The organism is Pseudoalteromonas sp. SG45-5 (assembly GCF_014164085.1).
Classification (GTDB): domain Bacteria; phylum Pseudomonadota; class Gammaproteobacteria; order Enterobacterales; family Alteromonadaceae; genus Pseudoalteromonas; species Pseudoalteromonas aliena.
Genome location: NZ_JACJEM010000002.1, coordinates 1 through 115,343, shown reverse-complemented (window position 1 = coordinate 115,343; position 115,343 = coordinate 1). Strand labels below are relative to the sequence as shown.

Here is a 115,343-nt window from a genome sequence, read left to right as displayed (position 1 = left end):
TCACCACATAAAAATGCACGGCGTACACATCGTGATATACAGTGGTAGTACTTTGTATCAACCAAACTTACTTGACGCTTTCTTGCGATTGCCATAAGACACCCTACTTGTTTTTTGCACTAAACAAAGGCTAGCCTCTAACTTCGAAAAGTGCAAAAATTAGGATGGGTGTCTAGTTTATTTTAACTATTCTTGCGATTGCCATAAGACACCCTACTTGTTTTTTGCACTAAACAAAGGCTAGCCTCTAACTTCGAAAAGTGCAAAAATTAGGATGGGTGTCTAGTTTATTTTAACAGCGGATTTCGTTTTCTAAATTGGTTATCCGCAATGTAGGTATCGAACCCACTTTTCGCCATGTAGTCAAGGTTTGCTTCGCTGTTAAACCCACTGTCTGCGGTGAATTTAATCGTGTGCTCGTCTTTGAGCTTGTCGGTGTTCAGTTTATCGAGCTGCTGCTTTAATTGTTTAACCGCTGGCTGCAGGGTTTGTTGCTCACCCACTGAGCCCCACGCCTGTGCTTGCAGTATAATTTGATGTTTATCGTCATTTATCGCTATCCCGTTGTAGCCTTGGATTGTCCCTTTTGACGTGGTCATTTTCGCACTATCGGGGTCGGTAATATTACTTTTAACTGGCTTGCCTTTACTGCCTGTTTTTTCTTTGTGAGTGGCTAAAAACGCGGTGATTTTATCTGCACTTTTATCCAGCTTTTCTTTTTGTTTTAAATCCTGTGTTATTAACTCCTCGCCCAGCCCATCTTGCGCTTGGTGACGCTCAATAATACGTTTACTCGCACGTTCTAATTTTGCTTTTTTACGGCCTAGCTCATCGAATGTGCCGCTCCATTCTTTACTCGCATTCGACTTTAACTTACAGCCATCAATGGCAAACATGTTGCGGCCTATCAAGTCTTCCTCATCACATATCATCAGTACTTGCGTAAAAAGCGGCTCAATCTGTTCATGCATTTTAGCCACAAAACCCGCTATAGAAGTGTAATGCGGCTGAATATCACCTGACACACTCATGAACAGAATATTGTTCTCACAGGCCTTGGCTATTCGGCGGCTACTAATTAATCCATGTGCATAACCCAATAAAATAATCTTTAGCATCACCGATGGCGGATACGCCGCGGCACCCGTTTTATCGTTGTTATACCACGCGTCAAAGCCCGACAAGTCGAGTTTATTTTCGACGATATAACAAAGGGCATATTCAAAGGTACCAGGCAAAATTTGCTCAGCGAAATTGATAGGAATGAATTTATTTTGACAGGATAAGTCAGGCTTATAGTTAGCCATAACAGTTTACCGTGGGTGAATAATATCTATTAGATCACAGCGAACGGATGGATTCAAGGTTAAAAAACAATCAATTTAAAATAGTAGAATACGTTCCTAAAAAGAGTAATTCTACAGCCTCAACGCCTCACTAAGAGGCAAATGATAGTTGGTTAAAATAAGCGACGAAGGAGCAAAAACCAACTGTTATTTGTCCTTTTGAGTGACTTGTTAGTTTTATTTTATGCCGTAACCGTTTGATAACACAACGCTACAAGTACCATCGACCCTAGAAGTAAATGAAATATTGTCAGCAACAAATATACGATCAGAAAAAGATAATTTTACTTTATTGATAGAGTCGGCTTCGAAAGTTGTTAATTTAACATCACAATTTTTTAGGATTAATTGATCAACAAAGTTTTGCTTTAGGTCTGAGCCACCCTCTACATGCCTAGTTTCCCCTGAAATCACCTGATTTTCATTAGCAGCTAAATTGAATGAGATAGTAGCGATTATAACTAGTAGATATTTCATACACTTCCTTGTTGATATAAAACTAACAATTTTGTCTACGACATTTGTCGTTTTATAAACCGACGAATGTCCATATATTACAATGTATTTATCTTAACCATCAAATAGACACCTGTAAACAATAAGTTAACTGAAAATTATTTTTAATCAGTGCGCAAATGCACCGAAATGGTGGAGATCAGTAATATTGGACAAAACAACAAGCACTGTATATATATACACATCCCATTTGTTGGGGATTCATATCATCCTTTTAAACTATGATTGTCAATCAATAAATTTATTTGGAGCCCTTTTATTTTTACAAAACTTATAAGGATGGTTTTAATTTATCTTACTGTTGATATGATGACTCAATAATTACAATCATCTTTTTCTCTTTTTAATTCTCAGTAAGGATCACCATGTCTAGCTATAACGAATCTCCAGAACAAGTTGAACAGGCTACTCAAGGCTTTGTTATGCAACAAACTATGTTACGTATTAAGGATCCAAAGCCGTCGCTCGAATTTTATCAAAATGTATTAGGTATGAAGCTGTTAGGTAAGTATGACTTTCCTGAAATGAAGTTTACATTGTACTTTTTAGGCTACGAGCCAGAGCAGCCAGAAGGTGATGATAAAACCAAAGCTAAATGGGTATTTGGTCGCCCTGCGCTAATTGAGCTTACTCATAACTGGGGCACAGAAAACGACGACAGCTTTGAGGGCTACCACAGCGGTAACCAAGAACCTAAAGGCTTTGGTCACATTGGTATTAGTGTACCCGATGTATACGCAGCCAGTGAACGCTTTGCAAAGTACGATGTAGAATTTGTGAAAAAGCCAGACGATGGCTCAATGAAGGGCTTAGCATTTATAAAAGATCCTGACGGCTACTGGATAGAAATACTCTCACCAGAAGGCATTACCGATATTATTTTTGGTAAATAACCAGCTTACTACACACTAAAAAGCCAGCTATTACGCTGGCTTTTGTGTTTGTAAATAAGAGTTACCTTATTTACGTAGTGCGTCTATTCGTGCATCAAGCGGTGGGTGCGACGAAAACAACTCAGCAACACCTTTGCCACTTGCAATACCAAAGGCCATCATTGAGCCTTCTAATTGCGAAGGATGGTTTTGCTTTAATCGCTCAAGAGCTGAGCGCATTTTATCTGCACCTACTAATTTAGCTGCGCCGCTGTCGGCTGCAAACTCACGCTTACGGCTGTAACTTGCAACTACTATGCTTGCTAGCACGCCAAATAATACTTGGAATAACATATCGAATAAGAAGTATGTCCAGCTACTGCCACCCTCTTCTTCATCGCTATTAATAAAGTTATCTACTATGCCAGCCAGTACTTTTGCGGCAAATATTACAAAGGTGTTTACCACGCCTTGTATTAGCGTAAGCGTTACCATGTCGCCGTTAGCAATATGCGATACTTCGTGGGCAAGTACGGCTTCGGCTTGATTTTTGGTCATGTTGTGCATTAAGCCTGTGCTTACTGCCACTAATGAGTTGTTTTTACTTGGGCCCGTTGCAAACGCGTTCATTTCTGGGCTGTCGTAAATAGCCACTTCTGGCATTTTAATACCTGCTTTTTGTGCTTGCGCAGATACCGTTTGTACAAGCCAATGTTCGGTTTCGTTTCGAGGCTGCGTAATTACATGCGCGCCTGTTGATTTTTTAGCGATCCATTTCGACATAAATAACGAAATAAACGATCCACCAAAACCAAATACGGTGGCTATAAGTAAAATTCCGCCAAGGCTACGATGACTTAAGCCCAGCGCACTCATTATTATTGAAAGCACTACACCTAATACCAACATAACCGCTAGGTTAGTTAATAAAAACAAAAATATACGTTTCATATTGTCCTCACAAAAATAGGTTTGCTCACCGAACATAAAATTAAATTAGGTTAAAGCAATCACTGCATTATGACACACTATGTCATAACGTTAGCGCTATTCTGTGACAAACTATGTCATAACACAAGTGTTATTTATGTGTTTATTGATAATTTTTTTAAGAAGAGTTTTGCAGCAAAATAAACATCCCCGGGGCAAGCCCTTCTGCTAACGCAGAACTCACTTCGTGAGCGGGGTATTTGGTTAGAACATAGCTAACTGATGATCCGAATGGAGTTGGTCATAATTATTTCCTTGGTTTTTCACATACTTTCTTATCATTGATTCGTCACCATGTTTTCCTACCGTACTTGCAAAATAACCATCTGACCAAAACTCTCCACCCCATAACTGCTTTTTAACATGAGGGCACTTTTTAAAAACCTCTCTTGCCGTTAAACTTTTAATCATCGTTACCAACTTTGTAATGCTGTAGGTTGGTACTGACTGAACTAAAAAATGAATATGATCTTCATCCGTCCCAATTTCTAAAAATTTGATTTCGTAACGTTTTTCTATTTCAACACAAATTTCTGTGATTGCCCTATCAACTCCCACATCAAGAACTGCTCTTCTATATTTTGCAGGGAAAACTAAGTGATAAAGCAAAACTGTCACATTGTGGCTTTTATGTATAAATTCGCTCATGACTCAATACTACGCCGCAAGCGGCGGGGAATAAACCCGAAGAGATTTAAAATGAGGTTTACTTATAGATCAGCTTATTACAAGCTGTTATTTAGCTCCGCCATATCAATTGGAAAACCACGCTCGTGTGCCAATATGCGTGCAACTTCGCCAATTTTTTCGCCGCTATTATGTTTAAGATACGACCATTGATGGGTACTGCGGTGATGATTTACAGCAGGATCACTGCTTATTATTCCCAATTTTATAAACTCACCCACTATCTGATCTGCCGCTATTAACGTTGACGATGCTTTAACATTTTCGGCCCGTGCATAATTAATATGCGAATATAAGCTTACATCGGCTACGCGCAAAGTGTCGTCATCCCCTGGGATTTGTTGCCCGCCAAACAAGGCATTATTTTGTGTGCTAGCAGTTTTAAATGCAGGGACAAACTCGGCGACATAATCAATTGCTGTTTGGGTACGTGTTTGCAATGCTGCTTTGTCCCAGCCATCTTTAATATAATGCAGGTATTTATTGGGAAGTTTAGGTTGTGCGCTCATTGGCGTGGCATCAGCTAAGCCATCATTAAACAATGTAATGTTGTTGGTCATGCCATGTATTTGAAAATAACCATTAGGGTAAGGGGTTAGCTGCGCCATACCTTCTGGCGTACCTCGGTTACCATAAATAATTATTTCGGGTATTTGCCCACCAGCACCTTGCCAATGAGTAATGTAAGAGGCTTTAAATTCGACCATGCGTTTTACATCTACCCCAACCAGGTCGTCAATAATACCGGTTTGAAAACCACACGCATTAATTAGGTAATCTACCTCAATGGTTTGTGAATCGGCTTGTGTATCGGTTGAAGTATCAGGTTGTTCATCAAGGCTTGGCTCTGATTGGTATTCAATGCGCCATTTAAGTGTTTGCTTATCATTATTGGTATTTATAACTGGCGATACGTTTTTAACACTGGTGCTTGTTAAAACATGAGCGTGTTTGTACTGTGCAAGGGCCAGTTGAGCACTGGCCGATAAACGAAAAATATTCCAGCCATATTCTTGGGCAACAATTAGCGGAAACTTTAGCTTATTTAAATCTAAATGCTTAGCCACGGGTATCATCCACTCATCTAATGACGTGGGCTTGGCTACTTGTTTTTGTTTAGCAAGCTTTAGCATTTGCTCATAACTATATAACTGATAATAATGCTCGGGCTCGCCTAACACTTTATTAGCGCTGTCTTGCTCTACAAGCTCGCTGTAGGCTTTTACTAATTTATCTAAACGCGGAAATAAGTCCTCCGATGCGTCATCATCGCGCTTGGGGACTGCAAATACTGTGGGGCGAACATCGATGGTGTGAGGATAAAGGCGAGCAATATCTATACATTGCTTGAGTAAATCTATGCAGTCTTCGTCGGGTATTTCACGATATAAGTTGCCACCTGCATGCAAATGGCACATTGGCGGGCCATCAATTAACGACTTTTTCTTTTCAAGTACATAAGTCTCTAACCCTAACGCAGCAAGCCTAATGGCTATTGTGGCGCCAGCTGTGCCCCCACCTATTATACCTACGCGTTTTTTAGGTAAGCCATAGTTTAGTGCTTTTGGCTCAGCGCTTACGTGCGCATCTGGAGCGTAGCTTTCAATAAATGGGTGCGTCATATAGTCGTTATGTCCTTAGTAACATTGTCTTTAAGCAAGCTATGTATTTATAAACGTTTATATGTGTACTAAGGCTGACTATTTCAAGATTTACCTAAATAAAGTAACTTTTTTAAAACCACTTAAGTGTTAATAGATAACGCACTAAGCAAGCTTTTGTATATTTGTAACTTAGGAGTTTGCTCGCTGTATGGGCTTATAGCAAGTATTGGAAACGGTAAACGTGCTTTAAGTGAATCAAGGTTTGCTTGGTACTCGTCCATATTTTTATCTACTTGGTTTGCAATCCAACCAACGCAGTTTATACCCATACTTTGCATATGCGCAGTGGTTAGTAACGCATGATTTAAGCAACCTAGTTTCATACCAACAACGAGTATTACCGGCAGTTGATCTGCTTTAACCCAGTCGTATAAATAATCGTTTTTATTAATAGGTAATGCCCAACCACCCGCACCTTCGGTAAGTATGTAATTAGCGCCCTGTTGTTTTACGTTTTTATAAGCATCACTAAGTTTATCAATAGTAATACTAACTCCAACTTGCTCAGCAGCTATGTGCGGCGCAATAGGTGGTGCAAACGCAAACGGATTTACTACGTCGTATTTAGCGCTCACTGTTGCGCTTTCCATTAGTATTAGGGCATCGGTGTTTACTAGTTGATCGAACGCCATTTCGCAGCCAGCAGCAAGGGGCTTAAAGCCAATAGCTTGTTTTTTATGTTGGGCAAGTAACTTTAATAGCAAACTGGTAACGTGGGTTTTTCCGGCATCGGTGTCGGTGCCTGTTATAAAAAATTCTTTCATGCGTTGCCTTTAATATCTTTGGGCTTATTTAGTGTTTTTCTAATGATAACAGCACCACATGATAAGACACACATGCTTTATTATTTATAAGCGGATACGCACTGCATACTTTTTTAAGCGCCGATTTGGTAAGTAACCCTTGGCGCGTATTGGTATGATTTTGCGTAGTTGCCCCTATAGCTTTAATTGAAGCAATCGCTTTTAAAGGTGTTGTGTATTCATCGGTGTAAATACGTTTTTTAGCGCTGTTAATAGTAAATCCTGCATTTTGGACTGATTGGTTTATATACAATTCATTATTAAAGGTATTTATATGACTGTTTGAATCAAGCGCAGAAAAAGCTGTTTTTATTTCGTAAAGTGAGCCCTCTACCACAGTGCTTATGTACGCCTGCCCGCCAGGTTTTAGTATGCTGTAAAGTGATTGCATTAAAGCCGAAAAATTAGCAGACCACTGCACTGCAAAATTACTGTAAATTACATCAACACTGTTTGCTTGTAGCGGTAAGTTATCCATATCGGCGCATATTTTAGGTGTGGTTAAATGACTACTTTGCAGCATGTTTAAACTCAAATCTATTGCCACAACGCTTGAAAACATGCTTTGTAATGTGTGTGTATTAACAAGCGGGCCTGCGCCTAAATCAACACAAAGCTTATTTTTATTAATGCCTGGTTTTATAAGTTTAAATAGATCGCTCGCTGCGTGTTTTTGTACATTTGCGTGGGTGTTATAATGCGCTGCTGCCTTTGAAAACTTACTTTGGGCGGACTTTTTTAGCTCCTTGCTTAAATCCTTGTTTAAGTCTATGTCCAATTCGCTACTTACTAGGCACGGTTTTACAAGTTGTGTTTGCACTAGGTCTGTTTTTAATACCGGCTGAGCAGTCATGCTATTGCACCTACTAAATGCTTAACTAAATGCGTTATGTCTTGCTCGGTATGTGCGGCGGTTAAAGTAATGCGTAAACGTGAGGTGTTATGTGCAACCGTGGGTGGGCGAATAGCCGTGAGCCAAATGCCCTGTTGTTTAAGTTTATCTGCCGCTTGCAACGTTTGCTCAGCGCAGCCTAATACAATGGGTTGTATGGCTGTGTTTGACTCCATTACTGCAATATTATGGGTGTTAGCGAGTTGCTTAAATAATGCGATATTTGCACTTAGCTTATCGCGTTTATCATCGGCTGTTTTTATGCTTTTAATACGCGCAAGTGTGTGGCTTGCCATAAGCGGCGACATAGCGGTTGAATAGGTATAATCGCGATTAAACTGCAGCATGTATTCAATAAACTGTTTATTGCCTAATACACACGCGCCACTACTAGCCACTGATTTACCAAAGGTAATGACTAATATATCTGGCAGTGTAATGCCCTCTTCTAAAAGTACTTCGCAACTGCCTAAACCTGTTTTGCCTAATGCACCAAAGCCGTGTGCGTCGTCAATCATTAGCCATGCGTTGTGCTGTTTTGCAAGTGCGAGTAATTCTTTAAGAGGCACGGTATCGCCATCCATCGAAAACACGCCTTCGCTTATAATAAGCTTGTTTTGCGCTTTTGATTTTTCGAGCCGTGAACGTAGGTGGTTTACGTCGTTATGATTAAAACGCACTAAAGCCGCGTTACAATGCAAAGCACCGTCAATCAAGCTTGCATGATTTAACTTATCTTGAAAAATAGCGCTGTTTTGTGCAGCGGCTTTATCTTGAAACAACGCTTTAATTACGCTGCTATTTGCACTAAACCCTGAGTTAAACAACATGCCTGCGCCATAACCAAATTGCTCGCATAAGTATTGCTCAAGCGCTTTTTGTTGCGCCTGATAACCTGTCACTAATGCAGAGCTGTGACTCCCTAATGCGTGGGAGTCATTAAGGTTAACAACCACGTCACCAAACCCTAAGTAGTCGTTACTGGCAAAGTTAAGGTAGGTTTTGTCATTAACCGTTATGGTACGCGCTGTAGCATACTCTACTACGTGGCGTTTACGAAGCAGTGCATCTTGCAGGCGAGCCTGTAGATGCGTTTTTATAAAATCAAAAGGCATAAATATAAAAAAGCCTACACTTCGTAAAACAATTCAGAGGTTGCTTTGTCGGCTACTTGCGATGAAAGCGAGGCTTCAACTGCTTCGTCTGAATAGTCGTGACGTTTTTCTGGGTTCATGCCTAGTTTTTTAATTAGGTTCATATCGGCATCAGCGTCTGGGTTTTCGGTGGTAAGTAGTTTATCACCATAAAATATTGAGTTAGCGCCTGCAAAAAAGCACATAGATTGCATTTGCTCGTTCATGGCGTTGCGCCCTGCCGATAAACGCACATAGCTGTGTGGCATCATAATACGTGCTGTTGCTATGGTACGTATAAATTCAAAGTGATCTAAATCGTCTACGTTTTCAAGCGGTGTGCCTTTAACTTTAACGAGCATATTAATAGGCACGCTTTCTGGCTGTTGTGGCAAATTAGCGAGTTGCATAAGTAGCCCAAAGCGGTCGCTTGCTTGCTCGCCCATGCCGACTATTCCGCCCGAGCATACTTTCATACCGGCATCGCGTACGTGGTCAATGGTATTTAATCTATCTTGAAAAGTACGGGTTGATATAATTTGCTCGTAATACTCAGGTGACGTGTCGAGGTTATGGTTGTAGTAATCAAGCCCTGCGTCACGAAGTTCATGAGCTTTTTCGTTTGTGAGTTTACCCAGCGTCATACAGGTCTCTAACCCTAGCTCTTTTACTTCTTTAACCATTTGCGAAATATATGGCATGTCTCTGTCTTTTGGATCTGACCATGCAGCACCCATACAAAAACGCGTCGCGCCTTTTTGTTTTGCAAGGCGCGCTTGCTCTACTACTTTTTCTACTTCTATTAAGCGTTCGCGTTCTAAATCTGTTCGGTAATGGCCAGATTGCGGGCAATACTTACAGTCTTCTGGGCAAGCGCCTGTTTTAATTGATAACAACGTAGAAATTTGCACTTCATTGGGGTTGAAGTTAGCACGGTGAACCGATGCGGCTTTAAACAGTAAATCGTTAAATGGCATTTCAAATAATGCTTTAACTTCAGCGTGGGTCCAATCGTGACGAACAGGTGCAAGTTCCATAATACTCTCTTATTTTTTCATGACGGTTATATTGGCTTAGTCTACGAGTTGAAGTACCATTGTCAACAAAGCCCACCAAGTTAAAGTTTACATATGATTAAAAATAACACGATTGACCTTGATTTTGATCGTGAGCACATTTGGCATCCATATACGTCTATGACTAAGCCAATTCCGGTATATCCCGTTACACATGCCAATCACAACATTATTCACCTCGAAACTGGCGAGCAATTAATCGATGGTATGGCCTCGTGGTGGAGCGCAATACATGGCTATAACCACCCTGTTATAAATAACGCCATGATTGAGCAAATTAATAATATGAGCCACATTATGTTTGGCGGTATTACGCATAACAGCGCGGTAGAGCTGTGCAAAAAAATAGTAAATATAACGCCGCCTAGTTTAACTAAAGTGTTTTTAGCCGACAGCGGATCGGTAAGTGTTGAAGTAGCAATAAAAATGGCGCTGCAATATTGGTTAAGCCAAGGCATTACAACAAAACAAAAATTAATGACGCCTTACAAGGGCTACCATGGCGACACCTTTGCAGCCATGAGCGTATGCGACCCCGTTAACTCAATGCATAGTTTATATTCAGGTTTTTTACCTGAACATATTTTTGTACCTGCACCGGTTAGTCAATTTGGGAGCGAGTTTAACCAAACTGAAGCCCAAGAGCTTGAAGAATACTTTAAAGCAAACCACAGCCAAGTAGCCGCCTTTATAATTGAGCCAATAGTACAAAACGCCGGTGGTATGAACTTTTATCACCCCGATTATTTAGCCTGCGTGCGTAAATTGTGCACCCAATATAACGTACTACTAATTTGCGACGAAATTGCCACAGGCTTTGGCCGTACAGGTAAATTATTTGCTGTAGAGCACGCTAATGTAGAGCCCGATATAATGTGTATTGGTAAAGCATTAACTGGCGGCTCAATGACGCTATCGGCCACTATCACTAGCGATAAAATAGCCATTGGCATAAGCGAAGGTGAAGCAGGTGTTTTAATGCACGGCCCTACTTTTATGGGTAACCCGCTTGCCTGTGCTGCGGCCTGCGCAAGTATTGATTTATTACTTGAGCAAAACTGGCAACAACGAATAAAGCAAATAAACACCCAGCTACAACAACTTAATAAATGCAGTGAACTAGATGCGGTTGCCAATGTGCGTATTTTAGGTGCAATAGGTGTTGTTGAACTAAACGAGGCTGCGGGCAATGTTGATGTTGCTAAAATTCAGGCTTATTTTGTAAAGCAAGGCGTATGGATACGTCCCTTTGGTAAACTAATTTACTTAATGCCACCGTATATAAGTGATGACGAAAGTATTAAAGCACTGTGTGAGGCAATTTATAAGGCAATTAACAACAAGCAATATTAACGCTTGTTGTTAATTTATCTAAGCTCTAAATAATAAATCTACCTTACAGAGTTCAGGCTAGTTAATGAAATGACTTAGACCAAGTAAAGCCAACCCTGCAAAAAGCCATATAGAACCAAAGTTCTGCCAAAGCAGCGCATTTTTATAGACCCTCGATGGGTTGTCTTTATCAACCAATAATGTACACAACTGCCCTTGTTTGTGTAAGTTAAATAACGGCTCATCTAAGTCAACCACGACACTGTGCATATCACCATTAAAACGAAAACTAACCAGCATTGACTGCTGTTGAACGAGATCCAAAGGTGATACCCGTGTGTTAACCACTGACGTAATTGTACTAATTTCGCATACTCGCCAATGATGTTTGCGTATTTTACATTTCAACCATCTAAAAAATGGCAGTAAACCAGCACTAATAAAACACACACTCAAAATGAATAATATATTCGTCATCAAATATTAACCTTCTAATGATTGGTAAACACTATTCGCTGCAATCAAATCACTCAGCGCCGTTCCTACCGATTTGAATACCGTAATATCTGTTTCATTAAAACGGGCGTAGCTGTTTGCTTTTGCTAAATCGGATAACTCAGCACGAATATCGTGTGCTCTAAACACTCCTTCTTTAATGGGTTGCAGCACCTCGCCAGCCTCGCCTAACACATTTACTCTGCTATCAACGTATACATGACTGCGGGTAATCGTTGTCGTGTCGCATTCACGTTGCTCACTATGATGATTACCAATTAGATCAACATGAGTGCCCGGTTTTAACCATGCGCCGTTAAATAAAGGCGTTGGCGACCCTGTTGCACAGCTGATCACATCGGCGCTAAAAATAACTTCCTCGGTACTTTTACCCATAACAAAATCGATATAAGGAAATGCCTGCTCAAGCGAATGTTGTAATGCCGTTACTTTTTCAACATTACGTGCAATTAATGTCACCCGAGTAAAATTACGAACCGTTAAATGTGCCTTGACCATGTATAACGCTAAATTACCACTACCAAAAAAAACTAAGTGATTGCTGTTTTCTCTGGATAAATACCGGCTCGCTAAGGCTGATACGGCTGCGGTGCGCCACAGCGTAATGCGCGTGCCATCCACCAAAGCTAAGGGCTCGCCATGATCCCGTGAGAACAACATAATTTTGGAATATAACGAGTCATATTCTGTGTGTGTATTGCTAGGGAAATAAGTAAACGCCTTAACACCAATAACTTGTTCATTCCACGCAGGTAATACAGCAAAGGCATCACGATTGGTCTTAGTGGTATCAAGCTCGTATACATTGCGTTTAGGCATGCAAAAGTCAGATGCAAAACCTTTTTGTAGTGCAATTAGCAAGGATTCAAAATTAAGAGCATCATCAATGTGTTCTGCATTTATTATTTTCATTTTTAGACTCCAATTTAAATAACGTCGGTGTATAAGTACAATTTGATCATTGATTGCATTAGCACACGATTAAAACATGTACCATAGTAGAAACAAACCCAATTTTGCATACAGTATGCTTTTAATAAACTTTTAACAAGTCCGTATTTATCAACAAAAATGCCGAACAGTTTCCTGTTCAGCATTAAGGCTGTAATGTGTAAATTATAACTATTGCTAATCAACATTTAGGGCGCAAATTATTTAAATTAAGTAATTTTTAATAATTTATTTAAGCACCCTGTGCTTGGTATTTTTGAAATGTTAGTGCAAAACCAAGCTTATCTAAAAAACAACCAAACTATTCAAACAACTTACAACCTTCTAGGGGGAAATTAAAATTCAATGCGCGCAACTAAAGACACATAACGCGCTCCTTGACGGCTGGTCACTAATCCGTAATCAGGGTTTAGTTCTAAACCACCTGAACCAAACTGTGCACGTTCTTCGTTAATATTTATCGCACTATCACTATTGAGTAAATTATATACAGTGCCTTTTAAGGTTAAGTCTGTACCAAAAAAGTCAGTGTAGTACGTCAATGACATGTCTATATTAGTGAGCCAAGGTAAATTACCTTTACTGCCACGTGGCGCTGGGTTTCCATTCTCATCATAGTGAGATGCTTGGTCATAGTACTTACTGGCACATGCATCCCACGGATTGCCCGCAGCACAGCTACCAACGCCATCAGGATGTTGCGAAAAATAACTTTTTGGACGACCTGATGTTGTGCGAGCAACTAATCCTAATGTTAGTGCTTCTGTAATATTATATGCACCACTGAACTTAATCGCATGGCGGTGATCGTTAGGTAAATTACCGTAGCCATTATCCATCAAATCGCCGTAGTCATACGATGTTGTCCAACCTGGATCTGCTTGGTTGTTATCCGTTTTAACAAGCCCTTCAGTATTACCGTAACTATGTGACCATGTGTATGAAGTATTAATGCGTAAATCATCAGTCACGTTGCCATCTAGAGTAAATTCAAGAGCTAGGTATTTACGCTTAGCTTCTGGTAACGCAAGTTCTTCAGCACTCAAATTGACGTTATCTACTTGACCATCACCATCGAAGTCATATGACATTTGAATCGCTTCACCGGGATTATTAAGCACATAATACGAACCTTGCCCAACGTTATCGGTAATTCCCAGCTCTGCAAGCTTTTTAGCCAGTACAGGGCCTACATCAGTGTCTTCAACACTACGACCTAAGTCACGGTAAATAGCACGAACGCCCGCAGACATTCCATCAAACACTTCTTGTTGGTAACCTATCGTAAATTCATCACTGTACATTGGTTTTAAAGAAGCCGAGGCAATTAATCCTGGTTCAGTAATACCTCGTTGACGCCAACGTCTATCACGTAGCATATCTCCACGGCTAGGTGATCCATCCGCTAATAAAGATGGTGAGCCACTGCCTTCTAATTGATCTAATTCGAAATACTCAAACCATTCAATTGATGCTGAACCTTGCGTGATATTCATGTTTGCAGAAACAGGTTGAAAATAACGCCCAAAGGTTGCAAATACTTTTGCACTACCATCGCCACTAACGTCATAAATTGCTTGTAAACGTGGCGCTATTTGATTATCAATATCAACGAAAGCACGACCATCTGAAACAGTGTTTTCAAACTGGCTATAACGCAAGCCCATATTAAGCACTAAATTATCTGTGACTTGCCATGAATCATTAAGATAAAACGCTAATGAAGTGGTGTCCGAATCTACTTCACGACTACGTACTCGTCTTTCGATAAAATCCCCCCCTAGTGCAGCGCCAGACACATCGTTTTCACCGGCCGTTTTTACTGTCCACCAGCCTTCAGCGTCCCCAATGCCATTTTGGCCTTCAAAGAAATCAACTTTTACATTGGTGTAATCCACACCAAATTGAATTGAATGCTCATCTAAGTCCCAGCTAAAATCAATGCGAGCTTGATCGCGTGTGTATTCTTCTTCGCTAACATTCGAATTAGTATGTTGGCTTAACGTAACAAATCCGTCTCGCTCATCCCATACGCCTGGGTTTGGGGATGCAACTACATTTTCAACGTTTTCTGTTACGCGCCCAACAACAGCCGAAACTGAAAATGTATCTGTTAGATAACCATTGTAATTTACGCTGTACACCTTCCCGCCATCTTCGCCAGGTGCATCAACCCCTTGTTGCGCTCCAACGACATTTTCTTTCCACGCGTAAGCATATGTTTTATCAGTCCATGTACGCTCGTTATTCATCGCTGAAAAACCAAATGAGTGATCCTCATTTATAAACCAATCAACTTTAGCAAACCAGCGGTCTTCATCTCGTTCAAAATCAGAAAATGTTGTTTGACCCGCGCTATTTCTTTCCTCTTTGCGAGGGGCATATAAACCATAAAAGAATAATGAATCTTCAACAATTGCACCGCTAGCCCATAACTGAAGCTCTTTAAAATCATAACTATTTTGTTGAGTATTGCTACTTATAGTGCCATTTTCTTGATAGATAGAATCATGCTGACTACGTAAACTATCGGGATCCCAACGAGCCTCTGCTCCAAATTTAAAATCGTTATCACCCGATTTAGAAACTGCGTTAACAATGCCACCTAATGCGCCACCAAACTCAGGGCTCACCCCGCCCGTTTTAACTTGAGTTTGTGAAATAGCTTCCCAAGGAAGTCTAATAGAGCCAAGCCCAGTGCGAATACTGGTTATATTTAAACCATTAAAGTAATAGCCATTTTCAGCCGCTGATGATCCACCAAAACTTGATGCGCCTTTAAAGTTAGAGCCACCAGGTGCCGATGTACCAGGTGCTAACAATGCAATGCTTTCAAATCCTGTATTCACAGGCATGGCTTTAAGCTCAGAGTCGCTAAATGTAAGTCCAGAAGTAGATGAAGACATATCGACACGACGAATTGCAGAGCCAGTGACTGCGATACGTTCCATGTCGCTGCCCGCTTTATAGAGTTGCACATCGAGAATGATCGATTGACCAATTGTAACAGCCACGTTTTCTTCTTTAAGTGTTTGATAGCCGTCTTTAACAATTGTTACATCATACTTACCTACCGGCACATTACGCAGTAAATACTCACCTTGTGCATTACTCGTAATGGTAAAAACTAAACCTTTACTTTTGTGCTTAAGGGTTACAGTTGCACCAACTAAGTCAGTCCCTGCTTGCGCTTCAATATGGCCTTTTACAATGCTACTACCATCAACTGCGTGTGCAGCTGGGGTGATCATTAATGCCGTTGCTATTGCAGTAGCTAATAGAGTATTTGTGCCTGTTTTATTTATTTGCTTTTTATTATATGTAAACATAAAAATGTCCCTTTGTTCCCATTGATTTTTTATCCACCTAACAAGTGGTGATAAAAAATATACACCTATTACATATTGTATACAATATTAAATATACATAAGTTATTTCTAATTTTGTAAATTCATTTAAAAGTAGAGTCAACTCATTGATAGAAAAAAGAACTATAAAGTGTAAATTTTATGTTTAGAGAATGGTGTATTAATTAACCTGAACTCTGGTTAAGAGATTTACTAACGTATTAAATCATAATGATATTTAAAGTTGTTTTTCTCTAGCCACAGATTTTCAGTGAAAACAAGGCGAATATACGCGTCAATAGCGGGCCTATTGCAAGTAAATTCAACGCAGTTAGCGCTGGAAATAGCTGCTCGAGATAGATTTATTATTCAGAGTTCAGGTTAATTAGATTGGGGTGAAGGTATAGTTGTTCTAAAAGGTAAAACTGTGCCAGAAGTATGTTAGTTACGTTTTATAAAAAGAGTGCAGACTGGCGAGAAATACTTTGCGCAGTAAAAACTACCTACCGCGCAAAATTAGGACGTGTTGGCCTTTTGTCATTAATTTTGAAGCTGTATATTTAGATGAGGCAAAGCCTATTAGGTGTGGTTGCTCCCTATAAATAGGCGATAACGCAGCATAAATGCCAAACTCGCGCCGCATTTCTCCCCCTAGATTGAACAAATTTCAATCCACAAAGGTCAACACGCCCTAGTATTGGGATTATTTACGTTGTTCATCTTCGAGCTTTATAAGCAGTTTTTTAATGTCGTTTTTAGCGCCTAAAATATGTTTCTTCAAAAAATCACATGCTTTACGTGTTTCTTTATTACGACAAAGTTCTAGCAATATACGGTGCTCTTCTGGGGCGGTTGTTAAGCCACCTGCTAATAAAATATGCATTCTCACATAGCGTTCTGAGTTTTTGCTATACATATTAACTAGTTCTTGTGTTTGTGGACGACATGCACGACTGTACAACTTACCGTGAAACTTACTATTTAAATCACCGGTTTCAAGGTGGCTATCACCTGCATCCATCGCATCTTCTAGTTCGGTCAAAATTAATTCAGCATCAATTAAATCTTGATGAGTAAGATCATTAATCGAATAACTTAACAATTCAGCCTCAAGAAGTGCGCGTAAATCAAAAATTTCATCAATTTGCGAGGCCGATAATTGCGTGGCGGTAGCCCCTTTATGCGCCTCAAAGTTAACCAAACCTTCTGCCTCAAGCTGTAATAATGCCTCTCGAACGGGAATTCGGCTGACATTTAGCTCCGTAGCCAATGCCGCTTGGCGAAGTGGCTCTCCTCCTTTAATTTCTCCTGAGAGGATCTTTGCGCGAATAGCTTCTGCAACGAGCTGAGTTCGGGTTTTGTGCTCAATAGCCATGATATTCCTATAAATTGCATTTAGCATACATTATACGTACCTAGGCTAATAAACCAAGGTACAATGCCATTAAAGCCTTATAAGATAACATAAATAGGGACAAAAGAAATTCCCATCCCTCCCTATTTTTTATGACTGATAACAAATGGGCCTCAAAAATCGCAACATTGCATGTGTGCCAACAGAGGTGCTGCGCACGTCCGTTGAGCTTGGAAATGGCCCGCCATGATTCATCGAACCACACACTTCAACGCCTGTTGGCATTTGATTTGTTATTAAGCGGCCCACTTTATATTGCAACATTTCTGTTAAGCACTGTGCGCTATCTAAATCATCTTGTGTACCATGTAAAGAGGCAGTGAGTTGGCCTTCAAGCTTATCGATTATTAACAATAATTGCTGTTCATTCTCATAACGAACAATTAATGCTGCAGGACCAAATACTTCATCATGCAATGCAGGTGAGGCCAAATAAGTATCCACACTGCATGCAAACACATGTGCATTAGCATGAAAATCAGACTCAAGCTTGCCTTTAGCCAATAAGCTGACTTGATCCATATTGCTCCGCTGGCTAGTTGCGTATTTAAAGCTTTTAATAATACTCGGTGATAGCAGCGTGTCTGAGAGTGAATTGCCTATGCAGTCGGCTACTTCTTCTTCAAAACCTTTACACCCAGTTGGGACTAACCAAAGCCCTGGGCTCGTACAAAATTGGCCGTTACCCATAAGCATTGATTGACATAACGTTTGTGCAATACGCGCACCTTGCTCTCGCGCTTTGTTTGGTAAAATGATTTGTGGATTAATACTGCCAAGCTCTGCGTAAAAAGGGATCGCTTCATAACGCTTAACCATTGTTGCTTTAAGCGCGTTTGCAACACTAAGAGAACCTGTAAAACCTACGGCTTTAATAGCTGGGGCTGCAACTAAGGCATGTGAAATGTTATAAGATTTACTTTGCACCATAGCAAACACACCTAACGGCATTGCACATATTTTAATAGCCGCTAACGCTGCTCGTGCCATCAATTCTCCCGTTCCTGGATGAGCATCATGGTTTTTTACAATAACAGGGCAACCTGCCGCTAATGCAGCCGCAGTATCGCCGCCAAGAGTTGAAAATGCATACGGAAAATTAGATGCACCAAACACGGCAACGGGCCCTAACGGTAAATAGTTAAGCTCAGTACGCGGTTTAGGCAGAGGCTGACGCGAGTTATCTGCTTCATCAATAACTTTTAAGCCCATTGGTGAATCAGGAGACTCTCGCAAAACCTGCGCAAATGCTTTAAGTTGATTAACAGTGCGCATACGCTCACCCTGCAATCGGGCGAGCGGTAAGTTTGTTTCTTGCTGCGTTAATGTAAGAAGCTCATCGCCTAAGACTATTATTTGCTCTGCAATGCAATCTAGAAATAGTGCGCGTTGTTCAAACGTTGTTTTTCTGTATGCTAAAAATGCGTTTTCGGCTTCGTTAATTGCAAGCTCTAATTCATTTACACTGATATTAAAGAAATTGGTCTCTAAAGGTACGTTATGAGCAGGTGAAAATGCTTTAAATTCACCGTTATCACTGTTGCCTAACCATTGACCTGCAATTAAACTTTGTCCTGTTAATGTCATACTTTTCTCCTGATCATATTACTTGAAATCCGAACGCGTACGGATCGTCATCGTCAACAGTTATAGTGCTTGTACCAGTGACACGAGACCAACCACGAATACTGGGTAAAATAGCGGGGATCCCCGCCACTTCGACTATTTTTTCAATACATCCGACGAACTGACTGCCGATATAACTTTCATGAATAAACTCCTCTCCTGGCGTTAACTTACCTTGGCTAAATAGTTGCGCCATACGTGCGCTGGTCCCCGTTCCACATGGAGATCTGTCTATTGCTTTATCACCATAAAAAACAGCATTTGCGGCATGAGAATTTGTATTTTGGGGAGCTCCGCACCAAAGCACATGACTTGCACCTTGTACTGACGGATCGATAGGGTGAATACATTGCACTTTGCTATTAATTGCATCACGTACTCGGGGGCTATGTTTAAGGATGTCTGCGGCGTTAAAATGCTCAATGCCTTTGAAGTTTTTTTGTGGCTCAATAATAATGTAGAAATTCCCACCGTAGGCAATATCAACACTGAGTTCACCTAACTCTGGAACCGTAATACTAATTGATTGGTGAGCTAAATAGGCAGGTACATTGTAAATTTTAACCCACTGCACTTTACCACCTTGCATCAAATAGGTTGCTTGAACACGCCCTGCAGGCGTATCCAGTAATAAAGTTCCTGGTGTTTTTGCCTGTAACAAACCATGTTCAAGCGCAAAAGTAACAATACCTATTGTACCGTGACCGCACATAGGTAGGCAGCCAGAGGTTTCTACAAATAATATAGATGCATCACTGTCCTCGCTGGCTGGTGGGTATAAAAACCCACCCGACATCATATCGTGACCGCGAGGTTCGAACATCAACGATTGACGGATCCAATCATGGTTTTGCAAAAAATCTTGGCGTTTTTCACTCATGCTGTCCCCTCTTAAGTAAGGGTGACCGCTAGTGATAAGCCTAACTGGGTTACCGCATGTGTGACCATCGATGCAAAAAAAAGTGCCTTTGCGCATAACTTAATCCAAATTAAATTTAGTTAGATCGATACGGTTTGCGATCGCTTCATTGTAGAGCTTGGTCACATTTGCTTTTTCGTCAGGGGTTAATGTCAAACGTGGAGCGCGCACGGTCTCAACACCTCGCCCAGCAAGTTGCTCTGCAAATTTAATACACTGTACTAATGTAGGAATAGTATCTAAGCGCAATAAAGGTAAAAACCATCGCCAAATTTCAAGTGCTTCTTGGTATCGACCCATTTTAGCCAAATGGTAAATAGCAACCGACTCTTTAGGAAAAACATTGGTTAAACCTGAAATCCACCCTGTTGCACCAAGCATTAAGCTCTCAAGTGCAATGTCATCAACACCACCAAAAACAACAAATCGGTCACCAAACTCTCGAAATAATTCGGTGATGCGTCGTGTATCGGTAGTCGCTTCTTTTACCGACACTATGTTTGTTTCCTCAGCCAGTACCTTCATTCCTTCAATAGACACATCAACACCATAGGTGACTGGATTGTTGTAAATCATTATTGGCAAAGATGTATTACGCGCTACTTGTTGGTAATGATGGATAGCTTCGCGTTCACTTGAACGATACACCATGCCAGGTAATACCATTAAGCCGTCAATTCCAGCTGCTTGCGCATCTTTTGAAAACTGCACCGCATTCACAGTTGTTGTTTCAGCAACACCAGAAATCAAAGGTACACGTTTACCCACCACTTCTCTTGCCATGCTAAGTACAGCACGTTTTTCATCCGCATTTAAAGAACAGTTTTCGCCAACCGTGCCTAATACAATAATACCGTGGACGCCTTCATTAATTAATTCGTCAATCATTTTTGCTGTGGAGGCAAAGTTTATTGAATCATCCTGATTGAACTGAGTTGTAACTGCTGGGTAAACACCGTGCCAATTTATTTTCATTTTTATTTTCCTATTGAGGTTTTGACTTGATACTATATGCATATTGTATACAATAATCAATATTGCATTTAAAATTAAAAATAATAAGACGTGGTCAACATTTAAATCGATACGCTTTAGTATTTAACCTAACCTTCGGTTAACAAAATTGCTAAACAACTGAATTATAATGTATTTAAATTTACTTTCTCTAGCCAGAGATTGTCAGTGGAAATAAGGCAAATTTACGCGTCAATAGAGAGCACATTGCATTTAATTCAAACAGTTAGCGCTAAAAAAAAGCGGCTTGAGATAGATTTATTAACCAAAGCTCAGGTTATTTAAAAAAGGTAAATTATTTTGATTAAAAAAAACGCCCAAAAAGTAGCTGTTATTGGTGCTGGCATTATAGGTATTTGTACCGCATTGCAATTACAACGTGCTGGATACTCAGTTACCTTATTTGACGAAAAAGGCTTAGCGCAAGGCTGCTCAAAGGGCAATGCTGGGCATTTTGCAATAGAGCAAGTATTTCCATTAGCCCACCCTTCGCTATTTAAAAAATTGCCCAGTATGGTGTTTAACCCATTGGGCGCATTAAGAGTTGATTATCGTTACATGTTAAAGGCATTACCTTGGTTTTGGTTATTCATAAAAAATATGCGAAGTGTAAAATATCGGGCGCATACACAAGCGCTAAAAGCACTCAATGACAATGCCTTGGGGGCGTATGAGCAACTACTTAGTGAATGTGATTTAAATGATTTATTGATAAAAAAAGGCAGCTTGCTAACATTTGAGACAACACCGTTGCATGAGATTGACGCTATGTTAGCGTCTTACAAAGCGCAAGGAATTGCCGTACGCTTGCTTAACAAACACCAATTGCAAACATTAGAGCCTTGTTTATCTACAACAATTAATTATGCATTGTTGTTTGAAGATGCAGCGCACAGTGTTGATCCCCATTTATTTTGTCTGCATTTAGCTGAACAATTTAGTAACATTGGCGGGGCTTTTAGTCAGCAAAAAATTACTGAAATTAAACCTCAACAACATGGATTTGAACTTATATGTCAGCAAAATATCATTACAGATAAAGTAATTATTGCAGCTGGAGCTTGGAGCAAGACTTTATTAAAACCCCTTGGTTACAATGTTCCGCTTGATACTGAACGAGGCTACCATTGTATGCTGGATGTAAAACATAGTTTATCGCGTCCTGTGGCATCAGCAGAGCGTAATTTTATTATGACTCCAATGAGCCAAGGCCTTAGAATTGCAGGCACAGTAGAATTTGCAGGGCTTACTAAAAAAATGAATAATAAACGTGCACTGGCCCTGCTTCCTCATGCTGGAGCATTACTTGCGACAGATAAAGAAGCATTAGCGCTAAACACTACTTGGATGGGTTGTCGGCCATCGTTACCCGACTCTTTACCTGTTATTGGCAGCGCGCCAAAGCATGAAGGTCTTTATTTTGCTTTTGGTCATCAACATTTAGGTTTAACTCAAGGAGCTATAACTGCTGAATTAGTAACAGCACTGTGCTTAAATAAAACCCCCAAAATTAACTTACAACCTTATTGTATAAGCCGTTTTACGGCGTAACCTGCTTATATACAGGGTTTATTTAATAATAAAAATTGCACTAGAACTAAGAAAAATTTTATAACTTGTTGTTCTAAATTAAAATTACAACAAAGTTATAGAGCAATTTAACTCGTTAAATTGCTCAAATATTTATACCGATTGGTATAATACATACTGCACAAAAAAAGAGAGTAACTATGACAACATTCGGTATTGCGACCCAATCTAAAGAACAAGCCCTTGCTAGTCTAAACGACATGACCGGTAACTTATTACCCATCCAAACAGATGAATATTTAGCACGTATAGCCACTGCGCAAAAATACATGCAGGCCAATAATATTGATGCTATTTACCTCAATGCTGGCACAAACCTAACTTATTTCACGGGAATGCGTTGGTATGCTAGTGAACGTATGGTGGGTGCAATACTACCTGCTAAAGGCGAGGTGCAATATATAGCTCCTTATTTTGAGATTGGTTCATTAAACGGCTTTAAAGTGATTGAAGGCCCGATCCGTGGCTGGCAAGAACATGAAAGCCCATACAGTTTATTTGTAAATATGCTCTGTGAAATGGGTATAGACCAAAGCGGTACTATTGGCATTGATGAAAGCGCACAATTTTTTATTTTTGATGGTATTAATAAAGCACAAACAGGACTAAATTTAATTAATGCACAACCCGTAACGGCGCATTGTCGTATGCACAAATCGGCCAATGAACTAGCACTCATGCAACGCGCGATGGATATGACATTAGCCGTTCACCAAGCAACAGCAAGCATGCTTTATGAAGGTATTAGCACTGTTGAAGTTGAAGACTTTATAAAACAAGCTCATCAAAAGGTAGGCGCACCAGGTAACTACTTTTGCATTGTTTTATTTGGTGTAGCAACCTCTTTTCCACATGGCGTAAAAGATCCTCAACACCTCAAAAAAGGCGACATGGTACTCATCGATACCGGTTGCAAAGTACATGACTATATTTCAGATATTACCCGTACATACGTTTTTGGTGAAGCAACGCCACGACAACGCACATTTTGGGAGTATGAAAAAGCGGCCCAAATTGCGGCTTTTGAAGCGGCTAAAATAGGTGAGCCTTGCGAAAATGTTGATATTGCCGCCCGTAGCTACTTAGCGTCACACAATTTAGGTCCTGAATATCAAACGCCAGGCTGCCCTCACCGAACAGGCCACGGCATTGGTTTAGATATCCATGAATGGCCATATTTGGTCGGTGGTAATAAAACACCACTTGGCGAAGGTATGTGCTTTAGTAATGAGCCAATGCTGGTTGTGCCAGATGAATTTGGTGTTCGATTAGAAGATCATTTCTACATGACGAGCCAAGGCCCACAGTGGTTCACTCAACCAAGTCACAGCATCGATGATCCGTTTGGTTTGAATTAATAATCTAAACTGTGAATAATAAATCTATCCCAAGCAGCTATTTTCAAGTGCTAACGGCGTTTAATTTACTAAAAGTCTTAGATTAGAAATAAATTTAATATAGTTCAATACGTTAGTGAATATATCAACATAAGTTTAGGTTAAGCAGTTTGCTCTATATACTGCGTGTAATCTTACGCGCAGTACTTACTACACAATACTACCTCAATATTTACCTCATACTTACTTTTACTAAGTTAACCTGAACTCTGGATAATAAATCTATCTCGAGCAGCTATTTCCAGCGCTAACTGCGTTGAATTTACTTGCAATAGGCCCGCTATTGACGCGTAAATTCGCCTTGTTTTCACTGAAAATCTCTGGCTAGAGAAAATAAATTTAAATATCTCCATGATTCAATACGTTAGTAAATCTCTTAACCAGAGTTCAGGTTAAGTTATAAATCCTATGAGCAGATAGAAGGATTCCCTCAGCATAGTTAAATGCGCATAAACAAAGGTAAAAATCTAATAGGTGTGATTTAGGTCTGTTGATTTTAGTGACCGTTACGGATATGATAATACCTATCATTTACAATTACCTTTTTTGGATCTCCTTGCTATGAATTTATTATTTAAACCAGCCAAAACGTTAGGTGTAAGCCTTTTACTCGCCTCTGCATTTATGGCTCAACCGGTACTCGCTAACGGCCCTATTGGCGAGCATGTTAATCATCTTCAAGCTAACCTTAAAAGTTACGCAGAAGAAGTAGAATGGATGGTAGGCAAAGTTGATACCATGGTAAGCGACTACGATACTAAAGGCGCAAAATCGGTAAAAACAGATGATTTAATTGAATATTGGGAGTCTGTTAAGTTTCACAGTGCAATAGAAACCAACTTTGTACCAGTATACGCTTCTATTTGGCAAGGTCTTTATGGCGTAAAAATGGCCATTGATAATAAGCAGCCTACTGAGGAAGTTCGTAAACAGCAAAAAGCGATGAACATAGCCTTGTGGCAAGGCCTTGGGGCTGTTAAGCTTGCTGCAAAATTCCAGCAAAAAGGCTTGTTAGACACTGTAAAAGCAACCGCTACAACTCAAATGACACAAAGTGCCACCATTGATGAAATTAAGCACAAATTAGACCGTGTAGTAGCTAAATTTGCTGAGCGTTTACGAGACGAAGCCACTGAAATTGTTCACGATACTTATCTGCACTTGTTTGAAGGCGTTGAAGGTACTCTTATTGGACAAGATGCAAAACTAGTTGAAGTGCTGGAAAAAAACTTTAACGTGACACTGCCACAAGCCATTAAAAACAGCAAAAGCGTAGATGAAGTACGCGATGTGATCAGTGACATGCAAACAAAATTAGACCGCGCTAAGGTTTTAATAGAAAAAGCCGAAAAAGCACGTAAGGATGTATTTTAAGTGAAGCGTAGGACCTTTATTCAAGGCCTAGCTGCGTTAGGGGTGGTTGGCTCATTGCCACTGCCTCTTTCTCGTGCGCTAGCCGCTGATATAGCAAACCCTGTTTCTGTTGACGATTTACCAAAGCTTAAAGGCGAGTTAACACTTTATTTAGGCCGAGGCGAAGGGGGTTTGTATGAAAACGTATTACAAGCAATCCAGAAAAAAAATCCAGACTTTAAACTCGGTATACGCCGAGGTCCTACTGCTGCTTTAGCAAACACCATTGTTGCAGAAGCTAAAGCTGGCGTTCGCCGCGCTGATTTATTTTGGGCGGTTGATTCAGGCGCGATTGGTTTAGTAACCGATGCTGGCCTTGCACAACCTATCCCTAGTGATTTATCTGCTCAGTTACAACCACAATTTAGATATAAAGAGTGGGCTCCAGTAACTGGCCGTATTCGTACATTGCCATATAACACATCGCGTTTAACTAAAGATCAAATTCCAACAAGCATTATGGACATTGCCGACAGCGATTTAAGTATTGGTTGGGCGCCCGCCTACGCTTCTTTCCAATCGTTTGTAACCGCAATGCGAATTTTAGAAGGCAACGACAAAACCGCTAAGTGGCTTAAAAAGATTCAAAAACGTGCTAAAACATACGCTGGTGAATTAGGTGTTGTTATGGGCGTTGAACGCGGTGAAGTAGATATTGGTTTTGCTAATCACTATTACACTTTGCGTTTAAAATCAGGTAAGCCTGATGCTAAACTTGATTTAGCGTTTACGCAAAATGATGCGGGCTGTTTAGTAAATGCGTCGGGTGTATTAGCGCTTAACGACGATCCGCTTGCAACTAACTTTATGCGTTACTTACTAAGTAAAGAAGTACAAGGTTACTTAGCCAGTGAAGCTTACGAAATTCCGTTAGTAAATGGTATTACCCAACCTGAGGGTTTACCGTCACTTGCTAATATTTCTCCACCCAAAGTAGATTTGACACAACTTGCTGATTTACGCCCTACTATAGATTTGATGCGTAGCAGCGGCGTATTGTAATGAAAATACCAGCCTCTTACCCAATGGCGCTGCTTGCAGCGCTTATTACGCTTACCCCTGTTTATATATTAATTACGCTTGCGAGCGATACAAGTTCAGTATTTGACAGCCATAATCTTCAAATTTTAGGTAACACATTATCGTTAATGGGTTTAACGGTACTCGGATCTATTTTAATTGGTGTGCCACTGGCGTTTATTAGCGCGTATGTGCATTTGCCATTTAAAAAACTCTGGCTAGTTGTATTTGCGGCGCCGCTGGCAATCCCCAGTTATATTGGCGCGTTTACACTTTATGCTGCTTTTGGCCCCGGAGGCGAAATAAACACCTTAACAGGAATAGAAACACCATCAATGTATGGCCTAACAGGTGCCGCTATTGTAATGACGCTGTATACCTTTCCGTTTGTAATGATGACAACTCGCTCATCTTTACTGAGCCTTGATGCAAGCATGGTTAATGCTGCACGAACGCTTGGAATGTCGATGACGCAAAGTATATTTAAAGTTATATTACCGCGCGTAGTTAACGGTATTGCAGCAGGCTCATTGTTAGTCGCGCTTTATACGTTATCAGACTTTGGCACGCCCGCAATGATGCGCTTAGATACCTTTACCCGCGTAATTTATGTTGAATACAACGCCTTTGCGTTAGGGCGCGCTGCCATGCTTTCACTGCAACTGATGGTGATTGTTGGCTTTTTACTTTTAGTTGAATCACAAATAAAAACCGCGCCTGAACGCCAAGGCCGCCCGTTAATTTTATTTCCAAGTAAATTACAACTAAGTGCGCTGTTTGTTACGTTTGCCCCTATTTTACTACTCGCGATCGGCCTACCTTTGGCTATATTTTCACTTTGGCTAGCACGAGATGGTTTTAGCTCGTTTGATTTTAGCATTGCGTGGAACTCAACGTATGCATCGCTCATTGCCGCAATTGTCGCTGTGATAGTGGCCATTCCAGTAGCGCATGCCGCACTTAGCGGCAAAGCGGGTCGCATAATGGAACGTGTTACTTACTTTGGCTTTGGTATCCCGGGTATAGTAATGGGCACAGCCCTTGTTTACGGTGGTTTGCAATTGCCGTTTTTGTATCAAACACTGGGATTGCTTATTATTGCTTATATGCTGCGATTTTTACCGCTTGCAGTAGGCTCAATCAGAACAAGTACCGAGCACTTAGATCCAAGCTTAGTAAAATCAGCTCGCGTACTTGGCGCAAGCCCACGCGAAGCGTTTACTCGCATAACACTGCCTTTAACTATGCGCGGTATTATTGCCGGTGCTGCACTGGTATTTTTAGAATCAATGCGTGAGTTAGAAGCTACCCTACTGCTTGGTCCAACCGGCTTTGAAACCCTCTCAACTTATTTATGGCGTGTATACGAGGCGGGCTATTTTGGCCGTGCCGCTATTCCTGGATTATTGTTAGTAGTGATATCTGCCTGCGGCTTAGCTATTATGATGTCTGGCGAAAAACGCAACCAGTTTGAACATTAAGGATTTAAAAAACAATGCTATCTGTAAGTCAGTTGTCTATAGATTATGGCAGTAACCGCGTAGTAAGCGATTTAAACTTATCGCTGGGTGAAAACGAAATCCTTATGCTTGTAGGGCCAACAGGTTGTGGTAAAAGTACAATTTTACAAGCGCTAGCTGGTCTTATACCCATTAGCGAAGGCGAAATAAACACGGACAAATGGCGCGCGACACCTAAATTAACAATACCTCCTGAAAAACGCAGTGTTGGTATGGTATTTCAAGACTTTGCGTTATTTCCGCACTTATCTGTGCAGCAAAATATTTGCTTTAGGTTAAAAAATACAGCCCCTGCCGATCATTGGATAAACCTACTTGGGCTTGATGATTTTAGAAATAAAAAACCAGCAACGCTTTCTGGCGGACAAAAACAGCGCGTCGCACTTGCGCGCACCCTTGCCCACCAGCCTGACTTCGTATTACTTGACGAGCCACTTTCTAATTTAGATGCAGCCCTTAAAGACATGCTTCGTTGGGATATCAGAAACGCACTTAAAGCCGCTGGCGTACCTGCAATTTGGGTAACACACGACCAAGAAGAGGCGCTGTCGGTTGGCGATCGCGTAGGTATTCTAAAAGGCGGGAAAATTCAGCAAATAGATGCACCGGAGCGCTGTTTTAGTACACCAAACAATCGCTTTGTCGCACGCTTTTTAGGTGAAGCCAGCTTTATTAGTGGACAATTTAGCCAAGGACAAGCCACTACCTCAATTGGTAATGCACCCGCTCATGGCGTTGACTGTGACAATGGCGATGTTGACGTACTGCTTCGCCCTGACGATGTACTGCTTGTACAAAGCAGTGTGGGTAATAATGGTGAAGTAATTTGGGTACGTTTTGAAGGGGGTAGCCGCTTATGCGCTGTAAAATTGGCCTGCTCTACCATTGTAACTAGCCGAGTAAGCCATGAGGTTGTTGTTAATCCAGGCGACCAGGTTCATGTATCACTAAGTACATCACATCCGCTTGCAGTGTATAAACGTAAGCAGTAAAACAATTACTAGCAATAAAAAAAGCCCATTTTCATGGGCTTTTTGGTTATTTATTAGTAAATATCTTAACCAGAGTTCAGGTTAGTTAAGTATTTAAAACGCCTATCGACAACCTTGGCTGTTAAAATCAACAACTAAGCTTGCACCAGTACTGTTACCTGCAACCTTTAAGTACCCCCAGTATTCATCCTGACTTGAAATATAAATACACTCGTCATTACCTGCATTATTTGATTGAGCAGATTCATTATTTGTATTCGGCCAACCGCTACTTGCGAAACTTAAACTAATGTCACCACTACCATTTGAAGTCGTGATCGCAACGCCGTTTTGGCTTTTTATATCAGCGATACTGAACCATAGCGGGCCACTGTTACCTAAACAAATAACCTCGCCATCTTCTAAACGACCACTACTGCGACTACCTTGAGTAGAGCAAGCATCGGGGACATTGCTGCTACCAGCATTGTACGATGCAGTAAGCTGAACGTTATCAAATGAATTATAACCATTGACCATTATTTTATAAGTACCCACTTGTGCTGGATTTATTGTGCATTTCTCTGTGTTGCCACCAACATACGGACGACAGTCATAACTGCTTGTCGTCGGGGTTGTTTCATAGCTCACATATAAATCGGCATCGCCTGTGCCCCCGTTTAAATTAAATGTGAGATCAGTTGCTCCCTGAGGCACATTGAGAGTGAAATATAATTGTTCATTTTGATTACCTGCAATAATACGGCTCTGTCCATTTACAAGCTCCTCATCCCCAGAGCTATTATCATTTTCAACCATTACTGTAGATGTGACTGTTTGGCCTAACCCTTTATCATCAAGTACAGTTAATGAGACAGTGTACTGACCTGCGCTTGTATATGTATGAGCTGGATTTGCTTCATTGCTACTCCCGCCATCACCAAAACGCCATTGATAACTCGCAATCTCGCCATCGCTGTCAGTACTTCCATTGCTTGAAAAGTTAATTGCTGCGTTTTTAACACCAGAGTAAGGACCGTTTATTTTTGCTGTAGGCGGTGCATTTGTTGTTGTACCTGCCACCAAATCATCACACCACTGCACAAATTCACTTTCATAGCGATTAGCCCATTGGACCGTTTTAGCTTTGTAAGCACTCCAGTTACCACTGCGGGTGTCTGTAAGCATACTGTCAACATCGTCGCCATGGCGTTCAAACATAAAGCGAACCGCTAAATAACCCCAGCGGTAAATACGGTCTTGATCAAATCCATCATAATTGGTTACAAAGATTTGCGCTAAGGTATAACGAGATCCATCACTGATTGTATTTTTAGCCGCTTCGTTGTCATCTTGATTAGCAATATATTCTGCGACACCTTCAGACCACCACACTATTTCCTCTGTTGGTGAGTTAAAATTACCATACAAGTCAAAGCGACCATCTAAATAATGCACATATTCATGCTCTAAATTCCACACATAATGCTCTGCATTAGCGTAGCTTGCTTCATAGGCAATAAAATTAGCTTGATTTCCTACCACTGAAGGGTCGCCTTCTAAATACATCCCTCCGTTATTAGTGTCGATGCCAAAAATAGCTTTTGCATATTTACTATAATCGCCATTACTATCAAAAATATTAACTTGTAAAAAACTATTGTTATCATCAGCAACAGGAGTCAAATTGGTACTTAGTTTATTGTGGAAATAGCCCTCTTCAGCACCCATTGCATCACATGCCGATGCATGTTGGATTGCAGTCATATTTTGCGATCTAATTTTAATCGTACTGCTACAACTGTAACTCTGAGCTAATACCTGTTGCGTTAATTGCTCTGCAAAACCACAAATATTATAAAGACTACATTCGGCGTAATAACTCACTGAATCAGCTGCGGCAAGCCAAACAGCATCACCAAAGCCAAAGCTATTATAAGTGCTAAAAATAGCTTTAACGCCTTTATCTACCTCACTTTGAATAGCGGTCTCAGAATATTTTTTTAACCGTGCGAGCTCACTTGCGGCATTTACGATTAAAAATTCAGCATCAGAATCTATCATCCACTGCTTTTGTGTAAATGCATTAAGCTTTACAACCAAATCAACATCCGTTGCAACCGCAGCTACATAAGCGTCATTCCATTGCCCTCTATAAAGCAATGTAAAAATGCCATTAATGGCTCCTCGCATATTCCATTTTGCCGCATAACTTTCGTTAAAGCGCGTAAGCCACTCCTTAACAACGGGTAAGTAGCGGTGTTGCTGCTCTGCACTATCCATTGTAATGATCACTTCATTGAGCGTTTTACCGTGCCCGTCATTGTCGTCATAAAAATGGCTATTATTTACAAATGCGTCAATAGCATCGACTACTGCAGGTGTAACCCACGAACTAAAACTGATGTTATCGTTGTAAAACTCTGCGTAAAAGCCAGTACGCAAATACAAAAACAATGCTTGTAAATCGGTATCACCACCACCTGCATAGGTTTGAGAAAGAGATTTAGCATGATTGGCTACCGCAAACATTTTTTCAGAAGTGAACACCTGACTTTGTATGGAGCTCGACGCGCTAAATAACTCATTTATACACGCGCTACCCTGGGTTTTAATTTCATTGATAATATTTGAAGAATTCGCAGACGCCAGCGCATTTAAATCACAGTTGGCCATAATCGCTTGAGAGCTCAGCATTACATTGTTTAGCTGTTGGGGCTGTACTTTTACACGGGCAATTGGCGCTCTTTCGTTATGATTGTCCTCAACACCATGGTGATGAACACGCTCAATAACTGCAGCGTGTGGTGTAAATAAGCGTTCATGTGTTGTGTTTGCAAGCGCAAGAGAGCTTGATCCTAGTATCGGTAACGCAATAATCAATATATTAAGTTTCATAATGTACCTTCGATAATTTGTGTCTCAATCCAGAACGGGTTACTGAGTGAAACATTTGTAACATTTAATTATCATTGCATACAATATAATTTATATTCTATTAATGCATATAAATATATTAGTTTTACATAAGGCAATAAAAGCAATTCTTTTGGATTGATTTATTATTGCAAAAAATAAGAAAGTCTTATATAGCGTGAATTCTGCTTAGGATGATTATTAACATATTAATTTAATATGTTAATGCTTTTTTGAAACTCTAAAACGAAGATATTAAGAATAAAAATGAAATTGACTTAACCTGAATTCTGGTTAAGAGGTTTACTAATATTGAACCATGATGATATCTAAATTTATTTTTCGCTAGTCAGAGATTTTTAGTGAAAAAAGCGGAGTTATGCGTTAATAGCGAGCTTATTGCAAGTAAATTTAACGAAGTTAGCGTCAGATTTAATCCCTCAAATTGAGTCAGTATTATTGCAAATTGGTAACAGGTCGTTTAAATGAAAGACGTTTTTCTAATGTAACATACCGCTATTGCATATATCCTTGGGGCGTGTTGACCTTTGATAGTTGAATTTTCAGCAGTGTGTTTGGTATTTAAGCAAAGCCTATGATGTGTTGTTGTCCCCCATAAATAGGCGATAACGCAGCGTAATGCCAAACATGCGCCGCGATTCAACACGCCCTAGAGTAGCAAACAATTTTGGCAGTTAATATTAATAGCTACATCAACGATGTTATGATGAGTTCGCACTTTGTATAGCAAATCGTTTATCTAATTAATTTATGTATAATAATTACTTACCACTCAAACATATACGCCATTTTGCTAATCGTTTTAAGTGGGATGTGATGAGAGTTGCGTTTAGCGTATAAGTGCTGCATAGATTTGTCTTTCACTTCACCGACAATCACTTCTTTTACTTGATAACCTAAAGCAATAGCGGCTTGCGAATACGCTACAAATTCCCACTTTTTAATATTGGTATTATCTACAATTACCAAAGGTGTGCCTTGAGCAAGTGCGCTTATAAAACGCGCTAAATTCAGATTATGAAATTGCGGTAATTTAAATTTATCAAAATGATACTCACCCTGTTCATTAATAAAATAATCATCCGTTGAGCATATAAGGTACTGGCTTTCGTCAGCTCCCCCTAGTTCGTCAGCAAGATTCTGCGCATAATAAGACTTACCACTTCCTGGTAGCCCTCGTAATATAAAAACTTGTTTCATAGCATCGATTTTTTAAGTGTGAAAAACATAAATTTGATTTGTTCGTCAATAATGCCACAAAATCACTAAATATAAGAGTAACAAATAACAATAGTGTTAATAAACCGCTTAAAACTGCTTAAAAATAAAGCGCATGCATAAAAACTTTTAAAGAGTTGCCCACAATAGTTTTTTTATTTAACTTTACTAGGTAAGATACAGGGTTCAAGTGCAGCACCGTTTATGGGCAATTTATGCCAATGTGCTGCGCACAGTTAAATAAAAATAGTTAGGCAACTTATATCATTGGAGTGAAGATGAGCCATTTAGCGATTTCAGAGCTATTAAAAGGCAATGTTGCGGTAGACAGCCAAGTAACAATTAAGGGCTGGATCCGTACTCGCCGCGATTCAAAAGCAGGAATTTCATTTTTAGCCGTTCATGACGGTTCGTGTTTTGATCCTATTCAAGCGGTAGTTCCTAATTCACTGAATAATTATGATGAAGTTACTAGCTTAACAGCCGGTTGTTCTGTGTCGGTTACTGGTGTTTTAGTACAATCTGCTGGCCAAGGTCAATCTTACGAAATTCAAGCTAATACTGTGACTGTGTTAGGTTGGGTAGAAAACCCAGATTCATACCCAATGTCGGCAAAGCGCCACAGCATTGAGTACTTACGTGAGCACGCTCACCTTCGCCCTCGTACAAATATGATTGGCGCGGTAACTCGTGTACGTAACTGTTTAGCGCAAGCTATTCACCGTTTTTACCACGAGCAAGGTTTTTATTGGATCAGCACACCAATCATTACGGCCAGTGACTGTGAAGGCGCGGGTGAGATGTTCCGTGTATCAACGCTTGATATGCAAAACTTACCGCTTACAGACAAAGGCGATGTTGATTACAGCGAAGATTTCTTCGGTAAAGAAGCATTTCTTACTGTATCTGGCCAGTTAAACGGTGAAACGTACGCCTCTGCAATGTCAAAAATTTATACGTTTGGGCCTACGTTCCGCGCAGAGAACTCAAATACATCTCGCCACCTTGCAGAATTTTGGATGGTCGAGCCTGAAGTTGCGTTTGCTGATTTAGAAGATATCGCAAAACTTGCTGAAAACATGCTTAAATACGTGTTTAAAGCCGTACTTGAAGAGCGCCGTGATGACATGGAATTTTTTGCACAACGTGTAGAAAAAACCGCAATTACGCGTTTAGAAGAATTTGTAGATAAAGATTTTGCACAAGTTGATTACACCGACGCTGTAGAAATCCTTAAAAACTGTGGTAAAAAGTTTGAGTACGCTGTTGAATGGGGTGTAGATTTACAGTCTGAGCACGAACGATACCTTGCAGAAGAGCACTTTAAAGCACCAGTAGTTATTAAAAACTACCCACGTGATATTAAAGCATTTTACATGCGCCAAAACGAAGACGGTAAAACCGTTGCCGCAATGGACGTAGTAGCACCGGGCATTGGTGAGATCATTGGTGGTTCACAACGTGAAGAACGCCTAGATGTACTTGATGCACGCTTAGAAGAAATGGGCTTAAACAAAGAAGATTACAGCTGGTACCGCGATTTACGTAAATACGGTAGTGTGCCGCATTCAGGCTTTGGTTTAGGCTTTGAACGCTTAGTTGCTTATGTAACAGGTATGGGCAACGTGCGTGACGTTATTGCCTTCCCTCGTACTAAAGGCAGTGCAACTTACTAAATCCTTATTTAGTAATATTAAATAAAAACCAACTTACGAGTTGGTTTTTTATTGTTCATAATAAATTATTTAACCTGAGCTCTGGTTAAGAGATTTACTAACGCATTGAATTATGGTGATATTTAAATTTATTTTCTCTAGCCAGAGATTTCCAGTGAAAATAAGACGAATTTACGCGTCAATAGCGGGCCTATTGCAAGTAAATTCAACGCAGTTAGCGCTGAAAATAGCTGCTCGAGATAGATTTATTATCCAGAGTTCAGGTTATTTAGATTTTTATAAATATACGCCGTTTATGAAGCACCTTTGCTATCAGCCAAAAGCCCACAACGTGTAACAGCGCGTAAACCAATGATGCCAATTTTGCGGTAAATATTAACGCTAAATGTTGATATAACCAATCATCTAGAGTTAACTTCCCTATGCTTACCAACGCATAGCTCATTACCCATACTCCAGAGAGCACATAGATAAACAACGGATTTGAGCCATAAACAATCAACGACTCAACAATAGCAGGTGGTTTTACTATGTCGCAAAGCCAGACAAAAAAAGCTAATGTTATACAGGCAATACCTGATGTGTAAATAACATAGGTGCTTGTCCATAATGATTTATTAATTGGCATAATAATATCGCCTAGCTGTGCGATGATAATCCCTGCTGCGCCAATTAAAACGAGGCGTTTTATACTTGTCCATTTGTTTTGAGTATTAACTAATAGGCGAGTAGTCTCAAAACCTAGTAATACACTTACGATACTTGGGATGGTGCTCAATAACCCTTCTGGTTCAAAAGCAAGCCCTTTGCCTTGCCATAAATGCGACTCACCCAGTACGGTAATATCCACCAACCTAACGACGTTGTACTCTAGCGTGTATGCTTTTTCTGCGCCTACGCTTAATAGCAATAGCAATAGCAATAGCCAATAAAGTACTAACACAATAAGCGATAGCGTTAATATCCCATTTCTATTTAGCACGAGCACACACAAAGACGCGAAAATGTAGGCTATGCCAATACGTTGTAATACACCGAGTATTCTTAAATTTTCGAGGTTGCTGATAAATGGGTAATAATTTAAGACCAAACCTATAGCAAAAATAATTACGCCGCGCTTTATAATCCGTAAAACCTGCTTTGAATTACCTAAATGGTCAGATTTATTGAATGAAAAAAACATTGCAGAGCCAATCATAAACATAAAAAATGGAAAAATAACATCCGTTGGTGTACACCCATGCCAATCGGCATGAAGTAAAGGTGCATACACGTGGGACCACGATCCCGGTGTATTTACCAGTATCATTAATGTGATGGTTAACCCCCGCATAGCATCAAGCGCTTTATACCTTGCCATTGTATGGCTCCTACTTATATTTTACATTCTCAAAATGACAACGTTGTCACTATAATATGAAAAAAAAGCCGTCGAATCAAAAATGAAACGACGGCTTTAAATCAGAATACGCTATCTTTATATAAATAAAACAACGACACGCTTAGTGTTATTACCTTAGAGCGCTTGCTCAAGCTCAGGTAACACGTCAAATAAATCAGCGACTAAACCGTAATCAGCGACTTGGAAAATAGGTGCATCGGGGTCTTTATTAATTGCGACGATTACTTTTGAGTCTTTCATGCCCGCTAAATGTTGAATTGCACCACTAATACCAACAGCTATATACAAGTTAGGCGCGACAATTTTACCTGTTTGACCTACTTGCATATCATTAGGTACAAAGCCTGCGTCAACTGCTGCGCGTGATGCGCCAATAGCAGCGCCTAGCTTATCGGCAATGCCATTAAGCAACGCGAAGTTTTCGCCATTTTGCATACCACGACCACCCGATATAACCACTGTCGCGGCAGTTAGCTCTGGACGTTCTGATTCAGTTTGTTCAACACTTACAAAGCGACTTAATTGCGGATCAGACACTGTATCGATGCTAGTTATAGCCGCTGCTGATTGCTCACCTTGTAAATCGAAGCTACTAGCGCGTACTGTAATTACTTTTTTACTATCGAGTGATTTAACCGTGGCGATTGCGTTACCAGCATAAATTGGACGTTTAAATGTATCTGCGTCCACTACTGTGATAATTTCAGAAATTTGCGCAACATCTAATAGCGCTGCAACACGTGGCATAAAGTTTTTGCCTGTTGTCGTTGCACTTGCGACTATGTGGCTGTAGTTGTCACTAAGCGATAAAACTAAATCGGCCATGCTCTCAGCTAACTGATGTTCATACACACTATTATCGGCAACTAAAACATTAGCTACGCCATCAATGCTGGCAACTTGTGCGCTCATTGCGCTTAGGCTGTTACCTGCAATAAGTACATCAACAGGAAAACCCATTTTTACTGCAGCGTTAATTGTTTTTGAGGTTTCTGGTTTTAAGGCACCGTTGTCGTGCTCTGCAATTACGAGTGTTTTCATTTAAATCACCTTTGCCTCTATTTTTAATTTTTCTACAAGCTGCGTAACATTTTCAACAATAATTCCTGCTGTACGTTTAGCTGGCTCTTCTACACTTATTAATTGTATACGCGGTGTTAAATCAACACCAAGCGAATCAGCTGCAATTACTTCAAGCGGCTTACGTTTGGCCTTCATTATATTTGGCAGTGATGCATAACGAGGCTCATTTAAACGTAAATCGGTTGTCACAACTGCAGGTAAACTCAGTGCTACTGTTTGCAAACCGCCATCAACTTCACGGGTTACGTTCACTTTGCCATCGTTAATAACCACTTTTGAGGCAAATGTACCTTGTCCACGCTTAGTGAGCGCAGCAAGCATTTGACCTGTTTGATTATTATCTGAGTCGATTGACTGTTTACCTAAAATTACAAGTTCAGGAGATTCTTGCTCTACAATTTTAGCGAGGAGCTTTGCAATATGGAGTGACTCGAGCTTTTCATCGGTTTCGATGTGAATGGCTTTGTCGGCACCCAGAGCTAATGCTGTGCGTAATTGCTCTTGTGATGCTTTTGGACCAATAGTAACAGCAACAACTTCACTGGCTGTACCGGCTTCTTTAAGGCGAATGGCTTCTTCTATAGCAATTTCACAAAACGGGTTCATTGCCATTTTAACGTTGGTTAAATCCACGTCGCTGTTATCACTTTTAACGCGTGCTTTTACGTTGTAATCAATCACTCTTTTTATTGGTACGAGAACTTTCATAGGAACTCCATAATTATTTAAACCTACAAGCTAACGTGCACGTCAACCTATTTATTTCATGAAATTAGACTACTTCCTGTTGACGTAAACGTCAACCTAAAATAACCTTTAACTATTCACAGTCTGTAACGTTTAATTTGCAAGGTTAAAAATAGGCTGTACACCTTATTTAAATGCGTAGTAAACATTCGAATAAGTCCGTCATAGATAAAGAGGTTATTATGGTCGAACGTGAAACCATGGAATTTGATGTAGTAATTGTTGGCGCTGGCCCTGCGGGGCTTTCAAGTGCAATTAAACTCGCGCAATTAGCACAAGAAAAACAACAAGAGTGCATGATTTGCGTAGTCGAAAAAGGTTCTGAAGTAGGTGCACATGTACTCTCTGGTGCTGTTTTTGAAACCAAAGCTTTGGATGAGCTACTACCAAATTGGCAAGCGCTTGGCGCACCGGTTACAACCAAAGTAACTAACGATGAAATTTATTGGTTTAATAACGAGCAAAAAGCGACATCAATCCCCCACTTTGCTACGCCAAAAACATTTCATAATGACGGTAACTACATTGTATCTATGGGTAATGTATGCCGATGGCTTGCAGAGCAAGCTGAAAACTTAGGCGTCGAGATATTCCCAGGATTTAGTGCTCACTCTTTAATAATTGAAGATCACGCAGTAAAAGGCATTATTACTGGCGATATGGGTGTCGACAAAGACGGTAATGAAAAAGACGGTTACATGCCAGGCATGGAGCTTCGTGCAAAATACACTATTTTTGCTGAAGGTTGCCGTGGCCATTTAGGTAAGCAATTAATCAATGAATTTGCCCTTGATGCAGATTCATCGCCACAGCATTACGGTTTAGGCTTTAAAGAAATTTGGCAAATTGATGAAAGTAAGCATGAGCTTGGTAAAGTTGTTCATGGTACGGGTTGGCCACTTAGCGGCGATACTAACGGTGGTGCATTTATGTATCACAGTGACAACAATCAAGTCGTTGTTGGTTTAATTGTTGATTTAAATTACTCAAACCCACATTTAAGCCCTTTTGATGAATTTCAGCGAATGAAACATCATCCAGTATTTAAAAACGTACTTGAAGGTGGCGCACGTATTGCTTACGGTGCACGTGCAATTGCTAAAGGTGGTTTGCATTCATTACCAAAAATGCATTTTGCAGGTGGCTTAATTGTAGGGTGCGATGCAGGCACACTTAACTTTGCAAAAATTAAAGGTAATCACACTGCCATGAAATCGGGAATGATTGCCGCTGAGGTTATTTTTGAAGCACTGCAAAATGAGTTAACAAATACCGATTTAACTAATTACCAAACTGCTTTTGAGCAATCGTGGGCATATAAAGAGTTATATCAATCTCGTAACTTTGGCCCTGCTATGCACAAACTAGGTAAGTTTGTAGGCGGTGCATACAACACGCTTGATCAAAATATTTTTAATGGTGGTTTACCGTTTACATTTAAAGATAATACGCCCGATCACTCGACTCTTGTTGATGCTAACGCCGCTGGCAAAATAGCGTACCCAAAACCAGATGGGCAACTTAGCTTTGATAAACTCTCTAGCGTGTTTTTATCAAATACTAACCACGAAGAATCACAACCGTGTCATTTAAAGCTCAAAGATGCGTCAATTCCTATCAACGTAAACTTAGTTAAGTTTGATGAGCCCGCGCAGCGTTATTGTCCAGCAGGCGTTTACGAAGTACAAGAGGTAGCGGGGAATAAAGAGTTTGTTATTAACGCCCAAAACTGTGTGCACTGTAAAACCTGTGACATTAAAGACCCTAGTCAAAATATTACATGGGTAACACCAGAAGGGGCTGGTGGACCAAACTACCCTAATATGTAGCTAAATTATGCGTTGAACCACTATATATTCGTAATTTTTACATATAAATTATAAACATATCCTAAATTGCAGGGGCTTCGGCCCCTTTTTTGCGCTATGCTGACACTAGTTTTAATAAATTGAGTATTTCTTATGCCGTCGTCAAAAGTTGTTTTTCGTTTTTTAGCAGAGCCTACCGATGTGAATTTTGGTGGTAAAGTGCATGGTGGAGCCGTCATGAAATGGATTGACCAAGCTGGTTATGCGTGTGCTGCAGGATGGAGTGGCCATTATTGTGTAACGGTTTCGGTGGCGGGTGTTAAATTTAGACGCCCTATATTAGTTGGGCAAATTGTTGAAGTAGAAGCTAAAATAGCGCATACAGGTAAAACCAGCATGCAAATTTTTATTCAGGTGCGTTGTGGTGATCCAAAGACACAAAATATGGTTGAAACAAATCATTGTGTTATTAGTTTTATTGCTATGGATGAAACAGGTTACCCAATTGAAGTTCCCTCTTTTCAGGCTGTGACTGACGAAGATATTAAATTAGAAAACTACGCTATAAAAATGAAAGAAATAGCGATTGAAACCGAAAATTTATTACACAAAGTTTAGGCCGTGTTTATCTTTGAGGTTAAATCTAGCAATTTGTTTTTTAATGTGTGTTGACCTTTCTACTTTAAAACTTGTTCTGTTTAGGAGTGACTGACTTACTCTTTATTGTCTACATGGATGTAGACACGTATAAATAATAGAGTAACGCCCGAATAATTACCGAGCTAATTTTAGTTTTCAAAAAACATGATCATTTTAATGTATTTGGTATAACTAGGTTAAAAAGTCGCTCGTCACAGTTTCCCCCCGGTAAATAAAGCAAATCTTGATTCGGAAAGCTTTCCACTTCATCTAGCTATGTAAAAAACTCATATTAACTTGTAAAAGCTACAAAAGTCTTTAGATAACAATTTATTACAAAAGTTCACTTTGTTTATTATTTAAACTTCTCATCGATAAAGCCAATACTAAAGTAGGGTTTTTTAAGCATTTTCACTTGTTTTTATAGTTGGCATGTTCGCTGCATTTACTAAATTGAAGTTTGATTGACTTAATTAAACATTATTTTTTATTTGTAAAGGAGCTATTCACAATGATTAAAACACTTTCTCTTTCTGCACTTGCATTAGCAACACTGGGTTTTAACTCTGCAGCACACGCTGATATTTCTGATTTTGATTCTCCACGTATTTATACTGGTATCGGTTACGGTCAATATTCTTTTGAGTTTGAAGACAGTGATAACGACACTGACTTTGACGACGATGCACAAATGCTTAAAGGCTATGTTGGTACTCAATTTAACGAGTACTTAAGCTTAGAGCTTGCTTACCAAAACTTTGATGAAGTTAGTGACATAGACAGCAAAGCTGAAATTGATGGCGTATCTCTTGCCGCACGTTTGGGTCTTCCACTATCTGAAAGCTTCACTGTATACGCAAAAGGTGGTTGGCTTGAATGGGACGCAGACTATACACAAGAGTTACCAATAGGAAGTATATCGACTTCTACAGATGGTGGTGATGCGTTTTACGGTGCAGGTATCGAATATGCGCTTACAACAAATGTTCAATTTCGTTTAGAGTATGAACGTTACAAACTTGATGATGACATTGATCCAGATATGGATGTAGCGTCTGTATCAGTTCAATACATGTTTTAACTATTTTTAACATGCATACAGCAAGGTAAGCTCAGGCTTACCTTGTTTATTTTTAAATTCTGCTAAGCTGCAATTATAAAGCACTTGGCTCAATTCCTATCATTTAAACCATCCGGTTTATAAGTAATAAACTCAATTACAGTAATGCCATAAAGGCTAAATACAGGTAGAATAAGGCTCTATTTTATTTGTACTCGAGTACTATGAGCGATTATACCATTTCGGCTATTGGCCACATTCAATCTCCTTATAAACAGAAGTTTGCTATACCTAGGCAGCCTCGTTTAGTGCCACAAGCCAAGGCAAAACTTATTTTTGCACCTGATTTTAATCGCGAAGAGTTTGTACGTGGTTTAGATGAATTTACTCATATTTGGTTGTTATTTCGTTTTCATGAAACCGCCGATAAAGGTTATTCTGCGATGGTGCGCCCGCCCCGTTTAGGTGGCAATGAGCGAAAAGGTGTATTTGCTACCCGCGCTACATTCAGACCAAACGCGATTGGTATGAGCGCCGTAAAACTTGAAGGTATAGAGTATAAAAACGGACAACTTAGTTTATCGCTCGCTGGCATTGATTTGCTTGATGGCACACCGATTGTTGACATAAAACCATATTTGCCTTATTCAGACTCAATGCCTGATGCAAGTGCTGGCTTTGCTGACACGCGCCCAGAAACACAAATGACGGTTGAATTTAGCCCTCAGGCAATGGAGTTTATAGATGCGCAAACACAATACCCAGATTTACATGATTTTATAGCTAATGTTTTAAAACAAGATCCCCGCCCTGCCTATAAAAAACAAAAAGACGGCGAGCAAAGCTATGGTATGACTTTGTACAATTATAATATTCGCTGGAAAGTCAATGGCGAGCATAACGTAGTAACAAGCATAGAAAAAAACTAAATAACTCAGTTAGCGCTTTAGTGTAAAAGCATCCGCTGGTAAACTTAAGCTCTATTAAAAGAAAATAATTACTCTATTTCGGAAAAAACATGCGTACAAGCCAATATATACTCGCAACACTTAAAGAAACGCCATCAGATGCTGAAATCGTATCGCATCAGTTAATGCTTAGAGCCGGTATGATCCGTCGCGTCGCTTCGGGTTTATACACTTGGTTACCCTCTGGTTTACGCGTGCTACGTAAAGTAGAAAATATTGTACGTGAAGAGATGGACAAAGCTGGCGCCATTGAAATGCTAATGCCTGTTATTCAACCTGCTGATTTATGGGAAGAGTCTGGTCGTTGGAATGAGTTTGGTCCTGAGCTAATGCGCTTTACCGATCGTCATAATCGTACATTTGCACTTGGCCCAACACACGAAGAAGTGATTACAGATTTTGTACGCAAAGAAATAAACAGCTACAAACAGCTGCCAGTTACTTTATACCAAGTACAAACGAAAGTGCGCGACGAACGTCGTCCTCGCTTTGGTGTGATGCGTGCTCGTGAATTTACAATGAAGGATGCCTACTCTTTTCACCTAAGTGAAGAATGTTTAGATTCAACATATCAAGCGATGCACAAGGCATATTGTAATATTTTTGAGCGCTTAGGTCTTGATTACCGTCCTGTTATCGCAGATACAGGCTCTATCGGCGGAAGCGTATCGCATGAGTTTCATGTACTTGCTGAATCAGGTGAAGATGCCATTGCATTTAGTGATGGCAGTGATTACGCAGCCAATATTGAAAAAGCAGAAGCACTAGCGCCAAACGATCCACGCCCAGAAGCAAGTAAAGAGTTAAAAGCGTTTCCAACTCCTGACGCTAAAACGATTAACGAGCTTAAAAAACACTACGGTGTAAAACCTCATCGCGGTGTTAAAACGTTAATTGTTTATGGTACGCCTGATGAAAACGAAGTACGTGGTTTAGTTGCCTTGGTACTGCGTGGCGATCACGAATTAAACGAACTAAAAGCTGAGAAGCACCCGTTAGTAGACTCTCCGCTTGAAATGGCAACAGAGGCTGATATTGTTGCTGCCATTGGTGCAAAACCTGGCTCACTTGGACCGGTTGGGTTATCTATGCCAATTATTGTTGATAGAGCCGCTAACATACTTGCTGATTTTGTAGCTGGTGCTAACAAAGACGGTGAACATTACAGCGGCATTAACTGGGATCGTGATATCACAGATTACGAAGTTGCTGATATTCGTAATATTGTTGAAGGCGATATGAGCCCATGTGGCCAAGGCGTTTTACAAATTAAACGTGGTATTGAAGTAGGGCATATTTTCCAACTGGGTACTAAATACTCAGAAGCAATGAAAGCTGGCGTATTAAACGAAGACGGCAAAAATCAAACAATGACTATGGGCTGTTACGGTATTGGTGTTTCGCGTATTGTTGCTGCTGCTATTGAACAAAACAACGATCAATACGGGATCATTTGGCCACAACCAATCGCGCCATTCGACTTAGCAATTGTGCCTATGAACATGCACAAATCACATCGTATTCCAGATATTGCAAATACCCTTTATCAAGGTTTAAAAGATGCAGGCCTTAATGTATTGTTTGATGACCGTAAAGAGCGCCCAGGCGTAATGTTTAACGATATGGAGCTAATTGGTGTGCCATTCACACTTGTAATTGGCGAGCGCAACCTTGATGAAAACAAAGTTGAGCTTAAAAACCGCCGCACAGGTGAAAAGCTAATAATTGATATTGATACTGCAATCAATGCAATTAAAGCAGCCGTTAAAGGTTAAGTAATAATTAGCTTTGAAATAATTTAAAAACCGCTTTTTAAAAGCGGTTTTTTTATACCTACATTTTATCTGTGTCATTTAGCTTTAGTATTACTGTCGTATAGTTGTCATTTTCATTCCCTAAAGTATTTAACCTGAACTCAGGATAATAAATCTATCTCGAGCAGCCATTTTCAGCGCTAACTGCGTTGAGTTTACTTGCAATAGGCCCGCTATTGACGCGTAAATTCGCCTTGTTTTCACTGAAAATCTCTGGCTAGAGAAAATAAATTTAAATATCACCATGATTCAATACGTTAGTAAATCTCTTAACCAAAGTTCAGGTTATTTAACTATTACACTCGATACTTTAGGGAATGAAAATGAGTAACGCTACAAACAGTAAAAAGCCACACTACCCTGCTATTTGGATCTCTGACGTTCACCTAGGTTACAAAGACTGTAAAGCCGATTACTTACTTGATTTTTTAAACTCTGTAGAATCTGACACGCTGTACTTGGTGGGTGATATTATTGATTTATGGTCGATGAAACGTCAATTTTATTGGCACCCTTCCCATTATCAAGTATTAAGCTGTGCTAGCGGGACACGTGTCATTTATATTCCCGGTAATCATGATGAGACTTTTCGTAATTACATAGATCAGACTCTGTTTGGTATTGAAGTCCACCAGCAGTTTATTCACACTACTAAGGCTAATAAACGGTTTTTGCTGGTGCACGGCGATGACTTTGACTCTGCGACTCGCTATAACAAATTTATTAGTATTGTAGGTGATGTTGGATACGACTTTTTATTATTTTTAAACCGCTGGACAAATCGTATTCGAAAGGTATTTGGTGGTAATTACTACTCGCTTGCTGCATGGATCAAAGCCCGCGTACACAAAGCACGTGAAGCAATTACAGCCTTTGAAGATGCTGCAATTCATGAAGCTAAAAAACAAAACGTAGATGGTATTATTTGTGGTCACATTCATCATCCAAAAATAAAAGTTGATGATGGAATTGTGTATTGCAACGATGGAGATTGGATTGAAAGCTGTACTGCCCTTGTAGAGCAGCAAGATGGGAGAATTGAGTTATTACATTGGTCAGATACACAAACCATACTTGATAGCGCTGATGTAACAAAACTAACGACACCGATAATCAGTTCAGTAAAGATCAAACCTAAAAAATCAGCTGCATAGCAGTTGAGCGCACACTTGTAATTTAGTTTAACCAGGTCAATAACTTACTCTTTAGAGTATGTGGCTTTATAGGTTTGGTTATATAGTCGTTCATACCTGCTGCGAGACAACGTTGTCTGTCGCCTTCCATTGCGCTTGCCGTCATTGCAATTATAGGGACATTTACGTAATTACTTCCTGCTTTCGAATTTCTGATTGCATTGGTCGTATCGTAACCATTCAAGTTTGGCATTTGGCAATCCATTAAAATAACATCGAAGACGTGCTCCTTGTTTTGTTTTAATATCTCCAAAGCCTCTAAACCATCTGATGCTGAAGTAACTCTAACTTGAGTCGGCTTTAAAATCGCTTTAGCCACTTCTATATTTATCATATTATCGTCTACCAGTAATATATGGTATGGCGACAAATCAGGTTCAATGCACTCATCGATTAACTCTTTTGACGGCGTAATAATAAGCTCATTATCCGAGCCAAATAAACTAGCGAGTTTATAACTAAATTGATCTTGGGTAAGTGGTTTATTTAAAATATGGCTGCCTTTAGAAAGTACAGCTTTAGCTGGGCTATCTGCCACCATATCACGTAAAATCAACACATACTTTTTGTTATACTGCTCACAAAAACGAACTAAAGCATTAATTTGTAAATGTTCATCATCTATTATTAATAAGTCAGCTTCAAACTCCTTATGATCGCTAAAGTAGTCGAGCCTTTCGATATTTGTACTGTGTATTTTGCAGGTGTTCTGTAATAAATCACAGACGTTTTTATAAACACTATCATGGGCGATTAATGTTGCAATACGAACATTCGTAGCAAGTTCAATACCTGTATTTAACTTTTTATTTTTAGCTACATGTAATTCAATGGTTGCACAAAATGTACTACCTACTTCTTTTTCACTAACAACGGATATGTTACCTCCCATTAACTGAGCAAGCTTTTTGCTGATAGATAACCCTAAACCTGTGCCACCAAAATGACGCGTAGTACTAGAATCCTCTTGTGTAAACATGTCAAATAATTTAGCAATGTTCTCATCCGCTATTCCAATACCGGTATCTTTTACGGTAAAACTCATTAATAATTTACTATCAGTGATATATTTAGACCCAACTGTTAAACTCACTTCACCCCGATGAGTAAATTTAAATGCATTATTCACTAAATTAATTAAAATTTGTTTAAGTCGATGGCTATCGCCAATCACCATTCTATCCACTACATCTTTAGTATCTAAAAATACTTCAAGGCCTTTACGCTGCCCTTGTAATGCTAAAGAGCTAATCATATCGCTACATACTGTCACTATATCAAATGTATGATTATCGATATCAAGTTTGCCTGCTTCTATTTTAGAAAAATCGAGAATATCGTTTATCAAATTCATCAAAGAGTGAGCGCTGCTGTTTGCCAATTTTAAATAATGCTCCTGTTGTTCGGATAAACCGTCCTCTTTTAGCATTTCAAGCATACCTAATACACCATTCATTGGTGTACGTATTTCATGAGAGATATTTGCCACAAAATCGCTTTTTGCTTGGCTAGCAATTAAAGCTTGATCAATGGCAGATTCTAACTCAAGTGTTCTTTGTGAAACCTTCAACTCTAAAGTATTGTTTAAACTTTCCAGTGCTGATTGAGTCTTTTTTAAGGAGCTTATATTTCTTAAAATTGCTGCGACTTGATATGCATTTTCATATACATCAAACACGCTCGTTAAAGTAATTGAATAATATTGCTTATTTCCATTAGGCTCAGTATAAATGGCTTCAAAAGGCATCTTCGAACCTGCATTTATAGTTTGCGATAAACAATCTTTATCTATATCTGCCAACGTAAACATAGAAACAAAGTCAACTTCGTTCTCTATTGCATGACCAAACGCATACTTTGCTGTGTTATTACAATGAACAATGATACCCGTACTTTTTATTGTAAAAATAGCATCTAAGGAATTTTCAATAACTTTGTTATTTTGCTCTTTTAGCGAATGAATCAACAGTTTTCGATTAATAAAACGCTGATAAACAATGGTGACAACTAACAAAACAATTAGAAAAATAGCAAGTAGAGCGATGAAGTTTTCACGCCTTTCATTAACCTGTGCCATAAGCATATCGCTATCTACACTTACAACTAACTCCAATGGCAGCATTGCAATATTGCCATCAAAGTAAATACGTTTTTTAATAAAATACTTTTTGGGTAAATTATTTAATGGTATTGCGCCTTCTAATGCCATACTTTGTGCATTTTTAAACTCATCACTCCAAGTTTTACCTCTGTTAAATTCAAAACCAAAGTTTAAATCAGGGTTTGGATGAAATAAAAACTCGTCTTCACTATTCATTAAATAAATGGCTGTATTTTTAGGTAATTCAAACTCTAAGCTTTTAAATAATTGATCCGCAAAGTAGTTTGTCACAAGCACTGCAAAGACTTGCTTATCCTTATCAAACACTGGTTTAGCAACACGGAAGGTTGATACATAAGGTTTTTGAATATCTCCATTTTCACGATTGTAATTAATGGGTGAAATATAAACGGTATTCTCATCCAGCATACTGGCTTTTATAATGTAATCACGTTGTCCTTTTTTTTGTAACTGAGAGCCTTGTACCCGTTTAATTTCACCTTGATAGTTTCGATCAACTCTAACTATTTCTTGCCCACCTTCAGCAAGCGCTATGTAACGAGCTTGAAGAATACTCTCATCTGTTCGCATAAAACCTGAGAAAATACTAGCTAAACGCTCTTGCCATATAGCCATTGGTGTACCAAGTAGTGGATCTACACGATTATTTTCAGTCGCGCGCGTAATTCCTTTAATTGGTGGTGTTGCGTCTAAGAAACGAATGGCCGTTACGCTATCTTGAAAGTGTTTTTTTATTGCGACGGTTTTATTTTCAAGCTCTCGTTTTAGTTCAATATGAGACGCGCGATATATATTGCCTCTAATTTTTTGATCAAAGACAAAAAGAGAAGGAAGTGCAATGAGTAAAAAAAGCATCACAGTAAAAAGTACCAGTTTATTGCTTTTTGCAATACTTAAAAAAACATTCCTTTTGTACATTTATCTGCAACCTAAAAGTATAATACATTGAGTATAGAGCAAATAATCATAACCTGAAAAATTAATTATTTATCGCTAATTTTGAAAAAGTGAATCTTTAAAGCCCTTCAACTACCTTACAGTTATATTGAGCTCATATTAATTTTCATATGCAAAATCACTATTATTTCAAAAATACTAATGTAATCTCTCCTAAAAATAATAAAAGCCTATAGGTATTAAACATATGGATTCGACGAGTATTAAACTATGGCATGACGTTCCTTTGCCAAAGAACATTTCAATGTAATTGCAAAACAAAGAAAGAAAACGGTGAAGAGGCTTATTGCTTCAAGCTTCATTTAATTGTCAATCATCTTTGTGTGAATTTTTTCTGTATATGGGTGCCAAAATTACTGTCACACTACAATAAGCAGAATGCGAAGCCTTTGCTAAACTTTCATTTAGCCCGTTAGCCCCGCAACTTTAAAGTTCGCTATAAAGCAAGCTTCATTTTAAAAAACGGGATATCCTGCTTATAAAAACGTACTCCGTAGGGAGTCATGCCAAAACGTCTATAAAAACCTAAAGCAGATTCTCTCGCGTCACACCAAAAAAGGTTAGCTTCTGTACTTTTTAATGACTGGATAATATGGTTTAACATTTTAGAACCAACACCTTGGTTTTGATAATCCGTGTCGGTTGCGAATTTACGTAAGCGTGCTTTACCCTGCGTCAAATAAACAGAGGCAACACACACTAAATTGTCGTTTATAAAAGCACCAAAATGGCTCGCATCTTCATCACCGTCTACACGACAAAACTCAGTTGTTTCGTTGGGCCACAATACACGTTGGCGTAGTAACATTGTTTGTTCAGATGATATTTTGCATATCTGCATTTTGGTGTATTCACTCTCTAATAATTATATAAAAAATAATGATGACTCACCTCACTTTACTGTTAGAGCGTTATCCCACTTATAATAAAAAAGTAAACTTCATTAGGAATTTTGTAGTAAACAAATCAATTAGAAATTTGTAAGCTGTAATTATAAACGTTAAATGCTTTATTATATTTTAGCAGCAAAGTAAGCCATTATCTCAGCAGTGGTCCTTTCTTTAGTTTCATTTGAAAAACAATAATAATTTGGTCGCATGTCACTAAAATACTGCATATCCATTTCTAAGCCTTTCAAATTAGAGAACATACCTATTGGCATGATCTATTCGCCTGTTGTTTTGAACTTATAAAACAAATGAGTGCCACATTTAATACAGAAACTGCGAGACGCCTACGATGCAGATTCGTACATTTTAACTTTATCCACTCATTCAATTTTGACTTTAATTCCGCATTTTACAGCAAAAAATGGGGCCCCGCCCCAAGTCCTACAGAATTGGCAATGACAAACCGTAAACTTACCTTAGCAGTTATTTTTACGGCCCCACAAAGACAGCTTGTTTTGTACTGAGACATTAATAACTTAAAATAAGTTTAAATAACCGCTAAATCAAAGATTTACTTTTGATTTAGCGAACCATAACTTAGTTGCTGATTTGGGGGAAATATTAACGCGTTTAAGTGGATTTTACAGCTAAATATTATTAGTCATTCATTTTCGCATTATTCTTTACCGCTTTTTTGATTATTTAAAACTTCAATCATAATAAATAAACCGTTATAAAATTGCGCCTAACACTTTAGGCTATACCATATTTAATTTGAATAGTTCCTTTGATGGACACTGGTTAATGTATCTATAACAAATAATTTAGCCAATGAAGAGACGGTACTTTATCCGGCAACTCATCCTTTTCAGCTTTTGCCCATAGTTATTTCTATGCCATCTCTTTAACACACGCTGCAAACCTCACGTATTTTCGCCATATTTTGCAGCTGTAATAACCTAACGGAAATAAATGCTTAAATGTTGGCAATTCGTAAAATATTACCACTGCGCTGAAAACGTAATCCTTCTGCTTTGGTTCCATCTGTTTACCATGCTTTATAAAACGCCTTTAAACGCCACCGAAGTTCATAGTACCTTACTAATTTCTGGGCATCTTTCGATATATATATGGGCTTTGCTGTTTATATAATCCAACATGACGGATTTTTGTGTGCTTTTTTTCCTAACGCACAGTGGCATTGACACTTAGTGTCGATGGTTCTTACCATTCTTCCTGCGCGTTGCGCGATATTAACTGCATAACAGCACTGACCTTGCGCTGTTTCTATTAATTGATTGAGATTGCATTGAGACTCCATTAATTTTCTATTCTAACGTCTTTTTTCTGAATATAGTTAAGTGCCACCCCCAATGCAGTGAGCCCAATCTTAAAAATAGAGTGGTAAAAAATGAGCCTAAAATGCACCAAATATAATCTATGTTAAGACTAAATAAAGCACCATAAACAAGCCCACCAGCTAAACATGCAGATGCATAAGGTTCACTGCGCATAACGGTTGGTACCTCACGGCAAATAACATCGCGTATTAACCCGCCAAAAATCCCTGTTGTTATACCCATGGTAATGGCGACCACCATGCCAGAGCCATTAATTAATGCTTTTTCGATTCCCATGATATTAAATAATGCCATACCAACAGCGTCTACGAGTAAAAAATAATAGTTATTAACGTGCGGTAGATATCGAATAAATACAATTGTTGCTACGACAGCGCCATAAGTGAAATATAAATATTCAGGCATTGCAATCCAAAATACTGGCTTGTTTAAAAGTATATCTCTGAGGGTCCCGCCGCCTAAAGCGGTAACCGTTGCCACCACAACGACACCAAATCCGCTGATGTTTTTTTCATACCCGAGCAACGCTCCCGCAACAGCAAAAAAAGCAACTCCGAGCAGCCCTAACGCCATAAAGTAGTCAGCAGTCATGGTCATTCCTTTTTAAAATATATCAGGCACTGTTTCAACTTGCATGCCAAAGTCATAATTAGGAAAATATAAACTTAACAAATTGAAATTATTTACTTTATTTCATTTATAGAAAATTAAATGCGACTTACCCAAGGTAATTATTCTAATTATATGTATTTTTTACACACTAAAATGAACAAACGCTTTAATTTAGGTTGCGACCTTAATCAGGTAAACAACAGCCTATATTAACGCATAAAAGTTGCTACACTAGCTCGCTACAACTTTGTATCTTACACAAAGTATACTAATAAAATGGAGCAGCCCGAATACCATGAAATTAACAACACCTATGCCCCCAGAAGAGGCTGATTTTGAAGCATTAAAAGCTGGTCTCACTGCATTTAATGAATCTTTTACAGGCATTGTATTTAGAGAAAAAGTGTCTGCTTTTGTAAAAGATGACTCAAATAAAATTTTTGGCGGCATATTAGGTGAAATTAATTGGGACTGGATGCACATTCAAGGCCTATGGGTTGATGCCAGTGTTCGTAAAATGGGTTGGGGACTTAAACTTTTATCTGAAATGGAGGGCTATGCTTTGTCAAAAGGGATTAAAAATATACGGCTAGAAACAACCACATTTCAGGCACTCGATTTTTATATTAAAGCGGGATATTCTATTTTTGGTGAATTAGCCAACATGCCTAATGGACACACCAGTTATTTTTTACAAAAGCAGCTAAACGTATAACAACGCGACCAAAAATAGACGTCAAATAATGCAATGAAATTTAAAGCAGCCCTAAAGCTGCTTTAAATAGGTTTATTATCCAAAGCTCAGGTTATATTACTAAAGTAATTGCCATACGCTCGCTGAACCTGGCTTATCCCCTTGTGTCCACCATTTTGCTTGGTATTGATTACCTTGATAAATAACTTTATCACCACTGTTATAAACCGCCGATAGCTGCCAAGCTAGATTGCCTTCTCCATCTGTAGGCGGTGACTGCGCATCCCACGGCCCACCTAAGTCAGGGCTGTTTCCTTGAGTCCACCATTTAGCTTTATAAGTTATTGTATTAAATACAACTATATCGCCTTTAACATATACTTTACTTGCATCCCATGCATCTGCTGCTGGAGGGGTTGTTGAATCGTTGTTTGTTACGGTAACAGTAAAGTTTTGTGTAGTTGAAACCTGACCATCACTTACAGAGACAGAAACCGTAAAGTCTGTGTTTTGTGCAACTGCGTCTGCTTCAAGGCTGATATTTGCGCCGTCACCGACACGTTTTAATCCTGCAGGTACGCTCCAGCTATAAGTTAGTACATCGTTTTGTGCATCGGTTGCAATAACTGAAACTGTTGCAGTTGCGCCCTCTTCAAGGGTTATATCTGCAAGGGTGTTAATAACAGGTGCAGTATTTTCGCCACCACTGGTTGGCGCCAGTACATTAACAACAATTGCTTTACTAACGGTTACTTTACCATCAGACACATTGACTGTTGCTGCAAACTGGCTATCTTGGCTCACATTTGGGGCAGTAATTGCCACTGTGCTTGTTGTCTGACCTGAAATGGATAACTGCGCAGCAGCTGTCCACGAAAATGTGAGGACATCGTTATCGGCATCGGTTGCGGTTGCACTTACAGATACTGATTCACCTGCGTTGACTGTCACTGTACTTTGTACATTTAAAATAGGTTTGTTATTAACCGGTTGCACAACGCCACCTAAACCATCATGCATCGCATTAAGAATATCGCCGTTATCGCCGTCGATTTCCCATGCAAATAAGCCGCCTAAGTTGTACTGTTGAACATATTGGCCTTTTGCAATGACAGATTTAGCATTATCGTATGTAATAAGCTTTCCTGTTGATCGATTCCACACATACGCGCCTTGAGCTTGATCATCATAACCCACTTCAAAACCATTCACGCCCATGCCATCAGTACCAATCATGAAAGATTTAATACCTTTGTAATCAATTACACCGTCTTCCCATACGCCCTGCGCGTTGCTTCCTTTTAATGGACCTGAGCCGGTTGCTGTCATTGGATTACCATCAATAGTGGTACCTGTTGGAAAAATCCCTTCCCAACCACGGCCATACATTGCAGCGCCCACTACAATTTTTTTAGATGGTACATTTTGCGCTAATAATAACTGCACAGCGTTATCTGTTGTATATGCGGGGCCTTTACGTGGCTCACCGCTTTCATCTAAGCCCGTGCCATTACATTCGCCTGCGCTAATATGCTCACCACAATAAAGTGCAGCTTGATGACCTGTTACGCCACTCCATGCGCCGTAAAAGTCATAAGTCATCGCAAAAATGTAATCCATATACTGGCTAGCTGCTTGGTAATCAACGTCTTCAATTTTGTCATACCCTGCGCCAATGGCTGATGTTAACTCGTAAGTACGGCCAGTTTCCGCTTCAAGTTGATCAAGCATGGCGCGCAGCTCTTGCATTAATGCCACATAGGCTGGACCATCATTTATAGGATCGCCTATACTTTTATTTGCACCGTCACCTCCAGGGTATTCCCAATCAATATCAACACCATCGTAAAACTTCCATGTTTTTAAGAACTCCTCCATTGATGCTACAAATATGTCCCTGTTGGCTTTATCAGTAAAACTAGAAAATGGATCTGATAGTGTCCAGCCACCCACCGAGGGTAAGATTTTCAGATCTGGGTAGCGCTGTTTAAGCGCCATTAACTGTGAATACGTACCACGGATTGGATCGTTTGCATCCACACCTGGTAATGCTTTTTGTACAGCGGCCCATGGGTCGTGAATAACAACTTCAAAATCTTGTGTCCCTGCGCACGCTATCTCCAACGAGCGTTTAGGATTACCTGTCAGTGAGTCGTTTGGTCCACAAATTGGAATAAAGCCATATAGAATGTGACTTAGGTTTTGTGCGGGGATATTTGTTACATCAAAGTCACGCCCGTAAATGCCCCATTCAACAAAATAAGCACCGGTAACCAAATCTTGTTTAACACCAATGTCACGGTTATTTGAATTAACATCCATTGGCAGTGGCGCTAAATGAGATCCGTCGGTATCGGCTATAACAATTGGTTTCCCTGCACTGCGAGCACACGTAGCCCCTCCCTCACATAACTCAACGTACAATGTATGGCGACCTGCTTTGTCATAAAGAAAAGAAATAGTCCCGGTCTTAGAACCTGCCGCAAGAGTGCCTTCATTTACCAATATGTCATCAAAGTAAACTTTGTAACTATCACCACCGTCACCGCTCCATGCACTCCATTGAATATTGATATTCACCTGCTCCACACGGGTAACAAGTTGTTTATATGATCCATTCCCCTCCAAATCCACTTCCACAAAAGAATATTGTTGCGGTTCCCAATTAATACTTGGTGTAGACGGTGCGGCAATCGCTGTACTTGCAAATAATACTGCGCCAATGGCGGCTGTTAACTGTTTAATATTCATATTTTTCTCTCATTTTGTTACAAAGGCGTGTTGATTTTAAAAATTAAAATTTTTTCTTTTAGGGGGATTTAATCCCTTCCTAAAAAAGCAACACGCTCTTGTGTTTTTAATAAACGCGAACTAAAAAATTAGTGTGTTAAAGCTTGGCCCACACACTGGCTTGCCCAGGTGTATCACCTTGAGTCCACCATTTAGCGCGATAACCTTGGTTTTGAAAAATCACTTCGGCGCCACCTTGGTAGGCTTTACCTGCTTTCCATAAATTGCTTTGCTCTGGTGATGTTTCACCTTCCCACGCATTTGATTCATCGGGTTGTTGCTCTTGGTTCCACCACTTAGCGGTATAAACAACGCCTTGATAAGTGACTTTATCGCCAGCTTGATATACTGCGGAGCCACTCCACTTAGGAGCATCAGAATCGACAACTGTGCTATCGTTAATAGTTACTTTAAAACGCACTTGAGTGGTAAGTTCACCGTCGGATACCGACACTGAAACCGTATAGTCCGTATCAGCTGTTATCTCGGGGGCGTTGAGTTCAATATTTGCATCCCCGCCGCTAAAACTAAGCGGGGCTGGCACTGACCAATTATAAGTAAGCGTATTTTGTTCATCGTCAAACGCATGTAAATGCACTTTTTTTGAGGTGTTTTCATCAATGACTAAGTCAGCAGGAGCATTAACAATCGGTGCCGTATTTGTTGGTGAGCTTTGCACACTTAAGGTGTAGGTATAGTCAGCATTGCTGCTATAAACTTGATTAATTAAAGTATCAGAATCATTAAATACAACATCGCCAGCTTCGTTTTGTACCCCGACTTGCATTAAATGTGCATAATCAAGATTAAGCTGTGCTGCTAATGTTTGTTGCCAGTTGGTACTATTTTGAGCCGTTACTTTAAATTGTTGGTTAATAACTTCTTGGCCACTTTCGTCAAACAAACGTGCCCAAACAGTATCCCCCACCGTTGCAGTTTGGCCTTGACGTACAAAGTAGCCAACACCACTCCATTGACTTGGTTCAACGGGTGTTGCATCGCTTATAATATTAATGTCGCTACAGTTATAAAAACCTTCGCCAGCTTGATCCACACGCTGCCAACGGCTGTATAAAATGGCATTACCACTGCGACCTTGTGGAATTGCGACATTCATTTCATAGTAACGGTTACCTTGGGTACCTTTAGTGAAATCAATGTTACTGTGCTCTTGCACCAGTTCCAAATCTGCCCACGTCAACACATCAGTGGCAGCATTAAAACTCGGCTTGGTTAAATAAAACTGCCAAAAACTTGGGTTGTGAGGGGTTGTGGCAAGGTAACGTATTTTTACTTCGCCATTAGCGTTAGGCACAATATCGCTGCGTTGCCAGTGTGGTGATGGTAAATCCATACCGCGTTTTTCATTATCGCCACCAGCGCACAATAACCCATTGGGTACTTTTTCTTCAACCGCTGCTTGATTAAGGTAATCGGGAGTATTAACAGAAAATTCAATATCTTGAACAAACTGAACTGTCCCTGATTCTAAAAATGCTGCACGACATGCTAGATTTGGAATCGCGCTGCCATCAGTTGGCCACCAATAACCTGCATCAGCTTTACAAAATGCTTGCCGTGCATTTGGGCTATCCATGTAGCCATGCGCAGTAACCTGAGCAGGCATAATTGCAAGCAGTACACAGCTTGAAACTGCTGAGAGCGATAGAGTTTTAAATTTAATTAATGTCATTATTTTATCCTTCAAAAGACTTTAGGCAGAGGCAAATTGTTCCTCGCCTCTAAAGTGGTTTTATTTACAGACTACAACGTTTGATCCAATCAGCCGTAGCGCCTGGCTCAGACGTGGTCCACCATTTTGCTTTAAAAACCGAATTTTTATGGGTCATTAAATCGCCACTGGTGGCATGGCTTGGGTTTCCTGCCCAATCTTTCTGTGGAAAGTTTGGGTAAACTGGAATTGATGACACAGCAACACCTTCACATGTGCCTGAATTGTTTGGCTCACTCGTATTGCCTGCTGTTGCCGTTGGGAGTTGCGGGTACTCAAATTTGAATGCGTAAACGTTGCTATCTTTTTCAATAGTAAAGTTACTTGGGCCTGTAATGGGCATGTAGTACATCACTTGTGCGTTAACGGTGGCGCCTGCACTAAAGTCTTTTGGTATACCGCCCCATTCATTATTAAGAGTGATAGAAAAGCGGTGAAACTCATTTTCAAAACCACCTATATTGTTACCCGCTGTATTTGAGCCGTTTACTTCGACTGCCATACCCAGCTTTTCTTGGGCATTCCAGTTTGATTTAAAAATAGCTGAGGTTGATACAGGTACATCAAATGATATTTTTGCACCGCTTAAATCAATAGATGAGTTATTAGTAAACGAAAAGGTAGGACTTATCGGGTAATTATCATCCCCCACAGGAAAGCTGCTCGCTGCAAACGTTACATCAACGGACTCTGTTGGCACTGTAAAACTTGGGTTGCCGCCATGCACATTATATACAACACCACTTTGGTTAAATTTGTCATACGCAAGAGACGTAAGCGTCGTCCCCATGAAATATTCATTTTTTTGTGAGTCGTAATCAAAATCGCCTGCAAGCTCCCAAAACATGATGCCGCCTAAGCCATTGTTGATCACGTAGTCAACTTTAGCCGTCATTGATTCTTCGTCTTCGATTGAAAGAAATACTTTTTTATCTGCATTCCATAACCAAGGCGCAATGGCAACATTGTCGTAGTAGCGTGTATAAGTGCCCGTTAATTTATCTTCTGGGTTAGTATTGGGCGTTAAACCATACGCACCTAAATACGAAGGGGTTATTCCACGTTCGAGGTTTTTAGCATGCCAAAGTGGGTTTGAACCTGCGGGCATTTCTTGGCCTGCATCATTTTTATCATGCCAAAGATTATCTATGCCTAACGCACCATCTCCACATTTATTTTTTTCACCCACACCGGTGCCAGGCGAACAATTGGCTTGATTAGGTAAAGCAGCTTGCCCCCATAAGCCATTAGTTCCACCACTTACATCTTTAAATCCCCGAGTGTAGTAAGGCAAACCAATATTGATACGACCCGCTGACATGGCGCCACGAAAATAACGCACAGCCCAATCTGTATTTAAATAGCCAATACCTTCAAACTCTTTGGTGCCGTACACATCCCATTGAGTTAACTCTGAATCTTGACCTGTATCAAACAGGGCTGCGTTATGGCCAACATGTGAGTTCCATGCACCGTGTAGGTCATAAGACATAATATTGACATAATCGAGGTATTTGACCGCTTGGAATGTTTCCATACCACGCAGTAAATAACCTGAAGAAGGGGATGCAATTGTTAAGAGGTAATGTTTACCTGCTTTTTCGCCAGCACGGTCGAGTGCTTCGCGTACTTTTTTCATTAGCACTTGATATGACGCATTTAAACCAGCGCGGCGTGCATTTGAAATAGGGAAATCATCAGGGTGGCCTGAATCTTTCATTGATGAAGGATATTCGTAATCGATATCAACACCATCAAAACCATACTTTTCTATAAACTCAACGGTGCTTTGCGCAAATGCATTAATACCTGAATGATTCACCGAACCATCAGCAAGAGTTGTCATGGTGTAAAATCCACCACTTGCAACGCGGCCTGTACTATCAAAGTAACCGCCAGTTTCTGCCCAGCCTCCAACAGACACTAACGTTTTTACTTGTGGGTATTGTTTTTTGTATTTATTTAAAAGATTAAAGTGCCCCTTATACGTAAAACTCGGATCCATTTCAGCTCCGACCACACCGGGCCATTCCATGTTTGTTGCTGGATTCCCTTGTGCAGCTGGGTCGCCAATTGACACTTTATTGTTTATATCAACATGTGCAAATGCATAGTTGATATGAGTGATTTTATCCCACGGAATGTCATTCACTAAATAACGTGGCTCACCATTTGCGCCATTACGCCAGCTAGTAAAATAACCGATTACGCGCCGAGGATGATCCTCCCCCATAACCTCTCGTCCCTGGGCATCATACACAGTACAATAAGGGGTATTCACACCTTGGGTTTGATATAAACCTTGGGGTTTGCACTCATCAACGCCGTCACTGGGAGTCCCCTCTTTCGCAACTGTTAATATCTTTGTTGCTTGTGAGGTCGCGCCTTCGTTATCTATTACCGTTAGTGTAAAAGTCACATCTCCACTTGCTGTTACTTGGTGTTCATAACGACTTGATGGTGTATTTGCTTGGTATACATCACTGCCATTGACTGCAAAATTAAGCTGCGTTACTTGGCCATCATCGTCAGTACCTGAGAGCTCAAACACAACACGTGAGCCAACAACAAGTGGATCTGATGAGGTGCTAAAAGAAATAGTCGCCATGGGTGGTTGATTTGTAGGTTCAACCACAACATCGTTAACATTAACGGTGCTGGAAACTTGACTCGACTGCAATCCTTTATCATCAGTCGCCACTGCACTTATTTGATGCGTCCCCACTATTGCTTGCCAACGAGCGCTATACGGAGCAATGCTATCGGTTGTGATCAGGGATCCGTTAACAAAAAATTTAACATGATCAATTGTGCCGTCTGTATCTGTCGCTTCAGCCAAAATGACAACGTTGTCTTTAATGGAAAATTGAGAATCATCTGTGGGGGTTAAAATAGAGACTACAGGCGCATCATTGACAACGCTGTCACACACACCTAATTTAATCCATTCTTGCCACTCACCAGCATTTTCAACAGGGTTAGACTGTGTCCACCACTTTGCTTGGTACGCATTACCTTGCGCTTTAACTTGGTTACCCTGAGTATGAGTTTGGCCTAATTGCCATGTATCTAATACGCTGCAATCAACTGCTGCGTGCGCGCTTAAACCGATAATACCCAGTGACAATACGCTTAGTTTAAAGGGGGTTTTAATCATTTTACGTGAGCTCATTTGATCCTCCGTTAAAAACTCAATTAACACTTAATTTACATCTTAGTTTCTAAAAGTAGCATAATCTACTCGTTCGTCAACAACTAGAAACTGAACAAGCGAACAAAAAACAACCCAAAATGTAATCATAAATAGTGCATTTAAGAATTCTATACGCACCAAATCATTATATAACAACGGTTTAGTGTCTATATTAGGTAATTTTTTAGAGAGATATTAATTTAAAATTAACAGAAAATTTACTATGGAGGAGTTAGGCAATAAGCAGTTTTTCAGATTAATAGATTATTACTTCTGCCGATATAACTTATTTTTCAGTTGCGCTTTGCTTTTAGAATTAAAACTGCGTGACCCTAAAAATGTAAATCTCTTTTAAAATAAAAAGCCCAGCAAAGCTGGGCTCAAATAACTTACAAAATGTTAAGTGCTAATCAAACGAAACTGTAACTGTGTTCGAACACACATTTGGGGTTACACAAAGTTTATAATCGTATGTTGGCAATGTTGCTTTGCGCACATGGTCACGGTATCTGCCGCTATCATATGTAGTATCCACTAGCTCGCCATTTCGATAAACGTCTAGTGATTCGGCGCCAACGCTTTCCCAGCTAAGCTCTACACGCATCGTATCTAAGCGTGATTTATTTGCTCGCTTTAAGCTCAACTCAATGTCGACATTACTAACAACGACTGTTTGTGTTGAGGTGTCTGTATTGCCTTCACTGTCTGTTACTGTCAATTCAACTGTGTAACTACCTGGCTCTGAGTAAGTATGTACCGGTCTAGGATCGGAAGACATTGCACCATCACCAAAGTTCCAACTCAATTGTGTAATATCATTATTTACGTCACTACTTGTATCAACAAACAAAGCTGTTAACCCTTGCGTATCAACAGTGAAGTCGGCACGTGGCGGTTGCGAGCTTACTTCGCCAAGCGCACTAAAAGTAAGTGACCACGTGTTAATGTTACCCGTGTCAGCAGCGCCAGTGTCAACTACATTGAGTGTCCAATCCCCTGTCGCTACTTCTCCGTTAAACGCATCAGATGTAAAGCGCTTAACAATATCGTCATTACCTCCGCCAATATTACTTTGTAATGTCACTTCACTGCCTTGCGCTGAAATGAGTTTTACAACTAAATCACCCGAATAAGTGTGGGTAATATCTACATTAGCAGCAGTGCCAAATATTGTGAGCTCATCCGCTACATTAATAACGGAACGTGCACCTTCTGGAGAATTATCAGGAATGGCTACACTGTCATCATTACTGTAAGTAAAATCATTTAAACCAGCAGGTTGAATCATTAACTCGACGGTTTTAGTTTTCACTAGCTCGCCTGACGTAGCGGTAACGGTAAACTCATACTCACCCCATGGGGTATCGTTTGTTGTTTCAACATTAAGTTCAACGTCGTCACCCGGATTTGCCGTTGTGCGACTAAGAGAAACACCTTCTAAAGACGATGCTAAATCGAGTGTTACTTCTGAATCCCATCCCGCTATTGAACCTATCGTGAATGTATAATTTGTAGTGTCACCAGCGGTGATCTGTTGTGATTGTGGTGTGACAGAAAGCTTAAAGCCAGGAGTTGGATCTGCATCAACAAGCGCTTGGTGTACATTAAGCCGTGTACCTGCAACGGTTTTACCTTGTAGTGCCGTATTTGCGTCACCGCTATTCATTAATAGCTCTTTTAATTCTTGCGTTGTCAAATCTGGATTAATAGATAAAACAAGCGCTGCAGCACCCGCAACATGTGGTGTTGCCATTGAAGTACCTGAGTATGACGCGTACGAATTACCCGGTGTTGTAGATAAAATAGCACTGCCTGGTGCACCCATATCTACACTGGTTAAACCCCAGTGCGAAAACCATGAAATGCCATCAGTCTGATCTGTACTTGCTACAGACAATACACTCGCATTTTCATAATTTGATGGGTAATGTGGATTAACATCATTATCAATAGTATCGTTACCTGCCGCAGCGACAAACAATAATTCTGCAGCTTCGCTTGATGCTATTGCATCAGCAAGTGCTTGGCTATAACCACCGCCGCCCCAGCTATTATTTAATACGCGTAAGTTAACGCCGGAGTTTTTAAGTCCCACCATATAATCAATACATTTAATTGCGTCTGAAGATGAACCACTACCTTGTGCGTCTAAAAACTTACAACCAACAATCGATACTTCTTGGTTTACACCCACAATGCCTGTTGCGTTATTTCCGCTTGCACCAATAGTGCCCGACACGTGTGAGCCATGTCCTTCGTCATCCATTGGGTCGCCACTGTTAGTAATCGCATTAATACCATGAATGTCATCAATATAACCATTTCCGTCATTATCAATACCATCTCCTGCTATTTCGGCTGTATTTACCCACACATTGCTTGCAAGATCATTATGGGTATAATCTACCCCCGTATCTATAACCCCAACAACTACATCGCGGCTACCCGTAGAAATTTCCCATGCCTCTGGCGCATCAATATCAGCATCAACAGTGCCGCCCGTTTGTCCTTCATTATTTAAGCCCCAAAGCTCATCAAAACGGGGGTCATTTGGCAAACTTGCAATGCTTACACGATAATCTGGTTCAACATATTCAATAGCTTGGTGCGTTTTTAACAGTTTAATAGCGTCTTTAGTACTCATGCCTGATATTTTAAATTTAGCCAATCGACCAGACAGTAATGATGTATAGCTGTCGTCAACTTCATCGTTATTCAAATCAGTAATTTTAGCTCTAACCAAGGTTCTTGCTTGTTTACGCATTTGAGGCGAAGCATTTTTTTTGTATTTAACAATCAGTGAGTCGCTACTTGAAGCAACTTGTTGAATCGCACCTGCATCAGGCAGTTTTGCAGCAGCTAAACAAGGTAATAATGCAAGTGTAATAATAGATAATTTTGTTTTCATTGTTCTATCCATAGTTGGGTTAGCTCAGTTTCACTAAGCAAGGTGCTTTTACTACTTCAAGTACAAGGGATCACGTGGCAAGTTATTAGAAAACTACTAAATGCCAAATTAAACAAGATAAAAAGTTTAGACAAAACAAAAAATCATTATTTTTGACTGAAATACTTATCAAAAAAACAGTAAAGACAGTCTTTTTAATGAAATGAATAATAAAATACCCCATTGCACAGAGTCATTACTTTTTACTGCTTTTTAAAATACACTTAAAAAAAATACACAATAAAAATTCAACTCATTGAAAAACAAGGCTTAATTATTTGGTAAAAAAAGATGATTTAAGAATGTGAAATTCTATGTAGAGTTAATACGACGTTGCGAGGTTACATAAAGTCGCATTAGTTAAAAAACAACGATGTTTGGTATTTATTCCTTTCAATTATCAATAACGCTTTACCTACTTACAAAGTAAATCAAGCGGATCACAAAACTTTATATCAGCACGGCATGCTGAAACACCAAGTACCTTATAAAACCTATAACATTTAAGGTATTTGATTTTACTATCTCAAGGAGAAAATAATGAAGTTAAATAAATCACTTTTAAGCTGTGCGATTGCTATTGCAATGGGTACAAGTTTTGCCTCATATGCTGACACGAACAATAAAGCAGTATCAAACTCTGAAATTGGGACAAAAATTTCGACGCTCAGCACTGCTAATGCAATAACTTTAGCTCAATCGCAAAATAACAACTCCGCAGTGCTAACCCAAAATGGCGATAGCAATGCTCTTGAGATTGCAACAACGGGTAATGAAAATAATACAACGGTCACGCAAACTCAATCAGGTAACTTCACAGGTGTAACAACTACCGGCGATAGTAATACACAAATATATACTCAAGATGGTGTTGCTAATGGTGCGTTAACTGAGCTTACGGGTAATAATAACTCCCTATCAGTGATGCAAAGTGGCCAAGGTATTCTAGTCAATAACGAAGCTATAAATAAAATTGCTGGCGATGATAACACCATTAATATTGAGCAAGGTGCTGGTGGTCATTGGTTTTACAACTACGATATGAAAGGTAATGAAAATGAAGTAAACACACTTCAAACAGGTCAATGGCATGAAGCTGAAATAACGACTCTCACTGGCGATCAAAATACCTTTGATTTAGAGCAAGCGGGTTACTGGAATACGTTCAAAGTGAGTTCTTTACAAGGTAACGATAACGAGCTTGAAATTGAACAAGACGGTGAGCGCAATGCGATAACAATAAGCGATATTTCAGGTGACGCAAACGAGCTTAAAATAGAGCAAGATGGTGATGCACATGCTGTTACATTTGCTGCTGTGAAAGGTGATGATAACGAAATTAATTTAGATCAAGAAGGTTCATCAAACAAGATAGCATCTAACTTATTTGAAGGATCGAATAATGAAGTAACCATCACCCAGGTAGATGCTAATAACCTAACAACAATAGATGTTGTGGGCGATAATAATGAATTAACAACAATGCAAGTAGGCTCAGCTAATGAAGCTTACATGGGCGTTATTGGTTCAGATAATGAATTTATGGTTAATCAAACGGGTGCAACAAACTCAGTTCATTTAGCTAATTTTAATGGCTCTGATAATGATGTGGATTTAGTACAATCTGGCGACGAAAATACGGTGCTTGTACAGTCTTCATACCCAGATGTATCACTAAGTTCTAATAATAATGATATTGATATTGCGCAAAATGGTGCCGAAAATGAAGCTATTGTAACTCTCGCAGGTATTCTAGAGAGTAATAATAACCAAATTGATATAGCACAAAGTGGTGATTTAAATGCCATCGATATGATGGTTGAAGGCAATGATCACAGTATTGATATTTCACAAACAGGCGAAGGTAACTGGGTTGGTGGCACGGAACAATCTGCCTTTTTAGTTGGCGGTGAAAACGTAACATTTAACGTAACTCAAATGGGTAACGGTAATATTGTTGAAGGTTCAGTGATTGGTGTAAACAGTACGGTATCGGTTACTCAAATGGGTGATGGAAACGCAACAACAATTACGCAAATGTAATTATATCAACCTGCTTATATATGGGGTCTATTTAATGTTAAGAAAATTACGCTAGAACTAGGCAAAAATTTTTATATCTAGTTGTTCTAAATAAAAAGTTTTTAACGACGTTATAGTGCAATTTAATTTGTTAAATTGGTCAAAAATTTATGCAGTTTGGTATTACTAAGGCTGGGGAGAGTGGCTCTCCCCTATTTAATAATGAAAAAAAATAAAAATAACCTGTGTGGATACATCTTCACACTATTGATTTGCTTCTTACCGAGTGTATATGCCGAAGAACTTGAAATAGATGGTTTATTACTCGATAGAAGTATTAGCCGTTTTGGTCATCAATTTTATTACGAATTTTCGAACTACTGGCGGGATTTACCCTCAACAGCTGGCTTTAATATTGAGATAAAAGAAACCGTGATCCCCAAAGCTGGCACAAAACTTTCTTTAATAATGAATAATCAACTTGTTTATGCAACTTACTTAGGTCGAAGGCTAGAACCGCTTGATGAACGCGTTGAGCAAGCAGTTTATACTGTTATTGATGCCATGGCTCGCTCAAATATGACGGTATCCACACCTGATATGGCTGTAAATGGATGGTAAAATGAAAAAAATAATATTTATAATAATAACATTAAGCTTTTCAGCTACTGCAACTGAAATAATTTACACCCCAATAAACCCTAGTTTTGGTGGGAACCCTCTCAATGCAAATATGTTATTAAGTAAAGCACAGGCTCAAAATAAGCATAAAGCACCTGTAATCGAAAAAGGGTATGCCGATCAATTTAAAGACTCTCTAGAGCGCACCTACTTAAATCGTATGGTCAGAGAAATTACAGATATGGCCTTTGGTGAAGATCCTGAAAACAGTATTTTTAATCAAGATTCAATTTTTATGAGTGGCGATTATCAAATAGAAATTATTACTAGCACCACTGATACAATTACAGTAAAAATCACAAATATAATTGATGATACGGTTGTGATCATTGAAGTGCCGAGGTTTGGATAATGTATAAACTACTAATAACAATAATATTAATAAGTTTAAGTGGCTGCGCAAGTTTAGGTAACTTAATCCCACCATCGCAACAAAAAGCAGCCAGCTTAGCGCCTACTGAATTATTTTCGGACTTAAAAAACTTGCCTAAACCTGTTGGCAGTATACCGGTATCAGTGTACTCATTTAGAGATCAAACAGGTCAGTACAAACCACAAACAAACGTGAGCTCATTTTCAACAGCGGTTACCCAAGGAGCAAATTCTATACTCATACAAGCCCTGCATGAGTCAGATTGGTTTACACCTGTTGAACGTGAAGGGTTACAAAATATTTTAACTGAGCGAAAGATAATACGCGCGGCTCAATCAGACAATCCTAACCAAGCTGATCTTCCCCCACTTACAACGGCAAAGATTATTTTAGAGGGCGGTATTATCAGCTACGATACCAATGTAAAAACGGGAGGGTTAGGAATGGAATATTTTGGTATTGGTGCATCAGAACTCTATCGAGAAGATGCTATTTCAATATATCTACGAGCCGTGGACGTTCGTACAGGACAAGTATTACTCAGTGTCGCCACCAGTAAAAAAGTACTAAGCCAAGAAATGCGTGCAGGCTTTTTTAGATATGTAAGTTACAAGCGATTAGCCGAGGCTGAAGCCGGTTTTAGTGATAACGAACCTATGAGTATTTGTGTAACACAAGCAATAGAAAAAGCACTTACAGATCTTATAACCAAAGGTATTGATAAAGGGTTATGGGCAAAAAAAGTAAGCTAATAACATAAACAATGAAAAAGGCGATTTAAAGTCGCCTTCTTTATAAAAATTTGTTTAACCTGAGCTTTGGTAAGAGATTTCCTATTAAAGCCTTAGGCCATTGGGAGCAATACAGAAATGTAGCGTTGTGCCCAGTTAGCCAACTCGACTCGATTCCGAGAGTGTGTTTTTTTAAATGCGCTGTATAAATGTGTTTTTACAGTGTGATCACTAATATTGAGTTTGTCAGCAATCGTGTGATTACTTGCGCCTTGCGCGATGAGATGAATAACTGATTTTTCGCGTTTAGTTAAATGGTTGTAATCATCTTGTTTTAGCTCTGTATCTGCATTAAATGAATTGAACGAAGACGCAACAGACAAAATATCTTTAAATGTTTTCGATATGATTTTTCGTGTAAACCATAATTCGCCAGTATTGATTCTAACTAAGCCTCTGAAGATTATTTCCGCAGCATCTGACTTATAAAATACCCCATTGATATGATTCAGTAATAAATTTTTTTCACACACCACGTCGCTCTCAACATTAAAGATAACCACATTATATTGCTTAGCTAAACATATAACATCAGCAGGAATAAGGTCATGCCAATTACTTGTACTCCCATCTATTAAATATAAAGTGTGGTTAGAGCGAAAATCTGCTTGCGGAAGCGTATCATCCATTTTTACATCACTAAAAAGAGCATGGAGTGTTCTTAAAATAGCCGTGTAGCTTTGAGAATGAAAAGATGACTGAAAAGTAGTTTTTACAAATGCTGATAACTGTTGTGACATAGACTTCGTCCCTAAAACGTTTATCTCACATTACCTAAAACATATACGACTTACAAATAATTTTGACATTTTAATTTCATTTTTTATTCTTTTTATTAACATAGCCAATGAAAATAAAATGCTTTAGTATTAAGTAACATCTATGCAGTCGTATATCAGAAATTTTTAACGTCGTTAGCCTAGGGCGACTTAAACACAAAATATTAAGTAAAGAGTGCAAGCATTCTGATCATTCTATATGCGCTTTTAATTTATTTAGCGCATCGACCGAAAACCCACGGTCGTAAAAATATAAAATTTTACCACTGCTATCTATAAGCACTACTCGAGAATTATTTGGGCTTTGGTTACCAGTAAATTTTTGCACAGCTTCACCATCGTTATAAATGGTGATCACCCCACCCCACAATTCTTTAGGGATACCTTTGCGCATACCACTGTCTATAAATGTGCTAAACATACGGGGTGCCATACCAGCAATAGTAGGTAACTCATAAGTGGGAAGCGTGATCCCTGCCATATCTAAACCAATTAACCAGCGGTCTATATCGAATTGGCTATCTTGCTTGTAGCCAATAAGAATCAAGGTTTTATCTGCTTTAAAATCACTGGGGATAGTGACCATATTTTTTTCTAAACTTTCGCCACTAATACTTGGAAACTGTTTACCTGTAACTTGTTGATTTGGATACTGGGATGTACATGCACTAAGGAGTACAACGGCACAAGCAACTAACATTGATTTGGTCATCATAAAGCCCTATTCTAAATTTTATAAATATCATACATATACGTTTAATCTAGGCATAAAGATCTAAGTCGTTTGTTTTAAATAACCTGAATTCTAGGGGCTGTTGACCTTTGTGGATTGAAATTTGTTCAACTTAGGGACGATTCAATCGCAGCGTGAGGTTTGTAATCGAGTGGGCTCGATAGCTGCTTCTGCGTGACTATAATGGCTTACATCCCTGTAATAATAAGTAAAAACCGAGCAACAAACAGTCAACATGCCCGAGTTAAGGTATTTATTAACCAACTGAATTAGAAGGTATTTAAACTTATTTTTTCTAGCCAAAGATTTTTAGTAATAACAAGGCGGATTTACGCGTCAATAACGACTTTATTGCAAGTAAATGCAACGCAGTTAGCACTAAAAATAGCGGCTTGAGATAGATTTATTATTCAGAGTTCAGGTTAAATATGTCTTAAATTTAGCCACTGTCATGGGTCGTCCGTACTTCCAGCCTTGTCCAAAATGCACACCCGCAGTTTTTAAAATCGCTTCTTGTTCATTAGTTTCAATCCCCTCAGCGACACAGGTATAATTAAATTTATGCACCAATTCCATAATATTAGGGATCATAGAAGCTTTTAAACCCTCAGTGGCGATATCTTGCACAAATGTTCGATCTATTTTTAACTGATGAAAACTCAAATTTTGCAAATTTCTCAAGTTAGAATAACCAGTACCAAAATCATCGAGTGACAAATGAAAGCCAGATTCGACCAATGTCCTAAAGTGCGCATGCGCAATACTGGTATCTAAGTATTCATCCTCGGTAATTTCAAGGCAAATAATAAACCGAGAGTGCGTGAGCTCGGGTATTTGTGCCAAAAGCGAGACATTGCCTTGCTCTAAATCACACGGAAATATATTCAACGACACTTTAAAGCCCTCAGGTAACGCTTCTAAGGGTGTTAACTCTTCGAGTACTTTTGCAATCATTGCTTCAGTAAACGACCATGTTAAATGGTGTTTACGGATCTGCGAAATAAACTCATCCGGGTAAAGCACACCGTATTTATCTTCAAAACGGGCAAGTACTTCGCAACCTACCACCTTACCTGTTTGCAAACAAATAATAGGTTGATAAGTCCAGTAAAAAGAGCCTTTTTTCAATCCTTTAGATACACGAACTTTTATCGAGCGACGTGCTGCAATTTGAAAGTCAATAATAAACGCACTTGATACACCAGCCAAACAATTTAGAATGAGTGAAATAACCAATAATAACTGATTATTAGCAAAAAATTGGCTCCACGGTATGTGGACTGCAACACAATAACCTGCGCTTCTATCACTGCACTTTAATAGAGTTTCAAAAGGAAGTTGATGCTGGTGCGTTATTTCATCGTAGAGTCCGTTGTGACCAGCTAAATGATGCAGTTTACTGCCTGCTTTATAACTTGCCTCCCAACGATGAGCTGTAATTAAACCATTTACGAATGCTGTCGTATCTATTATCAAGTTATAGCTGCCTTTACGCACTATAACTACTGGCATCTCTCGCCCATTAAAAAGTAACAAACGCAGTTTAGGTTCAAAACGGATCCTGACATTACTATCAGGGCGAATAAAATCTGGTTTTCTATCATCTATCACTTTGCTAAGTAAACCGGCACCTGTAGTGCAAACTAATTGATCATTTTTGAAAAAACCAATATCGATGACATATTTAGCATCAAATAATGCACGGCGCATTTCGAGCAAGTTTGCATCGTCGCACTGCGTAAAAATGCGTGTATTTAATGGAATGAGAATTCGACTACTTTCTTCAACTGCAGCATCTATGTGCTTAATAATATGCTTAGCGTCATCATTAACCGTAGCGGCTAATTTATGACCAGCAAAATACAGTAAAATTAAACTTCCCATTACAAAAACTACTACACCGGTTAATACTGCAATTACTGATTTTTGCTGATATTTTTTCATTCTATCCTTATCGGCTAAATAGCTATGTAATTATAAATGACATTTTATAATTACATAACTATTTTTAAATGCCAATAAGTTAGGGTCTATTAAACTTTTCCTTAACTTTAAATCAAACTAAAACACGCCCTAGGGCGTGTTGACTTTTGTGGATTAAAATTTGTTCAATCTAGGGGTGATTCAATCGCGGCGCGAGGTTTGTAACCTAGTGGGCTCGGTAACTGCTCCTGCGTTACTCTAATGGCTTACATCCCTGTAAGAATAAGTAAAAATCGAGTAACAAAGAGTTAATCGCCCCTAGATCGAGCTCAAAGGGCAGCGCATGTTTGGTATTTATGCTGCGTTATCGCCTCTTTATGGGGAATAACCACACTACATAGGCTCTGCCTTGCCTAAATACCAAACAGTCTGCTGCAAAATCAATCACGAAAGGTCAACACGCCCTAGTTATTTTAAAAACGGCATCCGCTATTTTATAGTGTCCATCAGTACTCATATGGATCCCATCTAATGGCGATACGTTTACCACGCTTTGTAAATCAAAAAAGAGCGCATCATTTTTAAACGCCACGTTCTTAAACTGCTCAGACATTGCTTCGTTTTTACACTCAGCCCCCTGATAAATGTGCTTATAAGGGCCTACTGTTTTTATATAAGCAGGACTAAGAATGAGTATTTTAGGTTGTTTATTTATATCGTAAAAGCACGTAACTTTACGTATTAAGCAATCAAGCCCTTGGCTAATTTGCTTAGGCGTTAGGTTAAAACGTTTTTTAAGATCGTTTGTCCCCAGTGCAATAATAATTACATCAAGTGAATACTGTTCTAAATATGGTTTTAAATAACGTACGCCACAAAGCACGCCATCAAATGGCGGCAGATTTATTAAAGTACGATTAGGTTGCCCTGCTTCAATTACGTTAAAATCTGGACCTAATTTTTTGGCTAATCTCGCTGTCCATCGAGTGTTTTCGTCAAAGCGTTTACCTGTACTCGGATCTAGTCCCCAGGTATTAGAATCACCAAAACATAAAATATTTTTTATCATTAAAATGGATTCAACGTATAGCCTTGCTGTTGTAATTGCGCATGGGCAGTCATGGCAGAAAGAGACATCTGTACACCTTCAATTAACTGCTTTGGCGAAACTTTATTATGCGTAGCCGACTGACCACATACATAAACAACGGTATTATTAGCCAGTAATTGTTTAATTAAACGTTGATTTTTATTCTCGGTTTTAAAACGTTTTTTATATTCAGTATTAGCGAGTACATCTAAACTGGCACTACCGTGAACCACTAACGCAAGCTGAATATTTTCTGATTTAACACCGTGCGCTACATGCATATTAATAAAGCGCGCCAGTGAATTTATATTATTATTTTGCTCACCATTTTTAGCCCCTTGTGCAACATCAAACACTATTTTAAATACGGTAGAGTCGTTAATTTTTGCATGCTCCGGTACAGAGTAAAAATAACCAAAGTCTTTAATAGCCAGTTCATTAGCCAGTGAAAGCGAACTAAAAAACAGCAATAATAAGTATTTCATAAAACATTCCTGTGTTATTGAGTAACTAGGGCATGTTGACCAATCTAACAAATTACCAGAAGCAAAGCCTAAAAGGCAGCGGATTATACTGCCGATTGCGTATTTTTATGCTGATGGCTTACAAAACTCATCCCTAAATAGTTAAAAGTTTGTTTAAACATCTGTACAAACACCTCTGGGGCCTCAATAGATGATGCATTTGATAGCAACGAAAAATCTTTGCTACGCAGCAAGCGTAATCTTGGTTTTAAGTGTTCATCGTCCATGTAATCGGTGATTCTATCTATAAAAGCCTTCATTTGTATTGTTGTGTTGTACCAATATACTGGAGACGCAAATACCCAATGGTCGTAATTTAAAAGTGATTCAAACAGCTGGTAAAAATCGTCATTCATATAATTTTTATTGTAGCAATAAGGAGATATTTTATAATCATCTAAGCATACAACGCGCACATCATTTTGCTCAGCAAAACTATTAACATGAGCCGATGTATTACCATTTTTACGTGCTGATGAATAAATAATAACCGTACTGCGATTAAGTTTTTGTTGCATTTTGTTAGTTCCTTTTTTATGTTGTACGCAGCTTAAAACCTCAAGCTATGTTGAGGTCAACTCATGGAGTTAAATAATGAACACGGATCAAAAAAAACTCACAGAAGCTAATTTAACAGTTGGTTATGTAGCAAAAAGAAGTGGTGTGAAAGTATCAACCTTGCACTTTTACGAAACTAAACAGCTAATAAGAAGTTGGCGTAATACTGGTAACCAGCGACGCTATAAGCCTGATGTATTAAGGCGTGTTGCAGTTATAAAGGCAGCACAAGCAATGGGAATAACGCTTGATGAAATTAAAAATACGTTAGCAACACTTCCCGATAATAGAACACCCACAAAACAAGATTGGTCAGCGCTTTCTAAGCAATGGCAAGCACAACTTGATGAACGAATTGCTTATATGCAAGGTATACGTGACAAAGTAAATGATTGTATTGGGTGCGGTTGCTTGTCACTTAAAAGTTGTCCTATCTATAATAAAGATGATTTTTTGGGGGATAGTCAAAGTGGTGCAGTATTGTTAGGTAAACTTAATAAATAAAAGCATTCAGCTTTTATCACTATTTGATTGATACTCTGAATTTAATGTTCGTCAGTACGCCTATCTCAAGTGAATTTAACTTCTGCAGTGTTAAAATATCAGCTTGAGAGAGGTTCGTCACAAAGTATTCTAATAAAATTACCAACAGCCTAATCTAGACCGTTTAAACCTTCTCTGGCTGCTCTGTATAAAGCGCCGAGTGTTGAATCAAATACTGACTTTATAAAGCTATAGGTTAGCTCTACCACTGTACTAATCACTTTACCTGCAAACACTAACATATGACCTAGCAAGCCTAAGGTTTGCGCTGCAAAAGAAGCTGATGCTTTTGCTATTTTATCTAAAGTGCGTGCAAGCATATCGTAAAAAGTTAACCCAGTTCCTATGGCTGCTTGTGCAGCAACCGCACTGTAATAGCCGGCATCTTTTAGCAACGTTATTAATGCTGCACTTAATTTATCTGACCAATGTGCATTAAATGAAGCTTGGTTTCTATCTTCAAACCGTAAACGTACGGGTGTACTTAAAAAATGATTAGCTTGTACTGTTAAGTTATTCCAATCACTGCTGTTTGCCGTGTTAATATAGCCAGGCGTACCGTTTAATTTATGTGCGGCGCCTTTCAAGCCTTGACCATTATCTAAACGAATTTCTTGACCATTATAAGGCGCATGCGAAAATGGCCATAATGGGACCTTAGCCACTGGATCAGCGCCATGAGTACAACGGTAAATTTTATCAATTCTTGATGTTGCTGCTCTAGCAAAATTATCTAAGCCTACACGGGGAGAACCAAATGTATAAAGCTGCACTGGTAGAGAATATTCTGCTTTTATCCAATCGGCAGAAAGTGTAGCTAAAGCGCCGCCTAAACTATGGCCAACAATATGAACACAACCTGTTATTTTATCTCGAATGTTTGCCGTTACAAATTCTTGCAACGTAGGTTTCATCGAATAAAATGTTTTATTAAACCCCGCATGCACCATACTACCGTTTGCGCCGCCACTTAAACCAAAATGTGCGTCAGTTAGTCCATCCCGTAAAGATGCTGTACCACGTATTGTTATAACTGAATCACCTTGGTAAATACCTTGCCCATGACCTAACAAACCAAAGCCAGTGCTCAGACCAAACAAATGAGAAAAGAATCCACCTGACACTCCTTGTACAGCCTCTGAGTTTACCCCAAAGTTGAAATTGCCACGTAAAGCTGGGTGCAGGGAGTTGTTTAGTAAAGTCGTACTTTTAATGCTTTTAGCTTTATAAGCAAGCGACGCCATTTGTACTGCTTGCATAGGTGTTAAAGTATTCATATAAAGTCCTTTTGAATGAGTCTGTCAAAAAGTTAGATTTTACACGTCGTATAAATTGTAAAAACGTGTTCAGGTGCTTCTTTTATTGGTAAGTCATATGTTTGTGGCTCTTTTGAAATATCACACACTAAACTGGTTAACAGCTCAGTTAACGTACCACTCTCTTCATGCAAAGACACAGTCACGTACCACAATACAATGCCCTCTGGTGTCCCATTTTCTAAATATATATGCTGGATTAATGACTCGTTGTCGAACATATTTGATGGTTTTGACGTCTTAATCGCTTTTTTAGGAAACGAAAAATGCCCATCACTGTCTGTTGTTGCCTCATCTATATATTCATCGCCATAAATCAGCGTTCTCGTTACTTTTGTGTTTGCAACGGGCTGCCCATCATCTAATAACTGCCCCTTTACTGGAGCCGATAAAATAAAATCCTGCTTATTAAAAAAACCAAACATATCTGCACAAGCCTGCGTTGTAGTAAAAATAATGATAATCGATACAATTACCAAAAAATAAGCTTTTAAACGTGATAACAAAATATACAAGCTCCCAAATACTCACTTTAAAATATACTTATCGTGTTGCTATTTAATGACGTTTATAAAGTATATAAATATTGATTAATTGCCATGTTGCCTAAAATTCAGTCTAATTGGATAAAAAGGCAACCGCAAGCATTTAGAACAATAAACAGTCATCACTCAATACGTTATTTACTAAAAAAACACTTCATAAACAAGCTTACAAATAACGCTAAGCCCAAGTCCCATCATTAATATATAACCATAGAAAATAGCAATCGCCCCTCCTGATGCATCCCCTATTTTATCTATTTCAATGCACGCAGAACAAAATGTGAAAAAGATAAAAAAGTTAGCGATTAACCCCAAAAGATAAGCACCACCAAATAAAGGAAAAATACCTACTAATAATGCGCTAAGCATAATTAAAATACCTGATAGCGCCTCTTTAAATGAAAATCGATACTCAATAATTTTTAATACTAAGGTGACTACCATTAAGGCTAGAAAATACAGCGAAGGCCAAAACTGACTATACAAATAGTCCACGATAAAAATTTGGCTAATAGTCAATGAAGGCTCCTCAACTGAAGGACTTAAGTTTGGTGTTGTAACGTGTGTAGAGTCATCAGTAACAAAGTACGCAGCCGCAACAATGATTAACTTTATCATTCCAAAAAATATAAAGCTTGCTACGGTAAACCCTATTGAATCGTCTCTGGTCAATCGCTTGTTTGCTTTACTTTCTACAATTTTAGCTAGCAATACGCTCAATAAGCACACACTACCTAAATAAAGCAGCGCCTCCCAAAACTGATCAAGGTAAAAAACCGATAAGCCAGGGGCGATAAATAAAAACATTGAATCTTCATTATCTAATGAGCTTTTGGGCTCAATAGTATGTTTTGACTGTTTAAAAAGTGCTAAATAAACAAAGAAAGGCTGTAAAAACAGCATTAAAATGCTCGTATTTATGAGTGTCATTTATCATCCTTGAAGTGAAAAAGTTAATGCAACACGAATGCTGCAAGAACATGAAAAATAAGTGAGTACTTAATTAACTATAAAGGTTGGTATTGAAGGTTAACTTTTTGAAAGTACGTTTTAAGTTTTAATAACCCCGATTCGAGCTCAAACTTTTGAATTTTGGGATTTTTAAATTTAAAGCCGTTTGAAATATGCGTATTAATCATAGTAGCCATACCCTCAAAGCCCTCTGGCGCTGTAGCCACTAAGTCGCTGAGTAAAGGTTGAATGAGCACTTGATGATCTTCTATTAGGGCAAGATCCTCATAAATATCATATACAAGGTTGGTTAGTGTTTGTTGGTTTTGTTGTTCCATAATAATTTCTATTAGCCCTACAATTAGGGTTAACAGCTCCTTTGAGTTTAATAATTCATTCCATTAGTGAAAATTGAACCTAACTACTCAAATCATTAAAGTAATTAGAGCTAATATTTAATCATATTTTTCTAGAGATATACCAGTTTCTTTTTTATTTTTGCCATTTTCAGCTTTAACTTATTTTGTAGAGATTACATAGAGTTTTTTCTTGGATACTAATTGCTTGAATTATTACTAGCAAAACAATCAGAGCTGAAGGTAGTGATAATGCGAGAACAGTATTGGCTTTTTATATTTTTTTCTTTTATTAAAAATATGAAAGGCAGCGAAGGCTGCCTTTCATAACTTGCTTACCAATTTAAAACACGCTACCTAAATAAAACATCTTCTCGGTTAAACCACTTAATACAAAATGCCAGTAATACGCCTGCAATTAGCACTGTAGCTAGAAAAATCAGCCCTACGAAGGTGTAATCCACTGTGCCTTTAATTATATCTTTAATCGCTAACGCGACGTTTGTAACCGGAATAAACGCTGTTTTTGCTGTTAGCTCCATATTAGGCAAAACGGAAATAATAATAGGGAAAATCATACCCATACTCAAAGGTGCCATATAGTTTTGTGCTTCTTTAAACGAGCGCGCATATATTGATATGGCCAAGGCCAACGATGAAAATATGGCAGCAAGTGGTAATAACAATACAAAAATCATCAGTAAGTCAGTAATAGCTAAAGAACTGAAAGCAGTTTTAATTACTTCTAGATCTGCAAATGCCAATGCCACTGCAACCCAACATCCCATACTCAAGACGGTTATGGAGGTTGATACAATGGACGTTGTAAGTAACGTTAAAAACTTACCAAGTACTAACTCTGTTCGTGTAATTGGAGTAAGTAAAAGCGTTTCAAGTGTACCACGCTCTTTTTCACCTGCGCCCAAATCAATTGCGGGATAAGTTGCCCCCATTAGTACCAGAGGAATAAGTAAGTAAGGTAAAAATCCACCTATTTTTTCGCCTAGGTTTTCACGTTTATCTGCAGTGTCAATTTTAACAACCTCTATTGGCTTTAATAACGCCTTTTGTAGTGCTTCATTAATGCCATAATTGAGAAGTTTTTCTTTTTGCAGCCCATCGCTATATTCCTTGGCAATTTCTTTGACTCGTTCAAACAAAAAGTTGATTGATTTTGAATCGTTAAAAACAATTTCCCATTTACTTTGTTCGCCTTCATCAAGTGTTTGCTTAGCTTGAGTTGGTAAATAAATACCCATATCAATATCGCCAGCAATAACCCCTGCTTTAAGTTCTTCCACTGTGTTAAAGGTTTTACTGCCCTTATACAACTCAAAACTTTTGTGATAAAACACTTTGTCTGTAAATTCTTGTGCATATGCACCATTAATAATTACATAAGTATTTACCTTTTGTTCTGCCTCTAGTGCTGCTTTTGAACCTATAAATGCAATAACTGCAAACATTAATGGAAAAATAACAATAGGTAATGCCACAACAAACATGAGCGTTTTTTTATCACGAAGGAGCTCTTTTAATTCCTTTTTATATACTTCAAACATCATGCTTCTCCGTTAATATATTCATAAACGCTTGGTTTAATTCATCACTGTTACCTGCTTTTTTAAACTCATCAACAGTGCCATCAAAACAGCTTATACCTTCATTAATAACCGCAACACGGTCACATAATAACGCCACCTCGTCTAAGTGGTGGGTCGAAAAAATAACAGGTGTTCCTTGTGCTTTTAAACCTTTGATAAATTCAATGACGGTTTGTGTAGTCATAATATCTAAACCCGTTGTTGGCTCATCGAGTACAACTACTGCTGGGCGATGCACAACTGCACGGGCTATATTCGCTTTTTGTTTCATACCCGTTGATAAGTTTTCAGCTCGCTTATCTATAAACTTATGCATATCGAGTAAAGTGAATAACTCTTCACAACGCAAGGCTATATCACTTTTTTTCATACCATGAAGTTTGGCAAAATATTCTATATTTTCTTTTACGGTTAAACGCCCGTACAAACCGGTAGAGCCAGATAAAAAGCCAATGGACTTGCGCCCTAACAATGGCTTTTTAACTATGTCGTTACCTGCAATAGTGATACTGCCTTCATCTGGTTTCAATGCCGTTGATAACATCCGTAACGTGGTTGTTTTGCCCGCGCCATTAGGACCTAATAAACCAAGTACTTCGCCTTTTGCACAGCTAAAACTAACGTTACGTACTGAATGAAAATAATCTTTGTCTTCGCGGGGATCTATCTCGTCGACTTTATTTTTTTTATGGTCTTTCGTTAACTTAAATTTCTTTTTAAGCCCAGCAACTTCTATCATGCTCGTATCCTTCGTTTCGGTCTAAAGTAGTCCGTATTGTTATAAAATGCTTCATCTGTATTTTCATCATGCCAACCAGGCACACCTAATAATGGTAATGGTGAAAGCTGTTTATTATCAGCTAAACAATTATCGGTTTTAATCATCTCATAAAGGGCTTGATCTAGGTACTGGTATTGAGTTACTAAATCTTTACAAAATATTTCATCCGGAACAAAAACAAATAAAGCTTTGCCCGTCAAACCTATATAAGGTTTAGTTAGCATTTCGTAATTTGCATGGCCAAACATAAATGGCTGTATAGTTTTACCCCATTCATTTTTATGCTCAACAAATGCAGTTTTCCATTGATGATCGCAAAGCCACTGCTTCCACTTACTCTCGCTTATTGCTAACACAACACCACACTCATCAAAAAGTGTTAATGCATTTCTGTGCTTGGTGCGATGTTGTAAACCATGCTCAGCAATATCTTGCACATGCCTTTGGTTTATAAGTGCTTTAGTTTTAGGGAACAAACACCAAATAAAGCCGCCAAATAGATCATGCCAATTTTCTGTGCGTGTGGGCACTTCGCCAGTTTCAAAAATAACTTGCTCATAATAACGATCGCCAAAATCTATTTTTGCATTGTCAATAAACCGTATCGGTAAATTATTTTCATTAATGGCATTTAGGTATGGGACAAACCACTGTGGTGTTGGCCAGCTTATTTGCTCATCAATTTTAAAAAGAGTATTTAGATGCAAAAATGCACCACTTTGCAGACTACTTGGCTGCCACTGCTCCGGGGGGGTAAAACGTTTCATTGTTATTAGTTACTTACTCGTTTATGCCTTAAACTTTACAACAGTTTACCGCAAAAACTGGTTCTACTTAATAGAAGTTAATATACTTGCTAGAACTTAAAACAAGAAACGAGCTGATATGAAACGTTATTTCTCTCTTACTTTACTTGCTGGTGCTATTTTAGCTGGCTGTGCAACATCACGTATTACTCCTACCGACATAACCAATGGTTATAACAGTATCCAAGCAAATGAACTGGCTGAGCATATAAAAGTACTCGCATCAGATGAATTTGGTGGCCGCGCGCCTTCATCCGTTGGTGAAAAGCTAACACTTGACTACTTAACAACGCAGTTCAAAGCCTTAGGTTTAGCTCCTGGTAATGGCGACAGTTACTTACAGGAAGTACCGCTTGTATCCCTTGAAGCAGATTCGAACATGGTGCTAAGTATTGGTGGCAAAGATTATCAATATAAAAAAGACATGGTTATGGGTAGCAGTCGTATAAGCGTACAAGAAGGCATAGAAAATTCTGAACTCGTATTTGTGGGTTACGGCGTTAACGCACCTGAATATAATTGGAATGATTACGAAGGCTTAGACGTTAAAGGCAAAACAGTTGTAATGTTGGTTAACGATCCGGGCTTTGCTACAAAAGATCCAGCCTTATTCACTGGTGATGCAATGACTTATTATGGTCGTTGGACATACAAATACGAAGAAGCTAGTCGACAAGGTGCCGCTGGTGCAATTATTATTCATGAAACAGCACCTGCATCTTACCCGTGGTCGGTTGTTGAAAACTCGTGGAGCGGCGAGCAGTTTGGTTTTCAAAAAGAAAACAACAACATGGACCGTGTTGCAGTTGAAGGTTGGGTGACAACTGAGGTTGCAAAGGAGCTCTTTACTAAAGCGGGATTAGATTTTGATACAGCTAAAGAAAACGCTGCAAAAGGTGCTTACTATGTTGACATGGGCGACTTAACTGCTTCTGTTAATGTTAAAAATACCATTAAAAAATCAGTATCATATAACTTTATTGCTACTTTACCAGGAAGCGAACAACCAGATGAGCATGTTATTTACTCAGCTCATTGGGATCACTTAGGTACAGATAAAACACGTAAAGGCGATCAAATTTATAACGGTGCTCACGACAACGCAACGGGCACCGCTGGGCTAATTGAAGTAGCCGAAGCCTTTACAAAATTACCTAAGCACCCTAGCCGCTCAATGACATTTTTAGCGGTAACCGCTGAAGAGCAAGGCTTATTAGGCTCTAAATACTATGCAGCAAATCCAGTGATTGCAGCCAATAAAACAGTCGCTAACATAAACATGGATAGCTTAAATTTATTAGGCAAAGTAAAAGACATGAATGTGGTGGGTATAGGTAAATCACAAATGGATGAGTTTTTAGAAACTGCGGCCAAAGAGCAAGGCAGAACAATATCAGGCGATCCTAAACCGTCATCGGGTGGCTATTACCGCTCTGATCACTTTGCATTCGCTAACATGGGTGTTCCGGCTATGTACGCAGGTGGCGGCACCGTGGCTGCTGATGAAGAAACAGCTAATTACCGTAAACGTATGAGCTTAGTACTTCGCGGTTGTTACCATCAACCATGTGACCGTTACCGTGATGAATGGGATTTATCGGGTGCTGTTCAAGACTTACAATTATTTTATAAGGTAGGTTTTGATATTTCTGAAACAGAACAGTGGCCAACGTGGAATACAAACTCTGAATTTCAGCGTAAGTAGCCCAATTTAATCACAGCCTTAAATTCAAATTTAAATTAACTTGAGTTTAGCTATCGAAAAACTAAAACAGAGTAATCGATTCAAATAGATGTAAATGATATTGATTATCATTTAATTAAAATATACAGTGTGACCTAGTTAATTGATTAGGTCGCATTGTATGATTTCACTTCCTCGCATTGGTTTTATTACTCCTGCCTCAAAACGATTTTTGAGCCAAAATAAACGCTTACTGCTGCCTTTATTTATTTTAACTTGCCTTGCAATACCGCAATTACGCGAAATAACAATGACCGCATTAAGTGATGCATTTTTTCAAGTGAGTGTGTTTGTTGCCACAACCCTTTTAATTTATTACTACGCTATAGAACACTTACCTCAATTAGAGCTTAGTTATTTAAGCGCGAAATCACCGGTTCTAGAAATTAGCTTTGCAGCGGTTTTAGGTGCATTACCTGGCTGTGGTGGCGCTATTATTGTGGTTACTCAATTTACAAAAGGCCAAGCAAGCTTTGGTGCTATTGTTGCTGTGCTAACAGCTACAATGGGCGATGCCGCATTTTTATTACTTGCTACCCGCCCTACTGAAGGCTTGTTAATTATGGGGATAGGGTTAGTAGTTGGTACACTCAGTGGTTTACTGGTTAATACAATACACAAAAAAGATTTTTTATGCCCAACAGCGCAAGAACAAAAGCACCAAATTAAAATACTCTCAACTAACATTATTAAAATCAGTAAACCGGTTTGGATGGTTGCAATTATACCAAGCCTTGTAATTGCATTTTTGATTGCGTTTAATATTGATTTTTCACAGTATGGTGCAAGTACAAGCACTGTGATTACGCTATTTGGTGCGGTAATGGCTTTATTTATTGTTAGTATTTGGGCACTTTCGTCAAGAGGTGAAAGCTATCAAGAAGTAACGTCAGAAGACGATGCATGTAACCCCCCTTCTAAAATAATAAAAGTATTACAAGACACACACTTTGTAACGGCGTGGGTTGTCGCCTCTTTTATGCTATTTGAGATTTTGGTTAACATTGCAGGACTTGATTTAAAAACGTGGTTTGTACATTACGCCTATTTAGCCCCATTAATTGCAGTGCTTATAGGGTTTTTACCTGGTTGTGGTCCGCAAATAATTGTTACAACGCTTTATATTCAAGGCATTATTCCTTTTAGTGCTTTAGTAGGGAACGCGATTTCTAATGATGGGGATGCGTTATTTCCAGCAATTGCAATGGCCCCGAAAGCAGCTATTATCGCGACATTGTATACATCAGTTCCTGCTTTATTAATAGGTTATAGCTTGTATTTTTTCGCTGAAATTTAAATCTTTTGTAAATAGCCAACAAGAAAGGCTCAGCAGTTGCCGAGCCTTTCTTAATCACAAACAATGTTGTTGATGATTCTGCTAAAAGGAATTCTTTTAAAAGCTATTAACTCATAGCCATCATCATTGTCGATGGGTTTTCTAGATAAGATTTCCACACGTTATTAAAGCGTGCAATCGTACCGCCATCAATAACGCGATGATCGCCAGACCAGCTTACTTGCATAATTGCTCTGCTCACGACTTGCCCGTTGCTATCAAAACGCGGTAAATGCTGTAACTTTCCTAGCGCAACAATAGCCACTTCTGGTTTATTAATAATAGGTGTCGCAATAGTACCGCCAATTGCACCAATATTAGAGATGCTAATTGTCCCACCTTTTAAATCATCCGGTGCAACACGCCCTTCTCTAGCGGACTCGGTCAATCGAGTTAAATCATTTGCTAAATCTACAATACTTTTACTCTGACACGATTTAATATTAGGGACTAATAGACCTATTTTTGAGTCGACTGCGATTCCGATATTATGATCGTTATAATAAGTCAGCTCAGAGCATTCATCATTTACTTTAGAATTAAGTACTGGGTACTCTTTCATTGCAAGTGACAACGCTTTTACAAAAAACGGCATCATAGTGAGCTTAACGCCTTGCGCCTTGTATTGCTCCTTCATAGAGCCTCTTAAGGCGATAAGATCGGTTAAATCAATTTCATCACAAAACGTAAAGTGTGGGATTGTAGAGACCGAAGCCACCATTTGCTTTGCCATAGCCGCTTTAATGCCTTTAATAGGCTCGACTCGTACGCCACCAGTTGTATTCTGCATTTGGTTTTGTACTGCACTTTGAGAAGCATCACTATTAAGCGGTGACGTATCAATCGTATTTGGCACTTCGCCTTTTATATACTCTTCAATATCTTGCTTGTAAATACGCCCATTCTTGCCACTGCCAGGTACACTCGTTAAATCAATATCAAGTTCACGTGCTTTGCGACGAACCGCAGGTGATGCAACCGCTTTTTGATTGATAACTTTAGCAGCTTGCTGCATTTTAACAGGGGCAACTTTTTCAGCGACAGCATTAGCTTGAGCCTTTACGACAGCTTGGTTTATATCAACATTAGGTTTTGTTGCACTGCCCGCAATTGTCATTTGAAACAATGGGCTATGTACTTTCGCTATTTCACCTTTTTGATAGTAAAGCTTTTGCACTGTGCCTGTGTATTTTGCCGGAATTTGCACTAATGCTTTGTCGGTCATCACGTCACAAACCGCTTGATCTTCTTCTATTTCGTCGCCTTCTGCGACTAACCAATCGACAATTTCACACTCAACAATACCTTCACCAATATCAGGGAGTATAAAGTCCTCAACCAAATCAGCTGCGTTGTTATTAGTTTGAGGTGCAGTTTGAAGTGTTTCTTGAGCAGCTTCATTATGCTTATTCTCACCCGCTACATCCATAGCAAATAAAGGGGCATGTACTTTAGCAATTTCACCTTTTTGATAATATAGCTTTGAAATAACGCCATCATGCACAGCCGGAATTTGCACTAATGCTTTGTCTGTCATTACATCACAAATTGGCTGATCTTCAGATACAGTATCGCCTTCTTGCACTAGCCACTCAACAACTTCGCATTCAACAATGCCTTCACCAATATCGGGTAATATAAAATCTTTAGCCATGATAACCCCTAAAAATCCATTGATTGTTTAATTGCAGCTAACACTTTTAATGCATCTGGTACATATTCTTTTTCTAGCGCCAATGGGTATGGCGTATCTAAGCCACATACACGTAAAATTGGTGACTCTAAATGAAGAAAACATTCTTGCTGGATAGTCGCCGCTATTTCTGCCCCAAAACCATTGGTTATAGGTGCTTCATGGCTGACAATTAAACGCCCAGTCTTAATAACCGATTTAGCAATTGTATCTACATCCCATGGTAATATGCTGCGAAGATCAATCACCTCACAGCTAATCCCTTGCTCTTTCGCTTGTTTAGCCGCATCTTCGATAATCTCCATTTGAGCACCCCAGGCTAATAGCGTAATATCAGCGCCTTCTTGCACTACTTCAGCTGTGCCTAATTCAATGCTGTAATCTTCTTCTGGTACTTCGCCAATTGATGCGCGATATAAACGTTTTGGTTCAAAAAATATTACTGGGTTGTCATCTTTAATTGATGCGCGTAATAAACCTTTCGCTTGATAAGGGTTGCGCGGTACAACCACTTTTAAACCCGGTGTGTGCGCAAAATAAGCTTCTGGTGACTGTGAATGGTATAAACCACCAGCAATACCACCACCATAAGGTGTACGAATGGTTAAGTTACCCACATCAAATTCATTACCACTGCGATAACGAAACTTAGCAGCTTCATTTACTATTTGATCAAAGGCAGGAAAAATATAATCAGCAAACTGAATTTCAGCCAGTGCAGGTGCACCAAATGCCGCTAAACCATTAGCAAAGCCTAAAATGCCTTGCTCTGTTAAAGGTGTATTAAAAACACGATGCTTACCGTATTTTTCTTGCAAGCCCGATGTTGCTCTAAATACACCACCAAAGTAACCAACGTCTTCACCAAAAATGCAGGCTTGAGGATGTTCATTCATCGTGATGTCGAGCGCAGAGTTAATTGCGTGGAGCATGTTCATTTTAGCCATTACTTAATTCTCCCTGCTGTGACTGGGTAAGCATCTGGATGCTGTTTGATATGTTCTTTTAATTGCTCGTACTGGCGTTGTAATAACGGAATTGGCGTATCGTAAACATCCGACACTAGCTCTTCTAATGCGGGTTTTGCAATAACTTCAGCACGCTTAAGCGCCGCTAAAATTTCTTCACGGATTGATTCTTTCGCTTTTGTATCGTCTTCTTCGTTTAACCAGTCTTGCTTGACCAGCCATTTTCTAAATTTATCTATTGGACACGCTTGGTGGTTTGCTTCTTCATCTTTAGAGCGATAGCCACTTGGATCGTCTGACGTAGAGTGCGCACCTAATCGATAAGCAATCGATTCTATGAGTACTGGTTCACCTTGTGTAGAGGCTATATCCCGTGCTTTTTTAGTCGCCGCATACACAGCCAGTGCATCTGTGCCATCAACACGAATTGTTTTAATGCCATAACCGACACCGCGAGATGCAATGCCATCACCTTTAAACTGTTCATCAGCAGGGGTTGATATTGCATAACCGTTATTACGTGCAAAAAATATAACCGGCGCTCTGTGAACAGCCGCCATATTTAAACCCGCATGAAAGTCACCTTCCGATGCCGCACCTTCACCAAAGTAACAAATAGTCACATTATCAATTGTGCTTGCAAGCTCGCCAGTTTTTGCGTCGATGTGCTTTATTTTTTGGCCATATGCATAACCTGTTGCCTGTGGTATTTGCGTACCCAATGGCGATGAAATCGTCATGTAGTTTAGCGCTTTAGAACCATAGTGAATTGGCATTTGACGACCTTTGCCTAAATCCAATTCATTTGAAAACATTTGGTTCATAAATTGATCTAGGGTAAAACCACGATAATGCAGTGCAGCTTGTTCACGATACTGAGCCATAATCATATCGTCTTGATCAAGTGCTGCAGCAGAGGCAGTAACAGCGGCCTCTTCACCTAAACATTGCATATAAAAACTAACACGGCCTTGGCGTTGTGCACCTTGCATACGCTCATCCAATAAACGTATAAAACGCATTGTTTCGTATAATTTAATCGCGGTATGTTTTGAAATATCAGGTGCGGTTGCACTAGGGTGAATGTCGCCATCCTCAGTTAAAATACTAAGGGTTGGAATATTAAGTGCTTGGCCGTCAATAAATTCAAGCGTGTGGTTAATATTCAGCGATACGTTATTTGGATTACTCATAACCTACCTTCTTTTGTTGTCGGTAAAACAGTGCCCCTTTAAATTATTATTGTGGGTGATTATTGCAGGTTAAACTTTGCAATATCTGCACTATCTTTAATTAAAGCTGCCAACACTTTACGTTAACGTAAAGTGTTATTCAACAGATCTAAGACAAAACAAAAGCAAATACTGGTTAAATAAGTGGCAAGTTAACAATACGGTTACTTTAATTAATAGTAATCATATAGTTAACTTAAGGTTAGCAGTGGTCTGATGAGTGAGCTTATACGAAATTACTACCAATATTCATCGGGATAACAGTCAACAGCGCTCTTTGTCCTAACGCGACATTTGCATTTGGGAAAATAATAGCCTCGCCTTCAACGTTGGCATAAAACGGTGTATCACCATCGGTTGCAAGTAGTTCACCTTTCGCAAAGCCTGTAAAGTTCTCGGCGTCATCTGAAAAAGGAAAACTAAAATCATCCTGTGTTCTGTTAATTGTGCGATGCACTGCAAAAAGTTCAAAATCATTTGCATTGAATTTAGGGTATTGCACTTCATTTTGGCTAATTAATGCAGTTAACGTTTGCTTTGTTTTTTCAAAGCGGGTCATATCGTTTTCACCAAATGGCTTAACTTGACCAAGTTCAACCGTGAAAGAATCTGCACCATGTACAAATGATGAATAGTAACTAAACGTTGTCGCAGGTGATTTCATCATAAGCACGGTGTTTACACCACAGCTTAATAAAAACTGTAGCTGAGATTTTTTCCACGGTTTACCATGCAAAAATGGATATACCGCAAACTTTTCGTTTTTGGAGCCTCTAATTGCAGTGTGTAAATCGTAATGACATCGGCTACTTCCTAGCTCGCCACGTGCATAGAAATCACTTACATATTGCTCAAGCTTTGCAGCGCGGGTGCGCTCATTATTCATTGGCACGCCTTCAACTGTATGGTAGCCATTAAATAATCTATTTAAATTTTCTTCTACAAAACGCAAACCAATATTAATCGATTGCGGATTGCCGTAAATAAACAAGGCACGCTGCTTAAGTATTAGCTCACCGTTTATAATTTGTGTGATCAGTGCGTCACAAATTTCGATTGGTGCAGTTTCGTTACCGTGTACAGCACTTGAATAAACCACATCTTTTGTTGTTTTAACCGCAGGTTGAAACTCTATTACTCCGGTGTCGTGTATATTCACACGCGTGCCATTATCTAAAACAAACTCACCTGCATCTAAATGCCATTCGTTATTACGGCTAAGCGTTAAAAAATCACCGGTTAGTTTTAATTCATTTAAGTAAGATGGATTGGCTGACATGTAATAAGCCCTTTTATAGAATATGAGAATAAAACCTCAAGCGTCTACTTTTAATACCAATTGCATTAAATTAATGATCTATTATAGCGACAAGAAAATAGCTCAATAACAAGGCTAAAATTATGATACATAGCTGCTCTATATAAATAATTTTTTACGTAGTTAGTGAGTTATTTAATACGCTAAAGTGATCATGTTTTAATAAAATTGGTACAATAATGCTCAAGGGATAGATGCAAAAACGGCTGAATAAATCAGCCGTTTTCAAAATTATTAAACTCAGTTAGCTAATAACTGAATCTACAAGCTTTTTAGCTTCTTTTTCTAGCAATGCTAAATGCGCTTCACCTTTGAAAGATTCAAGGTAAATTTTATAAATATCTTCGGTACCTGAAGGACGCGCTGCAAACCAGCCGTTTTCGGTGACCACTTTTAAACCGCCGATAGCGGCATCGTTACCCGGTGCATGAGTCAATTTTTGCAAAATAGGCTCGCCAGCAAGCGTATCGGCTTTAACATCAGCGGCACTCAATGCTTTTAAACGTGATTTTTGACCACTTGTTGCCGGTGCATCAAGGCGTTTATAAATTGGAGAGCCAAATTCTTGTTCTAACTCTTTATAAAGTGCTGATGGTGTTTTACCCGTTACGGCCAATATTTCGGCAGCAAGCAGCCCCATAATAAAGCCGTCTTTATCTGTACACCATACAGAGCCATCAAAACGTAAAAATGCAGCACCTGCACTTTCTTCGCCACCAAAAGCAAGTTTGCCTTTACTTAGACCTTCAACAAACCATTTAAAACCCACTGGTACTTCTTTTACTTTACGGTTGTTTCGCAAAGCGACCTTGTCGATCATAGAGCTAGAAACCAGTGTTTTACCAATTTCTACGTTAGAGTTCCAATCTCGGTATTTAAGTAAGTAGTCTATAGCAACTGCTAAAAAGTGATTTGGATTCATTAAACCATCTGGCGTTACAATACCGTGACGGTCGTAGTCAGGATCGTTACCAATCGAAATATCAAAATCATCTTTCAATGCAATAAGATTAGCCATTGAATAAGGCGATGAGCAGTCCATACGAATTTTGCCATCTTTATCCAGCGGCATAAAAGCAAAGCGAGGGTCGACAACATCATTAACAACGGTTAAATCTAAATTATATTTTTTTGCTATGACAGGCCAAAAATGTATACCTGAACCACCCAGGGGATCGATACCTATTTTGATACCTGCATCGCTAATTGCTTTTAAATTAACGATATTTGCTAAATCATCAATGTATGGCGTCATCAAATCTTCGTATCGAATAAAACCTGAGCGCGATGCTTTAGCGAATGGAAATAGCTCTACCTCGACTAAATCTTCTAATAATAGCTGATTAGCTCTGTCTTCAATCCATTTAGTGACGTCGGTATCAGCAGGCCCGCCATTAGGTGGGTTATATTTAAAACCACCATCTTCAGGAGGATTATGCGAAGGCGTAACGACAATACCATCTGCTAATTCATTTGGGTGTAACTTATTATGGCTGACAATGGCGTGGCTGATCACAGGTGTTGGAGTAAAATCGCCGTTTTCTTGTGTGATCACTTGCACTTCGTTAGCAACGAGTACTTCAATGGCGGAGTTAAACGCGGCCTCACTCAATGCGTGTGTATCTTTACCTAAAAATAACGGACCAAAAATATCATTTTGTTTTCTGTAATCGCAAATAGCCTGTGTAATAGCTAAAATATGCGACTCGTTAAATTTAACATCGTAAGAACAACCTCTATGGCCTGATGTACCAAAAGCAACACAATGCTCTGGGAATTGTTCAAGATCGGGTTCATTTAAGTAATAGGCAGAAACTAATTTTGGAACATTAACCAGCGCCGATTGTGGAGCTGTTTTGCCTGCGCCTGAGTGAATAGCCATTATATTTCCTTACAAGTAATCGCGAATTTTTTCAGCTTGCTCTGCACTATATCCAAGGCAAAGAGCAACTTCATGAAGCATCATTTTTTTACGCGTTGTATTAGAGTTCGTCATAACCCAATATTCACTATCAGTTATGTTTTTAGGATTCATACTGCTGCCGCTATTAACTAAGGCTTCTTTGCTGGTAGCAAAATATACTCGGTCGCGACCTTTAATATCTAATACGGCCGAAAAATCAGTTTTATGAGTGCGGTAAAATGCACTTAAAATAAACAAAAAACGCCCTACAACGCCTTTTTGCATTGCCAGTTCTTCTTTGTTCAATACATTAAAAACATTATCATTTTTTTGCTTCACCGGTGTGACAGCAAGCGTTTTTTGTTTTTTTGATGGCTCAACAGCTAGCTCAGAGGTCTTCAATGCGCAGGTAGACATTGTCGCAGTTTGATTGTTTTGAGTTAGTTCTACGTTTGCAGATTGAATTTTTTCGCCACTCAGATTTAATAAACGACGTAAAATAGTGGATGCACTTTCGCCAATACTTTGCGTATTGCTTGCAATATATTGATATAACTCGTCGTCTATGTCGATTTGTTTCATGTTCTTCCTGTTATTACGGGTCACATTTTTTCTCCCGACTGATTATACCCAAACCAATTAGAAATGCGAGTTACAACAAGCACTCCCGACAACATATACTGCAAACATATAAATAGACTATTATTTAACGCCCTCTTGTTGATTTAACATCCAAAAGCCGAATTAGATAAATAGTCGCTGTATTTTTTGCTTTTTAATGCAATGCTCGGCAAACTATGGCCAAATTTTCAGGAGGCTAGTATGCAGTTAAATTACAAGCAACAAGGGCAAGGTCCTAATGTTATTTTGATCCACGGGCTTTTTGGATCATTAGAAAACTTAAATGTAATCGCCAAGCCATTAAGTGAACACTTTAATGTTATAAACGTTGATTTACGTAATCATGGCCTGTCACCTCATAGCGATGAAATGAACTATCCTGCAATGGCACAAGATATTGTTGTGTTACTAGATCACTTAAATATAGATAAAGCACACTTAGTTGGGCACTCTATGGGTGGTAAAGTCGCAATGGAATTAGCACTTACCCACCCTGAGCGGGTAAATAAACTAGTCGTACTTGATATTGCACCCGTTAGCTATCCGCCACGCCATACAAAAATACTGCAAGCATTAAAAGCGGTTGCAGCGCAATCAATCGACGATCGAAAACAAGCCGATACACTAATGCAGCCTTTTATTGAAGAGCTTGGGGTCCGACAGTTTTTGCTTAAAAGCCTTGCTAAAAATGAGCAAGGTCAATTTGCATGGCGATTTAACTTAAATGTGCTTGATGAAAAATATTCAACAATTACAGCCAACGTTAATGAAAACAATTCTTGTTTATGCGATACTCTTTTTATCAAAGGGAATGATTCTGACTATATTCTGCCTGAGCATCGTAGTGTAATTACAGCGCGCTTTAAAAACACCAAAGCTAAAATCATTCATGGCGCAGGACATTGGCTTCATGCACAAAAGCCACTTGCTGTTAATAAAGCAATAAATGACTTTTTAACTGCGATTTAAAGTAATTTTAATCGCGTGTTTTTGATTTTGCGTACTAAATATATGTATATTTATATGCTATAGTACGCGCCGTTTAATTTAAAGGTTATACGTTGATGGTCAGTCAGTTAATTAACGAATTTGATACCCTAGGGTTGTATTTTGGCTTAGCCGGTATTTTCATATTCATCGGCATGGCAATTAAAGACGTACTAAAAAGTGGTAATGTGCCTAAGTTCGGACAGTATATTGTTTGGGGCGTACTCTTTTTAGGGTGTTCAGGCTTTATTGCTAAAGGGCTTATTCAAGTATTTTGGCAAGGCGCAGGTGTAGGTTAAGCATGGCGAAGTCAGAAACAGATAGAACAACACTCGATTTATTTGAATACGAAAAACGCCCAGGCAGACCTAAAACCAATCCCCTTTCTCGGGATATGCAGTTAAAGGTAAATAAACGTAATCAAATAAAAAGAGATAAAGCACGTGGTCTAAAGCGTGTTGAATTTAAAGTTTCATCGCAGTTATATCAAGCATTGAGTGATATGGCAGATGCACAAAATATTAGCCGCAGTGCGCTGATTGAAACGATTTTACAAGAAAGATTGGCTATTGATACATAAAAGGTTTTAAATCCATGGCAAGTGTAGGCATTTTTTTCGGAAGTGACACAGGTAACACAGAACACGTAGCAAAAATGATCCAAAAAGAATTGGGTAAAAAGCTAGTGGCTGTTCATGATATTGCAAAAAGCTCTAAAGAAGAGATTGCTGAATTTGATTTAATCTTATTCGGTATCCCTACTTGGTACTACGGTGAAGCGCAATGTGACTGGGATGACTTTTTCCCAGAGCTTGAAGAAGTTGACTTTGAAGGTAAACTTGTTGCTATTTTTGGTTGCGGAGACCAAGAAGATTACGCTGAGTACTTTTTGGATGCTATGGGCATGATCAACGATATCGTGACTGAACGTGGCGCGATTGTTGTCGGCCATTGGCCAAGTGATAGCTATGACTTTGAAGCATCAAAAGGTATGGCTGACGACAAGCATTTTGTTGGTTTGGGTATCGACGAAGACCGTCAACCTGAGCTTACAGAACAGCGTGTTAAAGCATGGTCTGCTCAAGTATATGAAGAAATGTGTTTAAGTGAATTAGCTGACTAATTTTCTGCGCATTACACTAACTGTTTAAATAATTATCAAACAGTTAGTGTTTTAAGCTTTAGTGAGAATATAAGTCAATTGTTCTTTGCACTTCACGCTTAGGCACGTTATCCTGTTTATTGCTAATGTGTCGTGTACATCTTTGCAAGATGTCTAGTATAACCAAATAAAATTGAGACAGATTTAATGACTGATCATAACTTGGAACTTAAAAAAGCCGGTTTAAAAGTAACTTTACCGCGTATTAAAATATTAGAGATTTTACAATCTCCAGATAACCAACACATCAGCGCTGAAGATGTTTACAAAATTCTTTTGGATCTAGGTGAAGAAATCGGTCTTGCGACTGTATATCGTGTACTTAACCAATTTGATGATGCGGGTATTGTAAGCCGTCATCACTTTGAAGGTGGTAAATCTGTATTTGAACTTTCAGGAAGCACGCACCACGATCATTTAGTATGTTTGAAGTGTGGTAAAGTTGTAGAGTTTGAAGATGAGATGATTGAACGTCGTCAACTTGAAATTTCCGAAGAAAATGGTATTAAACTTACAAACCATTCTTTATATTTATACGGTGAGTGTAACGATAAAGTAGCGTGTAAAGCATTTAGCGATGCAAACAGCTAATACCGCTTTTAAAAGCAATAAAAAAACCTGCTAAGTGCAGGTTTTTTTGTGCCTAAAAGACGGTAGATATAGTGAGCCGGTATAAATACAGGCTCATTATTAAACGTAGCTACTGTGTTTTAGACCATGAATCGCGAAGACCCACTGTTTGGTTAAATACCACATTCTCTGATTTAGAATCACGAGAGAAATAACCTGTACGCTCAAACTGAAAACCCTGCTCTGCTTGTGAATTAGCAAGTGATGGCTCTAGTTTCGCATTTGATAAAACAACCAGTGATTCTGGGTTTAGTGTTGTTTCAAACTCATCAGCGGCTGCTGGGTTTGCCACGCTAAATAAACGGTCATATAAACGTACTTCTGCAGTGATAGACTCTGGTGCTGAAACCCAGTGAATAACGCCTTTTACTTTACGTCCATCACTTGGGTTTTTACCAAGTGTTTCGCTGTCGTAAGTACAAAAAATAGTTGTGATTTCGCCATTTTCGTCTTTTTCGACACGCAGGGCTTTAATAACATAAGCACCACGTAAGCGTACTTCTTTATCAAGTACTAAACGTTTGAACTTGTTATTTGCTTCTTCTTTAAAATCTTCACGTTCGATATAAATTTCACGCGTAAACGGCACATCACGACGACCCATTTCTTCTTTATTTGGGTGATTAGCCACAGATAAAACCTCAATCTTGTCTGCATCGTAGTTTTCAATAACAATTTTAACAGGATCGAGTACGGCCATTGCACGTGGTGCATTTTCGTTTAAGTCTTCACGGATACACGCTTCAAGCATGCCCATTTCAACCATATTCTCTTGTTTTGTTACGCCAATGCGCAAACAAAACTCACGAATTGACCCTGGTGTATAACCACGACGACGTAGACCTGCAATAGTAGGCATACGTGGATCATCCCACCCTTCAACAAAGTTATTTACTACTAAATCACTTAGCTTACGCTTAGACATAATAGTGTATTCAAGATTCAAGCGTGAAAACTCAATTTGCTGTGGGTGACACTCTAGACTGATATTATCAAGTACCCAATCATATAAACGACGGTTATCTTGAAACTCGAGTGTACATAACGAATGTGTAATGCCTTCAAGTGCATCTGAAATACAGTGCGTAAAGTCATACATTGGGTAAATGCACCACTTATCAGCTGTTTGGTGGTGATGAGCAAAACGTACACGATAAATAATTGGATCGCGCAGCACCATAAAAGAGCTTGCCATATCAATTTTTGCACGCAGAACACACTCGCCTTCTTTGAATTCACCCGCACGCATTTTTTCAAATAATGCGAGGTTTTCTTCAACCGCTGTATCTCTGTGTGGGCTGTTTTTACCTGGCTCTTTTAATGTGCCACGGTACTGGCGCGCTTCATCTGCTGTTAAAAAGCACACGTACGCTAAGCCTTTATTAATTAACTCAACAGCGTAACCATATAAAGTATCAAAATAGTTAGAAGAATACTTTATATCGCCATCCCAATTAAAGCCTAACCACTGTACATCTTCTTTTATAGAATTAACGTAGTTAATGTCTTCTTTTTCAGGGTTTGTATCATCAAAACGTAGGTTACATAAACCATTGTAGTCTTTCGCAATACCAAAATTTAAACAAATTGATTTTGCATGGCCAATATGTAAAAAGCCGTTTGGTTCAGGTGGAAAACGTGTATGCGTAGTTGCATGCTTTCCACTTGCTAAATCTTCATCAATTCGGGTTCTAATAAAGTTACTTGGGCGATTCTCAATTTCCGCCATAGGAGTGCAATCCTCTAAATATTACGTAATAACAAAACTAATCCATTATTACAAAAACAATCACTAACATACAGCAATAGCTTAAGGTTTATTTTAGATATTGATTAACTTTAATTCACTTGAACTGTTATTTATCAATAAAATTTGTTTTAGCGCAATATTTAGGTCATCAAAGCCAATTATAGTAAGCCGATAACCTACTTTATAAGGATTCGAAGATGGCTACACTTAACCAACATCGCGTATATATTCCAACTAATGCACGCGCTAACCACTATTTATTAGCTGAAATAACCCCTAACGAAGCGTTTTATAATAGCTTTAGCACTATAAATTGTTGCTATGAGCGTATTGCGCGTCAGTTATTTGCGTATTGTGATGAGTACGAACTCCATAACGTACATTTGCTAGCAAACGATAAGCTACCTGTGGTGCGTTTTCATGATGAGGCTTATCAATTAGAAACGGATAAGCAAATGTTGTTTTTTTATAACCCTCGCTATCACGAAGCCCATAAACTTTATTACACACCAAATACACAGAGCAAAAAAATACGTTTGTTATTTCTCGCAACAGGTGAAGATTTACGTGCAAACTCAGCGCAATTTCATAATAAAGTACAAAAAGTTTTAAATCTGTTACAAGAACAATTATTTATAAATCAATCTCAATTTAAATTGCGCGATCACCAACATCTTACTTACGATTTATTTGCTAAAGAAAAAGGCAATAAAGAAAGCTATGGTTACAAGCTAAGAAGCCTCTACCCGCGTTATCAATCTAGGCAATGTAATATACCGGATGAATATGCCGAGATGACATACGCAACGTTTACTATTCCCGTGTCCCGAGCTATCAAAACGCAATTTCAAACACTGGTGAATAATCACGATTTCGGAAAATTTTACGACTACTTTGCAGATAATTTTGAGCGTGTATGTAAAAATAACAAGCTAACACATGGTGCAATGGTCGCCAATGGTGCGATACCTATTATCCGAAATAGTAAAATAGATAACAATGAAGGCAATGCTGAACTACAAAAACTGAGTTTTGACGTTGAATCAATAGAAAGCCAAATCAAATGCTTTTATGAAGCAAATAAACTTGTCGAAACCATACACTTTGTCGTTGCTGCTACCAACCAAAATAAACATGAGATAGGCTATGGGCGATTTATGAATCAAGTAGAAAAAACAATTCACAGTTTATGTGATGAACTTTCTATAAATAAACAGCGCCAAGACTTATCGGTACGCTTTTTTCAGCATATCAGTTACCCATTCTAAAATTTTTTACCGGATAACAAAAAGGCTCGCATAAGCGAGCCTTTTTTAAGAAAAATAAGCGATTACCAGCCTGTTTTCTCTTTAAGTGCTTTACCGATATCAGCAAGTGAACGTACAGTTTTTACGCCCGCAGCTTCTAATGCAGCAAATTTCTCATCAGCAGTACCTTTACCGCCTGCGATGATCGCGCCAGCGTGACCCATACGCTTACCTTCTGGTGCAGTAACACCAGCAATGTAAGATACTACAGGTTTAGTTACGTTAGCTTTGATGTACTCTGCAGCTTCTTCTTCTGCAGTACCACCGATTTCACCAATCATTACGATTGCTTCAGTTTGTGGATCTTTTTCGAACATTTCTAAAACGTCGATAAAGTTAGTACCTGGAATTGGATCACCACCAATACCAACACACGTAGACTGACCAAAACCAGCATCCGTAGTTTGCTTAACTGCTTCGTACGTTAAAGTACCAGAGCGAGAAACAATTCCTACTTTACCAGGTTTGTGGATATGGCCAGGCATGATACCAATCTTAGTCTCGCCAGGAGTGATAACACCTGGGCAGTTAGGACCGATCATACGAGTACCTGTTTGATCTAGTTTAACTTTAACGTCAACCATATCAAGTGTGGGGATACCTTCAGTGATACAAACAATCAGCTCAATGCCAGCATCGATAGCTTCTAAGATTGCATCTTTACAGAAAGGTGCTGGTACATAGATAACTGACGCAGTTGCGCCTGTTTCTTGTACTGCATCACGAACTGTGTTGAATACTGGAAGACCAAGGTGCGTTTGACCGCCTTTACCTGGGCTTACACCACCAACCATTTGAGTACCGTACTCAAGTGCTTGCTCAGAATGGAAAGTACCCTGACCACCTGTGAAACCTTGACAGATAACTTTTGTATCTTTATTGATTAATACAGACATTATTTGCCCTCCGCAGCAGCAACTACTTTCTCAGCAGCGTCTGTTAGTGATTCAGCAGCGATGATGTTAAGGTCAGATTTAGCTAGCACTTCACGACCTAGTTCAGCATTAGTACCTTCTAAACGTACAACTACTGGTACGTTTACGCCTACTTCTTTAACTGCGCCAATGATGCCTTCAGCAATCATGTCACAACGAACGATACCGCCAAAGATGTTTACTAAAACAGCTTTAACATTGTCGTCAGAAAGAATGATTTTGAATGCTTCAGAAACACGCTCTTTCGTCGCGCCGCCGCCAACATCTAGGAAGTTAGCTGGTTTGCCACCGTGTAAGTTTACGATGTCCATAGTACCCATCGCTAGGCCTGCACCGTTAACCATACAACCAACGTTGCCATCAAGGGCTACGTAGTTAAGCTCAAAGCTTGCTGCATGTGCTTCACGAGCATCTTCTTGAGATGGATCGTGGAACTCACGGATTTTAGGTTGACGGTAAAGTGCATTACCATCAATGCCGATTTTGCCGTCAAGACAGTGAAGGTTACCTTCGTCTGTGATTACTAACGGGTTGATTTCAAGTAATGCGAAATCAAAATCAGTGAACATTTTACCAAGACCCATGAAAATCTTAACGAACTGTTTCATTTGTACTGGGTTAAGATCCAGTTTGAAACCAAGTTCACGTGCTTGGTAAGCTTGAGGACCTACTAACGGATCGATCTCAGCTTTGTGGATAAGTTCAGGTGTTTCTTCAGCAACAGTTTCAATTTCAACGCCGCCTTCAGTAGACGCCATGAAAACTACTTTACGAGATGCACGGTCAACTACTGCACCTAGGTACAATTCGTTAGCAATGTCAGTACAGCTTTCTACTAAAATTTTAGCAACTGGCTGGCCTTTCTCGTCTGTTTGGTAAGTAACTAGGTTTTTACCTAACCAGTTAGCTGCAAACGCTTTTACTTCGTCGATCGTTTTAACTAGCTTTACACCGCCAGCTTTACCACGTCCACCTGCGTGAACCTGAGTTTTAACAACCCACATATCACCGCCGATCTTTTCAGCAGCTGCTGCAGCTTCTTCAGGTGTATCGCAAGCGAAACCTTGAGAAACTGGTAAACCATATTCGGCAAAAAGTTGTTTTGCCTGATACTCATGCAAATTCATGATGCTTTATCCAATTTTTTATACTAAAAGAGCTGACTATTTTTATAAACAGACAACTATCCCAAATTGCGCACCTAGTATAGATCCCAAGGCTTAACATGAAAACCCCAGTACGACCAAAGGCGCAAAAAAAAAGCTGTGAATCTTCATCCACAGCTTACATTTCATACAACTAGATTAAACATCTAGCAATAAGCGAGTTGGATCTTCAAGTAACTCTTTAATAGTCACTAAGAAACCAACAGATTCTTTACCATCAATGATACGGTGATCATAAGAAAGTGCTAAATACATCATAGGCAGTATTTCTACTTTACCATTAACCGCCATAGGACGGTCTTGGATTTTATGCATACCCAAAATCGAAGATTGTGGCAAGTTAATGATAGGTGTAGATAGTAATGAACCAAATACACCACCGTTAGTAATAGTGAAGTTACCACCGGTCATATCAGCAAGCGTAAGCTTACCATCACGACCTTTAAGTGCTAGTTCACGAATACCTTTTTCGATTTCAGCAACAGATAATTTGTCACAATCTTTAAGTACTGGAGTAACTAGACCACGTGGAGTAGATACTGCAATGCTGATATCAAAATAGTTATGGTAAACAATATCGTCACCATCAATTGATGCGTTAACATCTGGGAAACGTTTAAGTGCTTCAGTTACCGCTTTCACGTAGAAAGACATGAAACCTAAACGAATACCATGACGCTTTTCAAACACTTCTTGGTACTGCTTACGAAGGCTCATGATTGGTTCCATGTTCACTTCGTTGAATGTTGTTAACATTGCAGTTGAGTTTTTAGCTTCAAGAAGACGTGTTGCAATCGTTTTACGTAAACGCGTCATTGGAACACGTTTTTGAGTACGATCGCCCATCGGTGCTGCTGGAGCAGAAGCTTCTGCTTTTTTAGCCGCTGACGCTGGTGCTTTTAAGAAAGTATCAACGTCTTCTTTAGTTACACGACCATTTTTACCCGTGCCATTAATCTTAGAAGCGTCTAGGCCTTTCTCAGCGATTAAACGACGAACTGATGGTGTTAATACATCTGAACTTTCGCTTGAATCTGCTGCTGGCGCTGAGTCTGCTTTTGCAGCTGGAGCCGCTGGTGCACCGCCTGCTTTAACCGAACCAATTACTTGCTCGCCTAATACAGTATCGCCTTCGCCGTGAATGATATCACCCATGATGCCATCGTCTTGAGCAACTACTTCAAGAACAACTTTATCTGTTTCAATATCTACCAAGTTTTGGTCACGTGTTACCGCGTCACCTGGTTGTACATGCCATGTAGCAATTGTTGCGTCTGCAACTGATTCTGGAAGTACAGGTACTTTAATGTCCACTTCTTTACCTTCTGATGCTGGTGCTGATTGCGCCGCTGGCGCGTCTTCTGATTTAGCGGGTGCTGATTCTTCTTTAGTTGAACCTTCACTTGCTGGCGCTGCATCAGCATCACCAAGTAAACCCATAACTTGATCGCCAAGTACGGTTGCACCTTCTTCTTGTGATATTTCTGTAATTACACCGTCGTGCTGTGCAACCACTTCTAAAACCACTTTATCTGTTTCAATGTCTACTAAGTTTTGATCGCGAGTTACTTTGTCGCCAACACTTACATGCCATGTAGCAACGGTAGCATCTGCAACCGACTCAGGAAGAACAGGAACTTTAATTTCTGTGCTCATTGCTTATCCTTTATTTTCTATAGTAAGCGCGTCGGCAACGAGCGCTTGTTGTTCTTTAGTATGTACTGACATGTAACCACACGCTGGTGATGCAGAGGCTTTACGACCTGCATACTTTAATTTAGCACCTTGTGGGATTGCATCAACAAAGTGATGCTGTGAACAATACCATGCACCTTGGTTTTGCGGCTCTTCTTGACACCATACAAAATCAGTAACGTGTTGATAGCGTTCCATAATCGTTTGCATTTCATCGTGTGGGAACGGATATAATTGTTCAACACGTACAATTGCAACATTATCTTGTTCAAGCTTACGACGCTCTTGTAATAGTTCGTAGTAAACTTTACCACTACAAAATACAACGCGTTCTACTTTCTCAGGCTTAATATCATCGATTTCGTCGATCATATTGTGGTAAATACCTTGTGAAAGCTCTTCAAGAGATGAAGTTGCCAGCGGATGACGTAGTAACGATTTAGGCGTCATAACAATCAATGGACGACGAAGTGGTCGAACCGATTGACGACGAAGCATAGCGTAAACTTGTGCCGGAGTAGACGGAACACACACTTGCATATTGTGATCTGCACACAGCTGTAAGAAACGCTCTAAACGTGCTGAACTATGCTCTGGGCCTTGACCTTCGTAACCATGAGGTAATAATATTGTGAGACCACATAAACGGCCCCATTTTTGCTCACCAGAACTTAAAAACTGGTCAAATACAACTTGCGCACCATTAGCAAAATCACCAAATTGTGCTTCCCATAGTACTAATGAAGTAGGCTCCGCAGTGGCATAGCCGTACTCAAAAGCAACAACAGCTTCTTCAGATAAGACCGAATCAAATACTTGGAATGTACCTTGATCTTCACTCAAATGCTGTAACGGCGTATAGGTAGCACCATCTGATTGACCATGAACAACAGCATGACGATGAAAAAATGTACCACGGCCTGAATCTTGACCCGTTAAACGAATATCGGTGCCTTCAGTTACGATTGTTGCATAAGCAAGCGTTTCTGCCATTCCCCAATCGAGCGGTTTCTCACCGCTTGCCATTAACTTACGATCGTCGTAAATCTTTTTAACGCGAGACTGTGCTTTGTATTGCTCAGGGTAAGACGCTATCTTCTCACCAAGTACTTTTAATTCTTCAACTGATACACTTGCATCGTAATCAACATTCCACTCGTGGCCAACATACTTTGCCCAATCAGAAGAATGCGATGTCTCTGGCTGAATTTCTGAAACAACACAGTTGCCTTCGTCTAATACGTTACGGTACTCATCAGCAAGGGCTTTAACTTCTTGTTCAGAAAAAGAGCCTTCAGCAATAAGTTTATCAGCATAGATTAAACGTGGAACAGGATGCTTTTTGATTTTTTGGTACATTAGAGGCTGTGTAGCATTGGGCTCATCAGCTTCATTATGACCATGGCGACGGTAACACACTAAATCGATTACAACGTCACGCTTAAACTGGTTTCTGAAATCAAGTGCAAGTTGTGTAACAAACGCGACTGCTTCAGGATCATCAGAGTTAACATGGAAAATTGGTGACTGAACCATTTTTGCAATGTCAGTACAATAATCAGTAGAACGAACGTCATCTTGTTTTGATGTAGTAAAGCCAACTTGGTTATTGACAACAATACGAATACTACCACCACAACTAAACGCGTTAGTTTGTGACATATTAAACGTTTCTTGTACAACACCTTGACCTGCAATCGCAGAGTCACCGTGAATAGTTATTGGGAGCGCTTTAATACCAGAACTGTCACTTAGGCGGTCAAGACGAGCGCGAACTGAGCCCATAACTACCGGGTTTACAATTTCAAGATGAGACGGGTTAAACGCAAGCGCCATATGTACATTGCCACCTTTGGTAGCAAAGTCAGATGAGTAACCCATGTGATATTTAACATCGCCTGAGCTCAATGTTTCTTTATGTATTCCAGCAAACTCATCAAATAATTCTGATGGATTTTTACCAAGTACATTTACAAGCACATTTAAACGACCACGGTGAGCCATACCAATAACAGCTTCTTGTTGGCCGCTTTCGCCTGCTCGGTGAATAAGCTCTTTTAGCATAGGAACTAACGCATCGCCACCTTCCAGTGAAAAGCGCTTAGCACCTGGGAACTTAGCCCCTAAATATTTTTCAAGTCCATCAGCTGCCGTTAATCCTTTAAGGATACGAAGCTTTTCTTCTTTTTCGAATTTAGGCCTAGACTGAACAGACTCTAAACGCTGTTGTAACCAACGTTTTTCTTCTGTTGATGTGATGTGCATATACTCAGCGCCAATCGAACCACAATATGTAGTTTTTAGTGCTTGGTATAGTTCACCTAAAGGCATAGTATCGCGGCCAACGGCAAACGATCCTACGTTAAACTCGCGGTCAAAATCACTTGAAGATAAGTCGTGGTAATCTAGCTCTAAATCTCGTACACGCTCTCGTTCCCAAATGCCTAATGGATCTAGGTTTGCATTTTGGTGTCCACGAAAACGGAAAGCATTAATAAGTTGTAGAACTTTGACCTGTTTTAGGTCACCGCCACTACCCTCTGCTACCACTACTTCTCTATGCTTGTTTTTGGCAAGCTGTGCAAACTGCGCTCGAACTTCTGAATGCTTTACTTCAACATCCACACCATTAACTTTAGGTAATTGTTCGAACACTTCTCGCCATTCTTCTGGCACAGAAGTCGCATCGTCTAAATACGCTTCATAAAGCTCTTCTACATAAGCAACGTTGCCGCCGTTTAAATGTGAAGATTCTAGCCATGCCTTCATCACACCTTCGTGCATTTATAAGCCCTTTTCTTTAGCGCAGAAATTAATAGTTATTATAACAAGATGGCTAATAATCTCTATTAGCCATCTTACAATTACTAAGTAATCAAACCGCTCGGTTTAATAACATAGATTTGATTTGTCCAATTGCTTTGGTCGGGTTAAGACCCTTAGGACAAACGCTAACACAGTTCATGATACTGTGACAACGGAACACGCTGAACGCATCGTCTAAATCTGCTAAACGTTCTTCAGTTGCTGTATCTCGGCTATCAGCTAAGAAACGGTAAGCATGAAGAAGGCCTGCTGGACCTATGAACTTGTCTGGATTCCACCAGAACGAAGGACACGATGTTGAACAACATGCACACAAAATACACTCGTATAGCCCATCTAATTTATCACGTTCTTCAATAGATTGAAGACGCTCGCCTGCAGCAGGCGTATCATTAATTAAATAAGGCTTAACTTTTTCGTATTGAGTGTAGAACTGACTCATGTCAATAACAAGGTCACGAACCACTGGTAATCCTGGTAATGGACGAACTACTATTTTACCTTTGCCATTTTTTTGTAGCGTTGATAAAGGAGTAATACATGCTAAACCATTTTTACCATTCATGTTAACACCATCAGATCCACACACACCTTCACGGCATGAACGACGAAAAGATAATGTAGGATCTTGTTCTTTTAAAAGAATAAGTGCGTCCAACACCATCATGTCGTGACCTTCCTCTGTTTGCAAGGTGTATTCTTGCATACGAGGAGCGTTGTCAACATCTGGATTATAACGATAAACTGATAATTGTACTTGTGCCATCGTCTGTCTCCTAGTAAACACGTGCTTTAGGTGGGAAAGCTTCACGCGTTTTAGGCGCATAGTTTACATCACGCTTGCTCATTTCATCCGTTAAAGGATTGAATACTGAGTGACATAACCAGTTTTCGTCATCACGATCTGGGAAGTCAAAGCGAGAATGTGCACCACGGCTTTCTGTACGGAAGTTTGCAGCTACTGCAGTTGAGTAAGCTGTTTCCATTAAGTTATCAAGTTCTAGACATTCGATGCGCTGCGTGTTGAAATCTGATGATTTATCATCAAGACGTGCATGTTGCAGACGTTCACGAATTTCTTTAAGTTCTTGAAGACCTGTAGCCATTGAATCACCTTCACGGAATACCGAGAAGTTAAGCTGCATACATTGCTGCAAGTCTTTTTTGATTTGAACTGGATCTTCACCTTGCCCAGTCGTTGAATTTTCCCAACGATTGTAACGTGCAAGTGATGTTTCTAAATCAGACTCTGACGCGGCTTTAGATATTTCAACGTCATTAAGGTATTTGCCTAAGAAGTTACCCGCAGCACGGCCAAATACAACTAAATCTAGTAATGAGTTACCACCTAAGCGGTTTGCACCGTGTACAGATACACAGGCAATCTCACCTACTGCAAATAAACCTTGAACTACTTTTTCGTTGCCTTGAGCATCGATTTGTAGCGCTTGACCATTTACGTTAGTTGGCACACCACCCATCATGTAATGACACGTTGGGATTACTGGAATTGGCTCTTTTGCAGGGTCAACGTGAGCAAATGTTTTAGCAAGATCACAAACACCTGGAAGACGTAAATTAAGCGTTTCTTCACCTAAATGGTCAAGTTTTAGCTTAAGATGTGGACCCCAAGGACCGTCACAACCACGACCTTCACGAATTTCTGTCATCATTGAACGTGCAACAACATCACGAGACGCTAAGTCTTTCGCGTTTGGTGCATAGCGCTCCATGAAGCGCTCGCCATCTTTATTTAAAAGATAACCGCCTTCACCACGACAACCTTCTGTTACTAGCGTACCAGCACCGGCTATACCTGTTGGGTGGAACTGCCACATTTCCATGTCTTGCATAGAAATACCAGCACGTGTTGCCATACCAACGCCATCACCTGTATTGATGTGAGCATTTGTTGTTGATGCAAAAATACGACCTGCACCACCAGTAGCAAGTACTACGGCTTTAGATTTGAAATAAGTGATTTCACCTGTTTCAATCTCAATGGCAGTACACCCTACTACGTCACCATTATCGTTTTTAACTAAATCAAGTGCATACCATTCAGAGAATACATTTGTTTTGTTTTTTACGTTTTGTTGATAAAGAAGGTGTAATAAAGCATGACCAGTTCGGTCAGCTGCAGCGGCTGTACGCGCAGCTTGTTCACCACCAAAGTTTTTCGATTGACCACCGAAAGGACGTTGGTAAACACGGCCATTTTCAAAACGAGAAAATGGTAGACCCATGTTTTCTAATTCAGTAATAGCTTCTGGGCCTGTTTGACACATGTATTCGATAGCGTCTTGGTCACCGATAAAATCGGAACCTTTGACGGTATCGTACATATGCCATTCCCAGTTGTCTTCGTGTGAATTACCAAGCGCTACTGTAATACCACCTTGTGCAGATACAGTGTGTGAGCGTGTTGGGAATACCTTAGATATTAATGCACACGTTTTGCCAGATTCAGTAATTGCTAGAGCGGCGCGCATACCAGCACCACCTGCACCAATTACTACGGCGTCAAATTCACGAACAGAATATTTCACTTAAACACCCCATAATACGATTAGACCAATAGCTACGTAAGCAACGGCCATTAGGTTTAATATAAAACCTAAAACAGCACGTAACTTCGCACACTTAACATAGTCTGTAAGAACTTGCCAAAGGCCAATGCGGGTATGAACCATAATGCAAACAAGGGTAATTAATGTAAACCCTTTCATTGCTAGGTTAGAGAAGAGGCCTGTCCAGGCTTCGAAAGTGACTTCTGGCGTCGCTAAAAAATAGCCGATAATAAAAATCGCATATGCGCTGATTATTAATGCCGTGGTACGTAAAGATACGAAATCTTGTACACCATCACGTTTAAGAGTTGCTTGATTTAAAACCATATCCACACCCCTGCCAATACGGCAAACACAACACCAAGAGCCATAGAAACTTTAGCGCTGAGGTTACCTGATTCAAGTTCTTCCCAATGTCCCATATCCATAATCATATGACGGATACCACCAATAAGGTGATAACCTAATACAGAAACAGTGCCCCAAGCTATAAATTTGGCAATGAATCCGTTAAACAGACCCTTGACGAATTCAAAACTTTCAGCTGAAGAGAGAGACTCTGACCAAGCCCAAATGACAAACGTTAAAGCAAAAAATAATGCAACACCGGTGACGCGGTGAAATATTGACGCTTTAGCCGTTGCCGGCATCGATATAGTTGTTAGATCTAGATTTACAGGTCTTTGCTTTTTCACAGTTACTTGCCCATCTTGCTCGCAGTGGAGCTCATCTACTTGCTTTTCTAAAAACCCATCAAATATTACTGATGGAACTATCAAAGTAAACGTATAGAATCAGTTAAAGTTCACAATAGCGTAAAAATTAAACTGTAAAACTATGTTTACCCAAATACAATACGGTTTAAAACCACCGTTAGTATATATACCCACAGGACTTTTTACAATTCTTGTTTATTTAGAGATGTTTGCGAATTAGCCAATAGTATTATATTTAATTGATATAGAATATTTATTATACAAATGTGCATAATGTTTATAAAAATTGACTTTAACCCCCTCTTTCACGTTAAAATGCAAAGATGTGCTTAAAACAGATTTCAGAACTTTAAAATCTAAAAATCAGAATAGATATCTTAATAGGAGATACATAGCGATGGCAGATAAAAAAGCCACAGTCCAAATTGATGGGCTAGATCCAATCGAACTTCCAATTTATCAAGGCACTGCTGGCCAAGATGTAATCGACGTACGTACGTTAGGTGCACATGGTCACTTTACTTATGACCCAGGTTTCATGTCGACTGGCTCTTGTGAATCTGCAATTACTTATATTGATGGTGGCAAAGGCATTTTGCTTCACCGTGGTTACCCAATTGAGCAATTAGCTGAAGAATCTAACTACATTGAACTTTGCTATTTGTTACTAAATGGTGAGTTACCATCTAAAGAGCAGTATGATGCATTCGCTAAGCAAATTACTCGCAGTACAATGCTTGACGAGAAGATTGCTAACTTTTTCCAAGGTTTCCGCTTTGACGCTCACCCAATGGCAATGCTTTGTGGTGTAGTGGGTGCATTATCATCTTTTTATCATGAAGACCTTGATATTACTGATGCTGAACAACGTAAAACCAGTGCTGTTAAATTAGTTGCTAAATTACCGACTATTGCTGCTATGGCTTACAAAACAAACATTGGCCAACCATTTGTTTACCCACGTAATGATTTAAGCTATGCAGAAAACTTCTTACATATGATGTTCTCTGTTCCTGCTGAAGAGTATAAAGTTAACCCAGTAACAGCTAAAGCGATGGATAAAATATTCATGCTTCATGCTGATCACGAGCAAAATGCGTCTACGTCTACCGTTCGTCTTGCTGGTTCTTCTGGTGCTAACCCGTATGCGTGTATTGCTGCTGGTATTGCATCTCTTTGGGGTCCTGCACATGGCGGCGCTAACGAAGCATGTTTAAACATGTTAGAAGAAATTGGCTCTGTAGATCGCATTGATGAATTCGTTGCTAAAGCTAAAGATAAAGCGGACCCTTTCCGTCTGATGGGTTTTGGACACCGTGTTTACAAAAACTTCGATCCACGTGCAACCGTGATGCGTCAAACGTGTCACGAAGTATTAGCTGAGCTTAATATCCAAGATCCACTTCTTGATATTGCAATGAAGCTTGAGCAAATTGCACTTGAAGACCCATACTTTGTAGAGAAGAAACTTTACCCTAACGTAGATTTCTACTCAGGTATTATCTTAAAAGCGATCGGTATCCCAACAAGCATGTTCACTGTAATTTTTGCAATGGCACGCACAGTTGGTTGGATCACTCACTGGGATGAAATGCTATCTCAACCAGGTCATAAGATCAGTCGTCCACGTCAGCTTTATACTGGTTACACTGCACGTGACTATGTATCAACTGATAAGCGCTAATACGCTTTAATCGTGTTTGAATACTTTAAAAGGCCGCTTTTGCGGCCTTTTTTATTATTTGTTACTTGAGAATAATAATAAAGTGATTACAATTCTCGCCTTAAATTACAACGTTGATGAAGCTAATGACTGTTTTAGAGTTTGATATAAATAAAATTCGACGAGACTTCCCTACCTTAAATCAAACTATAAACGGCTGTCCGCTTATTTATTTAGACTCAGGGGCTACGACACAAAAGCCGCAAAGCGTTATCGATATAACAGCCGATTATTACACACATAAAAATGCAAATGTACACCGGGGCCGTCATTCATTGAGTGAAAACGCTACTGTATTGTATGAAAGTGTGCGAAACCAAACAGCTGATTACTTTGGTGTAAAAAACAATGAAATTGTCTGGACCAAAGGGGCCACTGAGGCAATCAACCTTGTCGCAAATGGACTAAAAAGCCAAATAAGCAAAAACGATACAATAGTAATAACACCACTTGATCACCACGCAAATATTGTCCCATGGCAAGTTTTAACGCAGCAAACAGGAGCAAAGCTCGCTGTTATGCCGTTAAATAGCGACGGTACTTTTAATATTTCTCTGTGCTGTGAATTTATTGAGAAAAATAAACCTAAGCTCGTTGCTATTACACAGGCATCTAACACGCTTGGTAATATTACTAATTTAAATGCATTAATTACTTGCGCAAAAGCAATGGGGTCAGTTGTTTTGGTTGATGGCGCGCAAGGTGCGATGCATTTAAGACCTGATTTGAAAACGCTTAACTGCGACTTTTACGTTTTTTCGGCTCACAAAATGTTAGGACCAACAGGGTTAGGCGGCTTATATGGTCGTTATGAGCTTTTAAATACCCTACTCCCTTATCAAACTGGTGGGGAAATGATCCAAACCGTTACACTCATGCACAGTACCTATCGTGATGCTCCCGCCAAGTTCGAATCAGGCACCCCAAATATAGCAGGAGTACTAGGATTTGGCGCTGCACTTAGCTATCTAACTCAATTTAGTCATGAGCAAATCCTCAAACATGAGCAAAATATATTTAATTATGCCGCAAGCAAATTAAGTCATATTGAGGGTATTACACTGTATAGCGACTTAAATAATAATATAGGTACATTGTGCTTTAATTATAAAGATGAGCATCCATATGATTTGGCAACTTTACTTGACGGTTATGGTGTTGCAGTAAGAGCTGGGCATCATTGTACACAGCCTTTAATGGCTCATTTAGGGCTTAGTGGCACCCTCAGAGCAAGTTTCGCATTTTATAATAATCATGATGATGTAGATCAATTCATCAAAGCACTGCGCGAATCTATCGCACTTTTAGATTAATTTTGGATAGCTAATGATAAATACGTTTAACCTAGTAACTGATCCGATAAAAAATGCGTCTGCGTGGCAGCAAAAATACCGTGAAATAATGCTACTTGGTAAAAAATTACCGCTGTTACCTGATGCGTTAAAGACAGATGACGCACTCGTACCTGGGTGCGAAAGTAAAGTGTGGATGTTTGTAGAGTTTGATTTAACTGAGAACGCATTAGTGGTCATAGGTGACTCAGACACACGTATTGTTAAAGGCTTATTAGCATTAATTTTAGCTCTGTATAACGGTTTAACCCCTGAGCAAGTAATAAATATCAACGCGTATGAAGAGTTTGAAAAACTAGGCTTAATTAAGCATTTAAGTCCTTCACGAGGCAATGGTATAAAAGCAATGGTCGAAAAAATACAAACGTTAGCCAAAAAAAAAGCGCGTTAGGCGCTTTTTATAACAATATAATAAGCAGTCCGTATTTAAATGTTTAAACGTGCACGCTTATCTAAGTATTTTCGAATCGCTTTGGCTGCAACAAAAAACCCAAAGCTTCCTGTGATCATAGTGACAGAGCCGAAACCATTATTGCAATCCATATTCATCGAGCCATCAGCGCTTTGCTTTGCATGGCATACACTACCGTTACTGCCAGGGTATACAAGCTGCTCTGTTGAATAAACACAATCGATATTAAATTTACGCTTAGGGTTATTACTAAAATTATACTGCTTGCGTAAAATATAACGAACTTTTGCAAGTAGAGGGTCTTGCGTGGTTTTAGCCACATCACCAAATGTTATTTGACTAGGGTCGGTTTGCCCACCTGCGCCACCCGTTGTAATAATAGGCAGTTTATTACGTTTGCAGTGCGCAATTAATGCTGCCTTTTCTTTAACCGCATCAATGCAATCTATAACGTAGTCAAAACCTTGAATATGCGATTGAATATTATCGAGTGTGATAAAGTCATCTATTACATCAATCTGGCACGCTGGGTTTATTAACTCACAACGCGCTTTCATTGCATCCACTTTAGCTTGGCCTATCGTGCCGCTAAGCGCATGAATTTGCCTGTTTACATTGGTCGCGCAGATATCATCTAAATCAATGAGTGTTATTTTACCAACACCTGTACGCGCAAGGGCTTCAGCAGCCCAGCTCCCTACACCACCAATACCGACGACACAAAAATGTGCTTGTTGAAGCCAATCAAATTGCTGATGACCATATAAACGTTTAATTCCGCCAAAACGTATATCTGTAACTTTTTCGTTCATTTACCAATCCAGTTGCCATGGCGACTGCCATGCTTGAAAATCTTGATGTTTTATCAGCGCTATATATTCATCGCCATGATCAGGTAACAACGTAAATTGCATGTGTTCACCTTGCCATAAAAAGCTCAGTGCATAAGCATGCAAATAGGTACGATTTGATGGCGTACCTGCATACATTGCATCCCCTAAAATAGCCGAACCTATGCTCTTTAGCGCCACCCTTAATTGATGCGTTTTACCTGAATAAGGTTTCAAAATATACGCCCTAAACCCTGTTTTATAACTCACAGAATAAAATCGAGTGATCGCTGGATTAAGCTTAGTTGTTAGTAGCTTGAACGAACCACGACGAGATTTGGCCATATCACCTTTTATCCAACCTTGCTTTTTTTTAGGTTTGGCATCGCTGATAGCTAAATAAAATTTGCTTATTGCATGCTCAGTAAAAAGTGCAGTGAAACATGCAGCTGCGTCTTTGTTTCTCGCTAAAATAATCAGCCCTGATGTCACCTTGTCTAAGCGATGAACAGCATAAAGTTTTTGCGATAATTGCAGCTCAGCTAACACAACAAAACCAGGTCCATCTTCTGAATGAAAACTGAGCCCTGCTGGTTTTTCTAAAATATAAAAATCGTTATGTGTAAATACTATTTTTAACAGTGTATTTGCTTGTTCACTCACGCGTTTGTACTTTTAATATGTGCTATAACTTTGGCTAAATCTTCGGGTGTATCAACGCCTGAATGCGGCGTTATCTGCGCTTGCTCTATTTTAATTTTATAACCGTGATATAGCACGCGCAATTGCTCTAACGATTCAAGTAACTCAAGCGGAGATACACTGAGCTGTGTGTATTGTTTAATAAAACCTGCTCTGTATGCATAAATACCCACATGGCGTTGAAATGGCGCTAAATCAAGCCTGTTTTTATCATCCATCATCGCACTTCTGTCAAATGGAATATTGGCTCGCGAGAAATACAACGCATTTTTATCAATATCGCTAACCACTTTAACGGCATTAGGATTAAATACGTCATCTCGCTCTTCAATAGCAACACTTAAGGTTGCCATTGGTGCCGTTGAATCGTTTAATAGCGCAGCAACCTGAGATACATTTTCAGGTGCAAGTAACGGCTCATCACCTTGTACATTAACCACAATGGTATTGCTATCGAGCTCAAGTAAATCAACGACCTCAGCTAAACGCTCAGTACCTGAGTGATGATCTTCGCGAGTCATTAGCACATCGCTGGTAAATAAACTGACTGCGTCAAATACTTTTTGATGATCGGTTGCAATAACAACTTGGCTTGCGCCTGATAAACAGGCTTTTTCGTAAACATGCTGAACCATTGGCTTACCACAAATATCAGCAAGCGGTTTACCTGGCAATCGGGTTGAGGCAAAACGAGCCGGAATTACAACTACGAATTCCACTTTTCAACCTCATCTAAAGATAATTCACGCGCTTCATTTTCAAGCAGTACCGGAATGTCATCTTGAACCGGATAAGCTAGCTTAGCTGCGGTGCTAATTAGCTCGTTATTTTCTTTATCAAAACGTAATTTTCCCTTACACACTGGGCACGCAATTATCTCGAGTAGTTTTGTATCAAAGGCCATTGAGGATCCCTTTTTCTTTTAATAATGAATTTAATGTGTTTATAACGACATCGGAAGGCTCTGCATCTACAGGTAAATAATACCAATTAGGTTTTGCAAAACTACCGCACTTTACCGCATCTTTTTCAGTCATGACTACGTTATCATCACCAAACCCAGAAAAATCATCCGCAGTGTATGCATAATGATCTCTAAAATGATGAGTTGATAGTAAGCGAATACCTTGCGCCTCTAGTGAGTTTTCAAAACGCTTCGGATTGCCAATCGCGCTGATAGCATGCGCACTGGTAATTAAACTGTTCACGGGTTTTGTGCCACTTACTCGTCTTATTGGGCTGGTTTGTAACGTATAATGACTGCTACTTTGACCACCATTTTCAATAACTAAGTCGACACTATTTAAACGCTTTTTTGTCTCTCGTAATGGCCCTGCTGGCATTAAAAAACCATTACCGAATTTGCGTTCACTGTCAACAATACAACACTCAATACTACGCGCCATTTTATAATGTTGCATGCCATCGTCTGAAATAATAACGTCTGGTGCATATGTGCGCTCTAGCAACTCAATACTGTGCTGCCTATTAGGGCCAACAGCAATTGGACACTTTAAACGATGATATAAAAGTATCGGCTCATCACCCGCTTCATTCGTACTTACTTGATCTGTAACAAGCAGAGGGTAATTATTAGCATGTCCACCGTAACCACGGCTAATGATCCCAACAGATAAACCTTGTTGCGTTAAATAGTTAAAAAGCCATAACACAAACGGTGTTTTTCCATTGCCACCCACGCTAATATTGCCAACCACAATAATTGGCGTTTTACTTTTAAATTGTTTTAAAAACCCTAATTTATACAAACACTTTCGAATGCTCGAAATCAACCAAAATAGTACTGATAAGGGTAAAAGTAATAGCGTAATTACGCTGACGGGCTTATACCAGCTATGCTCTATTTTATTCACACTTGCTCGCCAAATTGCATTTTACAAAGTGCAGAGTAAGTACCGTCATTGGCAAGTAAACTTGCATGATCTCCACTTTCAATAACACGTCCATTATCGATAACGTAAATTCGGTCGCTATTTTCAATCGTTGATAAACGATGCGCAATGACAATAGACGTTTTATCTTTCATTAACGCCTCAAGAGCTTGTTGGATCAGTTTTTCAGATTCGGTGTCAAGTGCAGACGTAGCTTCGTCTAAAATTAAAATTGGTGCATCTTTTAAAATAGCTCTCGCAATGGCAATGCGTTGTCGCTGGCCGCCTGAAAGCATCACGCCATTTTCGCCTACCATGGTATTTAATTGCTCAGGAAGATCTTTGACAAACTCCCAAACATGCGCCTGTTTTGCCACGCGTATTAACTCATCAGTAGAGACATCATGCGTTATGCCATAGCAAATATTGTTCGCGATAGTATCGTTAAATAACACGACTTGTTGTGAAACTAAGGCAAACTGACGTCGCAAGTCAGCAAGTTTATAGTCACTTAGTGCAATACCGTCGAGTTGAATTTCGCTTGGCAGCTCTAAATCATAATAGCGTGGCAGCAAATTGGAGATTGTTGACTTCCCCGAGCCTGAGCGACCTACTAATGCAATGCTTTCACCAGCCTTTATAGTCAAAGATAAATCGTTGAGTACGGCTTCTGCTTTTGTTGGGTATTTAAACGTTACATTTTTAACCTCAATTAACCCTTTAACTTTATCGACTGCGATTATGCCGGTGTCTTTTTCTACATTTTCGTCAAGGATTAAAAATATACTTTGCGCTGCCGAGATACCACGTTGCATGTCGCTGTTAACGTTAGCTAATTGCTTAAGTGGACGCAGTAACATCATCATCGATGATATCAAAACCACAAAATCACCAGAGCTTATCGTGTCAATCATTGCGGGCATTGATACCACCCACAAAATAACGGCCATTGCGCTTGCAGCAAGAACTTGAATAATAGACACACTGAGTGCTTTAGTTGCATCCATTTTTATTCGTTGTTGACGGTTGTGATTATTAATTTTAGAAAACTTATTGATTTCTTGCTCTTGCCCACCAAAACCATGTATTACCTTGTGCCCGCTTAACATTTGTTCTGAGCTGCGTGTAACTTGCCCCATCGCCGATTGAATATTTTTAGAAATATGGCGAAAACGCTTAGACACAACGGTAACAATAATGGCAACGAGTGGGATGATCACTAAAAATATTAGTGATAACTTCCAATTGGTATAAAACATCAAACCCAATAAAAATACAACAAATGCCCCTTCACGTACCACAATCAATAACGCTTTTGTAATGGCTTGTTGAACTTGTTCGGTATCAAAGGTGATCTTAGAGATTAAATCACCGGTTGAGTTTTTATCATGAAAAGAAACCGGTAAATGTAATATGTGTTCAAATAATGCTTGGCGAAGAGAGCGTACAACTTGGGAGCCGACATAACTTAAACAATATGACGACATAAAATTAAAAATGCCACGACCAATCACTAAAGCAATCACAACAAACGGCGCATACGTTAACACATCACTATTGCGCTGGTTTAAGCCTTCATCAATAAACGGCTTCATTAATTGAATGAATAACGCATCCATTGCCGAATAACCAATCATTCCTATAATAGCAACAAGGGCAACGCTCTTATATGCACCAACGTAAGAAATTAACCGTTTATAAATTTGCGTAGTACTTTGATCCATAACACTCTCTTTATACAATTACAGCCCCTATTGTATCCTTAGGTGCACTAAAACAAAACGTCAATCTTTGATAAACCAGTAACTTTCATACTCTCTTGCCGTTTTTACCTGTGCATACTCATTGTAAAATTTGACACTGATTTGTCCTTGCTGTCCTGTAACATATTGAGTTGCATTTATTTTGCTATAACGCTTAACAACCTGCTGTTTAGGAAATTGCCATTGCCCTTTATAGGCACTTGAATGAATAACAATTTGTGGGTGTACTGCTTTTATAAATGCATCACTTGAGGATGTATCACTGCCATGATGCGGGCTCAACATCACTGTACTTTTTAAAAAATAGCTCTGTTGGAGTAATTGCGCTTCTCGTTGCTTAGAGATATCACCCGTTAATAAAACACTGTGCGCTTTATCAGACACTCTAATAACGCATGAATCATCATTTTCATTTTGAAAGTTTGTTGTTTTAAAGCTCTCTATTTTAAGACCAAAAAAATCTCTCTTCGCGACTTTACATATATCTTGTAAATTATGTGGGTGAAAAGCAGCAAAGGTAGATTCATACCCTGCTTGCATAAAGTGTTCAACACCACCAGCGTGATCGCTATCTTCGTGACTTAAAACAGCTATAGATACAAGCAGTTTATTGGCTTCAATATAAGGTAATAAAATACTACGAGCACGGCTAAAACGATTAAAGTAACTAGGGCCAAAGTCATAAATTAACGCTTGTTTATCTTTTTCTATCAGTACCATCAAGCCATGCCCTACATCAAAAACATGTAATTGCCATTTTGAATCGCCCCGTGTTTGCCAGAGACTCAATAACTTGAGAAACTGGAACTATGAAAAAATCAAATCGCTATACATCAGAATTTCGTGAACGTGCAATTAGGCTTGTTACCACACAACAGCATGA

The 115,343-nt window shown here is 39.3% G+C and carries 95 protein-coding genes and 2 pseudogenes (1 of these 97 running past the window's edge); 32 read left to right on the top strand and 65 right to left on the bottom strand.

Features of this window, described 5'->3' with window-relative positions; genetic code table 11:
* The 3 genes from H5119_RS01050 to H5119_RS01040 form a co-directional block, all read right to left on the bottom strand.
* The coding region annotated (locus H5119_RS01050) for a transposase (RefSeq protein WP_182700884.1) crosses the window boundary (this coding region is incomplete at its 3' end): on the bottom strand, positions 1–95 show 95 of its 754 nt. 659 nt of the annotated region lie to the left of the window's left edge.
* A gap of 192 nt (positions 96–287) precedes the next feature.
* On the bottom strand, positions 288–1,307 hold the full coding sequence (locus tag H5119_RS01045; protein ID WP_182700883.1) for a transposase: 1,020 nt from the start codon (positions 1,305–1,307) through the stop codon (positions 288–290).
* A 216-nt stretch (positions 1,308–1,523) separates the two neighbouring features.
* Complete coding sequence (locus H5119_RS01040; RefSeq protein ID WP_182700882.1) at positions 1,524–1,823, bottom strand: hypothetical protein; 300 nt, start codon at positions 1,821–1,823, stop codon at positions 1,524–1,526.
* Positions 1,824–2,227: 404 nt separating this feature from the next.
* On the opposite strand from H5119_RS01040, the gene gloA reads away from it, so the two are divergent.
* Entirely contained in the window at positions 2,228–2,755 is a 528-nt protein-coding gene (gene gloA / locus H5119_RS01035) for a lactoylglutathione lyase (protein WP_182700881.1), read from the top strand.
* A 66-nt stretch (positions 2,756–2,821) separates the two neighbouring features.
* Here gloA and htpX read toward each other — a convergent pair whose 3' ends face one another.
* From htpX to bioB, 7 genes are all read right to left on the bottom strand, one after another.
* The gene (htpX, locus tag H5119_RS01030; protein ID WP_182700880.1) at positions 2,822–3,685 is read right to left on the bottom strand and encodes a protease HtpX; all 864 of its coding nucleotides are present in this window, start codon (positions 3,683–3,685) and stop codon (positions 2,822–2,824) included.
* A 243-nt stretch (positions 3,686–3,928) separates the two neighbouring features.
* Positions 3,929–4,372, bottom strand: a complete 444-nt coding sequence (tnpA, locus tag H5119_RS01025; protein ID WP_182700879.1) for an IS200/IS605 family transposase — start codon at positions 4,370–4,372, stop codon at positions 3,929–3,931.
* A gap of 77 nt (positions 4,373–4,449) precedes the next feature.
* Positions 4,450–6,033, bottom strand: coding sequence for an FAD-dependent oxidoreductase (locus H5119_RS01020; RefSeq protein ID WP_182700878.1), 1,584 nt, complete (start codon positions 6,031–6,033; stop codon positions 4,450–4,452).
* 122 nt (positions 6,034–6,155) lie between these two features.
* Positions 6,156–6,839, bottom strand: coding sequence for a dethiobiotin synthase (bioD, locus tag H5119_RS01015; protein ID WP_182700877.1), 684 nt, complete (start codon positions 6,837–6,839; stop codon positions 6,156–6,158).
* 28 nt (positions 6,840–6,867) lie between these two features.
* Positions 6,868–7,731, bottom strand: a complete 864-nt coding sequence (locus H5119_RS01010) for a methyltransferase domain-containing protein (protein ID WP_182700876.1) — start codon at positions 7,729–7,731, stop codon at positions 6,868–6,870.
* Complete coding sequence (locus H5119_RS01005; protein ID WP_182700875.1) at positions 7,728–8,885, bottom strand: 8-amino-7-oxononanoate synthase; 1,158 nt, start codon at positions 8,883–8,885, stop codon at positions 7,728–7,730. The genes H5119_RS01010 and H5119_RS01005 overlap by 4 nt, the downstream gene beginning before the upstream one ends.
* 14 nt (positions 8,886–8,899) lie before the next feature.
* Entirely contained in the window at positions 8,900–9,940 is a 1,041-nt protein-coding gene (gene bioB / locus H5119_RS01000) for a biotin synthase BioB (protein ID WP_182700874.1), read from the bottom strand.
* Between the two features lie 93 nt (positions 9,941–10,033).
* On the opposite strand from bioB, the gene bioA reads away from it, so the two are divergent.
* The gene (gene bioA, locus H5119_RS00995; RefSeq protein ID WP_182700873.1) at positions 10,034–11,332 is read left to right on the top strand and encodes an adenosylmethionine--8-amino-7-oxononanoate transaminase; all 1,299 of its coding nucleotides are present in this window, start codon (positions 10,034–10,036) and stop codon (positions 11,330–11,332) included.
* A 57-nt stretch (positions 11,333–11,389) separates the two neighbouring features.
* On the opposite strand, the gene H5119_RS00990 is transcribed toward bioA, so the two are convergent.
* The 7 genes from H5119_RS00990 to H5119_RS00960 form a co-directional block, all read right to left on the bottom strand.
* Positions 11,390–11,788: a hypothetical protein gene (locus H5119_RS00990; protein ID WP_077537858.1), complete on the bottom strand. Its 399-nt coding sequence runs from the start codon at positions 11,786–11,788 to the stop codon at positions 11,390–11,392.
* A gap of 6 nt (positions 11,789–11,794) precedes the next feature.
* Positions 11,795–12,739: an ornithine cyclodeaminase family protein gene (locus H5119_RS00985; protein WP_182700872.1), complete on the bottom strand. Its 945-nt coding sequence runs from the start codon at positions 12,737–12,739 to the stop codon at positions 11,795–11,797.
* A gap of 374 nt (positions 12,740–13,113) precedes the next feature.
* Positions 13,114–16,107 (bottom strand): TonB-dependent receptor, encoded by a 2,994-nt coding sequence (locus tag H5119_RS00980; RefSeq protein ID WP_182700871.1) that lies wholly within the window; start codon positions 16,105–16,107, stop codon positions 13,114–13,116.
* 721 nt (positions 16,108–16,828) lie between these two features.
* On the bottom strand, positions 16,829–17,500 hold the full coding sequence (locus H5119_RS00975) for a GntR family transcriptional regulator (protein ID WP_077537855.1): 672 nt from the start codon (positions 17,498–17,500) through the stop codon (positions 16,829–16,831).
* A gap of 129 nt (positions 17,501–17,629) precedes the next feature.
* Positions 17,630–19,126 (bottom strand): aldehyde dehydrogenase (NADP(+)), encoded by a 1,497-nt coding sequence (locus H5119_RS00970; protein ID WP_182700870.1) that lies wholly within the window; start codon positions 19,124–19,126, stop codon positions 17,630–17,632.
* 13 nt (positions 19,127–19,139) lie between these two features.
* Positions 19,140–20,141, bottom strand: a complete 1,002-nt coding sequence (locus tag H5119_RS00965) for a 4-hydroxyproline epimerase (RefSeq protein ID WP_182700869.1) — start codon at positions 20,139–20,141, stop codon at positions 19,140–19,142.
* 3 nt (positions 20,142–20,144) lie between these two features.
* Positions 20,145–21,059, bottom strand: coding sequence for a dihydrodipicolinate synthase family protein (locus tag H5119_RS00960; RefSeq protein WP_182700868.1), 915 nt, complete (start codon positions 21,057–21,059; stop codon positions 20,145–20,147).
* Positions 21,060–21,398: 339 nt separating this feature from the next.
* Between H5119_RS00960 and H5119_RS00955 the strand changes: the two genes are divergently transcribed.
* From H5119_RS00955 to H5119_RS00930, 6 genes are all read left to right on the top strand, one after another.
* Positions 21,399–22,649: an FAD-binding oxidoreductase gene (locus H5119_RS00955; RefSeq protein ID WP_077537851.1), complete on the top strand. Its 1,251-nt coding sequence runs from the start codon at positions 21,399–21,401 to the stop codon at positions 22,647–22,649.
* A 179-nt stretch (positions 22,650–22,828) separates the two neighbouring features.
* Positions 22,829–24,046 carry a Xaa-Pro peptidase family protein gene (locus H5119_RS00950; RefSeq protein WP_182700867.1) on the top strand — a complete coding sequence of 406 codons (1,218 nt, stop codon included), beginning with the start codon at positions 22,829–22,831 and terminating at the stop codon, positions 24,044–24,046.
* Between the two features lie 600 nt (positions 24,047–24,646).
* Positions 24,647–25,459, top strand: coding sequence for a hypothetical protein (locus H5119_RS00945; RefSeq protein ID WP_182700866.1), 813 nt, complete (start codon positions 24,647–24,649; stop codon positions 25,457–25,459).
* Positions 25,460–26,500, top strand: coding sequence for an extracellular solute-binding protein (locus H5119_RS00940; protein ID WP_138586027.1), 1,041 nt, complete (start codon positions 25,460–25,462; stop codon positions 26,498–26,500).
* Positions 26,500–27,999, top strand: coding sequence for an iron ABC transporter permease (locus tag H5119_RS00935; protein ID WP_182700865.1), 1,500 nt, complete (start codon positions 26,500–26,502; stop codon positions 27,997–27,999). The genes H5119_RS00940 and H5119_RS00935 overlap by 1 nt, the downstream gene beginning before the upstream one ends.
* Before the next feature lie 14 nt (positions 28,000–28,013).
* Positions 28,014–29,030, top strand: a complete 1,017-nt coding sequence (locus H5119_RS00930; protein WP_182700864.1) for an ABC transporter ATP-binding protein — start codon at positions 28,014–28,016, stop codon at positions 29,028–29,030.
* Between the two features lie 102 nt (positions 29,031–29,132).
* Here H5119_RS00930 and H5119_RS00925 read toward each other — a convergent pair whose 3' ends face one another.
* Positions 29,133–31,907 (bottom strand): collagenase, encoded by a 2,775-nt coding sequence (locus H5119_RS00925; protein ID WP_182700863.1) that lies wholly within the window; start codon positions 31,905–31,907, stop codon positions 29,133–29,135.
* Positions 31,908–32,711: 804 nt separating this feature from the next.
* On the bottom strand, positions 32,712–33,146 hold the full coding sequence (locus H5119_RS00920) for an ATP-binding protein (protein ID WP_077537844.1): 435 nt from the start codon (positions 33,144–33,146) through the stop codon (positions 32,712–32,714).
* A 296-nt stretch (positions 33,147–33,442) separates the two neighbouring features.
* On the opposite strand from H5119_RS00920, the gene asnS reads away from it, so the two are divergent.
* Complete coding sequence (gene asnS / locus H5119_RS00915; protein ID WP_077537843.1) at positions 33,443–34,840, top strand: asparagine--tRNA ligase; 1,398 nt, start codon at positions 33,443–33,445, stop codon at positions 34,838–34,840.
* Between the two features lie 268 nt (positions 34,841–35,108).
* On the opposite strand, the gene H5119_RS00910 is transcribed toward asnS, so the two are convergent.
* From H5119_RS00910 to H5119_RS00900, 3 genes are all read right to left on the bottom strand, one after another.
* Positions 35,109–36,200, bottom strand: coding sequence for an acyltransferase family protein (locus tag H5119_RS00910; protein WP_182700862.1), 1,092 nt, complete (start codon positions 36,198–36,200; stop codon positions 35,109–35,111).
* 156 nt (positions 36,201–36,356) lie between these two features.
* Positions 36,357–37,283 (bottom strand): electron transfer flavoprotein subunit alpha/FixB family protein, encoded by a 927-nt coding sequence (locus tag H5119_RS00905; RefSeq protein WP_182700861.1) that lies wholly within the window; start codon positions 37,281–37,283, stop codon positions 36,357–36,359.
* Positions 37,284–38,033, bottom strand: coding sequence for an electron transfer flavoprotein subunit beta/FixA family protein (locus H5119_RS00900; RefSeq protein WP_182700860.1), 750 nt, complete (start codon positions 38,031–38,033; stop codon positions 37,284–37,286).
* Positions 38,034–38,254: 221 nt separating this feature from the next.
* Between H5119_RS00900 and H5119_RS00895 the strand changes: the two genes are divergently transcribed.
* From H5119_RS00895 to H5119_RS00870, 6 genes are all read left to right on the top strand, one after another.
* Positions 38,255–39,901 (top strand): electron transfer flavoprotein-ubiquinone oxidoreductase, encoded by a 1,647-nt coding sequence (locus H5119_RS00895; RefSeq protein ID WP_182700859.1) that lies wholly within the window; start codon positions 38,255–38,257, stop codon positions 39,899–39,901.
* Positions 39,902–40,033: 132 nt separating this feature from the next.
* Positions 40,034–40,498, top strand: a complete 465-nt coding sequence (locus tag H5119_RS00890) for an acyl-CoA thioesterase (RefSeq protein WP_077537838.1) — start codon at positions 40,034–40,036, stop codon at positions 40,496–40,498.
* Positions 40,499–41,030: 532 nt separating this feature from the next.
* Entirely contained in the window at positions 41,031–41,600 is a 570-nt protein-coding gene (locus H5119_RS00885) for an outer membrane beta-barrel protein (RefSeq protein ID WP_077537837.1), read from the top strand.
* A 203-nt stretch (positions 41,601–41,803) separates the two neighbouring features.
* Positions 41,804–42,508, top strand: coding sequence for a tRNA (N6-threonylcarbamoyladenosine(37)-N6)-methyltransferase TrmO (gene tsaA / locus H5119_RS00880; RefSeq protein WP_182700858.1), 705 nt, complete (start codon positions 41,804–41,806; stop codon positions 42,506–42,508).
* Positions 42,509–42,597: 89 nt separating this feature from the next.
* Entirely contained in the window at positions 42,598–44,322 is a 1,725-nt protein-coding gene (locus H5119_RS00875) for a proline--tRNA ligase (protein WP_182700857.1), read from the top strand.
* A 362-nt stretch (positions 44,323–44,684) separates the two neighbouring features.
* Positions 44,685–45,515: a UDP-2,3-diacylglucosamine diphosphatase gene (locus H5119_RS00870; RefSeq protein WP_182700856.1), complete on the top strand. Its 831-nt coding sequence runs from the start codon at positions 44,685–44,687 to the stop codon at positions 45,513–45,515.
* A 22-nt stretch (positions 45,516–45,537) separates the two neighbouring features.
* On the opposite strand, the gene H5119_RS00865 is transcribed toward H5119_RS00870, so the two are convergent.
* The 4 genes and pseudogenes from H5119_RS00865 to H5119_RS00855 all read right to left on the bottom strand — a co-directional run bounded on the left by H5119_RS00865 (position 45,538) and on the right by H5119_RS00855 (position 51,475).
* Positions 45,538–48,594 carry a response regulator gene (locus H5119_RS00865; RefSeq protein WP_182700855.1) on the bottom strand — a complete coding sequence of 1,019 codons (3,057 nt, stop codon included), beginning with the start codon at positions 48,592–48,594 and terminating at the stop codon, positions 45,538–45,540.
* Between the two features lie 475 nt (positions 48,595–49,069).
* On the bottom strand, positions 49,070–49,441 hold the full coding sequence (locus tag H5119_RS00860) for a GNAT family N-acetyltransferase (protein WP_259399618.1): 372 nt from the start codon (positions 49,439–49,441) through the stop codon (positions 49,070–49,072).
* A gap of 204 nt (positions 49,442–49,645) precedes the next feature.
* Positions 49,646–50,052 (bottom strand): annotated as a pseudogene (locus H5119_RS20390) (GFA family protein).
* Positions 50,053–50,851: 799 nt separating this feature from the next.
* Complete coding sequence (locus H5119_RS00855; RefSeq protein WP_182700853.1) at positions 50,852–51,475, bottom strand: trimeric intracellular cation channel family protein; 624 nt, start codon at positions 51,473–51,475, stop codon at positions 50,852–50,854.
* 316 nt (positions 51,476–51,791) lie between these two features.
* Between H5119_RS00855 and H5119_RS00850 the strand changes: the two genes are divergently transcribed.
* On the top strand, positions 51,792–52,211 hold the full coding sequence (locus tag H5119_RS00850) for an N-acetyltransferase (protein ID WP_182700852.1): 420 nt from the start codon (positions 51,792–51,794) through the stop codon (positions 52,209–52,211).
* 99 nt (positions 52,212–52,310) lie between these two features.
* Here H5119_RS00850 and H5119_RS00845 read toward each other — a convergent pair whose 3' ends face one another.
* The 4 genes from H5119_RS00845 to H5119_RS00830 form a co-directional block, all read right to left on the bottom strand.
* Positions 52,311–54,941 (bottom strand): glycosyl hydrolase family 18 protein, encoded by a 2,631-nt coding sequence (locus tag H5119_RS00845; protein ID WP_182700851.1) that lies wholly within the window; start codon positions 54,939–54,941, stop codon positions 52,311–52,313.
* 136 nt (positions 54,942–55,077) lie between these two features.
* Positions 55,078–56,673, bottom strand: a complete 1,596-nt coding sequence (locus tag H5119_RS00840; protein WP_182700850.1) for a lytic polysaccharide monooxygenase — start codon at positions 56,671–56,673, stop codon at positions 55,078–55,080.
* Positions 56,674–56,737: 64 nt separating this feature from the next.
* Positions 56,738–59,884 (bottom strand): glycosyl hydrolase family 18 protein, encoded by a 3,147-nt coding sequence (locus tag H5119_RS00835; protein ID WP_182700849.1) that lies wholly within the window; start codon positions 59,882–59,884, stop codon positions 56,738–56,740.
* Positions 59,885–60,311: 427 nt separating this feature from the next.
* Positions 60,312–62,813, bottom strand: a complete 2,502-nt coding sequence (locus H5119_RS00830; RefSeq protein WP_182700848.1) for a S8 family serine peptidase — start codon at positions 62,811–62,813, stop codon at positions 60,312–60,314.
* Positions 62,814–63,392: 579 nt separating this feature from the next.
* Between H5119_RS00830 and H5119_RS00825 the strand changes: the two genes are divergently transcribed.
* The 4 genes from H5119_RS00825 to H5119_RS00810 all read left to right on the top strand — a co-directional run bounded on the left by H5119_RS00825 (position 63,393) and on the right by H5119_RS00810 (position 66,680).
* Entirely contained in the window at positions 63,393–64,895 is a 1,503-nt protein-coding gene (locus H5119_RS00825) for a curlin (RefSeq protein ID WP_182700847.1), read from the top strand.
* 201 nt (positions 64,896–65,096) lie between these two features.
* A complete protein-coding gene (locus H5119_RS00820; protein ID WP_077538004.1) occupies positions 65,097–65,495 on the top strand; it encodes a curli production assembly/transport protein CsgE in 399 nt (132 codons plus the stop codon).
* Positions 65,485–65,907 carry a curli assembly protein CsgF gene (locus H5119_RS00815; RefSeq protein ID WP_077538005.1) on the top strand — a complete coding sequence of 141 codons (423 nt, stop codon included), beginning with the start codon at positions 65,485–65,487 and terminating at the stop codon, positions 65,905–65,907. Before H5119_RS00820 ends, H5119_RS00815 begins: the two co-directional genes overlap by 11 nt.
* Positions 65,907–66,680 (top strand): CsgG/HfaB family protein, encoded by a 774-nt coding sequence (locus H5119_RS00810; RefSeq protein ID WP_077538006.1) that lies wholly within the window; start codon positions 65,907–65,909, stop codon positions 66,678–66,680. The genes H5119_RS00815 and H5119_RS00810 overlap by 1 nt, the downstream gene beginning before the upstream one ends.
* Positions 66,681–66,772: 92 nt before the next feature.
* On the opposite strand, the gene H5119_RS00805 is transcribed toward H5119_RS00810, so the two are convergent.
* The 6 genes from H5119_RS00805 to H5119_RS00780 all read right to left on the bottom strand — a co-directional run bounded on the left by H5119_RS00805 (position 66,773) and on the right by H5119_RS00780 (position 72,286).
* Positions 66,773–67,459 carry a helix-turn-helix transcriptional regulator gene (locus tag H5119_RS00805; protein WP_077538007.1) on the bottom strand — a complete coding sequence of 229 codons (687 nt, stop codon included), beginning with the start codon at positions 67,457–67,459 and terminating at the stop codon, positions 66,773–66,775.
* Positions 67,460–67,688: 229 nt separating this feature from the next.
* On the bottom strand, positions 67,689–68,210 hold the full coding sequence (locus tag H5119_RS00800) for a hypothetical protein (RefSeq protein ID WP_182700886.1): 522 nt from the start codon (positions 68,208–68,210) through the stop codon (positions 67,689–67,691).
* 438 nt (positions 68,211–68,648) lie between these two features.
* Positions 68,649–70,175: an EAL domain-containing protein gene (locus H5119_RS00795; RefSeq protein ID WP_182700846.1), complete on the bottom strand. Its 1,527-nt coding sequence runs from the start codon at positions 70,173–70,175 to the stop codon at positions 68,649–68,651.
* 433 nt (positions 70,176–70,608) lie between these two features.
* The gene (locus H5119_RS00790; RefSeq protein ID WP_182700845.1) at positions 70,609–71,223 is read right to left on the bottom strand and encodes an SGNH/GDSL hydrolase family protein; all 615 of its coding nucleotides are present in this window, start codon (positions 71,221–71,223) and stop codon (positions 70,609–70,611) included.
* On the bottom strand, positions 71,223–71,729 hold the full coding sequence (locus H5119_RS00785) for a DsrE family protein (protein WP_182700844.1): 507 nt from the start codon (positions 71,727–71,729) through the stop codon (positions 71,223–71,225). The genes H5119_RS00790 and H5119_RS00785 overlap by 1 nt, the downstream gene beginning before the upstream one ends.
* 83 nt (positions 71,730–71,812) lie before the next feature.
* On the bottom strand, positions 71,813–72,286 hold the full coding sequence (locus tag H5119_RS00780; RefSeq protein ID WP_182700843.1) for a flavodoxin family protein: 474 nt from the start codon (positions 72,284–72,286) through the stop codon (positions 71,813–71,815).
* Between the two features lie 76 nt (positions 72,287–72,362).
* Between H5119_RS00780 and soxR the strand changes: the two genes are divergently transcribed.
* Positions 72,363–72,830 (top strand): redox-sensitive transcriptional activator SoxR, encoded by a 468-nt coding sequence (gene soxR, locus H5119_RS00775; protein WP_138584265.1) that lies wholly within the window; start codon positions 72,363–72,365, stop codon positions 72,828–72,830.
* A 149-nt stretch (positions 72,831–72,979) separates the two neighbouring features.
* On the opposite strand, the gene H5119_RS00770 is transcribed toward soxR, so the two are convergent.
* The 7 genes from H5119_RS00770 to H5119_RS00740 all read right to left on the bottom strand — a co-directional run bounded on the left by H5119_RS00770 (position 72,980) and on the right by H5119_RS00740 (position 79,189).
* Positions 72,980–74,146 carry a lipase family protein gene (locus tag H5119_RS00770; RefSeq protein WP_077538014.1) on the bottom strand — a complete coding sequence of 389 codons (1,167 nt, stop codon included), beginning with the start codon at positions 74,144–74,146 and terminating at the stop codon, positions 72,980–72,982.
* 32 nt (positions 74,147–74,178) lie between these two features.
* Positions 74,179–74,691, bottom strand: coding sequence for a DUF6795 domain-containing protein (locus H5119_RS00765; protein WP_182700842.1), 513 nt, complete (start codon positions 74,689–74,691; stop codon positions 74,179–74,181).
* A gap of 180 nt (positions 74,692–74,871) precedes the next feature.
* Positions 74,872–75,660, bottom strand: a complete 789-nt coding sequence (locus tag H5119_RS00760) for a hypothetical protein (protein WP_182700841.1) — start codon at positions 75,658–75,660, stop codon at positions 74,872–74,874.
* A 77-nt stretch (positions 75,661–75,737) separates the two neighbouring features.
* Positions 75,738–76,019 (bottom strand): hypothetical protein, encoded by a 282-nt coding sequence (locus H5119_RS00755; protein WP_182700840.1) that lies wholly within the window; start codon positions 76,017–76,019, stop codon positions 75,738–75,740.
* 371 nt (positions 76,020–76,390) lie between these two features.
* Entirely contained in the window at positions 76,391–77,599 is a 1,209-nt protein-coding gene (locus H5119_RS00750; protein WP_182700885.1) for an ABC transporter permease, read from the bottom strand.
* Positions 77,592–78,380, bottom strand: a complete 789-nt coding sequence (locus H5119_RS00745; RefSeq protein WP_182700839.1) for an ABC transporter ATP-binding protein — start codon at positions 78,378–78,380, stop codon at positions 77,592–77,594. Before H5119_RS00745 ends, H5119_RS00750 begins: the two co-directional genes overlap by 8 nt.
* Positions 78,377–79,189, bottom strand: coding sequence for a DUF3025 domain-containing protein (locus H5119_RS00740; protein ID WP_182700838.1), 813 nt, complete (start codon positions 79,187–79,189; stop codon positions 78,377–78,379). Before H5119_RS00740 ends, H5119_RS00745 begins: the two co-directional genes overlap by 4 nt.
* 118 nt (positions 79,190–79,307) lie before the next feature.
* Here H5119_RS00740 and H5119_RS00735 point away from each other — a divergent pair, with 118 nt between their 5' ends.
* Positions 79,308–80,933: a M28 family metallopeptidase gene (locus tag H5119_RS00735; protein WP_182700837.1), complete on the top strand. Its 1,626-nt coding sequence runs from the start codon at positions 79,308–79,310 to the stop codon at positions 80,931–80,933.
* Positions 80,934–81,093: 160 nt separating this feature from the next.
* A complete protein-coding gene (locus tag H5119_RS00730; protein WP_182700836.1) occupies positions 81,094–82,269 on the top strand; it encodes a putative manganese transporter in 1,176 nt (391 codons plus the stop codon).
* 106 nt (positions 82,270–82,375) lie between these two features.
* Here H5119_RS00730 and H5119_RS00725 read toward each other — a convergent pair whose 3' ends face one another.
* The 6 genes from H5119_RS00725 to seqA all read right to left on the bottom strand — a co-directional run bounded on the left by H5119_RS00725 (position 82,376) and on the right by seqA (position 90,004).
* A complete protein-coding gene (locus tag H5119_RS00725; protein WP_182700835.1) occupies positions 82,376–83,962 on the bottom strand; it encodes a dihydrolipoyllysine-residue acetyltransferase in 1,587 nt (528 codons plus the stop codon).
* A gap of 8 nt (positions 83,963–83,970) precedes the next feature.
* Positions 83,971–84,948, bottom strand: coding sequence for an alpha-ketoacid dehydrogenase subunit beta (locus tag H5119_RS00720; protein ID WP_182700834.1), 978 nt, complete (start codon positions 84,946–84,948; stop codon positions 83,971–83,973).
* Positions 84,948–86,162, bottom strand: a complete 1,215-nt coding sequence (locus H5119_RS00715; RefSeq protein WP_138584301.1) for a thiamine pyrophosphate-dependent dehydrogenase E1 component subunit alpha — start codon at positions 86,160–86,162, stop codon at positions 84,948–84,950. Before H5119_RS00715 ends, H5119_RS00720 begins: the two co-directional genes overlap by 1 nt.
* 265 nt (positions 86,163–86,427) lie before the next feature.
* Positions 86,428–87,480 (bottom strand): succinylglutamate desuccinylase, encoded by a 1,053-nt coding sequence (gene astE / locus H5119_RS00710; protein ID WP_182700833.1) that lies wholly within the window; start codon positions 87,478–87,480, stop codon positions 86,428–86,430.
* A gap of 283 nt (positions 87,481–87,763) precedes the next feature.
* On the bottom strand, positions 87,764–89,401 hold the full coding sequence (gene pgm, locus H5119_RS00705) for a phosphoglucomutase (alpha-D-glucose-1,6-bisphosphate-dependent) (RefSeq protein ID WP_182700832.1): 1,638 nt from the start codon (positions 89,399–89,401) through the stop codon (positions 87,764–87,766).
* Between the two features lie 9 nt (positions 89,402–89,410).
* Positions 89,411–90,004, bottom strand: coding sequence for a replication initiation negative regulator SeqA (gene seqA / locus H5119_RS00700; RefSeq protein WP_077538028.1), 594 nt, complete (start codon positions 90,002–90,004; stop codon positions 89,411–89,413).
* A 240-nt stretch (positions 90,005–90,244) separates the two neighbouring features.
* Between seqA and H5119_RS00695 the strand changes: the two genes are divergently transcribed.
* The 5 genes from H5119_RS00695 (at position 90,245) to fur (ending at position 92,782) form a co-directional block, all read left to right on the top strand.
* A complete protein-coding gene (locus tag H5119_RS00695) occupies positions 90,245–91,012 on the top strand; it encodes an alpha/beta fold hydrolase (protein ID WP_077538029.1) in 768 nt (255 codons plus the stop codon).
* Positions 91,013–91,107: 95 nt separating this feature from the next.
* Positions 91,108–91,329 (top strand): DUF2788 domain-containing protein, encoded by a 222-nt coding sequence (locus H5119_RS00690; RefSeq protein ID WP_002962930.1) that lies wholly within the window; start codon positions 91,108–91,110, stop codon positions 91,327–91,329.
* Between the two features lie 2 nt (positions 91,330–91,331).
* Positions 91,332–91,610, top strand: a complete 279-nt coding sequence (gene ybfE / locus H5119_RS00685) for a LexA regulated protein (protein ID WP_002962928.1) — start codon at positions 91,332–91,334, stop codon at positions 91,608–91,610.
* Positions 91,611–91,624: 14 nt separating this feature from the next.
* Entirely contained in the window at positions 91,625–92,152 is a 528-nt protein-coding gene (gene fldA / locus H5119_RS00680) for a flavodoxin FldA (protein ID WP_077538030.1), read from the top strand.
* A 186-nt stretch (positions 92,153–92,338) separates the two neighbouring features.
* Entirely contained in the window at positions 92,339–92,782 is a 444-nt protein-coding gene (gene fur, locus H5119_RS00675) for a ferric iron uptake transcriptional regulator (protein WP_182700831.1), read from the top strand.
* Positions 92,783–92,891: 109 nt separating this feature from the next.
* Here the strand turns inward: fur and glnS are convergent, their stop codons facing one another.
* The gene (glnS, locus tag H5119_RS00670; RefSeq protein WP_182700830.1) at positions 92,892–94,550 is read right to left on the bottom strand and encodes a glutamine--tRNA ligase; all 1,659 of its coding nucleotides are present in this window, start codon (positions 94,548–94,550) and stop codon (positions 92,892–92,894) included.
* A gap of 218 nt (positions 94,551–94,768) precedes the next feature.
* Here glnS and H5119_RS00665 point away from each other — a divergent pair, with 218 nt between their 5' ends.
* Positions 94,769–95,839: a DUF3083 family protein gene (locus H5119_RS00665; protein ID WP_182700829.1), complete on the top strand. Its 1,071-nt coding sequence runs from the start codon at positions 94,769–94,771 to the stop codon at positions 95,837–95,839.
* Between the two features lie 62 nt (positions 95,840–95,901).
* Here H5119_RS00665 and sucD read toward each other — a convergent pair whose 3' ends face one another.
* From sucD to sdhC, 8 genes are all read right to left on the bottom strand, one after another.
* A complete protein-coding gene (gene sucD, locus H5119_RS00660) occupies positions 95,902–96,774 on the bottom strand; it encodes a succinate--CoA ligase subunit alpha (RefSeq protein ID WP_054204708.1) in 873 nt (290 codons plus the stop codon).
* Positions 96,774–97,940: an ADP-forming succinate--CoA ligase subunit beta gene (sucC, locus tag H5119_RS00655; protein ID WP_149614221.1), complete on the bottom strand. Its 1,167-nt coding sequence runs from the start codon at positions 97,938–97,940 to the stop codon at positions 96,774–96,776. The genes sucD and sucC overlap by 1 nt, the downstream gene beginning before the upstream one ends.
* Positions 97,941–98,117: 177 nt before the next feature.
* The gene (odhB, locus tag H5119_RS00650; RefSeq protein ID WP_182700828.1) at positions 98,118–99,635 is read right to left on the bottom strand and encodes a 2-oxoglutarate dehydrogenase complex dihydrolipoyllysine-residue succinyltransferase; all 1,518 of its coding nucleotides are present in this window, start codon (positions 99,633–99,635) and stop codon (positions 98,118–98,120) included.
* A gap of 3 nt (positions 99,636–99,638) precedes the next feature.
* The gene (sucA, locus tag H5119_RS00645; RefSeq protein ID WP_182700827.1) at positions 99,639–102,458 is read right to left on the bottom strand and encodes a 2-oxoglutarate dehydrogenase E1 component; all 2,820 of its coding nucleotides are present in this window, start codon (positions 102,456–102,458) and stop codon (positions 99,639–99,641) included.
* A 91-nt stretch (positions 102,459–102,549) separates the two neighbouring features.
* Complete coding sequence (locus H5119_RS00640; RefSeq protein ID WP_077538037.1) at positions 102,550–103,266, bottom strand: succinate dehydrogenase iron-sulfur subunit; 717 nt, start codon at positions 103,264–103,266, stop codon at positions 102,550–102,552.
* 10 nt (positions 103,267–103,276) lie between these two features.
* Entirely contained in the window at positions 103,277–105,049 is a 1,773-nt protein-coding gene (sdhA, locus tag H5119_RS00635; protein ID WP_077538038.1) for a succinate dehydrogenase flavoprotein subunit, read from the bottom strand.
* On the bottom strand, positions 105,050–105,397 hold the full coding sequence (gene sdhD / locus H5119_RS00630; RefSeq protein ID WP_077538039.1) for a succinate dehydrogenase, hydrophobic membrane anchor protein: 348 nt from the start codon (positions 105,395–105,397) through the stop codon (positions 105,050–105,052).
* The gene (gene sdhC / locus H5119_RS00625; RefSeq protein WP_076914908.1) at positions 105,388–105,765 is read right to left on the bottom strand and encodes a succinate dehydrogenase, cytochrome b556 subunit; all 378 of its coding nucleotides are present in this window, start codon (positions 105,763–105,765) and stop codon (positions 105,388–105,390) included. Before sdhC ends, sdhD begins: the two co-directional genes overlap by 10 nt.
* A 418-nt stretch (positions 105,766–106,183) precedes the next feature.
* Between sdhC and H5119_RS00620 the strand changes: the two genes are divergently transcribed.
* From H5119_RS00620 to H5119_RS00610, 3 genes are all read left to right on the top strand, one after another.
* Complete coding sequence (locus H5119_RS00620) at positions 106,184–107,470, top strand: citrate synthase (RefSeq protein WP_077538040.1); 1,287 nt, start codon at positions 106,184–106,186, stop codon at positions 107,468–107,470.
* 125 nt (positions 107,471–107,595) lie between these two features.
* Complete coding sequence (locus H5119_RS00615) at positions 107,596–108,822, top strand: aminotransferase class V-fold PLP-dependent enzyme (RefSeq protein ID WP_182700826.1); 1,227 nt, start codon at positions 107,596–107,598, stop codon at positions 108,820–108,822.
* Positions 108,823–108,835: 13 nt separating this feature from the next.
* Positions 108,836–109,252: a SufE family protein gene (locus H5119_RS00610; RefSeq protein ID WP_077538041.1), complete on the top strand. Its 417-nt coding sequence runs from the start codon at positions 108,836–108,838 to the stop codon at positions 109,250–109,252.
* A 35-nt stretch (positions 109,253–109,287) separates the two neighbouring features.
* On the opposite strand, the gene tcdA is transcribed toward H5119_RS00610, so the two are convergent.
* The 7 genes and pseudogenes from tcdA to H5119_RS00575 form a co-directional block, all read right to left on the bottom strand.
* Positions 109,288–110,085: a tRNA cyclic N6-threonylcarbamoyladenosine(37) synthase TcdA gene (gene tcdA, locus H5119_RS00605; protein WP_182700825.1), complete on the bottom strand. Its 798-nt coding sequence runs from the start codon at positions 110,083–110,085 to the stop codon at positions 109,288–109,290.
* Entirely contained in the window at positions 110,086–110,766 is a 681-nt protein-coding gene (locus tag H5119_RS00600; RefSeq protein WP_077538043.1) for a TIGR01621 family pseudouridine synthase, read from the bottom strand.
* Positions 110,763–111,524 carry a 3-deoxy-manno-octulosonate cytidylyltransferase gene (gene kdsB / locus H5119_RS00595; protein WP_077538044.1) on the bottom strand — a complete coding sequence of 254 codons (762 nt, stop codon included), beginning with the start codon at positions 111,522–111,524 and terminating at the stop codon, positions 110,763–110,765. The genes H5119_RS00600 and kdsB overlap by 4 nt, the downstream gene beginning before the upstream one ends.
* A complete protein-coding gene (locus H5119_RS00590) occupies positions 111,512–111,709 on the bottom strand; it encodes a Trm112 family protein (protein ID WP_138584419.1) in 198 nt (65 codons plus the stop codon). The genes kdsB and H5119_RS00590 overlap by 13 nt, the downstream gene beginning before the upstream one ends.
* Positions 111,699–112,679: a tetraacyldisaccharide 4'-kinase gene (lpxK, locus tag H5119_RS00585; protein WP_182700824.1), complete on the bottom strand. Its 981-nt coding sequence runs from the start codon at positions 112,677–112,679 to the stop codon at positions 111,699–111,701. The genes H5119_RS00590 and lpxK overlap by 11 nt, the downstream gene beginning before the upstream one ends.
* Positions 112,676–114,421, bottom strand: a complete 1,746-nt coding sequence (gene msbA, locus H5119_RS00580; protein WP_182700823.1) for a lipid A export permease/ATP-binding protein MsbA — start codon at positions 114,419–114,421, stop codon at positions 112,676–112,678. Before msbA ends, lpxK begins: the two co-directional genes overlap by 4 nt.
* Positions 114,422–114,481: 60 nt before the next feature.
* Positions 114,482–115,219 (bottom strand): annotated as a pseudogene (locus H5119_RS00575) (ComEC/Rec2 family competence protein); the annotation flags it as partial.
* Positions 115,220–115,343 lie beyond the last annotated feature (124 nt).

Bases quoted from the DNA above. Each gene is read 5' to 3' on its own strand.
- H5119_RS01045 (WP_182700883.1), bottom strand. From the start codon at position 1,307: ATGGCTAACTATAAGCCTGACTTATCCTGTCAAAATAAATTCATTCCT.
- H5119_RS01040 (WP_182700882.1), bottom strand. From the start codon at position 1,823: ATGAAATATCTACTAGTTATAATCGCTACTATCTCATTCAATTTAGCT.
- gloA (WP_182700881.1), top strand. From the start codon at position 2,228: ATGTCTAGCTATAACGAATCTCCAGAACAAGTTGAACAGGCTACTCAA.
- htpX (WP_182700880.1), bottom strand. From the start codon at position 3,685: ATGAAACGTATATTTTTGTTTTTATTAACTAACCTAGCGGTTATGTTG.
- tnpA (WP_182700879.1), bottom strand. From the start codon at position 4,372: ATGAGCGAATTTATACATAAAAGCCACAATGTGACAGTTTTGCTTTAT.
- H5119_RS01020 (WP_182700878.1), bottom strand. From the start codon at position 6,033: ATGACGCACCCATTTATTGAAAGCTACGCTCCAGATGCGCACGTAAGC.
- bioD (WP_182700877.1), bottom strand. From the start codon at position 6,839: ATGAAAGAATTTTTTATAACAGGCACCGACACCGATGCCGGAAAAACC.
- H5119_RS01010 (WP_182700876.1), bottom strand. From the start codon at position 7,731: ATGACTGCTCAGCCGGTATTAAAAACAGACCTAGTGCAAACACAACTT.
- H5119_RS01005 (WP_182700875.1), bottom strand. From the start codon at position 8,885: ATGCCTTTTGATTTTATAAAAACGCATCTACAGGCTCGCCTGCAAGAT.
- bioB (WP_182700874.1), bottom strand. From the start codon at position 9,940: ATGGAACTTGCACCTGTTCGTCACGATTGGACCCACGCTGAAGTTAAA.
- bioA (WP_182700873.1), top strand. From the start codon at position 10,034: ATGATTAAAAATAACACGATTGACCTTGATTTTGATCGTGAGCACATT.
- H5119_RS00990 (WP_077537858.1), bottom strand. From the start codon at position 11,788: ATGACGAATATATTATTCATTTTGAGTGTGTGTTTTATTAGTGCTGGT.
- H5119_RS00985 (WP_182700872.1), bottom strand. From the start codon at position 12,739: ATGAAAATAATAAATGCAGAACACATTGATGATGCTCTTAATTTTGAA.
- H5119_RS00980 (WP_182700871.1), bottom strand. From the start codon at position 16,107: ATGTTTACATATAATAAAAAGCAAATAAATAAAACAGGCACAAATACT.
- H5119_RS00975 (WP_077537855.1), bottom strand. From the start codon at position 17,500: ATGGCTATTGAGCACAAAACCCGAACTCAGCTCGTTGCAGAAGCTATT.
- H5119_RS00970 (WP_182700870.1), bottom strand. From the start codon at position 19,126: ATGACATTAACAGGACAAAGTTTAATTGCAGGTCAATGGTTAGGCAAC.
- H5119_RS00965 (WP_182700869.1), bottom strand. From the start codon at position 20,141: ATGCGCAAAGGCACTTTTTTTTGCATCGATGGTCACACATGCGGTAAC.
- H5119_RS00960 (WP_182700868.1), bottom strand. From the start codon at position 21,059: ATGAAAATAAATTGGCACGGTGTTTACCCAGCAGTTACAACTCAGTTC.
- H5119_RS00950 (WP_182700867.1), top strand. From the start codon at position 22,829: ATGACAACATTCGGTATTGCGACCCAATCTAAAGAACAAGCCCTTGCT.
- H5119_RS00945 (WP_182700866.1), top strand. From the start codon at position 24,647: ATGAATTTATTATTTAAACCAGCCAAAACGTTAGGTGTAAGCCTTTTA.
- H5119_RS00935 (WP_182700865.1), top strand. From the start codon at position 26,500: ATGAAAATACCAGCCTCTTACCCAATGGCGCTGCTTGCAGCGCTTATT.
- H5119_RS00930 (WP_182700864.1), top strand. From the start codon at position 28,014: ATGCTATCTGTAAGTCAGTTGTCTATAGATTATGGCAGTAACCGCGTA.
- H5119_RS00925 (WP_182700863.1), bottom strand. From the start codon at position 31,907: ATGAAACTTAATATATTGATTATTGCGTTACCGATACTAGGATCAAGC.
- H5119_RS00920 (WP_077537844.1), bottom strand. From the start codon at position 33,146: ATGAAACAAGTTTTTATATTACGAGGGCTACCAGGAAGTGGTAAGTCT.
- asnS (WP_077537843.1), top strand. From the start codon at position 33,443: ATGAGCCATTTAGCGATTTCAGAGCTATTAAAAGGCAATGTTGCGGTA.
- H5119_RS00910 (WP_182700862.1), bottom strand. From the start codon at position 36,200: ATGGCAAGGTATAAAGCGCTTGATGCTATGCGGGGGTTAACCATCACA.
- H5119_RS00905 (WP_182700861.1), bottom strand. From the start codon at position 37,283: ATGAAAACACTCGTAATTGCAGAGCACGACAACGGTGCCTTAAAACCA.
- H5119_RS00900 (WP_182700860.1), bottom strand. From the start codon at position 38,033: ATGAAAGTTCTCGTACCAATAAAAAGAGTGATTGATTACAACGTAAAA.
- H5119_RS00895 (WP_182700859.1), top strand. From the start codon at position 38,255: ATGGTCGAACGTGAAACCATGGAATTTGATGTAGTAATTGTTGGCGCT.
- H5119_RS00890 (WP_077537838.1), top strand. From the start codon at position 40,034: ATGCCGTCGTCAAAAGTTGTTTTTCGTTTTTTAGCAGAGCCTACCGAT.
- H5119_RS00885 (WP_077537837.1), top strand. From the start codon at position 41,031: ATGATTAAAACACTTTCTCTTTCTGCACTTGCATTAGCAACACTGGGT.
- tsaA (WP_182700858.1), top strand. From the start codon at position 41,804: ATGAGCGATTATACCATTTCGGCTATTGGCCACATTCAATCTCCTTAT.
- H5119_RS00875 (WP_182700857.1), top strand. From the start codon at position 42,598: ATGCGTACAAGCCAATATATACTCGCAACACTTAAAGAAACGCCATCA.
- H5119_RS00870 (WP_182700856.1), top strand. From the start codon at position 44,685: ATGAGTAACGCTACAAACAGTAAAAAGCCACACTACCCTGCTATTTGG.
- H5119_RS00865 (WP_182700855.1), bottom strand. From the start codon at position 48,594: ATGTACAAAAGGAATGTTTTTTTAAGTATTGCAAAAAGCAATAAACTG.
- H5119_RS00860 (WP_259399618.1), bottom strand. From the start codon at position 49,441: ATGTTACTACGCCAACGTGTATTGTGGCCCAACGAAACAACTGAGTTT.
- H5119_RS00855 (WP_182700853.1), bottom strand. From the start codon at position 51,475: ATGACTGCTGACTACTTTATGGCGTTAGGGCTGCTCGGAGTTGCTTTT.
- H5119_RS00850 (WP_182700852.1), top strand. From the start codon at position 51,792: ATGAAATTAACAACACCTATGCCCCCAGAAGAGGCTGATTTTGAAGCA.
- H5119_RS00845 (WP_182700851.1), bottom strand. From the start codon at position 54,941: ATGAATATTAAACAGTTAACAGCCGCCATTGGCGCAGTATTATTTGCA.
- H5119_RS00840 (WP_182700850.1), bottom strand. From the start codon at position 56,673: ATGACATTAATTAAATTTAAAACTCTATCGCTCTCAGCAGTTTCAAGC.
- H5119_RS00835 (WP_182700849.1), bottom strand. From the start codon at position 59,884: ATGAGCTCACGTAAAATGATTAAAACCCCCTTTAAACTAAGCGTATTG.
- H5119_RS00830 (WP_182700848.1), bottom strand. From the start codon at position 62,813: ATGAAAACAAAATTATCTATTATTACACTTGCATTATTACCTTGTTTA.
- H5119_RS00825 (WP_182700847.1), top strand. From the start codon at position 63,393: ATGAAGTTAAATAAATCACTTTTAAGCTGTGCGATTGCTATTGCAATG.
- H5119_RS00820 (WP_077538004.1), top strand. From the start codon at position 65,097: ATGAAAAAAAATAAAAATAACCTGTGTGGATACATCTTCACACTATTG.
- H5119_RS00815 (WP_077538005.1), top strand. From the start codon at position 65,485: ATGGATGGTAAAATGAAAAAAATAATATTTATAATAATAACATTAAGC.
- H5119_RS00810 (WP_077538006.1), top strand. From the start codon at position 65,907: ATGTATAAACTACTAATAACAATAATATTAATAAGTTTAAGTGGCTGC.
- H5119_RS00805 (WP_077538007.1), bottom strand. From the start codon at position 67,459: ATGTCACAACAGTTATCAGCATTTGTAAAAACTACTTTTCAGTCATCT.
- H5119_RS00800 (WP_182700886.1), bottom strand. From the start codon at position 68,210: ATGACCAAATCAATGTTAGTTGCTTGTGCCGTTGTACTCCTTAGTGCA.
- H5119_RS00795 (WP_182700846.1), bottom strand. From the start codon at position 70,175: ATGAAAAAATATCAGCAAAAATCAGTAATTGCAGTATTAACCGGTGTA.
- H5119_RS00790 (WP_182700845.1), bottom strand. From the start codon at position 71,223: ATGATAAAAAATATTTTATGTTTTGGTGATTCTAATACCTGGGGACTA.
- H5119_RS00785 (WP_182700844.1), bottom strand. From the start codon at position 71,729: ATGAAATACTTATTATTGCTGTTTTTTAGTTCGCTTTCACTGGCTAAT.
- H5119_RS00780 (WP_182700843.1), bottom strand. From the start codon at position 72,286: ATGCAACAAAAACTTAATCGCAGTACGGTTATTATTTATTCATCAGCA.
- soxR (WP_138584265.1), top strand. From the start codon at position 72,363: ATGAACACGGATCAAAAAAAACTCACAGAAGCTAATTTAACAGTTGGT.
- H5119_RS00770 (WP_077538014.1), bottom strand. From the start codon at position 74,146: ATGAATACTTTAACACCTATGCAAGCAGTACAAATGGCGTCGCTTGCT.
- H5119_RS00760 (WP_182700841.1), bottom strand. From the start codon at position 75,660: ATGACACTCATAAATACGAGCATTTTAATGCTGTTTTTACAGCCTTTC.
- H5119_RS00755 (WP_182700840.1), bottom strand. From the start codon at position 76,019: ATGGAACAACAAAACCAACAAACACTAACCAACCTTGTATATGATATT.
- H5119_RS00750 (WP_182700885.1), bottom strand. From the start codon at position 77,599: ATGTTTGAAGTATATAAAAAGGAATTAAAAGAGCTCCTTCGTGATAAA.
- H5119_RS00745 (WP_182700839.1), bottom strand. From the start codon at position 78,380: ATGATAGAAGTTGCTGGGCTTAAAAAGAAATTTAAGTTAACGAAAGAC.
- H5119_RS00740 (WP_182700838.1), bottom strand. From the start codon at position 79,189: ATGAAACGTTTTACCCCCCCGGAGCAGTGGCAGCCAAGTAGTCTGCAA.
- H5119_RS00735 (WP_182700837.1), top strand. From the start codon at position 79,308: ATGAAACGTTATTTCTCTCTTACTTTACTTGCTGGTGCTATTTTAGCT.
- H5119_RS00730 (WP_182700836.1), top strand. From the start codon at position 81,094: ATGATTTCACTTCCTCGCATTGGTTTTATTACTCCTGCCTCAAAACGA.
- H5119_RS00725 (WP_182700835.1), bottom strand. From the start codon at position 83,962: ATGGCTAAAGATTTTATATTACCCGATATTGGTGAAGGCATTGTTGAA.
- H5119_RS00720 (WP_182700834.1), bottom strand. From the start codon at position 84,948: ATGGCTAAAATGAACATGCTCCACGCAATTAACTCTGCGCTCGACATC.
- H5119_RS00715 (WP_138584301.1), bottom strand. From the start codon at position 86,162: ATGAGTAATCCAAATAACGTATCGCTGAATATTAACCACACGCTTGAA.
- astE (WP_182700833.1), bottom strand. From the start codon at position 87,480: ATGTCAGCCAATCCATCTTACTTAAATGAATTAAAACTAACCGGTGAT.
- pgm (WP_182700832.1), bottom strand. From the start codon at position 89,401: ATGGCTATTCACTCAGGCGCAGGCAAAACAGCTCCACAATCGGCGCTG.
- seqA (WP_077538028.1), bottom strand. From the start codon at position 90,004: ATGAAACAAATCGACATAGACGACGAGTTATATCAATATATTGCAAGC.
- H5119_RS00695 (WP_077538029.1), top strand. From the start codon at position 90,245: ATGCAGTTAAATTACAAGCAACAAGGGCAAGGTCCTAATGTTATTTTG.
- H5119_RS00690 (WP_002962930.1), top strand. From the start codon at position 91,108: ATGGTCAGTCAGTTAATTAACGAATTTGATACCCTAGGGTTGTATTTT.
- ybfE (WP_002962928.1), top strand. From the start codon at position 91,332: ATGGCGAAGTCAGAAACAGATAGAACAACACTCGATTTATTTGAATAC.
- fldA (WP_077538030.1), top strand. From the start codon at position 91,625: ATGGCAAGTGTAGGCATTTTTTTCGGAAGTGACACAGGTAACACAGAA.
- fur (WP_182700831.1), top strand. From the start codon at position 92,339: ATGACTGATCATAACTTGGAACTTAAAAAAGCCGGTTTAAAAGTAACT.
- glnS (WP_182700830.1), bottom strand. From the start codon at position 94,550: ATGGCGGAAATTGAGAATCGCCCAAGTAACTTTATTAGAACCCGAATT.
- H5119_RS00665 (WP_182700829.1), top strand. From the start codon at position 94,769: ATGGCTACACTTAACCAACATCGCGTATATATTCCAACTAATGCACGC.
- sucD (WP_054204708.1), bottom strand. From the start codon at position 96,774: ATGTCTGTATTAATCAATAAAGATACAAAAGTTATCTGTCAAGGTTTC.
- sucC (WP_149614221.1), bottom strand. From the start codon at position 97,940: ATGAATTTGCATGAGTATCAGGCAAAACAACTTTTTGCCGAATATGGT.
- odhB (WP_182700828.1), bottom strand. From the start codon at position 99,635: ATGAGCACAGAAATTAAAGTTCCTGTTCTTCCTGAGTCGGTTGCAGAT.
- sucA (WP_182700827.1), bottom strand. From the start codon at position 102,458: ATGCACGAAGGTGTGATGAAGGCATGGCTAGAATCTTCACATTTAAAC.
- H5119_RS00640 (WP_077538037.1), bottom strand. From the start codon at position 103,266: ATGGCACAAGTACAATTATCAGTTTATCGTTATAATCCAGATGTTGAC.
- sdhD (WP_077538039.1), bottom strand. From the start codon at position 105,397: ATGGTTTTAAATCAAGCAACTCTTAAACGTGATGGTGTACAAGATTTC.
- H5119_RS00620 (WP_077538040.1), top strand. From the start codon at position 106,184: ATGGCAGATAAAAAAGCCACAGTCCAAATTGATGGGCTAGATCCAATC.
- H5119_RS00615 (WP_182700826.1), top strand. From the start codon at position 107,596: ATGACTGTTTTAGAGTTTGATATAAATAAAATTCGACGAGACTTCCCT.
- H5119_RS00610 (WP_077538041.1), top strand. From the start codon at position 108,836: ATGATAAATACGTTTAACCTAGTAACTGATCCGATAAAAAATGCGTCT.
- tcdA (WP_182700825.1), bottom strand. From the start codon at position 110,085: ATGAACGAAAAAGTTACAGATATACGTTTTGGCGGAATTAAACGTTTA.
- H5119_RS00590 (WP_138584419.1), bottom strand. From the start codon at position 111,709: ATGGCCTTTGATACAAAACTACTCGAGATAATTGCGTGCCCAGTGTGT.
- msbA (WP_182700823.1), bottom strand. From the start codon at position 114,421: ATGGATCAAAGTACTACGCAAATTTATAAACGGTTAATTTCTTACGTT.